Annotated in this window: 99 protein-coding genes, 3 tRNA genes, 1 other RNA gene and 1 pseudogene; 67 read left to right on the plus strand and 37 right to left on the minus strand. The window is 40.0% G+C overall.

Features of this window, described 5'->3' with window-relative positions:
- Position 1 precedes the first annotated feature (1 nt).
- From MTF67_RS16620 to MTF67_RS16635, 4 genes are all read left to right on the plus strand, one after another.
- Positions 2 to 77: transfer RNA gene (locus tag MTF67_RS16620), tRNA-Thr, on the plus strand.
- Positions 78 to 475: 398 nt separating this feature from the next.
- On the plus strand, positions 476 to 1,891 hold the full coding sequence (locus MTF67_RS16625) for an efflux transporter outer membrane subunit (RefSeq protein ID WP_248520149.1): 1,416 nt from the start codon (positions 476 to 478) through the stop codon (positions 1,889 to 1,891).
- Positions 1,881 to 3,176: an efflux RND transporter periplasmic adaptor subunit gene (locus MTF67_RS16630; protein WP_248520151.1), complete on the plus strand. Its 1,296-nt coding sequence runs from the start codon at positions 1,881 to 1,883 to the stop codon at positions 3,174 to 3,176. Before MTF67_RS16625 ends, MTF67_RS16630 begins: the two co-directional genes overlap by 11 nt.
- Complete coding sequence (locus tag MTF67_RS16635) at positions 3,173 to 6,256, plus strand: efflux RND transporter permease subunit (RefSeq protein ID WP_010557864.1); 3,084 nt, start codon at positions 3,173 to 3,175, stop codon at positions 6,254 to 6,256. Before MTF67_RS16630 ends, MTF67_RS16635 begins: the two co-directional genes overlap by 4 nt.
- Positions 6,257 to 6,414: 158 nt before the next feature.
- On the opposite strand, the gene ssrS is transcribed toward MTF67_RS16635, so the two are convergent.
- Positions 6,415 to 6,597: non-coding RNA, 6S RNA (gene ssrS, locus MTF67_RS16640), on the minus strand.
- Positions 6,598 to 6,790: 193 nt separating this feature from the next.
- Here ssrS and MTF67_RS16645 point away from each other — a divergent pair.
- From MTF67_RS16645 to MTF67_RS16660, 4 genes are read left to right on the plus strand one after another with little or no spacing between them, the layout of a single operon-like run.
- Entirely contained in the window at positions 6,791 to 7,354 is a 564-nt protein-coding gene (locus MTF67_RS16645; RefSeq protein WP_008131954.1) for a UPF0149 family protein, read from the plus strand.
- 33 nt (positions 7,355 to 7,387) lie between these two features.
- The gene (pepP, locus tag MTF67_RS16650; RefSeq protein ID WP_248520152.1) at positions 7,388 to 8,710 is read left to right on the plus strand and encodes a Xaa-Pro aminopeptidase; all 1,323 of its coding nucleotides are present in this window, start codon (positions 7,388 to 7,390) and stop codon (positions 8,708 to 8,710) included.
- Between the two features lie 15 nt (positions 8,711 to 8,725).
- Positions 8,726 to 9,913: a 2-octaprenyl-6-methoxyphenyl hydroxylase gene (gene ubiH / locus MTF67_RS16655; RefSeq protein ID WP_248520154.1), complete on the plus strand. Its 1,188-nt coding sequence runs from the start codon at positions 8,726 to 8,728 to the stop codon at positions 9,911 to 9,913.
- Positions 9,910 to 11,076: an FAD-dependent monooxygenase gene (locus tag MTF67_RS16660; protein WP_248520155.1), complete on the plus strand. Its 1,167-nt coding sequence runs from the start codon at positions 9,910 to 9,912 to the stop codon at positions 11,074 to 11,076. The genes ubiH and MTF67_RS16660 overlap by 4 nt, the downstream gene beginning before the upstream one ends.
- A gap of 255 nt (positions 11,077 to 11,331) precedes the next feature.
- On the opposite strand, the gene MTF67_RS16665 is transcribed toward MTF67_RS16660, so the two are convergent.
- On the minus strand, positions 11,332 to 12,531 hold the full coding sequence (locus tag MTF67_RS16665) for an alpha/beta hydrolase-fold protein (RefSeq protein WP_248520157.1): 1,200 nt from the start codon (positions 12,529 to 12,531) through the stop codon (positions 11,332 to 11,334).
- Between the two features lie 366 nt (positions 12,532 to 12,897).
- Between MTF67_RS16665 and rpsF the strand changes: the two genes are divergently transcribed.
- The 9 genes from rpsF (at position 12,898) to alr (ending at position 19,094) form a co-directional block, all read left to right on the plus strand.
- A complete protein-coding gene (gene rpsF, locus MTF67_RS16670) occupies positions 12,898 to 13,239 on the plus strand; it encodes a 30S ribosomal protein S6 (RefSeq protein WP_006793724.1) in 342 nt (113 codons plus the stop codon).
- 44 nt (positions 13,240 to 13,283) lie between these two features.
- The gene (priB, locus tag MTF67_RS16675) at positions 13,284 to 13,601 is read left to right on the plus strand and encodes a primosomal replication protein N (RefSeq protein ID WP_006793722.1); all 318 of its coding nucleotides are present in this window, start codon (positions 13,284 to 13,286) and stop codon (positions 13,599 to 13,601) included.
- 12 nt (positions 13,602 to 13,613) lie between these two features.
- Positions 13,614 to 13,841: a 30S ribosomal protein S18 gene (rpsR, locus tag MTF67_RS16680; protein WP_006793721.1), complete on the plus strand. Its 228-nt coding sequence runs from the start codon at positions 13,614 to 13,616 to the stop codon at positions 13,839 to 13,841.
- Positions 13,842 to 13,876: 35 nt separating this feature from the next.
- Positions 13,877 to 14,329: a 50S ribosomal protein L9 gene (gene rplI, locus MTF67_RS16685; protein ID WP_006793720.1), complete on the plus strand. Its 453-nt coding sequence runs from the start codon at positions 13,877 to 13,879 to the stop codon at positions 14,327 to 14,329.
- Positions 14,330 to 14,559: 230 nt separating this feature from the next.
- Positions 14,560 to 15,108, plus strand: coding sequence for a sigma-70 family RNA polymerase sigma factor (locus tag MTF67_RS16690; RefSeq protein WP_248520159.1), 549 nt, complete (start codon positions 14,560 to 14,562; stop codon positions 15,106 to 15,108).
- Positions 15,095 to 15,580 (plus strand): hypothetical protein, encoded by a 486-nt coding sequence (locus MTF67_RS16695; protein WP_006793718.1) that lies wholly within the window; start codon positions 15,095 to 15,097, stop codon positions 15,578 to 15,580. Before MTF67_RS16690 ends, MTF67_RS16695 begins: the two co-directional genes overlap by 14 nt.
- A 9-nt stretch (positions 15,581 to 15,589) precedes the next feature.
- Entirely contained in the window at positions 15,590 to 16,525 is a 936-nt protein-coding gene (locus MTF67_RS16700; RefSeq protein WP_248520161.1) for a DUF4097 family beta strand repeat-containing protein, read from the plus strand.
- 110 nt (positions 16,526 to 16,635) lie between these two features.
- On the plus strand, positions 16,636 to 18,015 hold the full coding sequence (dnaB, locus tag MTF67_RS16705; protein WP_006793716.1) for a replicative DNA helicase: 1,380 nt from the start codon (positions 16,636 to 16,638) through the stop codon (positions 18,013 to 18,015).
- Complete coding sequence (gene alr, locus MTF67_RS16710) at positions 18,015 to 19,094, plus strand: alanine racemase (RefSeq protein ID WP_248520163.1); 1,080 nt, start codon at positions 18,015 to 18,017, stop codon at positions 19,092 to 19,094. The genes dnaB and alr overlap by 1 nt, the downstream gene beginning before the upstream one ends.
- A gap of 14 nt (positions 19,095 to 19,108) precedes the next feature.
- On the opposite strand, the gene MTF67_RS16715 is transcribed toward alr, so the two are convergent.
- Positions 19,109 to 19,348, minus strand: a complete 240-nt coding sequence (locus tag MTF67_RS16715; RefSeq protein ID WP_006793714.1) for a DUF2960 domain-containing protein — start codon at positions 19,346 to 19,348, stop codon at positions 19,109 to 19,111.
- Positions 19,349 to 19,456: 108 nt separating this feature from the next.
- Here MTF67_RS16715 and MTF67_RS16720 point away from each other — a divergent pair, with 108 nt between their 5' ends.
- The 3 genes from MTF67_RS16720 to MTF67_RS16730 are packed head-to-tail and all read left to right on the plus strand — an operon-like array spanning position 19,457 to position 21,176.
- Positions 19,457 to 19,708 (plus strand): YkoF family thiamine/hydroxymethylpyrimidine-binding protein, encoded by a 252-nt coding sequence (locus MTF67_RS16720; RefSeq protein ID WP_006793713.1) that lies wholly within the window; start codon positions 19,457 to 19,459, stop codon positions 19,706 to 19,708.
- A gap of 34 nt (positions 19,709 to 19,742) precedes the next feature.
- Positions 19,743 to 20,366, plus strand: a complete 624-nt coding sequence (pnuC, locus tag MTF67_RS16725) for a nicotinamide riboside transporter PnuC (protein WP_008131932.1) — start codon at positions 19,743 to 19,745, stop codon at positions 20,364 to 20,366.
- A gap of 3 nt (positions 20,367 to 20,369) precedes the next feature.
- Entirely contained in the window at positions 20,370 to 21,176 is an 807-nt protein-coding gene (locus MTF67_RS16730; RefSeq protein WP_248520166.1) for a phosphotransferase, read from the plus strand.
- Here MTF67_RS16730 and MTF67_RS16735 read toward each other — a convergent pair.
- The gene (locus tag MTF67_RS16735; protein ID WP_006793710.1) at positions 21,173 to 21,355 is read right to left on the minus strand and encodes a hypothetical protein; all 183 of its coding nucleotides are present in this window, start codon (positions 21,353 to 21,355) and stop codon (positions 21,173 to 21,175) included. The genes MTF67_RS16730 and MTF67_RS16735 overlap by 4 nt on opposite strands.
- A gap of 247 nt (positions 21,356 to 21,602) precedes the next feature.
- Between MTF67_RS16735 and MTF67_RS16740 the strand changes: the two genes are divergently transcribed.
- From MTF67_RS16740 to MTF67_RS16750, 3 genes are all read left to right on the plus strand, one after another.
- A tRNA-Arg gene (locus MTF67_RS16740) sits at positions 21,603 to 21,677 on the plus strand.
- A 204-nt stretch (positions 21,678 to 21,881) separates the two neighbouring features.
- Positions 21,882 to 24,101, plus strand: coding sequence for an EAL domain-containing protein (locus MTF67_RS16745; RefSeq protein ID WP_248520167.1), 2,220 nt, complete (start codon positions 21,882 to 21,884; stop codon positions 24,099 to 24,101).
- A gap of 187 nt (positions 24,102 to 24,288) precedes the next feature.
- Entirely contained in the window at positions 24,289 to 25,557 is a 1,269-nt protein-coding gene (locus MTF67_RS16750; RefSeq protein ID WP_248520168.1) for an HD-GYP domain-containing protein, read from the plus strand.
- On the opposite strand, the gene MTF67_RS16755 is transcribed toward MTF67_RS16750, so the two are convergent.
- Positions 25,517 to 25,840 (minus strand): hypothetical protein, encoded by a 324-nt coding sequence (locus MTF67_RS16755; protein WP_248520169.1) that lies wholly within the window; start codon positions 25,838 to 25,840, stop codon positions 25,517 to 25,519. The genes MTF67_RS16750 and MTF67_RS16755 overlap by 41 nt on opposite strands.
- 284 nt (positions 25,841 to 26,124) lie before the next feature.
- On the opposite strand from MTF67_RS16755, the gene MTF67_RS16760 reads away from it, so the two are divergent.
- Positions 26,125 to 27,402: an outer membrane protein transport protein gene (locus MTF67_RS16760; RefSeq protein ID WP_248520170.1), complete on the plus strand. Its 1,278-nt coding sequence runs from the start codon at positions 26,125 to 26,127 to the stop codon at positions 27,400 to 27,402.
- 112 nt (positions 27,403 to 27,514) lie between these two features.
- Here the strand turns inward: MTF67_RS16760 and MTF67_RS16765 are convergent, their stop codons facing one another.
- From MTF67_RS16765 to pepA, 3 genes are all read right to left on the minus strand, one after another.
- Positions 27,515 to 30,370, minus strand: coding sequence for a valine--tRNA ligase (locus MTF67_RS16765; RefSeq protein ID WP_248520173.1), 2,856 nt, complete (start codon positions 30,368 to 30,370; stop codon positions 27,515 to 27,517).
- Positions 30,371 to 30,423: 53 nt separating this feature from the next.
- The gene (locus tag MTF67_RS16770) at positions 30,424 to 30,870 is read right to left on the minus strand and encodes a DNA polymerase III subunit chi (RefSeq protein WP_006793705.1); all 447 of its coding nucleotides are present in this window, start codon (positions 30,868 to 30,870) and stop codon (positions 30,424 to 30,426) included.
- A 149-nt stretch (positions 30,871 to 31,019) separates the two neighbouring features.
- A complete protein-coding gene (pepA, locus tag MTF67_RS16775) occupies positions 31,020 to 32,531 on the minus strand; it encodes a leucyl aminopeptidase (RefSeq protein ID WP_248520178.1) in 1,512 nt (503 codons plus the stop codon).
- Positions 32,532 to 32,840: 309 nt separating this feature from the next.
- Here pepA and lptF point away from each other — a divergent pair, with 309 nt between their 5' ends.
- Both lptF and lptG read left to right on the plus strand, forming a co-directional pair.
- Entirely contained in the window at positions 32,841 to 33,953 is a 1,113-nt protein-coding gene (gene lptF / locus MTF67_RS16780) for an LPS export ABC transporter permease LptF (RefSeq protein ID WP_248520180.1), read from the plus strand.
- Positions 33,950 to 35,017 carry an LPS export ABC transporter permease LptG gene (gene lptG, locus MTF67_RS16785; RefSeq protein ID WP_008131921.1) on the plus strand — a complete coding sequence of 356 codons (1,068 nt, stop codon included), beginning with the start codon at positions 33,950 to 33,952 and terminating at the stop codon, positions 35,015 to 35,017. Before lptF ends, lptG begins: the two co-directional genes overlap by 4 nt.
- Positions 35,018 to 35,097: 80 nt before the next feature.
- Here lptG and MTF67_RS16790 read toward each other — a convergent pair whose 3' ends face one another.
- The gene (locus MTF67_RS16790; protein ID WP_006793701.1) at positions 35,098 to 35,598 is read right to left on the minus strand and encodes an RDD family protein; all 501 of its coding nucleotides are present in this window, start codon (positions 35,596 to 35,598) and stop codon (positions 35,098 to 35,100) included.
- A 327-nt stretch (positions 35,599 to 35,925) separates the two neighbouring features.
- On the opposite strand from MTF67_RS16790, the gene MTF67_RS16795 reads away from it, so the two are divergent.
- Positions 35,926 to 36,010: transfer RNA gene (locus tag MTF67_RS16795), tRNA-Leu, on the plus strand.
- 382 nt (positions 36,011 to 36,392) lie between these two features.
- Here the strand turns inward: MTF67_RS16795 and MTF67_RS16800 are convergent.
- Positions 36,393 to 38,285, minus strand: coding sequence for an EAL domain-containing protein (locus MTF67_RS16800; protein WP_006793700.1), 1,893 nt, complete (start codon positions 38,283 to 38,285; stop codon positions 36,393 to 36,395).
- Positions 38,286 to 38,297: 12 nt separating this feature from the next.
- A complete protein-coding gene (locus MTF67_RS16805) occupies positions 38,298 to 39,428 on the minus strand; it encodes an FIST N-terminal domain-containing protein (protein WP_248520185.1) in 1,131 nt (376 codons plus the stop codon).
- Between the two features lie 268 nt (positions 39,429 to 39,696).
- Here MTF67_RS16805 and MTF67_RS16810 point away from each other — a divergent pair, with 268 nt between their 5' ends.
- Positions 39,697 to 40,689, plus strand: a complete 993-nt coding sequence (locus MTF67_RS16810) for a fatty acid desaturase (RefSeq protein WP_248520186.1) — start codon at positions 39,697 to 39,699, stop codon at positions 40,687 to 40,689.
- A 280-nt stretch (positions 40,690 to 40,969) separates the two neighbouring features.
- Entirely contained in the window at positions 40,970 to 41,173 is a 204-nt protein-coding gene (locus tag MTF67_RS16815) for a LysR substrate-binding domain-containing protein (RefSeq protein WP_248520188.1), read from the plus strand.
- Positions 41,174 to 41,222: 49 nt separating this feature from the next.
- On the opposite strand, the gene MTF67_RS16820 is transcribed toward MTF67_RS16815, so the two are convergent.
- Complete coding sequence (locus MTF67_RS16820; RefSeq protein WP_006793696.1) at positions 41,223 to 42,098, minus strand: LysR family transcriptional regulator; 876 nt, start codon at positions 42,096 to 42,098, stop codon at positions 41,223 to 41,225.
- A gap of 119 nt (positions 42,099 to 42,217) precedes the next feature.
- Between MTF67_RS16820 and MTF67_RS16825 the strand changes: the two genes are divergently transcribed.
- The 7 genes from MTF67_RS16825 to MTF67_RS16855 all read left to right on the plus strand — a co-directional run bounded on the left by MTF67_RS16825 (position 42,218) and on the right by MTF67_RS16855 (position 47,753).
- Positions 42,218 to 43,186, plus strand: coding sequence for an aldo/keto reductase (locus tag MTF67_RS16825; protein WP_248520189.1), 969 nt, complete (start codon positions 42,218 to 42,220; stop codon positions 43,184 to 43,186).
- 20 nt (positions 43,187 to 43,206) lie between these two features.
- Positions 43,207 to 44,946, plus strand: coding sequence for an alpha-amylase family glycosyl hydrolase (locus MTF67_RS16830; protein WP_248520190.1), 1,740 nt, complete (start codon positions 43,207 to 43,209; stop codon positions 44,944 to 44,946).
- A gap of 43 nt (positions 44,947 to 44,989) precedes the next feature.
- Positions 44,990 to 45,181 (plus strand): hypothetical protein, encoded by a 192-nt coding sequence (locus tag MTF67_RS16835; RefSeq protein ID WP_039038435.1) that lies wholly within the window; start codon positions 44,990 to 44,992, stop codon positions 45,179 to 45,181.
- A 19-nt stretch (positions 45,182 to 45,200) separates the two neighbouring features.
- Positions 45,201 to 46,490, plus strand: coding sequence for a M20 family metallopeptidase (locus MTF67_RS16840; RefSeq protein WP_248520191.1), 1,290 nt, complete (start codon positions 45,201 to 45,203; stop codon positions 46,488 to 46,490).
- Positions 46,491 to 46,598: 108 nt separating this feature from the next.
- The gene (locus MTF67_RS16845) at positions 46,599 to 47,006 is read left to right on the plus strand and encodes a GFA family protein (protein WP_033019588.1); all 408 of its coding nucleotides are present in this window, start codon (positions 46,599 to 46,601) and stop codon (positions 47,004 to 47,006) included.
- A 12-nt stretch (positions 47,007 to 47,018) separates the two neighbouring features.
- Entirely contained in the window at positions 47,019 to 47,465 is a 447-nt protein-coding gene (locus MTF67_RS16850; protein WP_248520192.1) for a Rid family detoxifying hydrolase, read from the plus strand.
- A gap of 66 nt (positions 47,466 to 47,531) precedes the next feature.
- Complete coding sequence (locus MTF67_RS16855; protein ID WP_248520193.1) at positions 47,532 to 47,753, plus strand: hypothetical protein; 222 nt, start codon at positions 47,532 to 47,534, stop codon at positions 47,751 to 47,753.
- A gap of 28 nt (positions 47,754 to 47,781) precedes the next feature.
- On the opposite strand, the gene MTF67_RS16860 is transcribed toward MTF67_RS16855, so the two are convergent.
- Together MTF67_RS16860 and MTF67_RS16865 are read right to left on the minus strand one after the other, a co-directional pair.
- The gene (locus tag MTF67_RS16860) at positions 47,782 to 49,842 is read right to left on the minus strand and encodes a TonB-dependent receptor (RefSeq protein WP_248520194.1); all 2,061 of its coding nucleotides are present in this window, start codon (positions 49,840 to 49,842) and stop codon (positions 47,782 to 47,784) included.
- 98 nt (positions 49,843 to 49,940) lie between these two features.
- Positions 49,941 to 50,624, minus strand: coding sequence for a transporter substrate-binding domain-containing protein (locus tag MTF67_RS16865; RefSeq protein ID WP_058430237.1), 684 nt, complete (start codon positions 50,622 to 50,624; stop codon positions 49,941 to 49,943).
- 119 nt (positions 50,625 to 50,743) lie between these two features.
- Here MTF67_RS16865 and MTF67_RS16870 point away from each other — a divergent pair, with 119 nt between their 5' ends.
- The 3 genes from MTF67_RS16870 to MTF67_RS16880 all read left to right on the plus strand — a co-directional run bounded on the left by MTF67_RS16870 (position 50,744) and on the right by MTF67_RS16880 (position 52,539).
- Positions 50,744 to 50,992, plus strand: coding sequence for a TIGR03643 family protein (locus MTF67_RS16870; RefSeq protein ID WP_006793686.1), 249 nt, complete (start codon positions 50,744 to 50,746; stop codon positions 50,990 to 50,992).
- 81 nt (positions 50,993 to 51,073) lie between these two features.
- Positions 51,074 to 51,439, plus strand: coding sequence for a hypothetical protein (locus MTF67_RS16875; RefSeq protein ID WP_008126494.1), 366 nt, complete (start codon positions 51,074 to 51,076; stop codon positions 51,437 to 51,439).
- A gap of 23 nt (positions 51,440 to 51,462) precedes the next feature.
- Positions 51,463 to 52,539, plus strand: a complete 1,077-nt coding sequence (locus MTF67_RS16880) for an endonuclease/exonuclease/phosphatase family protein (RefSeq protein ID WP_248520195.1) — start codon at positions 51,463 to 51,465, stop codon at positions 52,537 to 52,539.
- A 36-nt stretch (positions 52,540 to 52,575) separates the two neighbouring features.
- Here MTF67_RS16880 and MTF67_RS16885 read toward each other — a convergent pair.
- The 11 genes and pseudogenes from MTF67_RS16885 to MTF67_RS16935 form a co-directional block, all read right to left on the minus strand.
- Positions 52,576 to 52,723, minus strand: a pseudogene (locus MTF67_RS16885) (transposase); the annotation flags it as partial.
- Between the two features lie 81 nt (positions 52,724 to 52,804).
- On the minus strand, positions 52,805 to 53,095 hold the full coding sequence (locus tag MTF67_RS16890) for a hypothetical protein (protein WP_243531551.1): 291 nt from the start codon (positions 53,093 to 53,095) through the stop codon (positions 52,805 to 52,807).
- 135 nt (positions 53,096 to 53,230) lie between these two features.
- The gene (locus MTF67_RS16895; protein ID WP_006793682.1) at positions 53,231 to 53,422 is read right to left on the minus strand and encodes a hypothetical protein; all 192 of its coding nucleotides are present in this window, start codon (positions 53,420 to 53,422) and stop codon (positions 53,231 to 53,233) included.
- A 137-nt stretch (positions 53,423 to 53,559) separates the two neighbouring features.
- On the minus strand, positions 53,560 to 53,745 hold the full coding sequence (locus tag MTF67_RS16900) for a hypothetical protein (protein ID WP_006793680.1): 186 nt from the start codon (positions 53,743 to 53,745) through the stop codon (positions 53,560 to 53,562).
- Between the two features lie 67 nt (positions 53,746 to 53,812).
- Entirely contained in the window at positions 53,813 to 54,061 is a 249-nt protein-coding gene (locus MTF67_RS16905; RefSeq protein ID WP_058430243.1) for a hypothetical protein, read from the minus strand.
- Positions 54,062 to 54,156: 95 nt separating this feature from the next.
- Positions 54,157 to 54,591 (minus strand): hypothetical protein, encoded by a 435-nt coding sequence (locus tag MTF67_RS16910; protein WP_248520196.1) that lies wholly within the window; start codon positions 54,589 to 54,591, stop codon positions 54,157 to 54,159.
- 73 nt (positions 54,592 to 54,664) lie between these two features.
- Positions 54,665 to 55,120, minus strand: a complete 456-nt coding sequence (locus MTF67_RS16915; RefSeq protein ID WP_248520197.1) for a hypothetical protein — start codon at positions 55,118 to 55,120, stop codon at positions 54,665 to 54,667.
- Between the two features lie 77 nt (positions 55,121 to 55,197).
- On the minus strand, positions 55,198 to 55,563 hold the full coding sequence (locus MTF67_RS16920; protein WP_248520233.1) for a DUF6334 family protein: 366 nt from the start codon (positions 55,561 to 55,563) through the stop codon (positions 55,198 to 55,200).
- Between the two features lie 297 nt (positions 55,564 to 55,860).
- Entirely contained in the window at positions 55,861 to 56,049 is a 189-nt protein-coding gene (locus MTF67_RS16925; protein WP_006793677.1) for a hypothetical protein, read from the minus strand.
- Positions 56,050 to 56,327: 278 nt separating this feature from the next.
- Positions 56,328 to 57,707 (minus strand): NAD-dependent succinate-semialdehyde dehydrogenase, encoded by a 1,380-nt coding sequence (locus MTF67_RS16930; protein WP_248520198.1) that lies wholly within the window; start codon positions 57,705 to 57,707, stop codon positions 56,328 to 56,330.
- A gap of 215 nt (positions 57,708 to 57,922) precedes the next feature.
- On the minus strand, positions 57,923 to 58,438 hold the full coding sequence (locus MTF67_RS16935; protein WP_248520199.1) for an NUDIX hydrolase: 516 nt from the start codon (positions 58,436 to 58,438) through the stop codon (positions 57,923 to 57,925).
- Between the two features lie 222 nt (positions 58,439 to 58,660).
- Between MTF67_RS16935 and MTF67_RS16940 the strand changes: the two genes are divergently transcribed.
- Genes MTF67_RS16940 through MTF67_RS16965 form a run of 6 tightly spaced genes read left to right on the plus strand, consistent with a single transcriptional unit; the run spans position 58,661 to position 64,817 of the window.
- A complete protein-coding gene (locus tag MTF67_RS16940; RefSeq protein WP_006793674.1) occupies positions 58,661 to 60,004 on the plus strand; it encodes a sigma-54 dependent transcriptional regulator in 1,344 nt (447 codons plus the stop codon).
- 13 nt (positions 60,005 to 60,017) lie between these two features.
- Positions 60,018 to 60,227 carry a hypothetical protein gene (locus MTF67_RS16945; RefSeq protein WP_006793673.1) on the plus strand — a complete coding sequence of 70 codons (210 nt, stop codon included), beginning with the start codon at positions 60,018 to 60,020 and terminating at the stop codon, positions 60,225 to 60,227.
- 34 nt (positions 60,228 to 60,261) lie between these two features.
- The gene (locus MTF67_RS16950; protein ID WP_096801178.1) at positions 60,262 to 61,746 is read left to right on the plus strand and encodes a sensor histidine kinase; all 1,485 of its coding nucleotides are present in this window, start codon (positions 60,262 to 60,264) and stop codon (positions 61,744 to 61,746) included.
- Complete coding sequence (locus MTF67_RS16955) at positions 61,747 to 62,208, plus strand: response regulator (RefSeq protein ID WP_008126515.1); 462 nt, start codon at positions 61,747 to 61,749, stop codon at positions 62,206 to 62,208.
- 10 nt (positions 62,209 to 62,218) lie between these two features.
- Positions 62,219 to 64,183: a response regulator gene (locus tag MTF67_RS16960; protein WP_138740804.1), complete on the plus strand. Its 1,965-nt coding sequence runs from the start codon at positions 62,219 to 62,221 to the stop codon at positions 64,181 to 64,183.
- Between the two features lie 19 nt (positions 64,184 to 64,202).
- Positions 64,203 to 64,817, plus strand: coding sequence for a fumarylacetoacetate hydrolase family protein (locus MTF67_RS16965; protein ID WP_058430251.1), 615 nt, complete (start codon positions 64,203 to 64,205; stop codon positions 64,815 to 64,817).
- On the opposite strand, the gene MTF67_RS16970 is transcribed toward MTF67_RS16965, so the two are convergent.
- From MTF67_RS16970 to MTF67_RS16980, 3 genes are all read right to left on the minus strand, one after another.
- Positions 64,774 to 65,697, minus strand: coding sequence for an ABC transporter substrate-binding protein (locus MTF67_RS16970; protein WP_248520200.1), 924 nt, complete (start codon positions 65,695 to 65,697; stop codon positions 64,774 to 64,776). The genes MTF67_RS16965 and MTF67_RS16970 overlap by 44 nt on opposite strands.
- 131 nt (positions 65,698 to 65,828) lie before the next feature.
- Positions 65,829 to 66,881, minus strand: coding sequence for an aldo/keto reductase (locus MTF67_RS16975; RefSeq protein WP_039038417.1), 1,053 nt, complete (start codon positions 66,879 to 66,881; stop codon positions 65,829 to 65,831).
- Positions 66,882 to 66,890: 9 nt separating this feature from the next.
- Positions 66,891 to 67,325: a thioesterase family protein gene (locus MTF67_RS16980; RefSeq protein WP_006793666.1), complete on the minus strand. Its 435-nt coding sequence runs from the start codon at positions 67,323 to 67,325 to the stop codon at positions 66,891 to 66,893.
- Positions 67,326 to 67,470: 145 nt separating this feature from the next.
- On the opposite strand from MTF67_RS16980, the gene MTF67_RS16985 reads away from it, so the two are divergent.
- The 3 genes from MTF67_RS16985 (at position 67,471) to MTF67_RS16995 (ending at position 70,425) form a co-directional block, all read left to right on the plus strand.
- The gene (locus MTF67_RS16985; protein WP_006793665.1) at positions 67,471 to 67,647 is read left to right on the plus strand and encodes a hypothetical protein; all 177 of its coding nucleotides are present in this window, start codon (positions 67,471 to 67,473) and stop codon (positions 67,645 to 67,647) included.
- Between the two features lie 73 nt (positions 67,648 to 67,720).
- Entirely contained in the window at positions 67,721 to 68,773 is a 1,053-nt protein-coding gene (gene dinB / locus MTF67_RS16990) for a DNA polymerase IV (protein ID WP_248520207.1), read from the plus strand.
- 116 nt (positions 68,774 to 68,889) lie between these two features.
- Positions 68,890 to 70,425: a leucyl aminopeptidase family protein gene (locus MTF67_RS16995; RefSeq protein ID WP_248520209.1), complete on the plus strand. Its 1,536-nt coding sequence runs from the start codon at positions 68,890 to 68,892 to the stop codon at positions 70,423 to 70,425.
- 52 nt (positions 70,426 to 70,477) lie between these two features.
- Here MTF67_RS16995 and MTF67_RS17000 read toward each other — a convergent pair whose 3' ends face one another.
- Both MTF67_RS17000 and MTF67_RS17005 read right to left on the minus strand, forming a co-directional pair.
- The gene (locus MTF67_RS17000; RefSeq protein WP_006794285.1) at positions 70,478 to 72,115 is read right to left on the minus strand and encodes a methyl-accepting chemotaxis protein; all 1,638 of its coding nucleotides are present in this window, start codon (positions 72,113 to 72,115) and stop codon (positions 70,478 to 70,480) included.
- Positions 72,116 to 72,315: 200 nt separating this feature from the next.
- Entirely contained in the window at positions 72,316 to 75,366 is a 3,051-nt protein-coding gene (locus MTF67_RS17005; protein WP_248520211.1) for a prolyl oligopeptidase family serine peptidase, read from the minus strand.
- A gap of 289 nt (positions 75,367 to 75,655) precedes the next feature.
- Here MTF67_RS17005 and MTF67_RS17010 point away from each other — a divergent pair, with 289 nt between their 5' ends.
- The gene (locus MTF67_RS17010; RefSeq protein WP_006794280.1) at positions 75,656 to 76,495 is read left to right on the plus strand and encodes an HDOD domain-containing protein; all 840 of its coding nucleotides are present in this window, start codon (positions 75,656 to 75,658) and stop codon (positions 76,493 to 76,495) included.
- Between the two features lie 71 nt (positions 76,496 to 76,566).
- Here the strand turns inward: MTF67_RS17010 and rdgC are convergent, their stop codons facing one another.
- Positions 76,567 to 77,484, minus strand: coding sequence for a recombination-associated protein RdgC (gene rdgC, locus MTF67_RS17015; RefSeq protein WP_006794279.1), 918 nt, complete (start codon positions 77,482 to 77,484; stop codon positions 76,567 to 76,569).
- A gap of 83 nt (positions 77,485 to 77,567) precedes the next feature.
- Positions 77,568 to 79,334, minus strand: coding sequence for an ATP-binding protein (locus MTF67_RS17020; protein WP_248520212.1), 1,767 nt, complete (start codon positions 79,332 to 79,334; stop codon positions 77,568 to 77,570).
- Between the two features lie 385 nt (positions 79,335 to 79,719).
- Here MTF67_RS17020 and MTF67_RS17025 point away from each other — a divergent pair, with 385 nt between their 5' ends.
- From MTF67_RS17025 to MTF67_RS17090, 14 genes are all read left to right on the plus strand, one after another.
- Positions 79,720 to 80,085 carry a response regulator gene (locus MTF67_RS17025; RefSeq protein WP_006794277.1) on the plus strand — a complete coding sequence of 122 codons (366 nt, stop codon included), beginning with the start codon at positions 79,720 to 79,722 and terminating at the stop codon, positions 80,083 to 80,085.
- A gap of 228 nt (positions 80,086 to 80,313) precedes the next feature.
- Positions 80,314 to 82,731: a bifunctional aspartate kinase/homoserine dehydrogenase I gene (thrA, locus tag MTF67_RS17030; RefSeq protein ID WP_248520219.1), complete on the plus strand. Its 2,418-nt coding sequence runs from the start codon at positions 80,314 to 80,316 to the stop codon at positions 82,729 to 82,731.
- Between the two features lie 9 nt (positions 82,732 to 82,740).
- The gene (thrB, locus tag MTF67_RS17035) at positions 82,741 to 83,676 is read left to right on the plus strand and encodes a homoserine kinase (protein ID WP_248520221.1); all 936 of its coding nucleotides are present in this window, start codon (positions 82,741 to 82,743) and stop codon (positions 83,674 to 83,676) included.
- A gap of 11 nt (positions 83,677 to 83,687) precedes the next feature.
- Positions 83,688 to 84,971 carry a threonine synthase gene (gene thrC / locus MTF67_RS17040; protein ID WP_248520223.1) on the plus strand — a complete coding sequence of 428 codons (1,284 nt, stop codon included), beginning with the start codon at positions 83,688 to 83,690 and terminating at the stop codon, positions 84,969 to 84,971.
- Positions 84,972 to 85,239: 268 nt separating this feature from the next.
- Positions 85,240 to 86,496, plus strand: a complete 1,257-nt coding sequence (glyA, locus tag MTF67_RS17045; protein ID WP_006794273.1) for a serine hydroxymethyltransferase — start codon at positions 85,240 to 85,242, stop codon at positions 86,494 to 86,496.
- Positions 86,497 to 86,593: 97 nt separating this feature from the next.
- Positions 86,594 to 87,043, plus strand: coding sequence for a transcriptional regulator NrdR (nrdR, locus tag MTF67_RS17050; protein WP_006794272.1), 450 nt, complete (start codon positions 86,594 to 86,596; stop codon positions 87,041 to 87,043).
- 2 nt (positions 87,044 to 87,045) lie between these two features.
- Positions 87,046 to 88,197 (plus strand): bifunctional diaminohydroxyphosphoribosylaminopyrimidine deaminase/5-amino-6-(5-phosphoribosylamino)uracil reductase RibD, encoded by a 1,152-nt coding sequence (gene ribD / locus MTF67_RS17055; protein WP_248520225.1) that lies wholly within the window; start codon positions 87,046 to 87,048, stop codon positions 88,195 to 88,197.
- A 4-nt stretch (positions 88,198 to 88,201) separates the two neighbouring features.
- Positions 88,202 to 88,855, plus strand: coding sequence for a riboflavin synthase (locus tag MTF67_RS17060; protein WP_010557798.1), 654 nt, complete (start codon positions 88,202 to 88,204; stop codon positions 88,853 to 88,855).
- Between the two features lie 29 nt (positions 88,856 to 88,884).
- Positions 88,885 to 89,997 (plus strand): bifunctional 3,4-dihydroxy-2-butanone-4-phosphate synthase/GTP cyclohydrolase II, encoded by a 1,113-nt coding sequence (gene ribBA, locus MTF67_RS17065; RefSeq protein ID WP_248520227.1) that lies wholly within the window; start codon positions 88,885 to 88,887, stop codon positions 89,995 to 89,997.
- 99 nt (positions 89,998 to 90,096) lie between these two features.
- Positions 90,097 to 90,561: a 6,7-dimethyl-8-ribityllumazine synthase gene (ribE, locus tag MTF67_RS17070; protein ID WP_006794268.1), complete on the plus strand. Its 465-nt coding sequence runs from the start codon at positions 90,097 to 90,099 to the stop codon at positions 90,559 to 90,561.
- A gap of 15 nt (positions 90,562 to 90,576) precedes the next feature.
- Positions 90,577 to 90,987 carry a transcription antitermination factor NusB gene (gene nusB / locus MTF67_RS17075; RefSeq protein WP_006794267.1) on the plus strand — a complete coding sequence of 137 codons (411 nt, stop codon included), beginning with the start codon at positions 90,577 to 90,579 and terminating at the stop codon, positions 90,985 to 90,987.
- Between the two features lie 85 nt (positions 90,988 to 91,072).
- On the plus strand, positions 91,073 to 92,047 hold the full coding sequence (gene thiL, locus MTF67_RS17080) for a thiamine-phosphate kinase (RefSeq protein ID WP_006794266.1): 975 nt from the start codon (positions 91,073 to 91,075) through the stop codon (positions 92,045 to 92,047).
- Complete coding sequence (locus MTF67_RS17085) at positions 92,044 to 92,529, plus strand: phosphatidylglycerophosphatase A (RefSeq protein WP_006794265.1); 486 nt, start codon at positions 92,044 to 92,046, stop codon at positions 92,527 to 92,529. Before thiL ends, MTF67_RS17085 begins: the two co-directional genes overlap by 4 nt.
- A 36-nt stretch (positions 92,530 to 92,565) precedes the next feature.
- Positions 92,566 to 95,652 (plus strand): ligand-binding sensor domain-containing diguanylate cyclase, encoded by a 3,087-nt coding sequence (locus MTF67_RS17090; RefSeq protein WP_248520228.1) that lies wholly within the window; start codon positions 92,566 to 92,568, stop codon positions 95,650 to 95,652.
- A 41-nt stretch (positions 95,653 to 95,693) separates the two neighbouring features.
- Here the strand turns inward: MTF67_RS17090 and MTF67_RS17095 are convergent, their stop codons facing one another.
- The 4 genes from MTF67_RS17095 to MTF67_RS17110 all read right to left on the minus strand — a co-directional run bounded on the left by MTF67_RS17095 (position 95,694) and on the right by MTF67_RS17110 (position 101,101).
- A complete protein-coding gene (locus MTF67_RS17095; RefSeq protein WP_248520234.1) occupies positions 95,694 to 97,805 on the minus strand; it encodes a hypothetical protein in 2,112 nt (703 codons plus the stop codon).
- Positions 97,806 to 98,004: 199 nt separating this feature from the next.
- Positions 98,005 to 99,867, minus strand: a complete 1,863-nt coding sequence (dxs, locus tag MTF67_RS17100) for a 1-deoxy-D-xylulose-5-phosphate synthase (protein ID WP_248520229.1) — start codon at positions 99,865 to 99,867, stop codon at positions 98,005 to 98,007.
- Between the two features lie 101 nt (positions 99,868 to 99,968).
- Positions 99,969 to 100,856 (minus strand): (2E,6E)-farnesyl diphosphate synthase, encoded by an 888-nt coding sequence (gene ispA / locus MTF67_RS17105; RefSeq protein WP_248520230.1) that lies wholly within the window; start codon positions 100,854 to 100,856, stop codon positions 99,969 to 99,971.
- 2 nt (positions 100,857 to 100,858) lie between these two features.
- Positions 100,859 to 101,101, minus strand: a complete 243-nt coding sequence (locus MTF67_RS17110; protein WP_006794260.1) for an exodeoxyribonuclease VII small subunit — start codon at positions 101,099 to 101,101, stop codon at positions 100,859 to 100,861.
- Positions 101,102 to 101,395: 294 nt separating this feature from the next.
- Here MTF67_RS17110 and pomA point away from each other — a divergent pair, with 294 nt between their 5' ends.
- The 3 genes from pomA (at position 101,396) to MTF67_RS17125 (ending at position 105,186) form a co-directional block, all read left to right on the plus strand.
- Complete coding sequence (gene pomA / locus MTF67_RS17115; protein ID WP_008132143.1) at positions 101,396 to 102,163, plus strand: flagellar motor protein PomA; 768 nt, start codon at positions 101,396 to 101,398, stop codon at positions 102,161 to 102,163.
- A 2-nt stretch (positions 102,164 to 102,165) separates the two neighbouring features.
- The gene (locus MTF67_RS17120; RefSeq protein WP_006794258.1) at positions 102,166 to 103,086 is read left to right on the plus strand and encodes a flagellar motor protein MotB; all 921 of its coding nucleotides are present in this window, start codon (positions 102,166 to 102,168) and stop codon (positions 103,084 to 103,086) included.
- A 159-nt stretch (positions 103,087 to 103,245) separates the two neighbouring features.
- On the plus strand, positions 103,246 to 105,186 hold the full coding sequence (locus MTF67_RS17125) for a DNA topoisomerase III (protein ID WP_248520231.1): 1,941 nt from the start codon (positions 103,246 to 103,248) through the stop codon (positions 105,184 to 105,186).
- A 22-nt stretch (positions 105,187 to 105,208) separates the two neighbouring features.
- On the opposite strand, the gene MTF67_RS17130 is transcribed toward MTF67_RS17125, so the two are convergent.
- Entirely contained in the window at positions 105,209 to 106,522 is a 1,314-nt protein-coding gene (locus MTF67_RS17130) for an amidohydrolase (RefSeq protein ID WP_039038403.1), read from the minus strand.
- 112 nt (positions 106,523 to 106,634) lie between these two features.
- Here MTF67_RS17130 and MTF67_RS17135 point away from each other — a divergent pair, with 112 nt between their 5' ends.
- Positions 106,635 to 107,492, plus strand: a complete 858-nt coding sequence (locus MTF67_RS17135) for a tetratricopeptide repeat protein (RefSeq protein WP_006794254.1) — start codon at positions 106,635 to 106,637, stop codon at positions 107,490 to 107,492.
- Positions 107,493 to 107,779 lie beyond the last annotated feature (287 nt).

Genomic DNA, 107,779 nt, shown 5'->3' on the forward strand with positions numbered 1-107,779 from the left:
TGCCGACTTAGCTCAGCTGGTAGAGCAACTGACTTGTAATCAGTAGGTCAACCGTTCGACTCGGTTAGTCGGCACCATTTATCAACTTACTTCAATTATCAAAACACTAAATCAGTAGTCTGTACAAGTTACCCGTTCGACCCGGTTAGTCGGCACCATTTATCAACTTATTTCTATTATCAAAACACTGAATCAGTAGTCTGTATAAGTTACCCATTCGATTTGGTTAGGCTGCACTACCTCGTTTACAGCACTTTATTTTTTCCTGATAAATTAATTTTAATCTACATAAATAATGTTGTGATCTGATAGTGTTTATATTTACAAAGTTGCTGATCATTTAACTATACCTGCCGTATAACTCACTTATTAGTTCACTCATCGCTAGCTATGTAATGTTATGTAAAGTAAGTTGAGCAAAATTAGCCAAGGTGCTTGAATTACATTCATAAATAGCAGTAATTCAGGTTAAATTATGATTTGGCAATACAAGCCAACGTTATTGGCACTTAGTGTGATTCTGCTCAGTGGCTGTGCGAGTAATATAAATCCACAGGAGCGCCAACAAGCACCCAGTAATGTTCCTAAGCAGTGGCAACAACAAGCAGCAAGTTCAGTTTTGCAAGTGGATGATGAATGGTTAACGCAACTAAACACGCCATTGCTGAAAAAATATGTTAACCAAGCACTTAAAAACAATCAGCAACTATTACAAACCAGCTACGATGTTGCCATTACTAAGCAGCAACTTATTGCGTCGGGGGCAGACCTTTGGCCTAGCTTAGATTTATCTACGCGTATTAGCCGAAGTAAAGATAATCGGCCTGTTAGTTATAATAATGCTAGCTCCGTAAGCTTAAACTTAAATTATGAAGTTGACTTATGGGGCAAACTGTCAGATTCAAGACGTGAAGCTAACCTTTCATATTTAGCTCAAAAAGCGCGTTTTGAACAGGCTAAACAGCAGCTTGTTTCGGATGTTGTTCAAGGATGGTTTGATGTTGTGTCTGCACAGCAGCTACTCGATTTATATAAACGCCGTGAAGAAAATGCTAAGCAAAATCTCGATATAATTGAATCGGGTTACCGCCAAGGTATAAACGAAGCGCTCGATGTTTATTTAGCCCGCAATGAGCTAAATAACGAACGTTCACGCATAGCTACTCAATCAGCAAGCTTATCCAGTGCTGCAAGACTACTGGAGCGTTTATTAGGCGAGTACCCAAAAGGAGCAATTTCTGCAAGTAATGATTTACCGGTTATTAACACAGAAATTCCACTAGGAATTCCATCTGAACTTATTACCCGAAAGCCTGCATTACTTGCTAGTTGGTACGAGCTATTGGCTAGTGATGCGTCACTGGCTTACGCACATAAGCAACGCTTTCCGAGTTTAAACTTAACTGCTAGCTTAAGTGATAGCACAGACAGGGTGAGTGATTTGTTTTCTCCTTCAAGCCTTGCATGGTCTTTGCTAGGAAGTATTTCGGCACCTATTTTTGAGGGTGGTCGTTTACAAGCTAATGAGGAAATTGCACGCCTAAATACACAAAAGCAAGAACAGCAATATCTGCAAACTCTGTACGATGCATTTGGCGATGTAGAAAACGCGATTTCGCAGCAGCAATCTTTAAAGGCTCAATATACAAGCACACTTGAAGCGCAAAAAAATGCACTTGCTGCCGAGCAGTTATCGTTTGAGCAATATCAAAGTGGCTTAGTCACTTACACCACAGTATTGGATGCACAAGATCGCTCATTCGATGCGCAAAGTTCATTAATACAAATTAAGAATCAATTAATTGCAAATAGAATCAACCTACATGTTGCCCTTGGTGGTGATTTTGAAAAACCATCAAGCGACCTAAAGAGTAACAACGATGAAAACTAAAACAGCTAAAATTATTATTCCTGCCGCGGTTGTTGTTACCGCTCTTTTAATTGTGTTTTTTATCAAAAGTAACCCGCCAGAAGCGAGGCGTTTTGGCTCTGCACCAAAAGCAGCTATTAGCGTGTCGGTATTAGAAATTGTGCCTCAAAGCTATCAAGTAATGATAGACAGTTACGGTACAGTAAAGCCTCGTACACAAAGCTTACTTGTTGCTCAAGCATCAGGGCAAATCATCGACGTGAGTGATGAGTTTAGAGAAGGTGGTTTTTTTGAAAAAGGCGATGTGTTACTAAAGCTTGATGATAGAGATCATCAGGCGGAGGTTAAATCTGCACAAGCTAACTTACTCACAGCAGAACAAAGCTTGCTAGAAGAAAAAGCCCGCGGGCAACAAGCACTGACTGATTGGAAGCGCCTAGGTGGTTCAAGCCAAGCCAGCAGCTTGGTATTACGTGAGCCGCAATTAGCAGCTGCGCAGGCACAAGTGCTATCGGCTCAAGCTACTCTTGAAAAAGCAGAGCTTGATTTAGAGCGTACAAAGGTTGCTGCACCTTATGCTGGGCGCATACTGAGTCGCAGTGTCGATTTAGGCCAAGTAGTGAGTAACAATACCCAACTTGCCACTATTTACGCTATTGATAGCGTAGAAATTCGTTTACCAATAAAAAATAAAGACCTTTCGTTTGTAAACCTGCCAGAACAATACCGTGATGGTGTTAAAAACCAGGCCGGTTCGTTAGTCAAATTTAGCTCTGATTTAGTGGGCGAGCAAACATGGCAAGGCCAACTTGCACGCACTGAAGGCGCAATTGACGAAAACGCGCAGCAACTTTACGTGGTAGCAAAAATAGACGACCCATATAAATCAACCGAGAGTAATCAATACCCAATTAAAATAGGCCAATACATTAAGGCACAAATTGCAGGTAAAACGGTACAAAATGCGTTGATCATTCCCAACAGTACAATTTATCAAGGCACCTATGTGTACGTAGTTGAAGGTGATGTACTAAAACGTAAAGACGTTACTTTTGCATGGCAAAACGCAAACCAAGCAATGATCAAGACAGGATTAAAAGCAAACGACAAGTTGGTTATCACGCCACTTGGTCAAGTGAGTTCGGGCACTAAAGTGAGTACTTTAGGTGAAGAGCCAAAGGAAAAAAAACCTAAAGGTATGCGCCCGTCGCGAGAGCAACTTGAGCAAAAAGCAAAAGAGCTTGGTATCAGTGTTGAAGAGTTAATAAAAAAACGTCGCGCAGCCAAGCAAGGAGATAAAGCATGATTGCTTGGTTTACCAAAAACCATGTTGCTGCCAATCTATTGTTAGTAACTTTGTTGTTGTCGGGGCTATTTAGTTTATCGAGTAAAATACCACTTGAGGTGTTTCCGTCTTTCGAAACAGACATGATAAGCGTTGGTGTTAGCCTACGAGGTGCAACCCCTGAAGATGTAGAGCAGGGCGTAACAATTCGTATAGAAGAAGCGGTACAAGACCTAGAGGGTATTAAACAAATATTTAGCCGCTCGTCAGAGGGCTCAGGCTCTGTAACCATTGAGGTTGAAAGTGGTTACGATCCTCGTGAACTGTTGGCTGACATTAAAAGCCGAGTGGATGCGATTAATACGTTTCCTGGCGATGCCGAAAAACCAATTGTTGCGCTGGCTGAGCGCAAAAGAGAAGTAATAGCTGTTACTGTATCAAGTGATTACGGCGAAAAAGAAACGCGTGAATACGCAGAAACAGTACGAGATCAAATACTGCGTTTGCCTAACGTAACTCAGGTAGAGCTAAGTGGTGTACGAGACTACGAGCTAGCCATTGAAGTTAGCCAAGACACACTTCGCCAATATAACCTGAGCCTTGCGCAAATATCGAGTGCGATTGCTAATTCTAGTTCTGATATTTCTGCCGGTAACTTAAAAACAGAAGGTGGCGATGTACTGATCAGCTCAAAAGGGCAGGCTTACCGCAAAGACGAATTTGCTAGCATAGTAGTTAAAAACCAAGCCGACGGAACAATTATTCGCCTAGGTGATATTGCTACAATAAAAGACGACTTTGAAGAAACGCCAGTGCGTACCCGTTTTAATGGTAAGCAAGCTGCGTTTATAGACGTTTACCGAATTGGCCCGCAAAGCGCAATAACCGTGGCAGACGATGTTAAAAACTACATTGAAGAACAGCAGGCCACACTACCACAAGGTTTTAAACTAAGCTATTGGGATGACGATTCAGAGTTAGTTAAAAGCCGTATCGCAACCTTAACCAGTAATGCTCTACAAGGTGGCATTTTAGTTTTGGCACTGCTCACGCTATTTTTGCGCCCAGCAATTGCATTTTGGGTATTTATTGGTATTCCAGTATCATTTATGGGCGCATTTATCGCGATGCCGATATTTGGTGTAACGCTAAATATAATGAGCTTATTTGGCTTTATCTTAGTGCTCGGTATTGTAGTAGATGACGCCATAGTAACCGGCGAAAACGTGTATACCCATTTAAAAACGGCAAAATCGGGTGAGCAGGCTGCTATATTGGGTACTCAAGAAGTGGCTACTCCTGTTACCTTTGGTGTGCTGACTACGGTTGCTGCCTTTTTACCTTTAGCATTTATTGAAGGGGCACGCGGCGCCTTATTTGCGCAAATTCCGGTAGTCGTTATTCCAGTGTTATTGTTCTCGCTAATTGAATCTAAATTTGTGTTGCCTGCACATTTAAAATACATAAAATTACGCCACCAAAAAGGTGAACCATCGAAGCTTGAAGCAATTCAACAACGCTTTGCAGATGGCTTTGAAAGTGCAATTTTAAAGTATTATCAACCTATCTTAAACACTGCTTTACGCCATAAATTAGCAACGGTAAGTTTATTTGTTGGGGTATTTTTTATAATTTTGACCATGATCACCAGCGGTTGGACTAAGTTTATCTTTTTCCCACGAATTCCGAGCGAAACCGTACGGGTAAACCTAACACTGCCAACGGGTACACCGTTTGAAGTAACCAATAAATACGTGATTGATATGTCTGAAAAGGCCCAGCAATTACAAGATAAATATCGCGACCCTGACACTGGCGAAAGCGTTATTTTAAACATACTCGCCACTACAGGCGGACGCGGTGGTGTATCCAACTCTGGGGCGGTACGCTTTGAAATTACACCTGCAGAAAAGCGTGAATCAGACATAGGTTCACGCGAGCTTGCAAGTGAGTGGCGCGATTTAATAGGTGTGATCCCTGGCGCTGAAAGCTTAACATTTAGAGCTGAAATTGGTCGAAGTTCAGACCCAATAGACGTTCAATTAAGTGGCACCTCGCTAACAATACTGCAAGATGTGGCTGATAATATTAAAAACCGTTTAGCAACGTACCCAACGGTGTTTGATATTGCCGATAGTATGTCTGATGGTAAAGAAGAATTACGTATAGAGCTTACACAACAAGGTTTGGCGCTTGGTTTAAACCGTGTAAATGTGGCAGGGCAAGTGCGAAATTCGTTTTTTGGCTCGCAGGTTCAGCGTATTCAACGCGGACGAGACGACGTGCGTGTAATGGTTCGTTTACCTATTGATGAGCGCCGCTCGATAGCTGATTTACAAAATATACTAATAAATACTCCCGATGGCGGTTCTGTACCATTGTCGCATGTGGCAACGCTTACGGCAGGGCAAAGCCCATCGACCATAAACCGTATTGATCGTTACCGCACACTAAACGTGACGGCTGATATAGAAAAAAACAACACTAACATGACGGTGCTTCAAGCCGACCTCGCACAATACTTAGACGAGCTAATGCAGCAATACCCAGGGGTTGATTATAAACTTGAAGGTGAAGCTAAAGAGCAAAGAGAGTCGTTTGGCTCACTGGCTTGGGCGCTAGTGTTTGTATTTTTTATAATTTATGCGCTATTAGCTATTCCGTTTAAGTCATACATGCAACCAATTATTGTTATGAGTGTTATTCCATTTGGCATGATTGGCGCAGTAGTAGGGCACTGGATAATGGGTATGGATTTAACCATTATGAGCCTACTAGGCATGCTTGCGTTAATAGGCGTCGTAGTGAACGATTCGCTTGTGCTGGTTGACTTTATTAATAAAAAACGTAGCGAAGGTGGCGATTTAATAGAGGCAGTTAAACTTGCTGGTGCATCGCGCTTTCGACCAGTTATGCTCACCAGTTTAACCACTTTTATAGGTTTAATGCCGCTGCTGTTTGAAAAAGCCACACAAGCGCAGTTTTTAATACCTATGGCGGTAAGTTTAGGGTTTGGGATTATTTTTGCGACCTTTATTACTTTATTACTAGTACCAGTCAATTATATGTTGATGGAACGATTTCAAGGCTGGTTTAAATAATACAAAAACGTGTTGATACAAAAGCTGTAGGTATTTAATTGCCTGCAGCTTTTTTGTTTTTAGCTATGCAAAATTGAAAGTTATTTAAGGCGTTAGATGGATATACGTGGATATATAAAGAGGTTTGAGTGTGCGTGTTAAAACGCGAGTAGATAATGGTGTTCCCCAAGATACGGTACTCGGTTTCAGTCCTGAAACCAGAAGGTTTCAGGGCGGGAATCTGCGGTTTACCGTAGGCTTCTCGGTACATGCCAAGCTTGCACAATAGTAAACGAACAGAAACCCTGGTATAAAATTTATCGGCTCAGGGACTTAACCCAGCTCCAGTACCCCAGGGAACAAATTAAGTATATAAGACATATGCCAATCCTTAAACCCAAAACGTAAAAAATTAAGTCGTTCGCTTAGTTTTCCCACACCTTTAACTCGCTGTTTACTTTATTGCGTAGTTTTTGAGCGTGATCATACAATTAATTGGAGTTGCTTTTTATCGAGTGGTAGCATTGCTTTAACTAGCAAAGCGAAGGCTTGATTATGAACGATTTACCAGATTACGAAAAAGCTCAACTACTTTTAGAAAAAAACGAAATATTTGTTTCTCCTGCCGAAGCGCATGGTGTTATTAGTGGTTTATTAGCATGTGGACTAAGTATTGACGACAAGGAGTACCTAGGCCTTTTAAGCGATGTATTCAACGATGGTGAATCGTTCGGTAATGGTTTAAAAGCATTTTTTGGTACTATTTATAAGCAAGTTGTTGCAAGCTTTAATGATGAAGAGTTTCAGTTTGACTTATTTTTACCAAGTGATGACGAGACACTCATCGATCAGGCTAATGGCCTCGTATCATGGGTATCGGGATTTATGCTTGGTTTTGGTTTAAAGCAAAAAGATTACGGTAAGCTGTCGGCTGACGTGAAAGAAGTAATTAGCGACTTTAGCGAAATAACACGCCTAGATACCACTTTCGAAGAAACCGAAGAAGATGCTAACGCACTTCACGAAGTTATTGAATATGTACGTGTATCGGCACTACTTTGTTTTGCTGAGCTAGGTAAAGAGCAAAGCAGCCAAAGTGATAAAAAAACGCTTCATTAAACTTAATTAAAAAGTACAACGGGTTAGCTAATAATGGTTGAAATAAAAAAGTCAGAGTTTAAAGCACGCAGAGAACGCTTACTTGCACAAATGGACGATAACAGCATTGCGCTTATTCCGGCTGCTAGCGAAGTAACGCGAAGCCGTGATACTGACTATGCTTTTAGACAAGACAGCGACTTTTTTTATTTAACCGGTTTTAACGAACCCGATGCTGTATTGGTGCTTTGTAACAACAGCGATACACCCAGCACCCTATTTTGCCTTGATAAAGACAAATTAGCCGAAATTTGGCATGGCCGACGTGTTGGTTTTGATAAAGCCAAAAGCGACTACTTATTTGACGAGGCTTACCCATTAAGTGATTTAGAAGAGCAACTGCTTGAGCTACTAAATGGTAAAAATGCGATTTATTTTGCACAAGGCGCTTATGATTCATTTGATAGTAAAGTGTTTACGCTTTTAGGTACACTTCGTAGCGGGGCTCGCAAAGGCCTTAAAGCACCGAGTACGTTAAAAGAAATTCGCGGCCTTATCCATGAAATGCGTTTGTTTAAATCGCCAAGCGAAATAGAGGTAATGCGCAAAGGCTGTGAAATTAGCGCCCGTGGCCACATGCGAGCTATGCGTTTTTCACATGCAGGGGCAACTGAGTTTCAATTAGAAGCAGAGCTTCATCATCATTACGCAATGAACGGCGCACCTCATCCGGCTTACGGCACAATTGTAGGTAGCGGCGATAACGCTAATATTCTGCATTACACGCAAAATAGTGATGTGCTTAAAAATGGCGATCTAGTACTTATTGATTCAGGTTGTGAGCTACAAGGCTACGCAGCCGATATAACGCGTACATTTCCGGTAAATGGCCAGTTTAGTGAAGAACAAGCCGCGCTTTATAATATTGTTCTTAACGCACAACTGGCTGCCTTTGAAGAAATTAAACCCGGTGGTTACCTGTCCCACGCTAATAAATTAGCAATGGAAGTACTAACGCAAGGCTTACTTGACTTAGGTATTTTAACTGGCGACTTTACTGAACTAATGGCGCAACAAGCCTGTAAAGAATATTACATGCACGGCCTTGGGCATTGGCTGGGGTTAGACGTGCATGATGTCGGTGATTATAAAATAAATAACGTTGAGCGAGCATTTGAGCCTGGTATGGTTTTAACCATAGAGCCAGGACTTTATATAAGCGAAGACTCAAACGCGCCACAAAAGTACAAAGGTATTGGTATTCGTATAGAAGATAATTTACTCGTTACCGAGTCAGGCCATGAAAACCTTACTTTAAGCGTGCCTAAAAGCATTAGCGATATTCAAGCACTTATGCAACAAACTACAAGCGCATAACGGGTGGAGAGCACAATGGCTAAGCAGTTTGATGTTGTAGTAATTGGTGGTGGTTTAGTTGGCGCAAGTTGCGCACTTAGTATTGCTAAAATAAACCCCTCAATAAACATTGCCGTGGTAGAAGCAAGCCAAGTAACCGATGAATACCATCCAAGCTTTGACGACAGAAGTATTGCGCTTGCTCAGCAATCAGTAGAGTATTTACAAACACTTAATTTATTTGATCAAAATGCTCCTTACACCTCTGCTATTAAAAAAGTGAGCGTGTCTGATAGAGGTCATTTTGGTAAAACCCATATTCAAAGCACTGAATTTGCAAAACCTTCTTTAGGGTATGTAGTTGAAGTTAATCCATTTGGGCGCGCGCTTCATCAGCGGTTAGTGCAATCAAGCATTCGCTTATTTTGCCCTGATAGCGTAATCGAAATAAAACAAACGTTACATAGCAACGCACTGACTTTGCAAAGTGGCGAACAACTTAATGCCAAGCTAATTATTGTAGCCGATGGCGTGCAATCTCCTACACGCCAATTGCTGGGCCTTAATTTTAATACTCAGCCTTATGAGCAAGGCGCTATTATTGCCAATATAGAAGTAGCCGAAGGGCATAATAACCATGCCTTTGAACGTTTTACTCAGCATGGCCCTATGGCACTATTACCGATGAGCAATAACCGCTATTCATTGGTGTGGTGTATGGAAAAAGAGCAAATTAATTCATACATGGACTTAAATGAAATCGAGTTTTTAAGTGCATTACAATCAGCCTTTGGTTACCGCGCAGGGCAATTTGTTAAAGTGGGTATGCGCGCAAGCTACCCGCTGGTATATGGACAAGCCGAATCGTTAATAGCTCATCGAACGGTGGTTATTGGTAATGCTGCTCATGCTATTCATCCCATTGCAGGGCAAGGCTTTAATTTAGGCCTGCGTGATGTACAAGTACTGAGTGATTTAATTGCCAATAGCCCTAATGAGTTAGGGAGCTATGCGTTTACACGCGAGTATGGTCAGTTACGCTGCCAAGATATAAAAACAGTGATGACCTTAACAGATACCTTAGTAAGGTTGTTTTCAAATTCATCTCGAGTATTAGCGCTTGGGCGAAGCATTGGCTTGTTTTCAATGGATTTATTCCCCGCATTAAAAGCTCCGTTAGCAAAACAACTAATGGGGCAAGTTAAACAAGGTTCACGTTTATGAAGCAAACACAGGTGTGTATTGTTGGTGGTGGTTGCGTGGGGCTAACGTTAGCCCTTGGCCTAGCTAAGGCTAATATTAGTGTCGTGGTACTCGATGCAGCATCAACACAAGCCCCTCCAACTGATGAATACGGTTTACGTGTAAGTGCACTTAGTATTGCAAGCCAAACGTTATTAGAGCAATTAAACGTTTGGCCTGAAATTATTGCTCAGCGTGCATGTGCATATACCCATATGGATGTTCGCGATGCCGACAGCTTTGGTAAAATAACCTTTAATAACAAACAACTTGAGCTCGACCATTTAGGTCATATAGTTGAAAACGATATTATTCGCTTTGCACTTATTAAACAGTTAGAGCAGCAAAGCAATGCTACGCTAATGTTTGATACCGAATACCAGCAAATACACCAAAGTGAATCAGACGTATTTGTAACCCTTAAAAGCGGCGAGCCTATTATTGCTAAGCTGCTGGTGGCGGCTGATGGCGCAAATTCAGCTATTCGTAAACAATTTAATATGGCGCTGACCTTTAAAGATTACGATCACCATGCATTGGTTGCTACAGTAAAAACAAAAGAGCCACACGCAAATACTGCGCGACAAGTGTTTTTACCTACGGGGCCATTGGCATTTTTACCACTAAGCGATGACAATACTCATTCTATTGTGTGGTCTACCAGCCCTAACCATTGCGATGAATTACTGGCAATGGACGACAACGACTTTAATAAAGCCGTAATGGCTGCCATAGACGGTCAATGCGGCTTGTGTGAAGTGCAAAGTAAACGCGTAGCATTTCCACTTAAAATGCGTTACGCCCAGCAATGGGTAAGCGGCAAAGTGGTATTAATGGGCGATGCAGCGCACACCATTCACCCATTGGCAGGGCTGGGTATGAACCTAGGCCTAAAAGACGCCGCGTATTTAATTGAGTTACTCACAAGTGATAGTAAAGAATTTGCCAGCACGCGCACACTTCGTGATTACGAGCGTACACGCAAGCTCGACGCGCAAAAGCACATAGCCATGATGCAAGGGCTAAAAGAGTTATTTGAAGGTGCTAACCCAGTTAAAAAGCTAATACGTGGAGTCGGGCTGTCACTCGTTGATAACCTAGGCCCAATAAAACACCTATTCGCCAAAGAAGCGATAGGGAAGTGATAAAGACAAGCGGTTAGTTTTTTAGCTGTCAGTTTTTAGCAAAGAAAAACCGATGTTTAGTTTAAACATCGGTTTTTTATTTTAAGTGGCTTTATACAGATTAAAAGCTGCTCTTTTTTACGCGAGCAAGCTCTGCGTCTTCATGCAAAGTTTAACACTAAGCTTAATTTTACCTGTAGGCGTGCAGCTTGGCGGCGCGAGGAGCATAGCTCGTAATTACTATCGTTAGTTAAAAAGCGCTTTGCGTAAAATTAGTTACAAATTGGCTTGGGCTTCATTCACCATATCTTGTAGTGCATCAATTAACAGTGGGTCGCGCGAGTTTTGTTTAGCAAGTTTTAGTGCGTGTTTCATACTGGTAACAGCTTCTTTAAATTGTTTGTCAGCTGTGTACCCTTGTGATAATCGCATGTGGGAGTAGGCTGCATTTGGGTAATCGCGAGTAAAGTGTTTAAGCGTCGTTATCGCTTTTTTAGTATTGCCAAATTTTTGCTGGCTATGGGCAAATTCTACGTACACATCTTGTGGAATTTTAAGCTCAAATCCGTACTTATCGCTCAGTGCTTGGTAGTAACCGGTAATAAGCGATACATCAGCAAATTTTCCATGCTCGTCTGTTACTTTAAATATTAGGTCGCTAAACAAGTGAATCAGGCTATCGCTAATTGCTGGAAGTATGGTGCCCATATGACTAAAAGTAGGGTAATGCTTATATTCCCACTTTAGCTGTGTGGGCATTTGTTGTTCTAAATTTACTAACGTATTTAATGCGCCTGTATAAAAACGTGCGCCTTCACTCGCTACACTAATAAATAACTCTTGAGCACCTTTAGGGTTTTTAGTGTATTTAATAATATTATTTTTTAACTCTTCGTCACTCCACCAACTATTTGGGCTAATAGCTATGTAGTTGTTAAACAATTCAGGCTGATTAACTAAAGTATAAAGCGCTAATGTACCAGCGTTAGAGTGACCAATTAAAGTGTTGTAGCCGTTAGTTGAGTAATTATTGCTTATGTATGGCATGAGTTCATCAGACACAAACTTTAAAAATTTGTCGGTTTGCCCAGCGTCAGGCCATTTATTTTTAACAAAGGTTTGAAACTCCGTTTTAGGCTCACCCTCTACTTTAGGTAAGTAATCACGAACTCGGTTAGTTGTATCAATAGCTACAAGCATGGCATTAGGTATTTGCTCGTAATCAACAAGGGATTTTATAACGCCAGACACCGTATGAAAGTGCTCAACACCATCAAGTAAATAAATAACATAAAGCGGCTGGTCGTCTTTTACAGTGTCAGGTCTGAAGATGCTGATTGGCCTATCTTCGTTAAGTATTTTTGATTGTAGAATAACTTTTTTACCAACGGTTATGTCGGTTGTAGCGGTGTTTGAATAGCTAAAAAAAGAGGTGCTAAAAGTAAGTATCAAGGCAAGCGATAATAAGAGCTTCATAAATATCCTTATTTAATAATGTGTTGCTTAATAATTGCACGGCTTTAGGCTTGAGTAAACGTTTATATTTTAGGAGCACATACAGGGCTTTATTAATTAAAAGCTTTGATTTTTTTGTGCGAGCAAGCTCAGCGACTTCCAAAAAAACGAAGGCACTTACTTTCAATTTACTTATTGATAGCGGGGCATCGAGTACCATCACCCAATAGCTTTAACACTTATCTATTAAAGCTTAAAAAACCTGCTTGCTTAATTATCCTACTAAGCGTAAAATGCGCGCTCATTTCGGCTTTTAAACTATTAATTCCTTGCCTTAAACCGACCGGCCGAAACGGTAGAAGGCTCTATTAACCGTAAGGAATATCCATGCGTCATTACGAAATCGTATTCATGGTTCACCCAGATCAGAGTGAGCAAGTTGCTGGTATGATCGAACGTTATACTGGTTCTATCACTGAAGCTGGTGGTTCAATCCACCGTCTTGAAGATTGGGGCCGTCGTCAATTGGCTTACCCAATTAACAAGCTTCATAAAGCTCATTATGTTCTTATGAACGTTGAAGCACCTACTGAAGTAATCAGCGAGCTAGAAACTACTTTCCGCTACAACGATGCAGTGCTTCGTAACTTAGTTATCCGCACTAAATCTGCAGTAACTGAAGCGTCTCCTCTTGCAAGAGAAGAGAAGAAAGAAGCACCAGCTGCTTAATTGTTTTGAGTCCAAGCATGGCGTTTAACTGGCGGTAAATATAAATGGTTAGCCCTTTTATGAATCAGCTGGTTTTATCTGGGGTAGTTTGTAAAACACCCAAGTTAAGCCAAAGCCCTGCTGGCATCCCGCATTGCATTTTTGTTTTAGAACATAAATCGATGCAAACCGAAGCAGACCTTAACCGTAATAGTTATGTAAAGCTTCAGGTTGTTGCCAGTGGAAAGCAAATGCAACAACAGACTCAACATTTGCACGTTGGGCAGGCATTGCAAGTGAGTGGTTTTTTAAATCGCCACGAAGGTCGTAACGGCCTTAGCCAATTGGTTTTGCATGCTCAGCATATAGAAAGAATTATTTGAGGAATTAATCTCATGGCACGTTATTTCAGACGTCGTAAGTTCTGCCGCTTTAAAGCGGAAGGCGTACAACAAATCGATTACAAAGATCTAGCTACTCTTAGAAACTATGTTACAGAAAGTGGCAAAATCGTACCTAGCCGTATTACAGGTACTAGCGCTAAATTCCAGCGCCAGCTAGCAACTGCTATTAAGCGTGCTCGCTACTTAGCCCTTCTTCCATACACTGACTTACATAAGTAAGCAGCGGATTAACAGTTTTTAAAAGGTGTAGAAACATGCAAGTTATTCTACTAGATAAGATCGCTAACCTAGGTAGCCTAGGTGAACAGGTTGTAGTTAAATCTGGTTTCGCACGTAACTTCCTTTTCCCTCAAGGTAAGGCAGTTCCTGCGACTAAAGCTAACATTGAAACGTTTGACGCTCGTCGTGCAGAACTTGAAGCGAAAATCGCTGAACAGTTAGTTGCTGCACAAGCACGCGCTGAAAAACTAGAAGCATTAGCAGAAGTTACTTTAGTATCTAAAGCTGGTGACGAAGGTAAGTTATTCGGTTCAATCGGTACTCGTGACATCGCTGACGCTATCTCAGCTGTTGGTGTTGAAGTTGCTAAGTCAGAAGTTCGTTTGCCTCTAGGTACTATCCGTGAGACTGGTGAATTTGACGTATCAATTTCTGTTCACACAGACGTAACGGCTACTATCAAAGTAATCGTAATCGCTGAAGCTTAATTTTTAATTAAGCGACAAAAGCCGTGCTTTTAGCACGGCTTTTTTGTGCCTAAAATTCAGTGTTTATATTATTAATGTGGTAAAGCCTCCTAATACTCTTCTTATTTAGAATTAAATTCTTTAAATTTATTTTCATTTCATTCAAACCTTTTACCGCTGTTATTGCGTCTAACTTATCAATACACTTGAAATGGTACCAATACCATAATAATTAAAAGGTGATATCACGGATGTTACACGTTAACCCTGATCAACCCGCTGAATGCGAAAATGCATTGATTGAGCGCGTAAAGTCGGGTGATCAAAGTGCATACACAATACTTTACCAATTGCATATTAAACGCGTTTACGGTTTGTGCTTGCGCTTATTAGCTGATCAGTCGCACGCTGAAGATGCTGCGCAAGAAGTATTTGTTCAGGTGTGGCACAAAATAGCAATGTTTGATGGTCGTTCGCAGTTTTCTACTTGGTTATACAGTGTGGCGAGTAATATTGCGATTAACTACTTACGTAAACAAAAAAACTGGGTACAAAAAGTCGTTAGCATTGAACAAGACGGTATGGATGAGCAATCGGCTAAAGACTGTAAAGGCTTAAACGGCTTAGATAAGCTAATTGTTAGGTTACCTGAGCGCGCACGCATGGTGTTTGTATTGTTTGCAGTAGAAGGTTATCGACATGAAGAAATAGCAGAGCAGTTGGGTATTGCCGTTGGATCAAGCAAATCACAATATCATCGAGCAAGGCAGTTATTACAAGAGTGGTATGAAAATGAATAAACCAAACTTTGACGACTTTTTAGATAAATCATTAAACACGCTTGATAAAGAGATAACGCCACAAAAAGATCTGTGGGCAGGCATAGAAAGAGCCATTGTAAATACCAATGAGCCTGAGCAATCAGCCGTTACTTTATGGCCAAAGTTAAGCGCAATTGCGGCATGTACCGTTGCTGCACTAGTGGCGCTCAATATGTTTGTAATCAACCCTAAACCACAACCGGTTGTGGCCATAAGTGACTATTTTGCGCAGCAAAAGCAAAGCTTACTGGTGCAGTATAAAAATCAAGACGCCCTAACCGATAATTGGCAAACACAATTACAAGAGCTTGAGGAGGCAGAGTATGCCATTAAGCAAGCACTTAAAAACGAACCCCAAAACCAGGCATTGCTAACAATGTTAGCGCAGATTTATCAACAACAACTTGATTTGATTAATAAGGTGCATGCACCTCGTTGGCAAAGTATTTAGGAGAAAAACATGAAAGCAATTTTACTAGGATTAAGCTTATTTCCACTTGCTGTACTTGCAGGGGAAAAAATTGATAAACAAATAGAGGTGCCAAAAGAGGGTACTGTTTTTATTGAGAATCAGCGTGGTGATGTAAGTATTGCTGGTTGGGATAAAAGCGAGTTTAAAGTAGTGGGCGAGCTTGACGATAAGGCAGAAGGTTTTGAGCTTGAAACAAGAGGCGACAATACATATTTTGTTGTGAAAATGCCACGTAAAATGGGCTGGGGCAGTAATGGCGATGGCTCTAAACTAACTATTTTTATGCCGCATAGCAGCGCATTAGACTTTCGTGGTGTTAATGTATCGGTAATAGCTAAAGCACTTAAAAATGGTGCAGAAGTAAATGTGGTTAATGGTGAAATTACCGCACAAAATTTAGCAGGTAATATTAAGCTAACCAGCGTTAACGGTGATGTGAATGCACAAAGCCTGAGCGGTAATATTCAATTTGAAACGGTAAATGGCGAAATAAATGATGAACAGTCTAATGGTGAGTTGCGCTTTAGCGCTGTGAATGGTGATATTAAGTCGTCATCAAGCGCGAGCGATGTTCGTCTTGAAAATGTGAACGGTGACATAAACTTTAAGCTGGCTAGCATCAAAAACCTACGTATAAACACTGTAAATGGTGAAGCTGAAGTTCGTATTGGTGAGTTGCTAGACAGTGCAGATGTACGTTTCGAATCGGTAAGTGGCGATGCAGAATTTTTCTTCCCTACTAATGTATCGGCTAAATTTGAGATTGAAGCCCATGCCAATGGCAAAATTATTAATGAGCTTAGCAATGACAAAGTAAAAAAAGCCAAATATGGCCCAGCCAGTGAGCTTGAGTTTGTTATTAATGGCGGCAATGCAGACGTTGAAATGGATACTATAAGTGGCCGTATTGAGCTTAAAAAGTAAATCGTAAACTTTTGAGTTACAAAAAGCAGGAAAAGATTTCCTGCTTTGCTATTTGCACAACCCCGGCAAGTCGATAGAATAGAGCCATTCAATTTTAGTACTGTGAAGTTATGGCCAAACCAGATAAGCAAGTCGATACCCTTAAAGTTCCTCCCCATTCAATAGAAGCTGAACAATCTGTTTTAGGTGGCTTAATGCTTGATAACCAAGCATATGACCGCGTAGCCGAACTTGTTGTATCTCAAGATTTTTATACTCGCACGCACAAGCTGATTTTTGAAGCAATGACAGAGCTTGCAGAGTTGGGTGATCCAATCGATTTAATTACGATTTCTGAAAGCCTTGAAAAAAATAATAAACTGGCAGGAATTGGTGGTTTTGCTTACTTAGCCGAAATAGCCAAAAATACACCGAGTGCCGCTAATATCGATGCATACGCTAATATTGTGCGAGAGCGTGCGGTTGTGCGTGAAATGATTGGTGTAGCAAATGAAATAGCCGAGGCTGGTTTTAATACCGAAGGGCGCACAAGCCATGACTTATTAGATTTTGCCGAGAGTAAAGTATTTAAAATTGCTGAGCAGCGTTCAAAAAGCACCGAAGGCCCGCAAAGCATACACAACATACTCGAAAAAACCGTTGATAAAATAGAAGAGCTATACCAATCTCCGCAAGATGGTGTAACAGGCGTAAGTACCGGCTATGCTGACTTAGATAAAATGACCACAGGTTTACAGCCTTCTGATTTAATTATTGTAGCCGCGCGTCCTTCAATGGGTAAAACTACCTTTGCGATGAACCTTGCAGAGCATGCGGCAATGACACAAGACAAGCCTGTGCTTATTTACTCATTAGAGATGCCCTCTGAGCAAATCATGATGAGGATGCTGGCATCACTTGGTCGTATTAACCAAACTAAGGTACGTACTGGTCAGCTAGACGATGATGATTGGGCGCGTCTTTCATCAACCATGGGCTTGTTGATGGAAAAAGGTAAAATGTATGTTGATGATGCATCAGGGTTAACACCTACCGATGTTCGCTCACGTGCACGTCGTATTGCGCGCGATCATGGTGGTATCAGTATGATCATGGTTGATTACCTTCAGCTTATGCGTGTGCCGAGCTTATCGGATAACAGAACCCTTGAAATTGCAGAAATTTCACGCTCTCTTAAGTCACTAGCAAAAGAATTAAAATGTCCGGTTGTTGCGCTTTCGCAGCTAAACCGTACGCTTGAGCAACGTGCTGATAAACGCCCAATTAACTCAGATTTACGTGAATCTGGTTCGATAGAGCAGGATGCCGATTTAATCATGTTTATATACCGTGATGAAGTCTACAACGAAGACAGTACTGAAAAAGGCATCGCCGAAATAATCATAGGTAAACAGCGTAACGGTCCAATTGGTAAAGTGCGCTTGACGTTCCAAGGGCAGTTTTCTCGCTTTGATAACTACGCAGGTCCTGCGATGGATGACGAGTATTAATGCGCTTAGCTACTGCTGAAATTAATTTAACGGCACTTGCGCATAATTTAGCGCAGGTAAAGCGTTTTGCACCAAACAGTAAAGTTATGGCGGTATTAAAAGCCAATGCTTATGGCCATGGTTTGGTTAAAATTGCACAACATTTAAATGATGCAGACGCATTTGCAGTAGCACGTATAGATGAAGCTTTAGCACTTCGTGCTGGCGGATTAACAAAACCGATTGTGTTACTTGAAGGCTTTTTTAATAAAGACGATTTACCTATTTTATTGGCCAATAACTTTCAAACTATTATTCATGATGAGTATCAGCTTGCCGCTTTGGAAGAGGCTGAGCTTGAAGCGCCTTTATTGTGCTGGCTTAAAGTAAATACTGGCATGCATCGCCTGGGTATTGCCCCAGAGCAGTTTGATGAATTTTATAAGCGCCTGCAAAAAACACCCAATGCCAATAACACCGTTAATTTAATGACCCACTTTGCATGCGCGGACGATATCAATAACACCAAGACAGCACAGCAAATTTCACAGTTTGACTGCCTAGTAAATAATATTAACCAAGCACATTGCTTATCTAACTCGGCAGGCATTATTGCTTGGCCGAATGCTCATGGCGATTGGGTGCGTCCTGGTTTAATGCTATATGGGGTATCACCTATGGCAAACGCATTAGGTGAGCAGCATCAGCTTAAACCCGTTATGCGTTTAACGACACGTGTTATAGCAGTGCGCCATGTTCCAGCTAACGAGGCCGTAGGATATGGTGGGCGTTGGAAAAGCCATAAAGCGACTAAGTTAGCTGTGGTTGCTATGGGATATGGTGACGGTTACCCGCGACATGCAAAAGAGGGTACACCAGTGGTTATTGGCAAGCAGCGCTATGGTATTGTGGGTAGTGTGGCAATGGATATGATTAGCGTAGACATAGGCCAAAACGAGCACAACATAAAAGTAGGCGACAGAGTCACAATGTGGGGCCCAGAGCTACCAGTAGAAGAAATAGCACAGTGCGCCGATACCATTCCTTACGAGCTTTTGTGTAATATTACACCGCGCGTAAGTTATGAGTATCAGCCATAATTAAATAGTGGTAATTACTCTTTAATAAAGTAAATATCACTAAAGCCCATGCGGGCAAATTCTTGATCACGAAAGTTACGAACAGAAGCTGACCCTTTAGAGGTCATTTCTATTTGCTGTACCATGCTTAAGTAATTCGTTAAATCAATGCCTTCGGCAGCAGCAATTGCTTGATACATGTCGTGGTATTTATCTTTAGCAAAATTTATTTCGCGTGGTTGGTTTTTAAATTTATAGGTTATTCTGCGTGCCATATTACGCTCATTGTAATTGAGTATTAAAGCGATTTTACACTGTATTTAGTAGCGGCTCTAGCATTGAATGACACGATATAACTAGGCACTCAAACCATAGGGTTAATAATGAAATTATCAGTAGAGATTAGTAAGTACCCACTTCACCAAGATTACATTCCTTTTATCAAAGGCTTTATTGATCGATTAAACGAATACGATGGTTTAAAAGTGATTACTAATACACTATCGACACAAATTTTTGGCGATTATGATTTAGTGATGCAAGTACTCAATACCGAAATTAAACGTTCATACGAAGAGTTTGGCAAAGCTATTTTTGTGTGTAAGTTTTTGTCTGGCGATTTATCGCCTCAGTAGTTTTTTCGCCACAATTTAACGGTAACAGCACACTATGGAATTTATAACAAAAACGTTAAGCGGTTTTACTGCCATGTCGCACTGGGAATATATTGCGGTTGTGTTATCAATTGCTTATTTATTGTTGGCGATAAAAGAAAGCCTGTGGTGCTGGCCTGCTGCGTTTTTTAGTACGCTAATTTATACTATTATGTATTGGAATGGCGCATTGCTAATGGAGTCATTACTCAACTTTTATTACATGTATATGGCTGTATTTGGCTGGGTTGTGTGGCGAAAAGGCAAAGCTAATAATAACAACCTGAGTATTAGTTCTTGGTCTATGGAACGTCATGCGCTTTTAATCATACTTACCTCTATTGCGGCAACAGGCATTGGGTATTTTATGACTAACTATACACATGCTGATTTTGCCTACCTCGATAGCTTTACAACCTGTTTTGCCGTTGTGACGACTTACTTAGTTGCCAAAAAAATCCTTGAAAACTGGTTGTATTGGATAGTCATAGACGCAGCGTCTATGTATTTATATTACGAAAAAGGCTACTACCCAACATTAGCGCTTTTTGTATTTTACACCATTATGGCAGGGTGGGGATTTAAAACCTGGTATGAAGAATACGAGCAAAGCCAAGCTAAGCCACTCGCACAGCTTTAATTTATGAGTGATTACAATGCACTTATAAACAAATGCCGTGCGTTTATAGCACCAAGTAGCGTTATTTCATGCGTGCCTTTATCACAAGGTTTAAGTAACGAAAATGTGTTAATAAATACGACTCAAGAGAAGTATTTATTAAAGCGTTACAAAGACCATTGGCCAGAATACGCCTTAGAGGCACAGCGTCGCCTGAGTGCGTCAAATATATGTCCTTCCCCCGTATGGCTTGATAAACAAAATCAACTGGCTGTGTTTAATTACTTTGACGGTAGTACCGCAAATAGTCTATCAATCGACGACGTGATTAAAAAACTTGCCACTGTCCATGCTTACTCAGTTAGCACTGAGCCAATGAACATAGCCCAAGAGCTAAGCAGTTATAAATGTTCACCAGTGTATTTGGAGCATCAGCAGCTAATTAGTGCAGCGGTTAACTTTATTACGGGCATGCCTATCGAGCTTGGTTTTTGCCACAACGATTTAATTAAAGATAATTTAATAGTGAATGAGTCAGGCAGCTACTTAATTGATTTTGAGTACGCTAAAACTAACGACGTGTATTTTGATTTAGCGGCGCTAAGTGTTAGCTTTGAGCTAAATAAAAATAATGATGATGCGTTATTAAATAGTTACGCTAAATATAAAGATAAACAGGTAGGGTTTGTAACATCAACCGATAAGCTTAATTGTTATAAGCTGTTATTTTTGGTTTTAAGTATTGGTTGGTATGAGCAGCGCGACATAAGAGCTCCAGCAAAAAAATTACGCGCGCAGCTGCTAAAACTTATTGCAGCATGTGGCTTTTAAAGGCCACCAAAACGCGCTGCTAACTCTTTATATTTTGCTACTTCATCTGCATCAAACTGCGGTTCGCCGTTTTCATCTTCTGACTTAGCGATTAATAAACTTTCACGTGCAAGACGTTTTACGCGCTCTTCTTTTACACCTAAAAATTCTGCAACTTGCTCCGTAGACATCAAACTCATTATTAATTCCTCTTATTAAATATTTTCATTACTGTGACAATGATAGTTAAAATGTTGCTAAAGCGTAACTATTTTTATCGAATATTAATAAATAACGCGTTTTTATAAAATAGTCACATGTTTTATTCAAAAGTGCCTAATTAGTAATCATATAAACTAATGTCGCTAGCATTTGTGTAAAGATGGCTTTATCATTAGCGCATGCTAAGACATTGATATCGCGAGTTGATGTGGCGGCAGCAAATGTGCTCTCGTGGTGAAATGGATATCACGTGGCCCTCCGGAGGCTGAGTTGTAGGTTCGATCCCTACCGAGAGCGCCATTTGATTTAACTAGGCCAAAAACTTACCTGTGTTTTACTCCCTTTCTAATTATTAACCACCTTGCTTAAATAGACTTTACTGCCTATTGTTTTGATTATGATAGATATCTAATTATGCCATTGGTGCGTTGTGTTTGTGTTACTCAAATACATCAATAGAACAAAGGTGTATTAATACATTCGTACTTTTGGGAAACACAGTGAATGGATAGTATTGAGCAGCTTAAATTTGATCTGGCAAAGGCAGATGCCAAAATATCTGAGCTAGAAAAAAACGCCTGTTGTAATGATTTATTTATACATATATTTAACTCTTTCCCTGTCCCATTTGTATTGAATGACGCTCATAACACTATTGTCCATGCTAATGATACGTTCGTTAATATGTTTGGTTATAGAGCAAGCGATATACCCACATTAGATGAATGGTGGGGCATAGTACTTCCTAATAGCCATTATCGCGACTGTGTGATGAACTTGTGGCACAAAAAATTAAACGATGCAAAAAAAATGAATACTCGCTTTGTGCCAATGCAGCTAACTATACAGTGCAAAGACGGGTGTAAACGTACTGTACTTGGCAGTGCCGTTCCTTTAAAAAATGGGGATGCCAGTATTACATTAAATATTTTTTATGATATTACTGAACTTGAGTATGAAAATGGCCAAATAGGTGAGCTATCTAATATCATTACTGAATTAACCCTTTCTTTAGAACAGCAAAAAAACGATCTCATACTCGAAAAACAAAAAGCCTCAGTAAACACAGAGCGGTTAAGTTTAGCCATGAAGGGCGCTAATGATGGACTTTGGGATTGGGATATTGCTAACGAAAAAATGTATTACTCACCGCGATGGAAATCGATGTTGGGGTATAAAGAAGACGAGCTTACAAATAGTTTTGCTACATGGGAAAGGCTTGTTCACCCTGACGATCTAGCTCCAGCAGTTGCTAAAATCCATTCGTTTATGGAATCTAAAACTAAGCACTATGAAGCTGAGTTTAGAATGCGCCATAAAAATGGTAGCTATGTAAATATTTTGTCTCGTGCTTTTGTTGTTGAAAGTGAGGAAGGTGAAATTACTCGTTTAGTGGGCACTCATGTAGATATTACAGCAAGAAAAAAATCAGAAGAAAAACTCAGCTACCAATCATCTCATGATTCACTCACTGGTTTAGCAAATAGAAGAGAGTTTAAGCGTCGCGTTGAGCTTTTATTGTCAGTAGCTGCTGAAAAACGAGTTGATCATGCTTTATGTTATATGGACCTTGATCAATTTAAAGTAGTGAATGACACCTGTGGTCATTTAGCTGGCGATGAATTACTTCGTCAGCTCGGTTCTTTATTGCAAAAAGTAGTAAGAAAAACAGATGTGGTAGCACGCCTCGGGGGGGATGAGTTTGCTGTATTGATGGAAAACTGCTCATTTGATAACGCCCATCGTGTAACTAGCCTAATTCAAAAAGAAATTGAGGATTATAGATTTGTTTGGGAAGGTCGCAGCTTTCGTATAGGTGTAAGCATGGGGTTGATCCAAATTACCGATAAATATGTGGATTTTACAGAGGTGCTTAAGCTAGCTGATGTTGCTTGTTATATAGCAAAGGAGAAGGGACGAAATAGAATCCATGTTCATTATGATGATGACGAAGAGCTCGCAGTGCGCCAAGGCGAGATGCAGTGGGTAAATAGAGTTCAAGATGCAATAGATGAAAACCGCTTTAAAATATACGCACAATTAATTGAGCCACTCGCTTGCGATAAAAATAAACATTATGAATTGCTATTGCGCATGGTCGATGATCAGGGAGGTATAATTCCTCCGGGTGCTTTCTTACCTCCTGCAGAGCGCTATCAACTGATTGTTAAAGTAGATAGTTGGATGATTGAAAACGCATTTAAGATGATTCTAAATAACCCTAACTTTCTCAAAGGGGTTAACTTCTTGTCTATTAACCTTTCAGGACAGTCACTTACTAATGAGGACTTTTTAATATTTGTTACAGAGCAACTTACCCTTTTGGGTGAGCATAGTGAAAAGATCTGTTTTGAAATAACCGAAACAGCCGCCATTTCAAACCTAGAACTTGCCAGTAAGTTTATTTCCCAACTAAAGGTGCTAGGGTGCTGTTTTGCACTTGATGACTTTGGAAGTGGTTTATCATCATTTGGATATTTGAAGAACCTCAAAGTTGATTATCTTAAAATAGATGGGATTTTTGTAAAAGATATTGAGGTTGATCCGATTGATTATGCAATGGTGAAATCAATAAATGAGATTGGCCACGTTATGGGTATGAAAACTATTGCTGAGTTTGTCGAAACTTCACGAATTAAGCAAACTCTATTAGAAATGGGTGTAGATTACGCGCAGGGTTATGCTGTACATAAACCACAGCCAATAGAGGAACTATTAAAATAATTAGCTTCGAGCAACTAGATTAAAGCCACCTAATTAATAGCGTGGTAAATTTATTTAAATGTACTTTTTTAAGTGAGTGATAAGCAATCCTTTATAGTCATTTATTAACGTAAATGAAACAAATGTTAGACTTGTACAGGTGTAAAATGCTATCAATGGTGTTTAATTACCTATTTTAAATACCTTTATGCTTATTACTCTACCTATCACTGAACTTGTTCCCGGCATGTATGTCGATAGCGTAACTAAGCAACATGAAGGTGTTAATGGAATAAAAATTAAAACCAGTGGTTTGGTTCGTGAAAAATCGATTATAAAACGTTTAGCTACAGAAGGCGTGCTTGAGCTATTAATTGATTTTACTAAAGGCGATGTAGCCATCCCCGCTAAGTACAAGCCAACTTCCAAGTCCCCTGAAAAAAATAAAAATTTAGCGTCTACAAAACTAAGTGATCAAACAAAGGCAAAGCCTGCCAAGGATAAATCAAAACTCGTAAATACACCTGCAAGTATAACGCTTGAGCAAGAGTTTGCTGCAGCCAGTGAAGGTTACGAGCGCCATAGTAAAAAATTAAAGTCGCTATATGGAGATATAACCGCAGGCATGGCGGTTAATGTAAAAGTACTTGATGAAATAGCCGGTGAGATAGTTAGCTCCGTTTTTCGAAATACCAACGCTATGACCATACTTACGCGCGTAAAAGACAAGCATAATTATAACTGGCGACATATGATCAATTGTGCCATTTTTACCGCCGTGTTTGCTAAGTATTTAGGTTACAAGCAAGGGGTTGTTCAACAATTGGCAATGGGCGCATTACTCCATGATTTAGGCCAAGCTAAAATACCACAAGGTATACTGTCAAAACCCTCTAAGCTGACCGATATTGAAATGAGTGCGGTAAAAAAGCATGTATCTCAAGGGCTGATATTAGCAAAAGAGGAAGAGGGTGTAACGCCACTCATGTTAGACATGATAGTAAATCATCATGAGCGATTAGATGGCTCAGGTTACCCCAGAGGTGTAACTGATCAAAAGCTCAGTCGTGCTGCGCGTATTATGGCTATTGTTGATGTATATGATGCGATGACCGCTGATAAGCTATACAAAGAAGGCGATGAGCCTATTAATGCATTACGTTACTTATTGGCTAGCAACAAGTTATTTGATGCTGAGTTAGTGCAGCGCTTTATAAAGTGTTTAGGTGTCCACCCTGTGGGAAGTATTGTTAAATTAACTAACGAGCGTTTAGCAATCGTGTTAGAGGGAAATACCCAAAACCCTATTAAGCCAAAAGTTAAATTATTTTATAATGCAAAGCATAATCATCACGTAACGCCTAAAGATATAGATTTGAGTACCGACAACCAAGAGCTTAAAATTTTAGCGAGTGTAAAGCCCATGGATTATCAAATTAACTTATCTCGTTTGTTAAAAGATCATCTGCTCGTTTAGCCTTAATACATCGGCGCTTTTGGTTTGCCTGAGCTGATATAAACGCGCCTAAAAAGCAACTTCCCATTAGTACCAACCACAACAAAGTGCCAAGCTCTACATGTAAAGCTGTGCAGCAAAATATGAGCGATACAACAGCATTTAACATAGCGCCTAGCCAGTAACTATTAACAGGGTTGTCGCATTGTCCGGCCTGTGTGCACGCGCAGTAATTTGCCTTATAAAAGAAAAATACACTGGCTCCACAAAAAATGAGACCCACCATAATTAGAACAATCAGCACAGTTTTAACCCGTTGGTTATTTTAAAAAGAGTTTAAAATGCGGCGTAATTCATGTCAATCTAAATGATAATTAATTACATTTAGAGTAATTGCTCTAATAACATATTTCTTGTCCGATGAGTTTTAAATAGTTGTTAAAATGTAGTTAAAAAACGTGTTTTTTAGGTGTTTTTGGTGTGATCATGAAGTTTTTTTCTAAAAATTAATGTAGTGTAGCCGGGTTTTGAATATAAGTAACAACACACATAGCTACCCAAACAGTGAGTTTGGTTAAGGACACAACAATGAAATTTTCTAAAACGCTTATCGCAGCCTCGCTTGCATTTGTTTCAGCTGACTCTTTTGCAGCTGCGTTTCAATTAGCTGAGCAAAACGCATCAGGTTTAGGCCGTGCTTATGCTGGTGAAGCATCTATCGCAGACGACGCGTCTGTTGTTGCACGTAACCCTGCTTTAATGACTTTATTTAAAGATAAGCAACTAAGTGTTGCTGCTATAGCCGTTGTTCCAGATGTTAGCCTTGAAGGCACTGGTACAAACAATGGCATCGACCCGAATGAATTAGATGACGACAGCATTGCGCCTAGCGCCGTTATTCCAGCAACTTATTTCACTATGCCAGTAAACGACAGAGTATCGGTTGGTTTTGGCGCATTTGCTAACTTTGGTTTAGCAACAAAATTTGATGACGACTACGCGGCAGGTCAAATTGCGGGCGAAACAGAAATTGTAACCGTAAATATGAACGCAAGCGTTGCCTATAAAGTAAGCGAGCAGTTCAGCTTTGGTATTGGCTTAAATGCAATTTATGCAGAAGCTAAAATTATTCGTAAGTTTGGTGCTTCAGCTTTACCAATCCCCGCTTCAACAGATGCAGTAAACCTTGAAGGTGATGATATTGGTTACGGCTTAAATGTTGGTTTAATGTACCAATTAGACGAAAACAGCCGTTTTGGTTTTAACTACCGTACAGAAACTGACATCACGTTTGAAGGTGAATACTCAAACGAGCTTCCTTCTGCATTTATTCCTGGTGGATTAGACGGGCAACTTGAACTTCCAGGTTCGGTTGAAATAACGCTACCTGCTATTGCTGAGTTTTCTGGTTCACATCAGTTAGACGAAAAATTAGGCTTACATTACAGTGTATTGTGGACTGGCTGGAGCAGCTTTGATTCATTAGAAGCACAAGTAACAGCACCAACGGGTGATAAGTTTAGCGCATTTGAAAAAACAGAAGATTTCTCTGATGCACTTCGTTACTCAGTAGGTACTGACTACCAGTACAACGAAAACCTATTGTTACGTGCAGGTATTGCGTTTGACGAGTCGCCTGTATCACAACAGCATTTATCAATCTCGATTCCAGACACTGACCGCTTTTGGTTCTCTTTTGGTGGTAACTACATCATCGATAAAAACTCAAACGTTGATTTAGGCGTGAGTATTATTCGTGGTAAAACACAAAACTACACTGAAAAAGATAACTTAGGCTCGCAGTGGTCTTTTGAATCTAAAGGTCATGCTACGCTTATTGGCGCGCAGTACAACTACACGTTTTAATGTAAAAGTGCCTTTAGCTTAATCATTAGGTACAAAAAAAGCCGCTCACTTTAATTAAAGTGAGCGGCTTTTTAATGCCTGCTAAATTGCTTTAGCAGGTATGTGACTAAAATTATAAGCTTTCAATCTTCGTTTTTTGCTCAAGCAGCTTAGTTTTAGCATCGGTGAATTCAGCTAACTTAGCGTTTTCTTTTGCAAGAACAGCTTCTGGTGCATTGTTTACAAACTTTTCGTTAGCGAGTTTGTTTTGCACTTGCGCTAGGCCTTTTTCTGCTTTTTCGAGTTGCTTGTTGATACGTGCAAGCTCTGCTTCAACATCAATTAAGCCCGCCATTGGGATCATAATTTCAAGGTTGCCAACATAAGAGGTTGCACACGCTGGTGCGTCGTCTTTGTTTTCAAGCATTGTAAACTCTTCAAGCTTAGCCAATGATGCCAAGAACGATTTATTTTCTTCAATACGGCGCACATCTTCGCTCGATGCATTGGCAAGTAATACGCTCAGTGGCTTGCTTGGACTAATATCCATTTCACCACGAATATTACGAATCGCTAAAATGAATTGCTTAACCCACTCTAAGTCGTCCATTGCTTTTGCATCAACGCTTGCTTCATTATAAACAGGGAAGCCTTGTACCATAATGCTAGTGCCCGCTGTTTCAAGCCCTGCAAGAGGTGCAACGCGTTGCCAAATCGTTTCTGTGATGTATGGCATCATTGGGTGCATTAAACGTAGTAGGCTTTCTAGTACCGTAATGAGTGTATTACGTGTACCGCGTTGTTGTGCTTCATTGCCTTTAAATAATACGGGCTTAGTTAGCTCTAAGTACCAATCACAGAACTGGTTCCAAGTGAATTCGTAAAGTGTATTAGCAGCTAAATCAAAGCGGTAGTTATCAAGGTGCTCAGTGTACGTTTTAACGGTGGCTTCATATTGGCCTAAAATCCAACGATCTGCTAGCGAGTACTCTTTTTGTGCATCGTTTGCAAAACCACAGTCTTGCTCTTCTGTGTTCATTAATACGTAACGGCTCGCGTTCCATAGTTTATTACAGAAGTTACGGTAACCTTCAAGGCGGTTCATATCCCAGTTGATATCACGACCGGTAGATGCCATTGCTGCAAGGGTAAAGCGAAGCGCATCGGTACCGTGTGCTTCAATACCATTTGCAAATACTTTGCGCGTGTCTTTTTCAATTTTAGCGGCAAGTTTTGGCTGCATCATGTTGCCAGTACGCTTTTGCACTAAGTCTTCAAGCTCAATGCCGTCAATCATGTCTAGCGGATCAAGTACGTTACCTTTTGACTTAGACATTTTATCGCCGTTGTCGTCACGTATTAGGCCAGTAACATACACTGTTTTAAACGGCACTTGTGGTTTACCGTTTTCATCTTTAATAAAGTGCAGCGTCATCATGATCATTCGCGCAACCCAGAAAAAGATAATGTCAAAACCCGTTACTAACACGTCAGATGGGTGGAAGGTTTTTAAATCATCCGTGTTCTCTGGCCAACCTTGCGTTGAGAACGTCCAAAGCGCTGACGAGAACCATGTATCAAGTACGTCTTCGTCTTGGCTTAGCGTAACATCATCGGCAATGTTGTTGTCGCGGCGTACTTCAGCTTCATCGCGGCCAACGTAAACGTTGCCTTCGCTGTCGTACCAAGCTGGAATACGGTGACCCCACCAAAGCTGACGTGATATACACCAATCTTGTACGTCGTTCATCCACGAAAAGTACATATTTTCGTATTGCTTAGGCACAAATTGAATGTCGCCGTTTTTAACTGCATCTTTAGCAGGTTCTGCAAGTGGCGCAACACGTACATACCATTGGTCTGTAAGTAGTGGCTCAATAACCACACCTGAGCGGTCGCCGTAAGGAACAGTTAGGCCGTGGTCTTCAATTTTTTCAAGTAGGCCTAGTTCTTCAAATTCAGCGATAATCGCTTTACGCGCAGCAAAACGATCAAGCCCATGAAAACGCGCTGGAATAGGCGCATCAAGCTCAAGCTCTTTACCGTCAAAGGTGTATGTTTCACCTTGAGTTAAAATAGCGGCGTCTTTATCGAAAATATTGATCATTGGCATTTTGTGACGCTTGCCAACTTCGTTATCGTTAAAGTCGTGAGCTGGGGTTATTTTTACACAACCTGTGCCTTTATCTTTATCGGCGTGTTCATCAGCAACAATGGTGATACGACGGTTAACGATAGGTAATAAAATGTCTTTACCAATTAAATCTGTGTAGCGTTCGTCATCTGGGTTTACTGCAACACCTGAGTCGCCTAGCATAGTTTCTGGGCGCGTAGTTGCGACTACAATGTAGTCTTTACCGTCTTGTGTTTTAACGCCATCGGCTAGTGGGTAACGTAAGTTCCACATGTGGCCTTGTTTGTCTTTGTTTTCAACTTCAAGATCAGAAATAGCAGTGTGTAATTTTGGATCCCAGTTTACTAGGCGTTTACCACGGTAAATTAGGTTTTCTTTATGAAGGCGAACAAATACCTCTTTAACCGCTTCAGATAAACCATCGTCCATCGTAAAGCGTTCACGGTCCCAATCAACTGATGCGCCAAGGCGACGAAGCTGCTTAGTAATTGTGCCGCCCGATTCGTTTTTCCATTCCCAGATTTTATGAATAAAATCTTCACGGCCTAAGTCGTGGCGAGTTTTACCTTCTTCAGCGTGCAGTTTACGCTCAACCAACATTTGCGTTGCAATACCTGCGTGGTCAGTACCTACTTGCCATAATGTGTTGTTACCTTGCATACGCTTAAAACGCGTAAGGGTATCCATTATTGTATCTTGGAAAGCGTGGCCCATGTGTAAGCTACCCGTGACATTTGGCGGCGGGATCATAATAGAATACGGTACGCCTTGGCCAGATGGCTTAAAGTAGCCTTTTTGTTCCCAGTCTTGATATAGAGACTGTTCAATATCTTGCGGATTGTAGGTTTTATCCATTACACAGAACCTTAAATAAGTACTTAAATTAGTTGGTTAGTTTGCCTGAGTGGCTAGCTATTAATATCTTGCGTGGTGAGATTGGCACCGAGTTGGCGTAGCTTTTTAAAACGCTCGCGGGCTGCTTGTTTAGCAACAGGTTCTACGGGGACAAAATCAAAAACTTGGTTAAATCGGCGAATGTAATCAGGTAGCTGAGTGGCCAAGTTTATTAAAACTTTTCGGTTGCCAACAGGTGGCGTAATACCAATTTCAACAGGGGCTCCGCCTTTAGGGCCTTCACCTTGTAAATTGTGTGGTACAAAACTGTCTGGGTCGAATGCCCAAATAATTTCATCAATGGCACAGGCTGTATCGTTATCGTTTACACAAATAAATACACGTTGCCCATTACGATACTGATCGGCCGCTATTTGTGCAGCCAAAGCAAAATGATCATCAGCCTGGGCTTTAGACTCATCTTGTTGCTTTAGAACGAAAAATTTAGCGTTCATGTTCATTGTATCGGGCTTTCCCATGGCATTGAATGTGCACTAGATTAATACACATAAATTAAGAGGCAGATTTTGCCATATAACGGGGTTTGCTTCAATTAATACACAAATAAATAAGGCGCCTAGTGGCGCCTTACTTTGAACTAAACAGGTAATTAATCGTGTGCTGCTTCGCTTACACCCGCTCTGTTCAATAAATACTGAGTTAGCATAGGAACAGGGCGTCCTGTTGCGCCTTTATTTGCACCACTTCGCCATGCAGTACCCGCTACATCTAAATGCGCCCAATTATATTTTTTGGTGAACTTAGATAAAAAACACGCTGCGGTAATTGTTCCTGCCGCGCGCCCACCTAAGTTAGTAAAATCAGCAAATGGGCTTTCTAGTTGGTCTTGATAATCGTCCCACAGTGGTAGCTGCCATGCACGGTCGCCACTTTGCTCAGACGCTTTCAATAAGTCGTGGGCAAGGGGGTTATGGTTTGCAAGCAAACCTGTTGCATGAGCACCTAATGCTACAATACATGCGCCTGTAAGGGTGGCTACATCTATAACGGTATCTGGGTCAAAACGCTCCACGTAGGTTAACGCATCACATAATACTAAACGACCTTCAGCATCGGTATTAAGTACTTCAACCGTTTGCCCCGACATCGTCGTTAAAATATCACCTGGTCGGTAAGCATTTGAACTTGGCATGTTTTCACAACCAGCTAAAATACCTATTACGTTTATAGGTAATTGCATTTGTGCTAAAGCGCGCATTGCACCTATAACACCTGCAGCACCGCCCATATCGTACTTCATTTCATCCATGGCTTCGCCAGGTTTAATTGAAATACCGCCTGAGTCAAAGGTTAAACCTTTACCAACTAACACAATTGGCGCTTGCTCGTCGCTTGCACCTTTGTAGTTAATAACCGACATAACAGATTCGTTATCACTACCACGGCCAACCGCTAAGTACGAGTTCATACCCAGCTCTGCCATTTTATCTTCGCCAATAATATCAACGGTGATGTTATCAAAATTGGTAGCTAGCTCTTGCGCTTGTTCGCCTAAATACGCAGGGTTGCAAATATTGGGTGGCATGTTGGCAACGTCTTTACACAACTTGCTGCCAGCAGCGATAGCTAAACCGTGCTCAATCGCACTTTCACCAATGGTGAGTTCGCGGCGCGTGGGTACGTTAAATACAATTTTACGAAGTGGGCGACGCGGGTCTACTTTTTTACTTTTAAGTTGATTAAACGTGTATAAGCAATCTTGCGTTGTTTCTACGGCTTGGCGTACTTTCCAATAAGTATCTCGGCCTTTTACGTGTTGCTCTGTTAAAAAGCATACCGCTTCCATTGAGCCTGTATCGTTTAAGGTATTTATTGTTTTAGAGATAATTTGTTTGTATTGCTTGTCATCAAGCTCGCGCTCTTTACCGCAACCTACAAGCAAAATACGCTCGCTTAACACGTTAGGGACATGGTGCAATAATAAAACTTGGCCAGGTTTACCCTCTAGGTCGCCACGGCGAAGTAAGTTTGAAATATAACCATCACTGATTTTATCGAGTTGTTCACCAATGGGGGATAACCTGCGTGGTTCGTACACGCCAACGACAATACATGCGCTGCGTTGTTTTTCTGGGCTACCACTTTTTACGCTAAATTCCATTGTTGCTCCTGGTTGTGAGTCATTTAAGCTAATAAATAAGGCCAAAAATAATATTTTCTAGTCTTAGTAGCTAAGCTTATGTAGAGATAATACTCATTTTAGCTGATTTTTACCGACTCTTACTGTGTAATTGAACTTTATATGCTTAAGGGCTACTAATGCAACATTATATCTTGCACTTAGGTAGGATAATTAATTTTGATGGCTTATAATAATAGCCTATTTGTCGGTATAAACTGTGCAAAATAGCTATTTAACTATTCGACACTCACTATTGTAGTGAAATACTAAGTTTAACAGGGGCGAGCATTGCTTATTTTTCGTTATTTGACCGCTGAGGTTTTAAAATCGCAGGTCGCCGTATTTTTAACTTTAATGACCATTTTTTTATCACAAAAGCTGGTGGTTATTTTAGGTGACGCATCAGAGGGAGGCATTCCTGCTCAATTAGTGCTGTCGATGATTGCGTTAAAGTTACCACAACTTGCCTCGTTAATTCTTCCATTGAGTATATTTTTAGGCATTATTTTAGCGTACAGCCGTATTTACGCCGACAGCGAAATGACGGTATTAAAAGCGTGTGGTGTGAGCGAATGGTATGTAGTGCGTGTAACTTTAATATCAAGCGCAGGCTTGGCGCTTTTGGCTGGCGCATTAACTATGTACCTAGCACCGTGGGCCAGTGAGCAAGAGTATCAATTAAAAGAACAAGCTAAAGCTGACGCAGGGCTGTCAGCATTAAGAGCCGGTCGTTTTCAAGAAACAGGGAACGAAAAAGCCGTGGTGTTTATTCATAATATTGAAAATGGTGGCAAAGAGCTGAACAAAGTGTTTGTTGCACAGCTACCAAATAGTGATAACGATGAATTAGCTCGACTAGTATACGCAGAGCAAGGCGTGGTAATTGAAGCGCAAAACGGTGAGCAACAGTTAGTGTTAACCGATGGGAAACGGTACGAAACCGACGCAACAACACCAGCATTAAACCTTACTGAGTTTGATGGCTACAGTGTGCAAATTCGTGAACAAGAAATAGAACACCAACGCCGTAAGTTAGAAGCTGTGCCGACTAATCAGTTGCTTGCTATTAATACGCCTGAGTCTATTGCTCAATGGCAGTGGCGTATCGCTATTCCTCTTTCTATTCCGCTGCTTACTTTACTAGCAGTGCCGTTAAGTGTGGTTAATCCTCGCCAAGGTAAATTTGCTAAATTGGTACCCGCTATAAGTTTGTATCTTGGGTATTTTATTTTATTAAATGCCGCAAAATTCGCGATAGAAGATGGCAAAATACCGGCGTCAATTGGGCTTTGGTGGATTCACTTGAGTGCCTTATTTATTGGTGGCTTATTAATTATTAAAGGCCGCCCAATAGGCGCTTTGCTTAAAGCTGTTGTCACTAAGCGGGAGTTAAGCTCATGATGAAAACACTCGACTGGTATTTAGGCCGCAGTATTTTACAAACAACAGGCTTTGCTTTGTTGGTTTTAGTTGGCATCAGTACCCTAATTAAATTTATTGAACAGTTAAAATCGGTAGGGCGTGGTAGTTACGATTTGATTACCGCCATGCTGTATACGCTGTACAGTATTCCTGGTGATTTAGTGGTGTTTTTCCCTATGGCTGCGCTCATTGGGGGCTTAACAGGGCTTGGTGCGCTTGCTTCAAATAGTGAATTAGTGGTTATGCAAGCAGCGGGTATGTCGCGGTTGCAAATTATTGGTTCGGTGATGAAAACCGCCATGTTTATGGCCATTTGTATGATGGCGCTTGGCGAATGGGGAGCACCAGAGGCACAGTTACGTGCAAAAGAAATGCGAAACCAAGCTATACATGGCGGAGATGTGTTTAGCGCACAAAAAGGGGTTTGGGCGAAAGATGGAAATAACTTCATAAATATAGAAGATGTGGATGAAAGCGGTAAGCTTAACGGTTTGCACATGTACTATTTTGATAGCTCACTTGAACTTACTCAAATTACTAAAGCTAAAGAGGCAATTAGCCGAAAAGATGGATGGCTTTTACGTGATGTAAACAAAGTAATTATTACGGATGAGTTAATTACTACTGAACTACACCCAGAAGAGTTTTACCCATCGCAACTAACCGCTGAAAAGTTAGGCGTTGTATCTGTAAAGCCTGAATCGCTTTCGTTTACAGGGCTATGGTCGTACTTAAGCTACTTAGAGCAAAATGAGCAAGATACCAGTACTTATGATCTTGCTCTTTGGCGAAAGTTCATGCAACCCGTGTCGGTTGCGGTTATGTTATTGGTTGCGCTTTCTTTTATATTTGGTCCATTACGCACTGTAACTATGGGCGCACGAATAATTATGGGTGTTGTAACAGGCATTGTATTTCATTTAACAAACGAGATATTTGGTCCCGTGGTAATGGTTTACCAAATACCTGCCATAATTGGCGCCGTGCTGCCTAGTGTTATTTTTATAGGCTTTGCGACCTACTTAATGAATAAACGGGTATAAGCGATTATATCTAAAAACAAAAAAGGGTGACTAGTAAGTCACCCTATTTTGTTTTTAGAGGTTTTATTAGTGTGTATACATTAATCGAGCTCGCGGTATATACGTTTGTTCTCTTCTTTTGAAAGAGCAACAACCTCTGTTTTAGATAAGTAATCTTGTAACGCTTTTTTGTTTTTAAAATCAACTAACACAACTAAGTTACCTAAACCAAGTAACGCGCCCATGCAGCGAATAACTGATTGCGACCAACTAATTAAATTGCCATCGTTAGTTTGTACTCTTAATCGCCATGCTCGCATACCAATTGTTTGACCGCTTTTGGTCCAAAAGTAACTAAAAAATATAACATTAACGCCCACAAACAACGCACTGCGAATGCCATCTAGTAAAGGTGAATTCTCTATAAATGCAGCAGGGTCTTGACCTTCGGTTTGCTCAATAAGGCCCGTAGAAATTAAAACTTGAATTGCAGCAAAGTACAAAATAGCGGTTAGCATAGATAATGAAATGACGACTAAAGAGTCGTATATTAGCGACGCAAAACGGCGCCAAAAACCAGCACGTGGAAACTCACCCGACATAAAAATACTCTCACTGTTAATGTGTGGCTAGTTTAGCAAAAAAGCGCAAAAATACTAAGCGCTATAGTATGTTGGTATCATTTAACTATTGGTTTAAATAATATCTGTATTTTTAAAGTGCTTTATTTACATGACGCTTTAATTTTTTTAAATGTTAAGAGTTGCCTAAATGTTAAGCGGTTGATCATGCTTATGTAATAAAAGGCTTGCTGCTAACCCTATTGTTTGTATAATGCTTGGCATAGAGACGAAGGCACATAAATAATCCTAAGCTCTAAAGTGGTTTTTCTTTATCTTCTCGTGTTTAGAAGGTTAAAGAAAAATGATGCCAGCGTGATGAAATTGGTAGACATGGGGGATTCAAAATCCCCTTCCGAAAGGAGTGCCGGTTCGAGTCCGGCCGCTGGTACCACTTTTTATAACCTCTGCTAGATTTAGCAGAGGTTTTTTTATGTCTAAAATTTATGATGACGGACTCGAGCGGCACTCAAGTGCGCTGCTATAAGTTAAAGTCCGGCCGCTGGTACCACTTTTTATAACCTCTGCTAGATTTAGCAGAGGTTTTTTTATGTCTAAAATTTGTGATGACGGACTCGAGTGGCACTCAAGTGCGCTGCTATAAGTTAAAGCCCGGCCGCTGGGTGAGAGTAAACCGAAACGAAGTTTCGCAGTTATTCGAAGTGAGTTCATGGATGAACGATGGATGTAGCTTCATGGACGAATTAATTACTCTATAATGGGGGTTTTACTAATAGGCTCGAGCGGCACTCAAGGTGATATTCTAAATAGTCATATCACTTTGCGTGGCTGTTTTTTCGTATTAGCTTTGTAAATGAATCAGAGGGCATAGGGCGGTACATAAAAAATCCTTGCGCCATTTCGCAGTGAGTCTTTGATACGTAATCAAGCGTTTCTTGATCCTCTATTCCCTCTGCAATAATAGCTAAATCTAAGTTATGACCAATATCGATAATACACTTGGCAATGGCAGCGCTTTGTTCATCAGTAATGACATTTTGTAAGAACGATTTGTCTATTTTTAAGTAATCGATAGGCAATAACTGTAAATAACTAAACGACGAATAACCTTTACCAAAGTCATCCAATGCAAACGCAACACCATAGTGCTTGAGCTTATGCATGGTTTTACTCATCTTCTCTTTATTTTCCATAAAAATAGATTCAGTTAACTCAATAATTAATTGATCGCCACTAATTGATGAGTTTGAAATACTTTCAATAATGTAATCAATAAAATGTTCGTCCTGAAATTCAATAATTGATAGGTTGACCGCAAGCTTTAAAGGCGCGATGCCCTCTAGTTGCCATTGCTCTAATAGCGATATAGCCGAGCTAATAGCAAACTCACCTATTTTTTTTATTAGCCCAGTTGATTCAGCAATAGGAATAAATAAATCGGGCGGTATAGACTCTCCGCTAGCCGTAAACCAGCGCATCAATACTTCAGCTCCCAAAATCTGATTGCAGTCTAAACCTATTTTTGGCTGTAGGTATATTTCTAATTCTTGGTTGTTTATTGCTTTGCGAAGTTCGCGCTCAATATCCATTTGTTCACGGGCATGAGCTTCTAATTTCCTATGATAAAAACGGTAGGCATTTTTGCCATTATTTTTGGCGTCATACATCGCCATGTCGGCATTACTAAGCAAGGAGTCGGGCGTAATACCATCTTGTGGATATAACGCAATTCCAATGCTTGATGATACATATTGAGGTCGACCATTTATAATAAATTCTTTACTTATTGTCTCTAACAACGCCTCGCACAAGTTTTCAATATTATTTTTTGACTTAACAAGCTCAACAAGAATTACAAACTCATCACCACCTATTCGGGCAAGTGTGTCTTGCTCTCTTAAACGGTGGTTAATACGCTCTACCATTTTGATTAGTAGTTCGTCGCCGCCTTTGTGGCCTTCAGTGTCGTTAACTCGCTTAAAGTTGTCTAGGTCTAAAAAGAGCACTGCGGTCATCGAATCATCGCGTCTTGCGAGTGTTAGTGAATGCTCAAGACGGTCCATAAATAATTGACGGTTTGCTAAACCAGTCAGGGCGTCATGGTAGGCTTGAAAATGAATGATTTCTTCATGTTCTTTTTCAACGCTGATATCACGAATACAAAATACACGACCAATAAGTTGGCCATTTTTAAGCTGAGGGAGTGAGCGGTAACTATAATGTTTGTCGTCGATAGATTCAAACTCGCCACTCAATGCCTGTTTTGAGTCTGCTTTTAATTGCGCGATAATATCGGCGCTTTTGTTGCCTTTTTTTATTACTTTATCTATTTGGCTAAAGTAATTATATGCGTCTAAATTAAAGCGCTCGAAGAACTCTCTGGCCATTATATTGGCGCTCACAACGTTACCTTTTAGGTCTAGCACAGTAACTTGTTCGCCTATAGCGTCAAATGTTGCGTTAAGCACACTAATTGAATGTTCTAATTGTTGCTGTGTATCTGAAAGCTCATTGAGCTGGTTTTTAAGTAAATCATTGCGTTCGTTTAATTCGTTAGACGTAATAAATAATGACCGCTCTAAAATATTAATTTCGCGCTCATTCAGTTCATAAGCATCAGATACCCGCGATATAATATCGGTATACTCTTGAACAAAGCTTTCATCAACCTTACTACGTTTTAACTGGCGTGCTAGCAGTTTGTGCAACTTGTAAACCTCTTAGTCTTCAGTTAATAAGGTCAGGGTCATGGTTTGATTATGTAAATGACACGGGCCAAAAGGAACATGAGGCGATAACTCGCCGTAAGAGTAAAACCCGGTTCTAGTGCAGTTCTCGGGAAGTAAGTCTGCGATTGTTTCAAGTTCTTCTTCAATTAATTGGTCAAGTATCATTCGTCGACCAACACAGCTCACTAAAAGCGCAAGGCTAGGCTGGTTACTGCCCATCATTTGTATGGCGGCTTCACCCGCTTGTTGTGCTCCATCAATTAGATTTTCGTAGTTTGCGCGCATTAGTTGGCATTTAGCCCCTTCAGGAAGATTACCTGCAAAGGTCATGCTTTTTTTATCTTCATCAATACTTAAAATGGTTCTGACTACGGATTGTTCTTCACCAACTTCTTGCATAGATAGCGGGAATAATAAAGCAGAGCTTGGCAGCCCGTCAGCGTATTCACCTAGCATCGTTTTGTACAATTCCAGTGAAGGACTATGGTCTATTTCATAAAGGGTATTTTTAGTTGATTTGGTAATTTCGCGTATAGGGCCAAATGGTTTCCACCCGCCCATGGTGCCATGGCTAATATTTAACTTTTCGCCATAAAACCCAACAAGAACTACCAAGCCTTTAGTTACGTTATCATTGTGCCATACTATGGTTTCTTTAAAGCGAGCCTGATCACCCGCTAAGCCACCAGTTACAAGTACGTTTTTAGGTAATGCGCCAGTAATACTCTCAATGAGCTCGCTGCCATTTATAAGCTGTCCATCAGAAACAACAAACACATAACGTAAGCCATTATGATCTAATTGATTTACAAGTGCGGTGCCCAAAGAGCTTGAGTCGGCATAGTTACTAATGTTATCTGACTTGGCAACAACATGACTTTTCTCAAAGTGGACGGCGGTCAGCGCTATGCTTTCGTCGTGTATTTCACTACCTTGAATTTCTCCGCTGGTAGAGCACCCTACAATTTCAGCCTCAGGGAAAGATGATTTTAATTGAGACAACATGTGTGATGTTGCCATGGCATGTCTGTCACCAAAAGCAAATACTAATGCAGCATCAGATTTTTTAGGTAGCGACGATTGCCATTTGCCTTCTTTATAAATAGATTGAAAAGTGTTCATAATTTAAAGGCTTTCCCGCACAGCTATGTTATTAATAATATAGATTATAGGGTAAATGCAGGTAAATCCACATTTGTTACGTTTAATTAACGCTCTTTTGAAGTGCTTACCACTTTATATATTAAGTATTTAACCCTTTTAGATAGGAAATTAGGCTTAACATTTAAAAATTGATTTTTTGCTTAAATACAATGAAATCCAACTTAAATGTTTTAGCGTATAATGTAATTAAGTATCATGTTTACAACACGGTTTTAAGAACGTTCATATGACTCAGCTAAGTGCCAAACAAAATATTCAAGCAATTGTTAAAGCCATAAAAGCAGAAGAGGCAGTACTACGCCAAAAATACCCTTTGCTTGCTCATCAAAATACCATTGGTCTTGTTATATTATTGCTTTCGTTAAGTGCTTTAATTGGTGTTGGGGTGTTGTATTACCTTGCCATTATTCCTGCTTGGGCCTGCATTGTTTTGGCAGCTATGGCGGCTTCGATTTCGCATGAACTTGAACACGATCTAATTCATAAACAGTATTTTAGCAATCAGCCTATAATTCATAATTTTATGATGTTAACTGTTTGGTTAATGAGGCCAAACACCATTAGCCCTTGGTATAGACGCAAAATGCATTTACATCATCATAAAACATCAGGTACAAAGCAAGATCTCGAAGAACGCTTAGTGGGCAATGGTATTAAAAACCCATTTATGCGTGTGCTTGTTATTGTAGACGGTTTGCTTGGTTTAGTTATTAATGCCAAACGTTTTAGTAAAGAAATAAAAGGGTTTAGTTTTTTTAGCGTATTTAATGCGGGCTTTCCGATAACAACAACATACTTCATTATTTTGTATAGCGTAATTATATTTCACACAGTTAACTTTTTTGTACCCATTGAAGCAAGCACTCCGGCTCTAGCGTTAGAGGTTTTAAATGTGTTTGAATTTTTAATGATTGTTTTAATTGTGCCTAATATAGTGCGTTCAAGCTCGCTTAATTTTGTCACATCAAGCATGCACTATTACGGTGGCGTAAATAATATGCTTGAGCAAACACACGTAATTACAAGCCGGTTATTTATGCCGTTTCACCTTTTTTGCTTCAATTTTGGTAAAACGCACACTATTCATCACTTTGTACCAAACCAACCTTTTTATTTACGCCAAATGTTAAGCAAAAAAATACTCGACGTAATGCGCCAGCATAATGTACGGTTTAATGATTTTAACAGCATTAAAAATGCAAACGCTTATAAAGCTTAGCTAAAGTTAAGTTTAATTGGCGCATTAAAAAATAAGCAAACATTGCTACATGAGCGGTTTAATCGTTCATGTAACAAACTGGAATTACTCCCACAATGGTAAAAAAACTAGCCTTTCTGGTACCAAATTAGTGAGCTTGTTTAACCCTCCCTTTTATCAATTCAAATAGCTTTATGACTCTAACCTTTATTAAGATGGGTACATTTAAAAAATTTAATTGTCCTCTAAACACAGTTAAAGCTAACACGCGGTGCTGGAGTTAATCCTGAAGGTAAAATTCTTGGAGATTATAGAGGTTAAAGACTTACAAAGTTTAAAGGAGTTTGCTCCAGCAGTCCGGGGTATAGCGCAATTACCTTACGTTAACTCAGCACTCAAAAGCGGACAGCTGGTAAAGGTATTGAATGAATACGCGCCAAGCCCACAACCTATTGATTTACTTTATCCGTCTCAACGTTTGTTAAGCCCAACAGTTAAAGCTTGAGTAGATTATTTAGTAAACCATTTATCTCAATATAAAAGTAATTGGTAAGCTAGTTTCTAAACCAGTTGGTGGTGAATTTAATAAAACGGCTAATACGTGCAGATTCGTTAATTAGCTGAGGGTGAATTAAATACACATCAGATTGCGGATACTGTAACTGCGTTAATACCGGTTTTAAAGTGTGTGCGTTAATTTCTAAATCTACTAAATACTCGGGGGTGTATATAATTCCCTGACCTTGCAGTGCGAGGTTTTTAAGCATGTGGTTATCATTAATACTTAGTTTTCCCTCAAGCTCAATAGCCCTATCGGAAAAGTGCCAAAGGCTAAATTGCGTGCTGGTTAAACAGCTATGCTTTAATAAATCTTCAACACTGCCTGGCTCACCATTTTTAGCGATATAGCTTGGGGCTGCGCAGCACACCTGTTTATAACTAAATAGCTTTTTGGCAATCATGTTTTGTGGTGGATTAAGGGTTGATCTAAATGCAATATCGTAATTGCTTTGTATCAAGTCGTGAGGGGTGTAGCTGCAGTCTATATTAAACTTAACATCAGGGTACTCTTGGTTAAATTGTTCGCAAATAGTGAGCAGGTATCTATTGGTAAATTGGCTCGGCGCGGTAATTCTAATATTGCCAGCAATAGCCTCGTGTTCATGGGCTAATGTGCGTTCTAGCTCTAATAATGTACTTTTAATATTTCCCATACAGCTAAGCACATGCTCTCCCTGTTGGGTGAGCTTTACACTGCGGGTTGTACGAATAAGTAGGGCTCTTTGGTATTCTTTTTCGAGCGCTTTTATTTGCTCAGACAAATACCCCCGGGATATCCCAAGCGCTAAAGCTGCCTTTGAAAAGCTTAAGTGTTTGGCTACTTCGTTAAATAAAAATAACCGTTCAAATTTTTTATGTTCTCTAAGCATTTAAATGAGCACTGTGTTTTTATTGTTTGTTATAACAAATAATGAGTTTTATTTTTAGTATTTAGTTGAATAATTTAATCGGTAAACTACAAGTCACTCTTTTTTAATACCGATTACTCATGACCAATAAACCGATTTCTCAATTTATACCCAATGCTAGCGAACTTATTTATGGCTGTATGGGCCTGGGTGGCGGCTGGAATAACAACCCAATAACCAAAGCCGACATACACCAAGCACACACAGTGGTAGAGGCTGCGCTTGAAAATAACATTAACTACTTTGACCATGCCGATATTTATACTTTTGGTAAAGCAGAGCAGGTATTTGGTGAAGTTTTAAAAACGCGTACCGACCGTGATAAGTTAATTATTCAATCTAAATGCGGTATTCGCTTTGAAGATGAACATGGCCCTAAGCGTTATGACCTTTCAGGGCAGTGGATAGAACACAGTTTAAATAATAGTTTAGCGCAGCTAAAAACCGATTACTTAGACGTACTTATTTTGCACAGACCTGACCCACTCATGTGCCCACAGGAAATTGCTAGCACTTATAAAAAACTAAAAAGCCAAGGCAAGGTACGTTTTTTAGGGGTGTCTAATATGCAGCAACATCAAATAAAAGCCATTCAACAAGCCCTTTCAGAGCCACTTATTTTGAATCAAGTAGAAATGAGCTTATTAAAAAATGACTGGGTTGAAGAGGGGATATATGCTGGTAACGTGCAAGGCGCAAATATTAACTTTACGCCAGGCTTAATAGAGTTTTGCCAGCACAAAAATATACAGCTGCAGGCGTGGGGAAGTTTAAGCCAAGGGTTGTTTTCGGGTGCTGATATAACCGGCGCTGAAACCCATATCAAAAACACCTACCAATTAGTACAAAGCTTAGCTGCGCAGTACGGCACAAGTGCAGAAGCCATTGTACTGGCATGGTTAAATAGGCATCCTTCAAACATACAACCTGTGATAGGGACTACTAACACAGCGCGTATTAAAGCGTGTGCACAAGTAAGCAAAATACAGTTAACGGCCGCTCATTGGTATGCACTTTACGAAAGTGTAAAAGGTTGCGAGCTGCCATAGTTTAGTAAAGGAGCACTAAAATGATAAAAAACACACTAACAACATTTTTACTAAGCACAGTCGTGGTATTAACGGCTTGTAAAAGTAATCAGCCACCACCGGCCGATAACGCAAACACGGCAAGTGCTAATAATTATTTACAGCGCGATGTACGCGACGATATATTTTATTTTGTATTACCAGATCGTTTTTATAATGGCGATCCGCAAAACGATAATGGTAGCAAAGAGCATGCTATTTCGGCTGGTGGGTTAAATTTAACAACCACCAGTGGTTTTCATGGTGGCGATATAACAGGTATTGAACAAAAGCTAGACTACCTAGAAGCACTAGGGGTTACAGCCATTTGGATGACGCCATTATTACGCAATCAAGCGATTCAATTCGGGGGTGTTGCGCACCATGGTTATTGGATTGTCGATTTTAGCGAAATTGACCCGCACTTTGGTGGTAATGCTTCTTTAAAAAAACTAATTGATGCGGCTCATAAAAAAGGCATTAAAGTATTTTTTGACATAATTACTAACCACACTGCTGATATTATTCGTTACGATGAATGCCACATGCCAGACGGTCAATTTAAAACGGGTTTAACGCATTGTGAATATAAAGCGCTAAATAACCCTAAGCCATATAACCCATTTATTCCAGAGCACTTAAAAAATGTTAAGTACCCACAGTGGCTAAATAATGTCGATTATTATCATAATCAAGGCGACAGCACCTTTAGTGGCGAAAGCTCACTTAATGGTGATTTTAACGGCCTAGACGATTTAAAAACAGAGCATCCGCAGGTGGTGAGCGGCATGGTCGATATTTATCAAAATTTAATAAAAGAGTTTAAGCCCGACGGCTTCAGAATCGATACCGTACGCCATGTAAATCTCGAGTTTTGGCAAACATTTACACCCGCTATTATTGATTACGCTGAGGCGCAAGGCATTCCAAATTTTCATGTGTTTGGTGAGGTTTACGACCCAAATCCTAAAAACCTAAGTGTATTTACTACAGAAGGTAAAATTCCATCAGTGCTTGATTTTGCATTTCAAAAAATAGCGGCCGATGTGTTTTTTAAAGGAGAGAACCCAAGCGCCATTAGCGAGCTGTTTGCACAAGACTCACTATACAAAGATGAAGACAGCCAAGCCGATTTACTTATGACCTTTTTAGGTAACCACGACATGGGCAGACCTGGCTTATTTATAAACCAAACATTTGATCAAGAAGGTGACGAGCTTAAATTAAAGCGCAGCCAATTAGCGCATGCGTTTATGTTTTTATCGCGCGGTATACCAGTTATTTACTATGGCGATGAACAAGGTTTTACAGGCGATGGCCACGATATTGATGCACGCGAAGATATGTTTGCATCAAAGGTTGCAAGCTATAACGACAATAACCTTATAGGCACTACCCAAACAACGGCTGATGATAACTTTAATCAGCAGCACCCATTATTTAAAGCTATTGCTCAATTAAGTAAGTTACGAAAAAATCACGAAGGGCTTCGCCGCGGTGAATACAACGACTTATTTTTTGCTGAAAACACTGGCATGTTTGCGTTTTCACGCACAGTAAAAGGCGCAGATCAGGCATATATTATTGTGTTTAATAGCGAAAAAACGCCACAAACAATAGAGTTTAATAGCCCCTATAAACACTTGTCCCCCCTTGTAGCTGCCGAGCAACTTGAGCAACAAAATGGCAAGTTAACGGTCACTTTAAAAGGGCTTAGTTATAGCGTGTATATTGCTAAATAATTAAGGGTTTAGGTTAAGTAAAAGCCAGCTGCTAAGCTGGCTTTTGTATTTAAATAAGCGAAATAGAGTAGGCAGTATTGAAGTAGGTAAACAAGCTGGGTTAGTAATTATAAATGACAATATTGCAGAAAATGTGTCGGCTATCCGTAATATGGAAACTGTATTTAAAAATGGTGTAGGCTATAACTCAACAGCACTTTTCTATAATACTAAATCGGTTGTTGGGCTTCATTAAAATAATAAAGGAAAACAGGATGAAAAAATCACTACTTTCAGTGGCATTAGGTTTTGCTGCACTTGGTACGTTTAACGCGCAGGCAAACCTTGATCAACACGTTAAAAATGTAGAGCAGCAGGTAATTGAATGGCGACGTGACTTTCACCAAAACCCTGAGCTTGGTAATCGCGAAACACGTACCGCAGGCATTGTGGCTAAACACTTAAAGTCGTTAGGTATGCAAGTACAAACCGATATTGCTTACACCGGTGTTGTGGGTATTTTAAAAGGCGCAAAGCCTGGTCCTACGGTAATGCTACGCGCCGATATGGATGCACTACCGGTAACAGAAAAAACAGATGTGCCATTTAAATCAACCAAAACCACAAATTTCCGCGGTGTAGATGTGGGTGTAATGCATGCCTGTGGGCACGACACGCATGTAGCCATGTTGATGGGCGCAGCACAAGTATTGGCTGATATGAAAAGCGAGCTGCACGGTAATATTATGTTTGTGTTTCAGCCAGCAGAAGAGGGCGCACCTATTGGCGAGGAAGGCGGTGCAGAATTGATGCTCAAAGAGGGGATATTTACCAAATATAAACCCGACGTGGCATTTGGTCTTCACATAACATCGAGCTTACACAGCGGCAAAATTGGTTACAGAAGCGGCCCTGCTATGGCCAGTTCTGATAGGTTTGAAATTACTGTTAATGGTCGTCAAGCACATGGTTCAGCACCGTGGACTGGGGTTGACCCTATTGCAGCGGCTGCACAAATTGTAACGGGTGTTAATCATATTGTGAGCCGCCAAGTAAATATAACCAAAGAGCCCGCAATTGTGTCGTTTGGCAAAATAGCAGGTGGAGTGCGCAATAATATAATTCCTGAAAAAGTTGAAATGGTAGGTACAATTCGCAATTTTGATATGAATAATAGAGCACAGATTTTTGAAAAAATAAAAACAACGGCTACACATATTGCTAAGTCGTCGGGAGCAACTGCCGATGTGCATATTCATGAAGGTTACCCAGTAACGGTGAATAACCCTGAGCTTACTGCGCAAATGCTGCCAACCCTCGCAAAAGCGGCGGGTATAAATAACGTAGTGGAAATGAATAAGATTACAGGTGCAGAAGACTTTTCGTTTTATGCATTAGAAATCCCAAGTGTCTTTGTATTTTTAGGTGGTACGCCAAGTAGCCAAGATTTAAAAACGGTACCAAGTAATCATTCACCTTATTTTTATGCTGACGAATCATCGTTTAAAGTAGGGACTAAGGCATTAAGCCAGCTCGCTGTAGATTACTTAGATAGTAAAAAGTAGGCTGCTAACAATTGAGTTAGTAAAAGTCATAAGCTAACTCAATGTATTTTAAGCGTAGTACGTAAAGATGTATGAAGGCTCTATAGGCCTATGTTAGAGGATTATTATATGAAAATCACAGGAAGCTGTTTTTGTGGCGATATAACTTATGAGGCCACCACACAAAATAATAACGTAGTAGTATGTCATTGCAGTGATTGCCAACGGATGTCGAGTGGACCATTTAGAGCCGTTGTAATTGCAGATCCCAATTCGGTTGATTTTACAAAAGGACAACCGAAAGAGTATGTAAAAACAGCGCAAAGTGGCAATAAGCGAGCGCAAGGTTTTTGTGCCAATTGTGGTACATCACTTTATGCAACTAATGAGTCACCTATCGATCGTATATATGGGTTGCGTTTAGGTGCTGTTGATCAGCGAGAGCAATTTAAGCCTTCAGCACAAATTTGGTCAAAGTCAGCACTTACGTGGTTGGCCGATTTACATAAAATTCCTGCTTATGACACCACACCATAAGGTTAAGTTACTATGAAACCTACTTCTTTAATCACTTTATATATAAGCGCATTCATGTGCATGAGTGCCCATGCTAGTTCAAGCAATGTTGAGTTTTTAAATACCACCAAAGTGGCTCCAAACTTACCATTTTCGCAAATAGTAAAAGCCGGTAATACGCTTTATATGTCGGGACAAATAGGAATTATTCCTGAAACCGGTAAGTTAGCAGCGGGTGGTTTTGAAGGTGAAGCTAAACAAACACTTGAAAATATTAAACGCACTTTAGAGCAGCATAACTATAGCATGAGCAATATTGTAAAGTGCACCGTTATGCTTACCAATATTAACGACTTTAAAGCGTTTAACGCTATTTATACGCAATATTTTAGTGCGCCGTATCCAGCGCGTAGTGCATTTGCAGTAAAAGCGTTAGCGCTTGATTCTTTAGTAGAAGTTGAATGTATTGGCGCAATTTAGGAATAGGTTGAAAGTTTTGTCGCTAATTACGTGTCATATAATTAGTAACATTATTGAGATACAACCATGTGCAGTTCACCAAAAAGTAGTCGAACAGTAAAAAATTCAGCTATTCATTTCAATGACGAGCTTACCCAAGAGCAACGTATACGCTTTGCAGCAAAGGCTAACTTAGCACAAGAACGCAGAGAGCAACGGGAGCTTGCTAATTCCCGTTACGCTCAAAAGCACCCGCAAATTAAGTCATCAAAAGGTTTTTTTTCGTGGTTGCAGCAATGGGTTAACTAACATTAACCCACATTCTATTTATAGTTGCTTACCAAGAGTAAGATGCTGAAATCATTGCATTGCGTGGTTTACCCGGAAAATATCTATCGCCTGTAAAACTGGTGTAATCAGCTCGCTCTGCATACGCTTTATTGGTCACATTTATAATACGAGCCATAACTTCAAGATTTTTTGTTGCTTGCCACTGGGCGCGTAAGCTAAGAACCGAATGGCCTTCGTATTCATTTAAGTTCTCAGGGTCTGTGTAGTAATGGCCAACATGATGCCATTGAAGTGCAAATTGGGTGTTGTTACGTGCTTGCCACGTAATATCAATATTAGCAATGTTGCGTGGTGCGGTATCTATGTCGTTGCCATTTATGTTTAGGCCGTTAATAACTTGGTTGTTAGTGTAACTATGTTTGGCATGTGTACCTGCAAAGTTAACCGACACGTTATTGGGTAATTGATAATTAAGCTCAAGTTCCACACCTCGATGGCGAGAGCTGCCATCATTTACAGTGAAAAAGTCGCTATCACGATAAATAGTATTGTGTTTACTCATAGCATATACAGATAAGCCATAATTAAATGTACTGTATAATCCTTTTATACCAAACTCAGCGTTGTTAGCTATTTCTGGGTTTAAATTAGCGGTGGTTTGCTCGCGTTGTAATTGATATAACTCAGCAGCTTGTGGCGCTCGGTAACCGCGAGAAAAGTTAGCGTAAAACGTATTATTACTGTTGTACTGGTAACTTATTCCAAGTTTAGGTGAGGCATTACTAAAGCTATTTTTAGTGCTAGCAGGACGACTGTATCGGCACCCACCAAACCCGCACTCGCTACCATCTTCTTTTGTTCTGCCCGCAAGCATATTATTTGTGAAGTCGTACTGCATGTGCTCGTAACGAACCCCGGCTGTTAATAGCCATTTATTTAATTGCCAATTCACGGATGCAAATGGTGCATAAAGTGTGGCATTGACGTTGTAATCGTAATGTTTACCCTGTGGCACGGTAGCCACTAAAAATGCCGAACCTTGCGTTGCCTCGTTTTGACTTTGTAAAAAGTCGGCTTGGGTGTACTCGCCATCTAAGCCTAAGTTCAGAGTTACATTGTTATTTATACTGTGCTTATAAAGCGATTGAACACCAATACCTGTTTGACTGTTTTTTTCAAGCGGTGTACCTGGTAAAAAGTGCTTAAAAAAGTCCATACTTTGATCGCGCATATACACAGTGGTAGAAAGTACATCGTTATTGGCTAATTGCCATGTTGCATTGCTCCACGCTCGCAAAGATGTTGCCTTTCTAAATGCATCAGGATCGAAGTTTTGCTGTGCTATATCTTCATTTTTATAGCTTTCAAACCCAGTAATAAAACCAGCTGTTTGCTGATCTAAATGTGTATAAGTTATACCCGATGTGAGCAATAGATTATCGCGCTCTAGACGATGGCGTATATTTACTTTTTGTTGTTTAACACTTTCATCATCACGGTACCCTGTATCGTTAGTAATACTGGCGTTTATGCCAATTCCGCTGTTCCCATAGTCTTGCCCTGCACGTAATTTTACGCGTGCATAGCCATATGAGCCATAATCTACGCCCAATAAACCGCCGCCTTGAGTTGTGTCGGGTGTTATTACATTAATAACACCGTGCACAGCATTTGAGCCGTATAAAGCTGAACCCGGCCCTTTTAACACCTCAATACGTTGGGCCATCTCACTATGCGATTCAAATAGCTCGTTAATATTACAAAAGCCCGCAGCGCGAAGAGGAATACCATCTTCTAAAGTTAGCACACCACCACATGCGCCAGCCCCAGACAAAACTGGCGAGCGAAGCGCAGGCAAATATTCTTGTCCATTGCCGCGCTGTACATTAGCACCAGCAACGCGTTGCAGGGCTTCTTCAATGTGAGTGGGTGCAATGCTCTTAAGTTGCGCCTCGGTTAGGGTAGAAATAGACAATGGAAGGGGTGTAGAAAGCGCTTCGACCCTCGATGCTGTGGTGGTAATAACTTCAATTGAGTCTGTACTTTTCTGATCAGCAACAACAGCTTGGCTAAACGGCAAAATGAGCGGCAAACAATAATATTTCATACATACCTAAAACGTTTGGGGAAATAGCTTGGTTAAATGATATGTGGTTTTTATAGGCTTTTAAACTTGTTGCGTTAAAGTGCATGTATAACCGTAAATTATTGTTCGTAATATTGCTTTATTTGCTTATCAATTAAATTTATATCGACTACACCCGGCTTAAATGCAATATAAACAGGTAAGCTGGATTCATGGAACTGACGAGCGTGAATGCCGACACTGTTTTTTGCAAACCAAAGCCCAGCTTGATAATTAGTGATTATAAAATCAACACGCTTTTTTTCTAATAACTTGAAAGAATCTGACGTTGAAAGTGTATGCATTATATTTTTAGGCAATATATTGTATTTATCAGCTATTTCATTAGGTAAGGCAACGCCTCGGAGCATAGCTATTCTAGTGCTAGAAAAGTCTTTGTTATTTAGGGTACTTTTATCTAAAGCAAATAATCCAAATTTGGTCACATGTGTAGGGTGCTGAGTAAACTCTAAATGCTTTTCACGTAGGGTGTTTGTTGCTAAAGAGAAATAACAGTCGTAATAGTTAAGGGTCATTTCTTTTTTTACGCGTGCCCAAGGTAAGTGTATTACTTTAATGTTTAAGCCTAAGCTTTGATTTAAGTAATTTATCAGTTCAATGTCTGATCCGGTAAAAATGTTTTTTTGCTCATCAAAAATAGTATAAGGCGGGTAGTGAGTTGTAACGCAGCGTAATGTTTTACCTGACTCGGCAACTGCTAACGATGACGCCATTAAAGCGAAGATTAATAAAATAAAACGCATGACTAGCAAATCCATTTTCTTTTAAGTATATAAGCTATTTTTAAATTTTAAAGTGAGTGATGAAATTGATGATCTACGCGCTTTTAAGTCGCGTATAAATTTAATTTTTGGAACACACCATGTTTAACGCAGAGCAGCAATCACGCATTATAGAAATGGCGTGGGAAGATAGAACGCCATTCGAGGCTATTGAACAACTATACGGATTAAAATACCCTCAGCTCGTCGTTTTTATGCGAGAGCACATCTCTAAAGGGAGCTTTAAAGTGTGGCGTAAGCGCCACGCAGGGCGTAAAACTAAGCACTTAAAGTTACGCGATCCCGCTATTATGCGCAGTCATTGTAAAACTCAGTACAAACACCGTTAACACCGTAAATTTAAGCGCTATTTCATTTGGTGTTCATGCTAGCTTGTTAGTCTTAGATGACTTTTAGCACTGGAGATACTTATGAAAGCAGCTATTTATATCACACTCATCACACTTGCGCTGTCATCTGTTGGGGCACAAGCTAACCCAAACAAAGACAATCATGGCCAGCACCAAGGTAAAAAGGTTGGCCATAAAAAGCACAAGCATCATGATCATAACTCTCTTTCTAAAAAAGAGAAAAAGCAGCTACTTCGTGCAGGGTGGACTCCGCCAGGTAAAAATAAGCGTTACCATACTGGTGATATTTTAGAGGTTGATATATACAAACGTGGTAGGGTTGTTGAACGTTCGAGAAATAATGGTACTGTAAGTATCGAAATCGACCGTAAAATTATCCACTTAGTACACGATACACGAGAAATCTTATCAATTTTGAGTCGCTAAATTAATTTAAAGGGATTTAAGTAATGCTTACATTGTTGGCTGTAACTACTGGCTTTTTTTTACTGGTAACTTTACTACCCATGTCATACAGCCAGCACTACTTGGTTAGAAGTTGCGATTTTGTTCGCTTGCAAGTGTTATATATTGCTGGTTTTATATTTGCTAGTTCACTATTTTTGTTATGGCTAAATAGTGATACGCACTATATTTATATTACGCTCGCATCTGTAATTATTATGGTTTTACAAGGTAAGTGGATCTTTCCTTATACTTGGCTTGCAAAAAAAGAAGTACAAAGCGCGAGCAAAAACAGCGAGCACAGTATAAGAATTATGTCGGCTAATGTGCTTATGTCAAACCACAATAGTGAGCAACTAATAGCGTTGGTGAATCAGCATAAACCTGACTTACTTATTACACTTGAAAGCGATAGCTGGTGGGAAGAAAAGCTATCGGTGCTTAAAAAAAACTACCCTCATTATATTGAATGCCCTAAAGACAATCGCTATGGCATGCACTTATACAGCAAATTTAAATTACTCGATGCGCAAATATGTGAGCTCATTGAAGATGATATTCCTTCAATTCATATTTTATTTGAAAACGACGAAGGCCTTGAAATGCAAGGGCACTTTATTCACCCAGCACCACCAAGCCCAACTGAAGAAGATTCATCGCGCCCACGCGACTCAGAACTAATAATGGTTGCCGAAGCAGTTAAAAACCCAACTCGTCCAACAATCGTAGCGGGCGATTTAAACGATGTAGCATGGTCGCGCAGTACGCGATTATTTATGCAAATAAGTGGCTTTTTAGATCCCCGTAAAGGTCGCGGCTTTTATAACACATTCCACGCGGGTTACTTTTTTATGCGCTGGCCGCTCGACCACCTATTTCATAGCCAGGGTTTTAAGGTTAAGCGTATTGAGCGCTTAGCTAAATATGGCTCAGACCACTTTGCGCTGCTTACCGAGCTTTCTTATGAAAATGCCAGTCAGCAGTCATTAGAGGACAAACCCGACGAGTTAAAGCAAGAAGAAGTAGCAGAACTTACCATGAGCAAAGCCGATAAGCGAAAAGTCCCCAGGTTTGAAAAATAGTAATTGTTATTAGGTTGTGTAGGTCGGATAAGCGAAGCGCCAACGACTAAGCATTAAAGGATGAATATCTAGCGCCTCGGCAACGTCCTTTGACATGACATCGTCTCGTTAGCTTAGTTCGACTGCTTTGATTTTGAAATTAACGGGGTAAACATGTCTTTCTAGATTGGGTATATCTGGGCATTTTAGCCTCCTCAAAGTAATGAGGAGGTGTCTACTAAAACGGGTGAGGAGTGATTACCCTTTTGAGTGCATTGTTATATTTTTATTGCGCCAAGTCTTCTTTTTTGGTTGAAACAGCCAATAGTGATATTGAAGCGGCATAAGTAGAAAAGAAAGCGATATACGCCACACACAAACCGACTAAGCCGAAAACATTGCTTTCAATTGATATGTCATAAATTAAATATGCTGATATTGGTAATGAGATAATTGAAAAAGCTTTACCACGTGAAAGGATCACTAGCTTATTTTTAATATAAGGAATTGCAAGGATCAATACTGGAATCAATAATAGCCCAGCAAATAATATATCGATCTTAACTTCTGAATTCATTTAATGCTCCAATTCGTCTGAAATATAATGCCCATTTAAGGGGCTAATAATTGTTTGCTTATATTGTGTAGCGAAACGAAACCGAGCAAACTGCTAGCAGCACAGTCCCGCTTTAAATTTTTGTTAACTTTATCTTTAGTTATTAACTTTATTTTTATTTGCCCGTAAACCTGCAAAGTATGTTACAGCTGCAATAGGTAGACAAATAAAACCGTATGCTTGAAAGCTTTCTATAAAACCATTTTTTTCACTTACAATTCCAGCAACTAAAACACCACAGATTGTAGGCAATAAAATAGCCGCAGCCCCATATATAACTTTTTTCATTACTAATTCCTTTTTTAGATTGAACAATTCACCTATAGGCCGATGAAGTTAACGCCCAAATAACGGGCAAAAAATAGTTGGTTAAAATAGCGACGCAGGAGCAAAATCAACTGTTTTTTGTCCTGTTAATTTGCTCGTTATGTGTTTTTTGCACTCCACTTTCCAGTGACAATCATGACATAAACACCGATGGTAATTGTACCAAGCATTAACCCTATGAATGGCGATGAACTGCCAACAAAAATAGACATACCAAGTGAAGTACCTAAACATAAGGTTAAAGCACCAAGTTGTGATCGATTGAGTTTATTATTAAATTTCATTTTGGACTCCTAATCCGTGAATTTACTGTGAATAATCCTAAACACATAACGCCGTTTTATGTTTACACTACTTCCATGGAATCCATGATTTTGGTGCATGACCTGTTACCGCAACTTTTAAAAATAATAGGAAGCAATAAGGAGCTGATAACATACCGAATAAAGCCCTAAAATCTAGGTTGTCAGAACTAACATTACCACGTTCAAAAAATGCATATAACAAGCTACAAAAGGCAAAAAGTCCACAAATAATAAATATTATTGCCAAAATTCTAATAAACGGAGTAACTTTCTCACCTTTCCATGGTGCTTCCATAAAACCTCCCTGTAAACATAACGCCCTAATAACGGACAAAAATCAGTTGGATAAAATTAGCGACGCAGGAGCAAAACCAACTGTTTTTTACCCTGTTAGGTGCAAACTAACTCTGCTTCTTTACACGACATTGTACTTAAACTTTTTAACTCGTTGATAAAGTTATCCAGTAGCGCTGGCTCAGTAATTAGATACATTTTAGCCTCGCTTGCTACCTCTTTGCCTTTAAAGTCGAAAAACTCAGATTGTTGCATTGTTGAAATATGAAGGTTTCCGGGCTTAGGGAAATGAAGCCGAGCACTAAAAGCACCATTAGCATATTCAGAACCGAAAGCGCCAAAGTCAATATCTTTTAAGCCACCATAATAGTGTGTCCGAAAACTTAATAGGCTTTCATGTAGCTCTGCCAACTCAGTAGCTGCAAGATAAACTTTATTTGAAAAAATAGAGTAGCCGTTATTAACCGTAACTCTTAGCTCAGTAATATCGTCATCACACCATACTTGTTCAAATTTGATAAAAGGCTTCATTCATGCTCCTTGCATCTAACACCCGCTTAAGCGGCGAAAATTGTTCTTCATTTTTGTCCGCTTCAAGCGTTTGTTATTTACCCGACAACATCTGTATAGCGATATTACTAACATCTAGTTCTCCACCCTCTATCTGAGTAGTTGACGCGATCGATATTACAAAGTTAATCGTCTTGGATTTTGCTAAATAGTAATGTAGATAAATGTCGTCTTCATCCGTATTTACCACTGCAGCTCCGGTCATGCTGATACAGTCGACGCCACATTCCCCTTGAACTAATTCAGAGTCAAATCCTACTAGTTTTTGATTTATTTCTTCAGATATCCTTCCAAACTGCTCTGCTATACCCGCGCCATATTCAATACTTACAAATGGCATCTGATTTGGCCCAAAAGCAAGAATTCTTCTTAAGTTATCATTTTGAACTTTTAATTCATCGGGCAGATGAATTAAAAAATGCTCAGTTTCAACATTTTGTGCACTTGCTAATAACGGAAATATAGCAAGCAATAAAAGAATAAACCTCATAACTCTCCTAGGGTAAATAACGCTTTCGATAAGCGGTTTGGCACCGTTTTTGTGGCAAATCCGTCTTCATAATTTTGTTATAACTCGTTTACTAAATACTGCCTAAATGAGCTGGCTGCAACAACAATTTCAACTATCTGTTCGTTTTCAAATTCTAATCTCACGCTATCAAAATACCCTTGATTATTTCGCATTTCCCATGCCCAACATAGCTTTAACCCTAGACATCGACTGAATACATTTTCGTCTTTATTGATTACAAATTCGCTCAAGTCCACGTCATTTAAAATCTCTACTTCATCAGTATCTTCAACAACTTTGAAAACACAGGTGAAAGTTCCGAATTGTAGCTTTATTGCTGACACATCATCAGGCAGCTCTCGAAAACTATACGACTGCACACTTGTCAGCTTTTCGAATGAATCCACAATAGATGACAGCATCACTAAACTTTCCTAGAGTTATAACAATTTAATCAAAGGACAATTTCATCATATTTGCGTAAAAAGGTCCTCATTTCGTGAGTTTTTACTATTAGTAAATAGTGTAACTTATTGCCATCTATAAATATTATGCTTAATTTAGGTTATTTAAGCATGTAGAAAAAAGGAAAGTTTCCTCTTATTATTCCCAAACTAGCGCTCACCTTGGTAAAGGCTGCTTTGCATTGTGAATTCATCGTTGCCTTTTTGGTCACCTTCGGGTTTTTATCTGATTTTTAAGCTTAGATTTTGTCGCATTTATAGTGTTTTTCTAGCTTGCTCAATGCATTCAAATTTTTTACTTGTAACGCTTTTTATGTTTTGTTCACCACCGCATTCAATGGCAGCCATTTTTTTGTGGTTATATGCATTGTAGGTTTGTGCTAAAGCGCCTGCTGATAATGCAACCGCTGCAATAACGACTAATTTTTTTATCGTTTTATTCATATTTAATCCTTTATGCTGCTCTACTTAATTGAGACTTTTGCTATTAAGGCACTCAGCTTTTTATGAAATATTTAATAAGTAGTAAATAAGTTAGCAGCCATTAAGCTGGCTTAAAACCCTAAATTTGTAACAGTGTATGTTTGCTAAACTATTTTTGATTATTAGCGCTTAGCGAGCTTTTATTTGTTAAGCATAAAAAAGCCTAAAAGCGGCAGTTCGCTTTTAGGCTTAATATTTATTGCTGCTATTTTATTCAATAACAGGTATGTTGCATTGTATTATGCGTTGGCAATCATAATACTTTTAATATTCACAAATTCGCGCATACCAAAGCCACCGTGCTCTCGGCCGTAGCCACTTTCTTTAACACCGCCAAACGGTAGATTAGGCTGTGCAAGCCCGTAACCGTTAATGTTGATCATACCGGTGTCAAAGTGCTTTTTAGCCAGTTCGATGGCTTTTTTCTCATCCTTTGAAAAAATACCACCGCCTAAACCATAGCGAGAGTCGTTGGCAATGCGCATAGCATCGTCGTTGTCTTTTGCTTTAATAAGTGAAGCGACAGGGCCAAATAATTCGTCGTCGTATGCGGGCATACCCGGCGATAAGTTATCGAGAATTGTAGGTGGGTAGTAGTAACCCGTTTGCGATGGAATTTCACCACCCGTTACAATATTTGCACCTGCTTTAACCGATTGCATGACTTGGTCATGAATACCGTCGCGTAAATCTTCACGTGCCATTGGGCCAAGGTCTGTGTCATCGGCCATGGGGTCGCCCATTTTTAACGCTTCAAATTGTTCTTTAATTTGTGCTTTAAAGTCATCGTAAAGTGACTCAACTACAACAAAACGTTTTGCTGATACACAGGTTTCACCGTTGTTGATCATACGTCCTGTTACACAGGTTTTAACGGCAAGTTCTAAATCGGCATCATCCAGTACTAAGTAAGCATCGTTACTGCCAAGCTCCAGTACTGTTTTTTTAACGTGTTTACCGGCTTCTTCGGCTACTTTTTTACCCGTACCATCACTGCCTGTAAAGGTTACACCGCTAATTGCTTTGTGGGCAATTAGGCTGCTTGCTGTTTTACCATCAATAAGTAAATTGCTAAAGCAATGCTCCGGGAAACCGGCTTGTTTAAATAGGGCTTCGATTTTTTCAGCCATGCCAAAAACGTTACCTGCGTGCTTAAGCACGGTCGTGTTACCGGCCATAATGTTAGCTACGCTGTAGCGAATAACTTGATAAAGCGGGAAGTTCCAAGGTTGAATGCCTAATAAAACGCCCGTAGGTTGGTAACTAATAATGGCGCGGCCACCGTCCATGTCTCGTTCTTCGTCCGCTAAAACTTGTGGGCCGTTTTCAGCGGTATAACGACAAATTCCGGCACATAGTTCAACTTCTTGAAAGCCTTGCTCGTAAACTTTACCCATTTCTTCGGTCATTAATTTAGCAATGGCTTCTTTTTGTTCTTCAAAAAGTGTTGCGAGGGCATTTAAATGTTTTGCGCGGTCGCTAAATGACGTTAAACGCCACTTTAAATATGTTTCGTGAGATTTTTCGATTACTTGCTCAGCCTCATGTTGAGAAAGTAGCGTGTAGGTATCGATGGTTTGCTCAGTTGCCGGATTAATCGTTTTAACTGTATTGCTCATTCCTATCTCCTTACAATTTATGTAAGCAGATAGCTGCAAATCAAAGGCCAATATAATCGCAAAAATAAATTTCCTTTAACCATTTGATTATTATTGATTATTTTGTTTTTAAAGTCTTGTTTTACTTTTTTAATTTATAATTTTTTAAATTAAATAAAGTAAAAAGTACTGGTCAGTGCAAAATTTACAAACTGATTAATAAATCATGCTTGGCTTTAAAATAGCGTTTGTGCAATTTGTTTAAGCAGGTAGGTTTCTCGTAAAATAGAAAGGCCTTGTTTTTCACTATTAGCTAATGTGCGTTCGTTATGAGCAATTGCATCGTTTATATTAACCCACTTTGCGGTCATGCCATTTTGCTGTTCGTAGTGCTCTAATTTTGCTTTGCCAAATTCATCGGCAATATTGCACACGTAGCAATACGATTTAATGTGAATAATATCAAAGTCGTTTTTATACCAAGGGCGATACTCTTCGTAGAGACCAAAATCTTTAACCACAGTAATATTTTTAGCGCCGGTTTCTTCGCTCAACTCGCGAATTAAGCCTTGTTCAATGCTTTCGCCCTCATCTACACCACCGCCAGGTAAGCTATAATCTTCATAACGATTTGTGTACATAAGTAATATTTTATTGTTTTTTATTACAATGGCACGAGCGGTAATACGTGTGAAATGAGTGCCTTGGTTTATATTAATACCAGAGTGGATTAAGGTTTTTAATTGCTGCATTTCATCTCCTTTTATTAACATACGAGTATATCAGCTGTATAAGTGTTACTTGCAAATAAAAATTGTTTTTATTGTGATCGTTATGCTTTCAGCTTACGTAAATAGAGTGTTGATATAATAGGGCAATAAATCATTTAAGTTATTTTAAAAGATTAGCTCAATACGCACCTTTAAATTAGTTCTTAGGGTGCGTAGAATAAAAAAAAAGAACAGGGATTTATCATGTTAAACATACTTTTAGTAGATGATGACGTTGAATTTAGTGACGTTGTTTGCCACATAGTCGAATTCCTCGGCCACAATATAAGCACCGCAACCAGTTTAAAAGAAGCACACCAATGGTTTGAAAATAATACCTTTGATCATGTGTTACTTGATTTCATGTTACCTGATGGAAGCGGACTTCATTTGCTTGACCATTTAAAAATAATTGGCCAGTCTCCAAAAATTACACTCATATCAGGCCACCCTTCAGTGAAGGGAATATTGGCTGATATGTGTGAGCCTAATATTGGGCACCTTCTAAAACCCCTTCAACGCGAAGATTTAGAGCTTGTTTTAAACGGCCCTAAAAAAGTAGCCGTTAAAAAGGCAAAAACCAGTGGTATTACGCGTCATTTTGGCAGCTTAATTGGCGAGTCAGAGCCAATGCACAAACTGTACAATATGATTGAGCGAGTAGCCAAAACAAATGCCAATGTCATGTTAATGGGCGAAAGTGGCGCAGGTAAAGAAGTTGTGGCTCAGGCAATACACAATGCAAGCCAGTGCGAAGGCCCATTAGTGGCTAGTAACTGTGGTGCACTTTCGAAAGAGCTGATTGGCAGTGAATTATTTGGCCATGAAAAAGGCGCATTTACAGGTGCAATTGCGCGTAAAGAAGGGGTATTTGAGCAATCAAACGACGGTACTTTGTTTTTAGATGAAGTAACCGAAATGCCAATTGATATGCAGCCTAATTTATTACGAGTTCTTGAGACTAAAAAAGTAACGCGTGTAGGGGGCAATAAAGAAATTCCAACCAATTGTCGAGTAATCTCTGCAACTAACCGAACGTTAGAAGACTTGGCCCAAAACAACGTTATTCGTGAAGATATTTACTTTAGACTCGCAGTGTTTCCTATTGATATTCCGCCTTTAAGAGATCGAAAAGACGATATTCCATTGTTAGCAAAAGCATTTTTAGATCAGCTAAACGATGAGAATGGCACCGCATTTAGTTGGACTGCTGCACAGCTTAAAGAGCTGCAAAGTTATGAGTGGCCGGGCAATGTGCGTGAAATTCGACATGCTATTCACCGTGCCTTTATCATGAGTGACCCTAAATCAGGCGAAGTGACACTGCCAGATAATCTAGAGTCGCCATTTTCACGTGTAAATAATCAAAGTGCTGATAACGCAGTGTCGGCTGGACAAACCATAGAAGAAGTTGAAAAAGAGCTCATTCATGCAACGCTCGACAAGGTACAAGGGAATAAAACACTTGCCGCACAAATGCTAGGAATTAGCACTAAAACACTTTATAACCGCCTTAATGCTTACGGTGGTATTGGCGAGTACAAATAAGTTGAGAGGTAACATGACACAGAACAATCAACCGGAGCCGCTTAATAAACTAGTTCATGACGCAAGAGCCCCTTTAAATCGTATTTCAATGAATGCTGAATTAATTAAGTTAGTACTTGAAAACGATATGCCAAAAGAAAAGGCACTCGAGGCACTAAATAAAATTATTAGCAATTGCCAACAATGCAGTGAAAGCTTACAAAAAATTGTTGATTCACAATGATGAAAGCGTGTTTTATGCGCAAACAGGAAACTAAATAAGCATGCAAAAACAACAAGGTAAAGCGAATGTTACGTGGGCGGCTTTTATAGTTGTGGTGTTATCTATTATTGTGGGTAATGCATTTTTGGCATTAAATACAATTCAAGGGTTAACCCAAACACAAAAAAGCTTAGACAACACTAGCATGCTAAGTTCGGCAATAGAGCAATTGCATTTATCTATTGTACAGGCCGAGTCTGGGCAGCGTGGCTATTTATTAACGGAAGAAGATGATTACCTTACACCTTACTTCGATGCAATTGGCCAGTTAGAAGCACAAACAGACCATGTTAAATCACTGCATTCGGAAATTGATGGTCAGTCTGAACGAATAGCCCAGCTGCTTGTTTTAGTACAAAGTAAAATTAAAGAGCTTAAAAAAACAGTTAACTTAGCGCTTGATGACAAAGAGCGCCGTGCTTTAGCTATTTTAAATACCCACAACGGCCGAGAGCTTTACAAGCAAATTCGTGAACGCGTTAATGATATTCAAGACCGCGAACTACTGTTTAAAGTGAGCCATTTTTCAAAGCTTGCTCAAATCAAAAACGAGGCCAAAATTACGTTTGCGATTACCGCTATTACTAGTGCAATACTGATTATAGGCATGTTTGTAATGACACGCTTAAACCTCAGAAATGCCGCTCAATATCGATTTGACCTTGAGAAACAAAACGAAACATTGGCTAGTAAAGTATCTGAACGCACGCAAGAGCTAACCTTGTATTCAGACGAGTTAAGCAGAAGTAACCGGGAGTTGGAAGAGTTTGCTTTTGTGGCAAGCCATGATTTGCAGGAACCTCTTCGTAAAATTCAAGCATTTAGTGACCGGTTAGAAACCATGTTCAAAGATGATTTAGGCGAAAAAGGCTTAGATTATATTGGCCGTATGAAAAACGCCGCACAGCGAATGTCGAACTTAATTAACGACTTATTAGAGTTTTCGCGTGTTACTACGCGTGGTAAAGACTTTGATGATACTAACTTAAATGAAGTAGTTGACGATATTCTTAGCGACTTAGAGATTGCAATAAAAGAGTCAGATGCACAAATTGAAGTGGCAGAGTTGCCTGTTATTCAAGCAGATAAAAGCCAAATGCAGCAACTTTTTTTAAACTTACTCTCGAATGCGGTTAAGTTTAGACGCCCAGATGTGAGTCCGCATATAAAAATTAGTTACGAACATGAGGCTATTTTTAATGAAGATCATAATGCGGAATTAAGTTTTCAAGTAATTACCATAAAGGATAATGGCATAGGGTTCTCTCAAGACTATGCTGATAAAATATTTGTACCGTTTCAGCGTTTGCATGGTCGCTCACAATATAAAGGGACAGGTATTGGTCTTTCTGTGTGCAGACGGATTGCAGAGCGCCATGGCGGTACTATTACAGCTCAAAGTAAAGACGGTGAAGGTGCAACCTTCATTATAAAACTACCAGTGGAAGCTGCGCTTTTCACTTTGCAAGGAGAGGCTTAAATGCCCTACACAAAAGTTAAACCAATTACTATTTTAATGGCAGATGACGACGAAGATGATCGTTTATTAACGCAAGATGCACTTGCTGAAAGCCGAGTACTTAACGAGCTGCACTTTGTAGAAGATGGTGTTGAATTACTTGAGTATTTGGAGCGCAAAGGAAAGTTTGCTGATAAAGAAGTATCGCCGCGTCCTGGGCTAATTTTACTTGATTTGAACATGCCAAGAATGGATGGCCGCGAGGCGTTAGAGGCGATTAAAGCAAACCCAAATTTAAAAGGGATTCCAGTTGTTATTTTAACCACATCGAAACAAGAAGAAGATATGGTTAAAGGGTATAACTTAGGTGCAGCTTCTTACATTACCAAGCCTGTTACTTTTGATGGCTTAGTTGATTTGATGAAAACCCTTGGGAAATATTGGGTTGAGTTTGTAGAGTTGCCAAGTACGTTTAACGATTAATGGAGATAGTATGTTAGATAAAGTGACTCAGTTGCTACTTGTAGAAGACGATGAAGATGATTACATACTCACCTGCGACTATTTGGAGCAATTAGACTCACATACGTTTAACGTTCAATGGGTAAGCTCTCCAGAGCAAGCAATAGAAACGCTAAGTAAAAACGAGCACGACATTTGTTTGCTTGATTACCGCCTTGGGGCATCTAATGGGCTCGATGTTTTAAAAGAAGCGATAGCTAATGGCTTTAGCGGGCCTATTATTATGCTTACGGGGCAATCGGATGATGAACTAGATTCTGCGGCACTTGACGCTGGAGCTGTTGATTACTTGATTAAAGGAGAAATGAGCTCAAGCCGTTTTGCCCGTGCAATTCGTTACGCCCTTGCCCGAAAAGATGTAGAGGGGGAGCGCGTAGAGCGCTTAAAAGCGGAAGCTGAAAACCGCTCAAAAGACCGTTTTTTAGCACATTTAAGCCACGAGTTACGTACACCGCTTTCATCAATTTTAGGTTACACAGAATTGTTAATGCAAAGCGACTTTAGTCAACAAGCCGAAAACGAGCTAGGGGTGATTTACCGAAATGGTAAACACTTACTTAGCCTCCTTAATGACGTATTAGACTTATCGAAAATAGCCGCAGATAAACTAGAGCTCACACCTAGTGAAGTAAACCTCGATAGCATGCTTGCAGATGTATACACGCTAATGCGTGTATCGGTGCTTGATAAAGGGTTAGCACTTAAGTTTGAATCAGACCAAGCGCTCCCGCTAGTTGCCCGCCTTGATGCGACGCGTGTTCGTCAAATACTAATAAATTTAATTAATAACGCCGTTAAGTTTACAGATAAAGGCGAGATAGTTGTTAAGGCTTGGACGCAGCATGTTGACGGCACAGAGATGCTCTTTTTTAGCATTAAAGATTCAGGCATGGGGATTGCACCCGAAAAGCAGCAACTTATTTTTAAACCATTTGAACAAATAGCCGATGTAGAGTCGCGTTCAGTTGGCGGTGCAGGTTTGGGCTTGGCAATATGTGCCGAGCTATTGTCTCGTATGCAGGGCAATATAAGTTTGCATTCAGAAATAGGCAAAGGGTCGACCTTTACTATTTCGGTATACCCAGGTGACATAAGTGATGTTGAGCGACAAGTGCTCAACTTTAGCAGTGCCCCACAGTTACAAAGTAAATTAACACCCACTAAAGTACACGGGCGAGTACTGGTTGTTGATGATTTGCGCGATTTACGAATGCTGGTAGGGCATATGATCAGTAGCTGCGGTGCGCGAGTAGACTACGCAGAGCATGGCCAGCAAGCACTTGAAAAAGTGCGTATAGCCGACGCCTATAAAGCGCCATACGATATTATTTTTATTGATATTCATATGCCAATAATGGGTGGTAAAGAAGCAACCATTGAGCTTAGAAAAATGGGCTACAAAGGACCAATAATTGCGCTTACAGCTGCCACAATGAAAGGCATACATGAAGAGCTTGCAGCACTTGGTTTTAATGACGTAATACCAAAACCAGTTGACAGCAGTGCACTATATCAATGCCTTCAGGATTACTTAGTTTCGCCTGAAAATGCGCCTCAGGCAAAAGATATTCAAGTCAAAGCGCTAAGTGAAAAAAGGCAGCGCTTTTTATTGGTAGAAGATGATGACGATGCTGCACAAATAACCCAGTTGCTTTTAGAAAGCTTAGGAGTAGAGACGGTTATAGCGTCAAGCTGTGCGCAGTGTTTGCAAATACTTAACCACGATCAGCAATTTGATAAAGTATTGTTAGATATGCATTTACCAGATGGCAGCGGAATTGACTTAGGTGAGCAGGTTAACGAACGATACCCTGAGCTGCGATTAGTTATTGTAAGTGGTGCGGAACCGGATCCTACAGAGATAAAAGATTTAAATATTGATCGTGTTTTATTAAAACCTATTAATTTAGGTTTATTAGAAACACTTATAAGTTAAAGCGTGAGGTTTAAATTATATGCAGTTTATAACACTAGACTCTGAAAGATTAACGCCTTCAAAAGTCGTCTGCGTTGGCAGGAATTATACGGCCCACATTGCAGAGTTAAATAACGAAACTCCCGATGAAATGGTGTTATTTAATAAACCTAACAGCGCAATTACACACACGCTAAGAGCTCAGCATAATGGCGATGTTTTGCACTACGAGACAGAGTTATGCTTTGTAGTAAAAAACAGAAAATTTGTAGGTGTTGGTCTTGGGCTTGATTTAACAAAACGCACCGTACAAAGTAAACTAAAAAATAAAGGATTACCATGGGAGCGCGCAAAGGCGTTTGATGGCTCTGTTGTTTTTAGTGAATTTGTTGCATTAAGTGGCAGCGTACATGACTTTAAATTTGAGTTAAAAATTAACGGCGCCGTTATTCAGCAAGGCGATACTCACTTTATGCTAAGTAAACCCGATGCTATTTTACAAGAAATCAGCGAGTTTATGAGCTTAGACGATGGTGACGTAGTCATGACTGGTACGCCTTCAGGTGTTGGTGAAGTGGCTGAAAACAGTACTTTTTCTGTTGCTCTGTACGCTAATGAACAGTGTTTGATTGAGCATCAGTGGCAGGTAGCTTAAAGTTAATAACCTGCTGTTGATAGTGTTTGTTGAAGTCAGCAAAACTAGAGTTTAAAAAAGTATGCTGACTTTTTATGTACTCAGGTGACTGTAAAATGGTTGTTTTTAATGCATTGTTAATCTTTTTTATTGCTTGGGTTGCAAAGTTATTTTTTGCTTTTACAGCACAGCCTATGGCACCACGTATAAAGCCAGTCTCCTCTTCAGCCAAAGGGATACTGGTTATGTTGTTAAACCTTCCTTGTTTATTAAAGTAGTCAGCCATAAATGGGTAATCAATAGAGTAGTCTAAAAAGCCACGGCTTAAGCGCGCAATCACTGCTTGGCTTTCGTTTTCGCTACTCCAACTAAATGACGAGCTATTATCATGCATGATATTTTTTATAAGTGTGTCAATTCTATTTGAAAATTTACGCGCCGCGGCTTGGCCATAAACGTAATGCTGATCAGCTAATAAATTCATTAAGCTAATAGGTGAGCCGTGTTTTTTGGTCAATTTAGGGGCTAATTCTGTGGTTGTTAATATAGAAAATGGCGGGTATACCGTTGTAGGCTTTGAAAACTTGAATATATCACTACTTTTTTCTTTGTAGATAACACATGGAAAGCATACATTTTTACCTTCATTTAAATATTTATTTATACGCTGCTGTGGCACAACAAGCCGTGTATGCTTTACATCAGTAATTGTATTAATTAGTTGCTCTGTTAGGTTGTCACAAAGCCCACCTTGTGGCGCTTTATCGCTTTTAGTTATGTGAAAAGGAGGTGTGTAACTTTGTAGCCAAATTATTTCTTTAATGGGCTCAGCTTGCTTAGTATTACCGAGTGTTGTGAACGATGAAAATAACAAACTAATTATTAATACGCGTTTTACCATTGCATAAACTTTCTTTAAAAAGTAATACTTTTTAGTATAGATAGTAATTAACAATAATAAACAATCATTTTTTATTAGTTAAAAAAGCAGGTAGTGATTTACCTGCTTTTATACCTTTTAAAAAACTAAAGTTAGTAAGGCATAGGATAGTTTTTGAAAATAGTCCCTATGCTCGTTAAGGTTTCGTCGTTTAAAGTGATATTAAAAGCGTCTATGTCCTCTTTTAACTGCGCCATAGTCGTGGCGCCAATTATAGAAGACGTTACTCCATCCACCTGATTACACCACGCAAGAGCAAGTTGTGCTGGCGTCATATTGTTTGCATGTGCAAGCTCTGCATATAACTTGGTTGCTTGTTGGGCATTAGGGGTATCTCTAAAAATACCATTACGTTGTGCGAAGCTCCACCGCGAGCCTTTAGGACGAGCACCCTCTAGGTATTTACCTGTTAGCAAACCGGCTGCTAAAGGCGACCAAGGCAGGTAAGCAATATCTTCATGTACACATTGCTCAATCAAATAAGGCCAATCTTTAGCATGAGCTAAGCTAAATTCATTTTGAATCGACACCATGCGTGGCAAGTTGTGCTCTTTTGCCAAACTTACAAATTGGCTGATCCCCCAAGGTGTATCATCAGAAAGTCCGCAATGTTTAATTTTGCCCGCTTTAACACAGTCGTTAAGGCCTTCTAAAATATCAAGCATGCCAGCTTGGTGAGCTTGTGTATCTACATCACTAAATTTAAGTATTCCTGGCCACTGTCTTGCAAAATGCGGTGTTGAACGATTAGGCCAATGTAATTGGTACAAATCAATATAATCGGTTTGCAAGCGCTTAAGGGAATTATCAACCGCCTCTATAACTGCTTGGCGGGTTATATCGCCACCCTCTCGTACCCACGATAGGCCATTACCCGCTACTTTTGTTGCCAGTACTATGTCGCTTCGTTTTTGTTGATTACGAGAAAGCCAGTCGCCAATAATTTGCTCTGTTTTACCGTAGGTTTCAGGCGAGGGAGGTACGGCATACATTTCAGCTGTATCAATAAAATTTACGCCACGCTCTAATGCATAGGCTATTTGATCGTCTGCGTCGCGTTGAGTGTTTTGAACGCCCCAAGTCATACTGCCTAGACAGACTCTTGAAACGTTAACCCCGCTGCTACCAAGTGGGCTGTATTGCATAGGAATTCCTTATGACTCGTCTTGTGCGTATTTTAGTAAGGCTGATAAAAGTGGTTCTGTAATGGGGGCTTTTGCACCCGTTTTAAAATCAAACATCACTACTTTTGATGTGCCCGTGGTGGTTATCGCACTTTGTGCGTGACTAAATACACTGTAATTCATTACAAACCGGTCGGTTTTAATATCTGAAATAGTGACCCCAACAGTTAGAGTGTCGGGAAATGTAACGGGGCGCTTATAGCGAATAGTATTTTCACTTATAACAGGGCCAACTCCACCGGGTTTAATGGTGTCGAATAAGTTTAGTTTATTTAAAAAGTCTATTCGGGCTATTTCAAAATAACGCAGGTATACCACGTTGTTAACGTGCTGAAGGGCATCCATGTCGGCCCATGCTACAGTGATGTCGGTATGAATAGGGTGATTATCTTTGAACCTTTGCATGTACTTATAGCTCTTAACTTTAAAGCACTTAGATTATCAATATGAACTAGTGAGCTCAAGGGAATTTATAATTAGGTGGTTTTAAAAAACTTTGTAACCAATTGATTTTGGTATACAGTTAAAAAACACACACAGGAGCACACACATGCAAAATATAATTAATTGGTTATTAGCTAGTTTAGTTTTTATAGCGTCGTTTACCTGTTATGCAATGGGTAACGCCTCTGGTGCTATTATTCTTATTTTGGCGGGGTTCTTTTTTGAGGTTTTGCTTTGGCTACGAAGTATGAAAGAGCAAGAAAGCACTAAACGTCTTTTTTAATTGCCACTGAGCTTGATTATAAATAGGGATTACATAATAATGACTGTATAAATAAACAGTCTTTATTGTGGTGATGAAAAAGTTTATACACATAGATATGGACTGCTTTTATGCGGCGGTAGAAATGCGAGACAACCCAAAGCTCGCAAATGTACCGCTTGCTATTGGCGGCAACAGTCGGCGTGGCGTGCTATCTACCGCCAACTATATAGCCAGAGAGTTTGGCGTGCGCTCTGCGATGTCTAATTACCATGCTAAGCAATTATGTCCCGATTTGGTTATTGTGCCCGGACGTATGGCTGTTTATAAAGAAATATCGAGCCAAATACGCGAAGTGTTTAGTCGTTACACCCACCTTGTAGAACCACTTTCTCTTGACGAAGCCTACCTTGATGTTACTGACAGCCAAGCATGTAAAGGCAGTGCGACACTCATTGCTCAGCAAATAAGAGCTGATATATACAACGCAACAGGGCTAACCGCTTCTGCAGGTGTGGCCCCAGTTAAATTTATTGCCAAAATAGCCAGTGACGAAAATAAGCCAAATGGCCAATTTGTTGTACTGCCTGATGAGGTTGACCCATTTTTAGAACAGCTGCCGCTAGGAAAAATTCCCGGTGTGGGTAAAGTCACATTAGAGAGATTAAATCTTAAAGGGCTTTATACAGGGAAAGATGTGCGTGAAAAAGGGGTGAACTGGATGCAGCAACACGTTGGTAATTTTGGTGTGTCGCTTTATCAAAAATGTGCGGGAGAATACATTGGTAGCGTTTCAACCGAGCGAATACGTAAGTCTTTAAGTGTTGAGCATACCTACGAATACAATAAAACCAGTCTGCAAGAATGCTTGGATCAGATCCCTAGCTTAATAGATGAATTAACGCGTAGGCTTGATAAGCAACAATTACAAAGTCGTATAAATAAATTAAGTGTGAAAGTGAAGTTTGCTAATTTTGTGGTGACCTCAGCCGATCAGGCTTATCATCAATTAAATACCGAAATTTTTGTTCAGTTACTTACTAAAGCGTATCAACGTGGTTTGCAGCAACCTGTTAGGTTATTAGGCATTGGCGTTGGTATTAAAAGCCAGCCTGAGCATAATTTACAATTGAGTATTTTGGATTGATGCGTGACGCTTTTACAAAGCGTTTTAGATAAATTAAACGCTTATCGCATCTTACTGGTCTTCAATATACAAATCGACGATAATAAAGGTCTATGTTTTTAACAGGATCTGTATTTATGGCATACCCTAAAGCTGTGTTAGCCCAATTAACAAGCGCTAGTCTTGAATGTGCATCACATGACGCACTGATCATCATAAGTGATGACTTTTCTAAATTACCTAATAATTCTCTTCGCGATGCCGTTTTAGCTCAGTCAAAAATTGATGCGCGCATTGGCAAGCAGGTAACCTTACTTGTTATTGAAAATAAGCGTGTAATTTTAGCGCCAACGGGGCCGCTAAATAGAGACTACGACGATGTTCGTCGTTATTTTGATGCCGCTAAACTGGCAATCAATGAAGCCAAGTTATCAGGTAGTGTTAATCCAGCCTTGTTTTTACCAAGTTTGTCAGGCGATAGCCGTTATCAGCATGCGTTAGAAGTTTCATTTTTAGGTATGTGCCAAGCACTTTGGCAGCCTTTAGAAGCGCGTGAGTACCACGGCGAAAAGATTGAGCCGATAGCCACTATTGGGCTAATTAATGCCAGTTCACAAACAGTCAAAGCTGTTAATGCTATTGCGGCTGGCCAGTACGCTGCTCGCGATTTATGTGGTACCGAGCCTGAGCGCATGGCGCCACCTCGCTTTGCTGATTATTGTGTTGATTTATTTAAAGGCACAAATATAGCCGTTGATGTAATAGATGATATTACGGCTATTGATAAACATTACCCCATGTTAAGTACGGTTGCGCGTGCATCTTATGCGGTTGAGCGTCATCATCCACGAGTTGTTAAGCTTGAGTATGTGCCTGAGGGCGAAGTTACCCGTACTCTTATGTTTGTTGGTAAAGGCCTAGTTTACGATACCGGCGGTGCAGATCTAAAAGTGGGTGGTTATATGGCGGGTATGAGCCGTGACAAAGGCGGTGCTGCCTCTGTTGCAGGGTTTATGAAAGCCGTGGCTGACTACCAACCAGAAGGTGTGAAGGTTATTGCTTACCTAGCGGTTGTGCGTAATTCAATTGGGTCTGACTGTTTTGTACCTGATGAGATAATTACAAGCCGTGAAGGTGTGCGCGTACGTATTGGTAATACGGATGCTGAAGGGCGCTTGGCAATGGGTGATCTACTAAGCGAAATGAAAGATTTAGCTAAAACAGAGGTTAACCCTACATTATTTACCGTTGCAACGCTTACAGGTCATGCCGCAAGAGCAATGGGTCCTTATGGTGCCTATGTAGAAAATGGCCCAGCAAGGCTTGCTAAAGTTTCGCGCCAAATTGCTGATTTTGGCGATTTATGGGCTGATGGTGCAGAAGTATCGCGATCGCGCCGTGAAGATTACGACTTTATAAAGCCACGTACGTTGGCGGATGATGTGCTTTCAAGTAACAACGCAGCTTCTGCAGTAACGGCACGTGGTCACCAATTCCCTATGGCGTTTTTAGCTGTTGTTGGCGGGTTAGACAAGCACGGAACAGACTCTACACAGCCTTTGCCATACGTGCATATGGATATTGCCGGTAGTGGTGTTGAAGGTGGTGATTGGCAACATGGCAAACCAACAGCCGCATCTGTTGCTAGTTTATTTGCCTGTTACTGCTTATAAACAGTTAACTACTTAAATGAAAAAGCCCTGTTTAACAGGGCTTTTTTTATACTTAATTTAATTTGAATCGATTAACAATAGATGAAAGCTCTGTACTACTTTGTTTGAGCTTGTCACTGGCGCTATTGAGTTGCTTGGTATTATCTAACGATTGCTCAGTTGATTGAGATAAATCGTTTATGCGCAGGTTCACCTCATCTGCAGCTTGAGTTTGCTGCTCTGTTGCACGTGCAATTTGGCTGTTCATTTCAGTGATAACAGATACGAGTCGTTCAATTTCATTGAGTGAGTTATTTGCAGAGGATGCCTGTTCAACGGTTGATACAGAAAGCGTTTGGCTGGCTTTAACTGCGTCTACAGCCGCTCGGGTGCCTTCTTGTAGTTTACTGATCATTGATTGAATTTCGTCAGTGCTTTGTCCTGTTCTACTGGCAAGCGTACGTACTTCATCGGCAACGACTGCAAAGCCCCGACCATGCTCACCAGCACGTGCGGCTTCAATCGCAGCATTAAGCGCGAGTAGGTTTGTTTGTTCAGAAATACTTCTAATTACATCCAGTACAGAGCCTATGTTCTGACTTTCATTTGCTAAGTCTTCTGTTACACGACTTACTGTCTCGATGTTTGCCGAGAGTGTTTCTATGGCGGTTATTGTTTCTGCGACTACGTGTTTACCCGTTGATGCGTTATGTGCCGCATCATTAGCGGCTTGCTCTGCGGCTTCTGCGTTGCTGCTCACATCATGTATTTGATGGGTCATTTGCTCCATTGCCGCTGCAACTTGTGTCGAGCTGTCGTTTTGTAGCTCTATGAATGATTGGCTAGTTTTTGTTGAGTCATCAACGGTATGGGCGTGTTCGTTAACATCGTTTGCGCTTTGCGATACATGTACCAACGATTCACGCATTTTTGAAACAAATAAATTAAATGAATGTGATAGCTTCGAAATTTCATCGTTACCTTCTTCATTTAAAGTGCGGGTTAAGTCGCCTTCACCCTGCGAAATATCTTTCATCATGTTGGCGGCAAGTCGCGTTGGTAGTAATACACTACGTCCTATAAAGTAACTAAACACAATAACAGCTATGATCATCACTACGGCGTTTAAAATAATAAGGTTACGTTGAGACGAAAAAGCAGCATCTATGGTATCTAAATATACACCTGAGCCAATTATCCACTGCCATTGGTTAAACCCTTTTACAAAGGCAACTTTATCAACGGGTTGTTCTTCACCGGGTTTTGGCCACTTGTAAGGAATAAAGCCTTCGCCATCTTTTTTAGTAATATTAACCATTTCAACAAACAACGCTTTACCGTCTGGATCTTTATTGTTAGTTAAATCTTTACCTTCAAGGGCGGGTTTTATTGGGTGCATTACCATTTCTGGTTGGTAGTTGTTTATCCAAAAATAATTAGTTTTGTCATAGCGTAAAGCACGAATTGCATTCATTGCTTGCGTTTGTGCCTGCTGCTGTGTGAGTGTGTTGTTTTGTTCAAGTGTGTGAAAGTGTTCAATAATACTATAAGCGGTTTCCACTACATTTTGTGTTTTTAGGTATTGTTCGTATTTAAGGGCTTTATATTGGTTGTTTAAGCTAGAAACACTCAATACAATCAAGCCAAAAATAACAATGCCAACCAACATAGCAAAACGCTGAAAAATACTAAAACGTCGAAGATTAAGCATGTGCGTATCCTTTAATTATTTGCACAAAAAAGTGCACCAAATAAGTTTAGTAAAAATATGCGTTTAATCTAGGGCTAGTTTATATTTCGAGGTTAAATTTAAAGCTGTATTTGAGGCATTTAACTAAGGCTGAGTTTAAGACTCTTTTTAAATAAAAAAGGCTGATTAAAAATCAGCCTCAATAAGTTAGTTACTGTTTGTTATTTAACATCAAAATGACGGTTAAAGAAATTTGTAATAGTTTGGTGTAAATGAGTTTGAACTTGCTTACCGCGCAAGCTATGTTTTGAACCTGGGTAGGTCATCATTTCAAACTGTTTTTCACTGTCTTGTAGTTGTTTAAATAGTTTAGTTGCATGAGTAAACAATACATTGTCGTCTGCCATACCGTGATAAATCATTAGTGGTCCCTTAAGACCATCGGTATATGGAAATACTGCGCTAGCTTCATAACCTTTTGCATTCGTATCAGGGTGACCTAAATAACGCTCTGTGTAATGAGTGTCGTATAATGCCCAATCAGTTACCGGAGCACCTGATACACCGGCAGTAAAGTAGTCACCAGCTTTAAACATGGTCATAAGCGCCATATAGCCACCGTAGCTATGGCCGTAAATACCAATGCGTTTAGCATCTACGTAGTCAAGTGTACGTAAGAATTCAACGCCTTTAATTTGGTCGCTTACTTCAACGTCACCTAGGTTTTTGTATATCGCGTCTTCAAACTTTTTACCACGGTTGTACGAACCACGGTTATCAAGTTGAAAAATTACATAACCTTGCTGCGCCATATATTGAAAGTATAAATTTTTACTGCGCCAGCTGTTTGTAACGCGTTGAGCATGCGGGCCGCCGTATACGTTAACAATGACTGGGTGCTTTTTACCCGCACTCATATTGGTTGGTTTGAATAAGCGGTAATGCATTATTTGTCCATCGTCGGCTTTTAACGTGCCGTACTCAGGTGTTGCTAAATTGCTCAAATAAGGTGTAAGTGGGTGGCTGTTATCTAGCTTGTTTTCTTCAAGCCAAGTAATAAATTCGCCGTTAACTTTACGCAGTGCTGCCGACTTAGGCTTATTAACAGAAGAACTTGTGTCAATAAAGGTTTTATTATCTTTTGCTAGCACTACGTTGTGGTACTGGCCTTCTTCAGTAATTCGTTTAGAGTCACCTTTTTTAAATAAAGGTGCGCTGTATAAGTGGCTTTCAAGTGGTGTGTCTTTTCTGCCAGCAAAGTACACAATGCCTTTTTTCTCATCAATGCCTTTTAGGCTATCAACAGCCCAGTCACCCGATGTAATTTGACGAACTAACTGTCCATTTGTGCGGTAAAGATAAAGGTGCTTAAACCCATCACGCTCAGAAGCCCACACAAAGTGTTTTTTGTCTTTTAAAAAAACGAGGTCAAAATGTAGGTTGATCCATGTATCGCTGTTTTCGGTTAGGGCTACTTTTTGCTTTTTAGACTCAGAGTCATAAAAGCGAAGTTCGAGTGTTTGTTGCGAACGGTTTTGCCATTGGTAAGAAAGTGTTTTGCTGTCTTTTAACCATTTAGCGCGAGCAATGTAAATATCTTCGTCTTTACCTTGTTTAAAGGTCACATCTACAGGGATGTTTGCTTGGCTTAGTTTTTCTAAATCTTTGGTTAGAGACTCTTTAATATCACCATGGGTTGCAATCAGTTGGTCGACTTTTTGGTAATCGCCGTCACCTTGCAAAGTTAAAATTAGACGAGAAAGCTTCGCCATAGCAATACTCATTTTTTCCATATTGACGCGGTAGAAGCCTTCTTCATTTTTAGAAAATGCCCCTTCTTGTGCAAAAAAGTCAAAGCGAATCATATTCGCTTTACCGTGTGCACTTGACGCGCCAAAGCGCACTGAGCGGAAAATACCGGCCATAAAAGTAATGTAGTAATCTTCAATGGTTCCTTCGCTGATCTCGCCTTTATTTAATAATTGCTCAACCATGTATAAGCCTAAAATGTCGGCTTTACCTTCTTCAAGTGCGCTTGCGTGCTCTTGTAATGATTGGCGAACCGTTCCTTTACCCGTAATCGTATTTTTAATGCCTAAACCATGCGCTACTTCATGGAACATGGTGTTTGCAAAAAAAGCATCAAAGGTAATGTGCTTTCGTTGTTCAGGCACGATTAACTGCTCTGAAATAGGCACTAAAATTTTATCAAATTTAGCGCGCATAGCATTTTTAAGTTGTAGGCGGCGCGTGCCTTTTTCTAACTGTACCTGTTCATCGTTAGGTAAGTTGATTGCAATGGTTTTGCTGCCTGCATTTGAATGACCTGCATAATAAACAACGTCGTAGGCATTTAAGTCAGCATCTGAACCAGGTACTTCGTGTTTGTATTTGTCATCAACAGGTAAACCTTTTTGAAGTTCAGGCAAAAAGGCTGCAAACTTGGCAAGACGTTCACTCCACTTTAAATCTTTGATTAATACATAAGATTCATAGGCAGTACGATACCCAAATAGTTGATCTTCGTACGTTTCAATTGGTCCAATAACAACATCAATGGGGTTGTTTTTCATGTCCATCCAGGCAAAATCAGAAACCTGAAAGTCATCTTTTTGCAGCGCGTCCGCACGAAGATTTAAGTAATTTGCAAATTCTTTATTGTCGGCAAGTTTGCTGGCTTGGCGAAGAAGGTCGGCTGCCTTTGCAAGTTCTGTTGCGTACTCTTTTGAATAAGGGACACTGTAAAGCTTGCCTTGTTCGTCGCGTTTGATAATTGAGTATAGGCCTGTTTTATCTTCTACGTCCGCGTTATTAAGCTCTTCTTTAGTTATATCCGCTGGGTAAAACTGTGCACCTAGTGGCTTTTCTTTATAGCCTGAAAGAAACGTTTCATCGCCATTTAAACGATCCCACGGGCCGTAGTTTATGTCAGCAAATTTGCGAATTTGTTGATCGGTTAGCTTTGCTAAAAATGTCTCTTTATCTTCACCAAATGCTTGTTTCCAAAATAAGGCATCCATTATTTTTGACGCATCTATAAGGATGGCAATCATTGCTTTTTGATTGTCACTTAAGTGTGATAAATCGCTTTGTAAGCTAAAGTCGGTGTATATATTTAAGCGTTGTTCATCAACATTAATAAGCTCAGGCCCCATTACTTTTACGGGTGTTTGCGATGTGGTCTCGGCAGGTGACGAAGGTTTATCTGAACACGCACTCAGAAAAACAACACCAGAGAGTAAAATGGCTTGGCTAATTTTATTTAAGATCATTATTTTGCCTATTTAAAAGTTAATTTAATGATAAGTAGATGCTTGTTGGGAGGCTCGTTGACGGCACGCTACTATATTGTGCCAGCATTAAAGCAAACCTAAACAGTAAATAGCAAGTATTAGGCGGTGTATGGGCAATAGTGTCGTTGAAAATGAGAGACAGAAATAAAGTTATAAAATTTTCTTAACTTTAACGGTAAGTTAGGCAATACTGATTGTAAGTTCATTATTATAAAAATTAACTGTTGTAGCGTGTAGTAATATTACAACTAAAAAGGATGACTGCTTTATGTCTACAGAGAATGCATTATTAACAATATTAGTTGATAGAATAAATAACGATACGCTTGTATTACCTACACTCCCTGAGGTTGCGATTAAAGTTCGCCAAGCTGCAGACGATCCTGAAGTTAATTTGATGCAAATGTCGGAAGTTATTTCACAAGACCCTTCGTTATCTGCTCGAATGATCAAAGTGGCTAATAGTGCAATCATGGGACGTGCGGTTAAGGTATCTACCTTACATCAAGCAGTCACCCGTATTGGATTGCGCCAAATTAAAAATATAGCGACAGCGATGGCAATGGAACAACTATTTGTTTCTAACAACGACCTTATTAAAGGCTATATGGGTAAGGCGTGGCAAAAAACATTAACTGTGGCGAGCCATTCCATTACGCTAATGGAGTTTTACTTACAAAATAATAAACGTACCTCGTTAAATCGCGACTCAATTACCTTAGCTGCCTTAGTTTATAATATTGGTGTGCTGCCTATCTTAACTGAGGCTGAGCGTCACCCTGAAGTGTTTGCAAATCCTAGCTTCTTGGCACATGCCATTCAAAAACTAAGTGGTAAAATTGGCTCATCAATCATGGATGCGTGGGAATTTCCTGCAGAGTTCTCCGATGTAGCACTAAGTTGGGCAGATCCAAGCTATAAACCAGAACAAATAAGTTATGTAGATTTTATTCGAATTGGGGCTATTTTAGAGGGGACTTTACAGGTATCTGATAAATCAGCTGCTTTACAAACGTATATAGATAAAGGTGTTATTTCATCTATGCAGCTGTTCTCAAGCGATGAATACAATGAAATGCTTGCAGATGTAAAAGACATGTTTAGCTAATTAAGCCTTAAATTTAGCGCAATAAAAAAGCACGATTTAATCGTGCTTTTTTATTGCTATTAAACTGTCGGTTATGGATTGGCTAAATCATCTGCATCACCTAAACCTTGAGTTAGCTCTTCTAGCAATTGTTTAATTTCTTCTGATGCTAAAATGAAGTCAGCATCAAGTTTTACTGCCATATCTTCTTTAGGTATGTCAGCGTTTTCTTCTTTCAGTGTATCTGAATAACTTAGACGTTTAATTGATCCATCATTTTGAAGCATGAATTTAACACGTTCTTGCCAATCAAGTGCAAGCTTAGTAACGCGTTTACCACTTTCAAGATGTGATTTAACTTCATCACATGACAAGTCATGGCCTTTTAATTTAACTTGCGCGCCACTGTCATCAGCTTCTTCAAGCTCAGCGTCAGAACCAATTGCAAAGCCTTCAGGTGTGCTGAAGTTAGTTAGCCAATCAGTTAAAAATACATCAAGGTCATAATTTGCAAATGCAGGCACAACTGGAAGAGTACCTAACGATTTACGTAACAGTGCTAACAGCTCTTCAGCTTTATTAAAGCTTGCACTATTAACCACAACCCAACCGTTTTCTTGGTCAATAAATGCAAATTGTAAGCTCGACTTTTTAAATGCTTGCGGAAGTAGGGTGTGAAGAATATTTTCTTTAAGTTCGTCTTTTTCTTTCTTTTTAACGGGTCGGTTTTCTTCAGCTTCAATTTGATCAACTTTTTCGGCAACTAATTCGTTGATGACTGATGCCGGTAATACTTTTTCTTCGCGTTTAGCACACACTAAAATACTTTTTTGAGAGAAGTGAGAAAGTGCTTCGCTATGCTTTCCAAATGCTTTCGTCCAGCCAAACGTAGAGAGCTCTTGACCTGTGCAAGGGCGAAATAGATCTTGTTCTAATGCTTTATCAAAGTCTTCTTGTGTGTACGAAACATCTTGTTTAAAGCGGTAACAAATAAGGTTACTAAACCACATAGGGGAGATAATCCATCTGAAAATTTGCTCAATCATAACAATAAAAGTCGCTCCTCGAAATGACTGATTAACGACTATTTAAATTAGCTTTGATTGAATATAGACAGAGGCTTAGCCATGTTTTTAGGAAATTGTATAAAATAGTGCAATCCTTGGCCAGGTTCGCTTGTCGCTTCAATTGAGCCGCTTAATGTCTGTTTAACTAAATTAAACATTATGTGAGTGCCCAAACCACTACCACCTTCATCTCGCTTGGTGGTGAAAAACGGATTGAATAATTTTTCAAGCTGCTCAGCGGTGACTCCGTTGCCGTTGTCTTTGTAGTAAATGGTTAGGTTGGTTTCGTCACTTGTGATGTTAATGTCCATAACACCATTGTCTTTACCTTCAAAACCATGAATAAGCGAATTAACGATGAGATTAGTAAATATTTGGCTTATGGCGCCGGCTGGCAAATTTAATACTAGGTCATCAGGGCATTGTAGATTAATAGTGTGCGATGTTTTTTTCAATTTAGGGTGAAGCGATCGAATTACTTCATTTACATAATCTTTAAAGTTTATGGTACGCACAGCTTCACTGGCTTGGTCTACAGCAATTTGCTTAAAACTTGCAATAAGGTCAGAGGCTCTATCTAAATTTGTTGTAAGCAAGCTTGTGCTTTGTTTGGCTTCGTTAATAAACTCTTCCAACGCCTTAGGGGAAAGTGTTTTTTCAGCATAGGCACTTTCTAACTTATTTAAACGCTCTTCTAAAAATGATACTGCAGTAACGCCGATGCCAATAGGCGTGTTTATGTCGTGTGTAATACCTGCAACGAGGCCGCCTAATGCCGCCATTTTTTCTGTACCAACGAGTCGCTCTTGAGCCAGTTTTAATTCATCAATATAGCGTTGAGATTCCGCTTGTTTGGTGATCAGTTCTTTTTCGGTACTGCGGCGAAGGTCTACCTCATCTGTTAATACTATTTTTTGTTTTTCTAATTCATATTTTTGCTGTTGTAATTCCATCATTGCTTGACTTAAGTTAGACGTTTTACGCGCAACATCCTGCTCTAATTGTATGTTATGTTGGTCTAACTTCTCGTTGCTAACAATTAATTTATTTTGAGTTCGTTCAAGCTCTTTTCTGTACTGAACCACCTTATCGATTAAGTTATTAAACGAGTGTTCCATTACCTTAAGCTCATTGTGTTCTTCGGTCTCAATTTCGATGTGTTGCCCTTCTAGCTCATCGAGTTGCAGGTTTTCAATTTGTTCGGTGAGCTGATAAAGCGGGTCGGTAAGTAGCTTTCTAAAGGCCATTAAAAATAAGATAATTAAAAATGTAGTCTTAATCATGGCATTACCAATCAAAAAGTAGATTGATACCATTATTCTACTTAATACAACTTCTCGACTTGAAAATAACGTAACATCACCGACTTGTGTGGCTCGTCCTGAAAATTCGAATATGAGTGGGAATGTATACCCAAACAAGCCTGATTTAGAGTCTTCTAGCATGGCTTCTTCTTGGACAAGTTGCTGGCTATAGAGTTTATGAATATCTAAAGAGCGACCAAGTTGCGAAATAACTTCACCACTGTCATCACGCACTATGATCCCTTCTATCATGGGGATAGCGAGTAGCCCTTCTGCGGTGGTGATTGTTTGTTTTGTATTAAGCTCCCAAATAGCTCGTGTTAAGCTACGGCTGAAGGTTTTTTGTAAGGTTGCTAATTCATCTTTTATGTAATCTTTAGTGTTTAAATACTCAGCAAGCACCTGTCCGCATGTCACTACAAAGGTAAGCAAAAAATAGACCGATAACACACTGGTCAGTAATCTTTTAGAAAGGCTTTTCTGTAGCATGAGAGGTCAACAATTCCTTGAGATATAATTAAGTATTTACACTACTATTTAAAATTTAGTCAATAAATGCTTAAAAACAAATAATAAATGATTTATTTTATGATAAATAAGGGCTGATTTTTGCTTTTATTTGCCACATACTAACTGCTTAAGAGTGTTTGTATATTATTGATTAACTGGTTTTTGTTTGTTTTTTATACTTTTAAGTAATAATAAACTATCCCTTTTGGCTTGTTAAGTTTATTCAATAATAGATTGTTACAAAATGTGGACAAAAAGCCCAGGTATTATGTTGTAAATATAGGTACTATTACCCGAGATATGAGCTTACCAACGACAGCCGCCCTTAACGACATTAATTATGCTTATTTAGTAGTTTTATAATATGAATTTTTCTATTTTAGTGTGTGATGACTCAACAGTTGCACGAAAACAAGTAATCAGATGTTTGCAACAGTGTATAGATGCAGATATTCAGCAAGCTACAAATGGCGCACAAGCTATTGAATTACTGAAAACTAACCGCTTTGATTTGCTATGCTTGGATTTAACTATGCCTGAGATTGACGGCGTTGGCGTTCTTGAATACATAAAAACAAACAAGATTGAGTGTTTTGTACTTGTGATTTCTGCTGATATACAAGAGAAAATGAAATTACGTGTAGCTCAGTTAGGTGCTATCGATTTTATTAATAAACCAATAGATAAAACAAGAATGGACAATATTTTGCATAAATTTGGCATTCATTAGGTTTTTTTATATCGAAAAAGGCTGTTTTATCTTTTAATTTGCACTTGACAGCATAGCCTTTGTTAAGGCAGTCTTACCCCATGAAAACAATTAATCGCGTACTGACCATTATTATTACAACCACCATTCTTTCTGGATAGTGGCATAGGTCGGTGCAACAAATTTAAAGGCCTGTGTTCACTTAGAGCACAGGCCTTTTTTCGTTTTATGGGATGAGGAACATAAACAATGCGCGTTTTAAAATTTGGTGGATCATCACTTGCCGACTTTGCCTGCCTTGAGCAGGTAGCTCAATTAGTTAAAGCACAATTAAAAGATGAAATGCTTTTGGTATTATCGGCGCCCGGTGGAATGACCGACTCACTAGTTGCTCTAGCGAGTTCGGCAGAACAAGGCCAAGACTTTAGCTCTTTATGGGAGGCTTTAACGAGTCGTTGTAACGAGCTAAAAGCAGCCGTAGAAAAGGGGCATGGCCCAATTGACCACTGGCCAAATTTTGAAGAACTAAAAAATAAGCTTGATGGTGTATCTTTAATTAAGTGCTGCCCCGATCAAGTGCGTGCGTTTGTTATAAGCTTTGGCGAACGAGTGAGTGTGTCGCTTATGCAGCGCTTATTAAACTCACATAAGGCGGTTTATTTAGAGGCGACAAGTTGCGTTGCATCAACAGGTGGTTTTATTGATGCTGAAGTTGATTTAGTTGCAAGTAAAGCGCATTTTCAAGCGGCATTAAAAGAAAAGCCAGCCACGATTTATATTATGCCCGGTTTTACAGCAAGCAACGATAAAGGCGAGCTTACAACACTAGGGCGCAATGGGTCTGATTACTCAGCGGCTATTGCAGCGGCGTGTTTAGAGGCAGATGTTTGCCAAATTTGGACTGATGTTGATGGTGTTTATAGCGCAGATCCTCGTTATATTAAAAAAGCCACTAAAGTTGACTTTTTGTCATACAAAGAGGCAATGGAACTTTCTTACTTTGGTGCTAAAGTACTTCACCCAAAAACTATTTTGCCTTGTGCCAAAGCGGGCGTGCCGTGTGAAATAAAAAATACGCATAACCCTGATGCCCAAGGGTCGCTAATCGGAAATGATTATTCATCAGACGAGCCTGTAAAAGCAATTTCAAGCCTGCAAGATTTAGCTATGCTGACTGTCTCGGGTCCAGGAATGAAAGGCAAAGTAGGCATGGCCTCTAAAGTTTTTAATGCGCTTGCTCACGATAACGTATCTATTGTGTTGATCACGCAATCGTCATGTGAATTTAGCATTAGCTTTTGTGTACATGAAAGCGACTTAGCCCTTGCTTTAACCGCTTTACAAACAGCGTTTGAGCTTGAATCTCAAGCAGGTTTAATTGAGCCTGTTCAAGTACAGCGTAATTTAGCCATAGTAACGCTTGTGGGTGATAACATGCGCGCACACCGTGGTTTAGCCGCTAAGTTTTTTGCATCCCTTTCTCAAGCACAAGTAAACATTGTGGCGATTGCACAGGATTCTACTGAAAGTGCTATTTCAGCTGTGATTGACGGTGAGTTATGTAACGACGCAGTGAAAATATGCCATGAGAACTTTTTCACGCATGTGCCTTCAATTGATGTGTTTTTACTAGGGTGCGGCTTAGTAGGGCAAGAACTGATATCTCAATTAGAGCGCCAACAAGCATGGCTTGAAAAGCGTAACATTAAACTTAATTTGTACGGCGTTGCTAACTCTCGTCAGTTGCATCTTGATAGCGAGGGTATCGCCTTTAGTGATTGGCAGCAAAAATTAGCAGTATCAGAGCAGTCATTTGACCTAAAACTCATTGAGCAATTTGTTAAGCAAAACCATTTAGTTAATCCTGTGCTGGTGGATTGTACATCGTCTGATGCACTTGCAGCGCAATATGTTGACTTTTTAAATGCGGGTTTTCATGTTGTTGCAGCCAATAAAAAGGCAACAACTAGCTCATATACGTATTATCAAGATTTAATTGCTGCTACACAAAAAAATAACCGCAAGTTTTTATACGAGACAAACGTAGGTGCAGGCCTTCCTGTTATCGATAATTTGCAGTCTTTATTTGGTGCAGGAGATGAATTATTAGAATTTAGCGGTATTTTATCGGGCTCATTGTCATACATGTTCGGTGCTTTGCAAGATGGTTTATCACTGTCAGAGGCAACCATTAAAGCAAAAGAAAGTGGTTTTACAGAGCCAGATCCTCGTGATGATTTATCGGGAACTGATGTTGCGCGTAAGTTGTTAATTATTGCACGTGAAGCCGGTATGAAATTAGAGCTAACCGACATTGAAGTAGAGTCGGTATTACCACAAGGGTTTGCCGAAGGAGACAGTATTGATGAGTTTATGGCAAAATTACCTAGCTTAGACGCTGACTTTAACGCACGTATTGAGCAAGCGGCAAGTGAAGGGAAAGTTCTTCGTTACGTTGGCACAATTAAAGAAGGCCACTGTAAAGTAGGTATTGAGGCTGTTGATTCATCACATGCGCTTAATGTTATTCGCGATGGTGAAAATGCGCTTGCAATTTTAAGTCAATACTACCAACCACGTCCTTTTGTTATTCGTGGTTACGGCGCTGGCTCTGAAGTAACTGCTGCAGGTGTATTTGCAGACGTTTTAAAAACATTATCGCGCTAGGAGTCGAAAATGATTGAAGTATATGCGCCTGCATCTATTGGTAATTTTGCAGTTGGATTTGATGCGCTAGGTGCTGCTCTTGCGCCAATTGATGGTAGTTTATTGGGGGATGTAGCACTTGTTAGCGCAGCCCCTTGTGATGAGTTTGTTTGTTCAGGCGAATATGCTCATAAATTACCAAGCGATGCTAAAGAGAACTTAGCTTATCAGTGTCTAGTGCACTTTAGAGCTCATGTCGCACCAGATATGCCAACGGTAAAGCTAGAGCTTAAAAAAAACCTGCCAATTGGTTCTGGATTAGGATCGAGTGCTTGTTCGGTGGTTGCTACATTTGCAGCGCTTGATAAGTTTGCAGAAACACAGTTAAGTCAAGTACAGCTAATTGAGTTGATGGCGGATTTTGAAGCCGTTGTAAGTGGCGGACGCCATTACGATAATATTACGCCGTGTTATTTAGGCGGTTTGCAGCTAACTGGCGATTTAATTCCTAATAAATCTATAGAACTACCTGTTGATGAAAACTGGTATTACGTTGCGGCGTTTCCAGGCTTTTCGCTTAATACAGCAAAAGCGCGTTCTGTTTTGCCAAAAGATCTTAGCATGCATGCAAGCGTTGAGTTTGCGCAGCGTTTATCCTCTTTTAGTAGCTTGTTATTAACAGCACGTTTTGACGATGCATTAAGCATAATGAAAGACGAAATAGCAGAACCTTACCGTGCACCGCTTATTACTGGTTTTAGCGAGGCGAAAGCAAGTTTACCCGCACTTGGAGCTGAGGTAGTTAGTATTTCAGGCGCAGGGCCTACCTTATTTACTGTATGTAAAACACTTGAAGCGGCCGAGCAATGCGCTAAATGGTTAAAAGATAATTATATAAATGAGCAAGGTTTTTGCCATATTTGTAAGTTAGATAACGACGGCACGCGTCAATTAAATGTTTTATAGGATTAGAAGTCATGCAATTACATAATTTAAAAGATAACTCACAAAAAGTGTCGTTTGTTGAAGCAGTAAAAACAGGACTTGGACGTAACCAAGGTGTGTTTTTTCCTAAATCGTTAGCGCCTATGACTGATGTTGACGCATTACTTGATATGGATTTTGTTACGCGCAGTAGCAAAATTTTATCACATTTAATTGGTGATGAGTTGCCAAGTAGCACTGTTGCCGACATGGTTAAAAATGCGTTTAATTTTCCTGTTAAGTTAGTCGAGGTAGAAGAAAATACCTATTGTTTGGAGTTATTTCATGGTCCTACGCTGGCCTTTAAAGATTTTGGTGGGCGCTTTATGGCTGAATGCTTAGCGCAGTTTAACCAAGGTGAAAAAGTGACTATTTTAACAGCAACATCAGGTGATACTGGTGCAGCGGTTGCGCATGCATTTTACAATAAACCAAACATTGATGTGGTTATTCTTTATCCTAAAGGAAAAATTTCACTTGCTCAGCAAAAGCTATTTACTACCTTAGGTGGCAATATTCATTGTTACGCGGTTGATGGCAGTTTTGACGATTGCCAAGAACTTGTAAAAAAGTCGTTTTTAGATGATGAAGTTAAATCTACACTTGGCTTAAATTCAGCAAATTCGATAAACATAAGCCGCTTAGTCGCTCAGGTATGTTATTACTTTGAAGCGATTGCACAACTGCCAAAAGAAAAGCGTGCAACAGCACATATTTCTGTACCAAGTGGTAACTTTGGTAATGTATGCGCCGCAATGATTGGCGCTGTAATAGGGTTGCCAGTTGAAAAGTTAAGTGCAACAACAAACCAAAACGACACCGTTCCTCGTTTTATACTTGATAAAAATTGGTTGCCTAATGCAACGCTTGAATCGCTTTCAAATGCGATGGACGTGAGTAAGCCGAATAACTGGCCACGTGTGCAAACTATGTTGGACAACAACTGGTTTAGTTACGACAACTTTTACTCAATTAGTGTTGACGAAGAAAACACTCAAACGGTGATGAAAAATATTCATCAAACAGGGTATGTTGCAGAGCCACATACAGCAATTGCCTATCAAGGTTTAGTTAATAACCGAGCACCGGGTGCTGCGGGCATCTTTTTAGCAACTGCACATCCAGCTAAGTTTAAAGAAAGTGTAGAAGGTATACTAAATATTGAACTAGATATGCCAAAGCCATTGAGCGACGCATTGGCTAAACCATGCCTTGCAAGCGACATAAACGCCGATTACGACGCTTTGCGTACAGAAATACTGGCTAAGTTAGCTTAAATATTAAGTAAACACGAAAGCGGCTATGGCCGCTTTTTTGCACATTTTAAACCGTGAAATAGCTTTGTTAATTAACTAATTAAATGTAATAAATAAAAAACATTTAAAATAATTATGTAAGTTATTTAAAAATATCATCTTAAAAAGGGTGTGAAATAGTTTCAATCCCTGATTAAATATCCTCAACTTAAGAACGTAGGCAAAGTGCGGTTTTAAGCGTACAATATAGCCTCTAAAAAATACCATACACGTTGCCCAGGAGCCCCCAATGTTAGAACGTAGCATGAATATTTCGGACTTTGATCCAGAGTTATTTGACGCGATGAGTAAAGAAACATCACGTCAAGAAGAGCACATTGAGTTAATTGCATCTGAAAACTACTGTAGCCCACGCGTACTTGAAGCACAGGGTTCTCAACTTACTAACAAATATGCGGAAGGTTACCCTGGCAAACGTTACTACGGTGGCTGTGAGCACGTAGACGTGGTTGAGCAATTAGCTATTGACCGCGCAAACGAATTGTTTGGTACTGACTACGCAAACGTTCAGCCGCATGCAGGTTCGCAAGCCAATGCCGCTGTTTTCCAAGCCTTATTAAGCCCGCTTGATACAGTACTTGGCATGAGCCTAGCACACGGTGGCCATTTAACTCATGGTTCACACGTAAACTTTTCAGGTAAAACATATAACGCAATTCAGTATGGCCTAAACGAAGAGACTGGCGAAATTGATTACGCACAAGTTGAAGCCTTAGCACTAGAGCACAAGCCAAAAATGATTATCGCGGGTTTTTCTGCTTATTCAGGTATTGTTGATTGGGCTAAGTTTCGCGAAATTGCAGACAAAGTAGATGCTTACTTGTTTGTTGATATGGCGCATGTTGCAGGTCTAATTGCTGCGGGTGTTTACCCAAGCCCAGTGCCATTTGCACATGTTGTAACTACAACAACGCATAAAACATTAGCGGGCCCTCGTGGCGGTTTAATTATTTCTGCATGTGGCGACGAAGCAATTTACAAAAAGCTTAACAGTGCTGTATTCCCTGGTGGCCAAGGTGGTCCTTTATGTCACGTTATTGCTGCAAAAGCAGTGGCATTCAAAGAAGCTTTACAACCAGAGTTTAAAGAATACCAAACACAAGTTGTTAAAAATGCGCAAGCAATGGTTAGCGTATTACAAGAGCGTGGCTACAAAGTTGTTTCTGGTAAAACAGACAATCACTTGTTCTTACTTGATTTAATCGATAAAGATATTACGGGTAAAGATGCTGATGCAGCATTAGGTAATGCAAACATTACGGTTAACAAAAACTCAGTTCCTAATGATCCGCGTTCTCCGTTTGTAACGTCTGGCTTACGCATTGGTTCTCCTGCAATCACGCGCCGTGGTTTCAAAGAGGCTGAATCTAAAGAGCTTGCTGGCTGGATTTGTGATGTACTAGACAACATTGCTGATGAGTCTGTTCAAGCACAAGTAAAAGAAAAAGTGAAAGCAATTTGTGCAAAACTACCTGTTTACGCTTAATAAAGTAAAACGGTAATTTAGATCACATAAGCAATCATGCTATTATAAAAGCCGCTTTTTAGCGGCTTTTTTGTTTTTAAAACGGATACCTTTAGTTATGCATTGCCCATTTTGTACAGCAAAAGACACCAAAGTTATAGATTCCCGCCTTGTTGGCGGTGGCCATCAAGTTCGCCGTCGTCGTGAGTGTAACGATTGCCATGAACGTTTCACCACGTTTGAAGGGGCAGAGCTGGTTATGCCGCGTGTTGTAAAACAAGACGGAAGTCGCGAACCATTTAACGAAGATAAGTTACTAAATGGTTTAAATCGTGCACTTGAGAAGCGTCCCGTCAGTACAGAACAGGTTGATGAAGTAGTCAATATAATAAAGTCGCAATTACGCGCAACGGGGGAGCGAGAAATTTCGAGCCATTTGGTGGGTGAATGCATTATGGAAGCGCTTAAAAAACTAGATAAAGTCGCTTATGTAAGATTTGCGTCAGTATATCGCTCGTTTGAGGATATACGAGAGTTTGGCGAAGAAATTGCCCGATTAGGGGAATAAGCATGAGCAGCCAATCAGCATTTACCGAGCACGATAAGCTATATATGGCGCGTGCTATTGAGCTTGCTAAAAAAGGTCGATTTACCACAACGCCTAATCCTAATGTTGGCTGTGTACTTGTAAAAGATAATCAAATAATAGGTGAAGGGTTTCATCAGTTAGCAGGGCAAGGACATGCAGAGGTAAATGCACTTGCTGTAGCCGGCGAAAAAGCAAAAGGTGCAACTGCCTATGTAACACTTGAACCTTGTAGCCATTACGGGCGCACGCCCCCCTGTGCTGAAGGACTCAAGGCTGCTGGTATTAAAAAGGTGATTGCAGCCATGGTTGATACCAACCCGCAAGTGGCAGGTAAAGGCCTTAAAATACTGAGTGACGCCGGAATAGAAGTTGCTCATGGGTTGCTTGAACAAGAGGCTCGCGCATTAAACTTTGGTTTTTTTAAGCGTATGGAGCAAGGGCTTCCTTACGTAACTTGTAAATTAGCAGCCAGTATAGACGGTAAAACAGCGCTAAAAAACGGAAAAAGTAAGTGGATCACAGGCCCTGCTGCACGAAAAGATGTGCAGCTATACCGCGCTCAAAGCTGTGCCATTTTGACGGGGGCCGATACGGTTCTTGTTGATAATGCAAAACTTAATGTTCGAGCAAGTGAGTTACCGTATTCATTACCAACCAACTTACCGCTACGTCAGCCGGTGCGTGTTATAATAGACTCGCAAAACAGATTAACACCTGACCTTGCGCTATTTAAAATAGCGCACTCGGTAATTATATTTACTACCAAGGTTGATAATTCAATGCAGTGGCCGCATTTTGTTAGGCACATAGCGGTGCGCGAGCAACAGGGTAAGGTTGATTTAACCGATGTATTACAAACACTAGCAAAGCATCAGTTTAATAATATATGGCTGGAAGCTGGGGCAACCCTTGCGGGGAAAATGACCGAGCTTGATTTAATTGACGAGTATGTTTTTTATATCGCACCAAAACTGATGGGTTATGATGCTAAAAGTTTAGTAAACTTCCCTGAACTGACGAGTATGCAAGATACTATCGATTTATCTTTTAATGAGTGTGTTCGCATTGGTGACGATTTACGTATCAACGCGTTAAAAAAGCACGCATTAAAATCATTTAACAAAGAAGAGTAGCGCTATGTTTACTGGGATAATAGAAGCCACAGGCAAAATTGCTTTATTACAAAAAAAACAAGGCGATTTAGCCATTCGTATTCAAAGCGCCGACCTTGATATGAGTGACGTAAAGTTGGGTGACAGTATTGCAACAAATGGCGTGTGTTTAACGGTAGTTGATAAACATGTTGATGGTTTTAGCGCTGATTTATCTAACGAAACAATTCATTTAACTGGTTTTGCACATTATTCAATAGGGCAAACAGTTAACCTTGAAAAAGCAATGCAACCGGTTTCGCGTTTAGGTGGACATTTAGTGTCTGGCCATGTTGATGGTATTGCAACAATAACGGCGATTACAGCTAATGCAAGAGCTACTGAATATTGGCTGACAACCGATGAAAATTTAATGAAATACATACCGTACAAAGGGTCGGTATGTATTGATGGTATAAGCCTGACAGTTAACGCTGTTGAAGGTAATAAATTTAAATTAACAATTGTGCCGCACACCAGCGGTCAAACAACGATTGCCGACTTTAAAGTAGGCACTCAAGTTAATTTAGAAGTCGATCAAATTGCACGTTATTTAGAGCGTCTTATCAAAGGTGCAGAGCAGCCAACCGGCGCAGATATATCAATGAGCTTACTCGCAAAAGCGGGCTTTATTAAATAACGAAACTGACAACTTACACGAGCGAATTTATGAATTTACACAGCGCACAAGAAATTATAGATGACATTAAAGCCGGTAAAATGGTTATTTTAATGGACGATGAAGACAGAGAAAATGAAGGTGATCTAATCATTGCTGCGGAACATATTAGCGCAGAAGCAATTAACTTTATGGCTACTCATGGCCGTGGTTTAATTTGTTTAACGATGACACAAGAGCGTTGTGAGCAACTAGACTTGCCTTTAATGGTTAAAAATAATGGCGCTGCTTTTTCAACTAACTTTACTATGTCGATAGAAGCATCAAAAGGCGTAACCACAGGTATATCAGCAGCAGATAGAGCACGCACGGTACAAGCAGCTATCGCTAAAGGTGCTGTTCCTAGCGATATTGTACAGCCGGGTCATATTTTTCCGATTATGGCACAGCCAGGTGGTGTATTAACACGTGCAGGGCATACAGAAGCCGGTTGTGATTTAGCTCGCTTAGCAGGGCTTGAAGCGTCTTCTGTTATTGTTGAAATTTTAAATGCTGATGGCACCATGGCACGCCGCCCTGATTTAGAAGTTTTTGCTAAAGAGCACGATATTAAAATTGGCACAATTGCTGATTTAATTGAATACCGCAATTTAAACGAAACCACAATCGAAAAAGTGGCTAAGTGTAAGCTGCCAACGGAGCATGGTGAATTTGACTTAGTCACGTACAAAGACACGATTGACGGTCAGTTACACTACGTACTACTTAAGGGTGAAATTAAAGCGCAAGAACCAACCTTGGTGCGTGTGCATTTACAAAGTACATTTAACGATATTTTACTTTCTGATAGAAGCGCAGACAGAAGCTGGGGCTTATCGGATGCAATGGCATATATAGCTAAAAATGACGGTGTGTTAGTCATTTTAGGTAAACAAGAAAGTACTGACGAGCTTGAAGCAACAGTTAAAGCATTTGCTGCTGCAGATGCTGGTGAAAATGTTATACCGCGTAAATTTCAAGGTACTTCTCGTACTGTTGGTGTAGGCTCACAAATTCTTGCAGATTTAGGAATTGAGCAAATGCGATTAATGAGTCGCCCTAAAAAATACCATGCACTTTCGGGCTTTCATTTAGAAGTTATTGATTACATTGAGCCACAATAGGCAAACGCTTAAACTAGGCTATTTTATTATTATTATGGTATGATGCGCAGCAATTTTTGCGCAATCGCAACCGCTTGAACTTATTTTTAGGGTTATCAAATGAAAATTATTGAAGGTAATAAGTACGCACCGGGCAAAAAATTTGCCATTGTCATTTCTCGTTTTAATGACTTTATTGGTAGCAGCCTACTTGAAGGTGCTGTTGACGAGCTAAAACGTACCGGTGGTGTATCTGATGACGACATTACTGTGATTTATGTACCGGGTGCAGTTGAATTACCTTTAGCGGCAAAACGCGTTGCGGCAAAAAAAGAGTATGATGCAATCATCGCTTTAGGCGTAGTGATCAGAGGTGGAACACCACACTTTGACCTAGTTGCTGGCGAGTCAAACAAAGGTCTTGCGCAAGTATCACTTGAGTATGATATACCGGTTGCATTTGGCGTATTAACCACTGAAAGCATTGAACAAGCTATTGAGCGCGCAGGTACCAAAATGGGTAACAAAGGCGGCGAAGCTGCTTTGGGTGCGCTTGAAATGGTTAATGTGTTAGATAAAATTTAAGTTTAAGGAATTTTTGTGAAACCAGCAGCAAGACGTAAAGCACGTATCTTAGCACTTCAAGCCGTTTATTCTTGGCAATTAAGCGGTAATGCAATTGCCGACATCGAGCAACAAATGTTGATCGAAAACGACGTTACTAAAATTGATGTTGAATACTTTAAAGATTTAGCCTCAGGCGTAGCTGTAAATTATAAGCTACTTGATGAATCAGTATCACCTCATTTAACGCGTCCATTTGATGACTTAGATATGGTTGAGCGAGCAATTTTACGTTTAAGCAGCTACGAACTTAAGTTCCGTGAAGATGTACCTTATAAAGTTGCTATCAACGAAGGTATTGAGCTTGCCAAAATATTTGGCGCAGAAGATAGTCATAAATTTGTAAACGGTGTACTTGATAAAGCTGTAAAGCATTTACGCAAGTAATAGTATTTTTCTCTGACTTTGCTTTCAGAGATTTACTTTATATAACCGTTAAAAGGAGAGCCGGCATAGGTCGGCTTTTTTGTGTATGAAGGAATTTGAATTAATTAACCGCTACTTTAAAGGTCGCGGTATTTCTCGTCGTGATGTTAACCTAGGTATAGGGGATGATTGCGCGCTTGTCACTGTTCCACAAAACTGCCAACTTGCAGTCACAACCGATACTTTGGTTGAAGGCGTGCACTTTTTTGAAGATATTTCTCCTCGCGCATTGGGGCATAGAGCACTTGCTGTTAATTTAAGTGATTTAGCTGCAATGGGTGCTGAACCTACGTGGGTATCTGTTGCACTAACGTTACCGACAATAGATTCTCAGTGGATTGCAGAATTTACTGAAGGCATGCATGAAATTGCAGAATACTTCAATGTACAAATTATTGGTGGCGATACCACTCAAGGGCCACTTACCATTACTATTTGTGCAAAAGGTACCGTGCCGGAAGGTAAGGCACTTCGTAGAAGTGGTGCAAAAGTAGGTGATTGGATTTATGTTACGGGTCCTTTAGGGGACGCGGGTCTTGCTATTGAAGCACGTAAGCAAGGTATTAATATAGATCCTACGCATTTAGAATACTTAAACAATCGATTTGACTACCCAACACCGCGCGTTGCTGCGGGTCAGGTCATCCGTGGGCTTGCAACGTCAGCTATTGACGTATCAGATGGATTACTTGCCGATTTAACACATATTCTTGAAATGTCCCAAGTAAATGCAGAGATTAATGTTGAGAGTATTCCTACATCAGAGGCAATGAAAGCAAGCTTAGATTTTAATAAGCAATTACCGTTTATTCTTAGCTACGGCGATGACTATGAATTAATTTTTACTGTTCCCGATAACAATAAAGGTATGCTTGATTTAAAGCTAAGCCAATATGGTGTGGATATTACCTGTATTGGGCAGATAAAAAGTGGTAACGGTAAGATTGAGCTTTTACAAAATGGTGAAATGTTTAACTTTGAGCAACAGGGCTTTGAGCATTTTACAAAGGAGCAGGTTTGAATAAGAACCGATTATTTAACTTAAAACGCCCACACCAGTTTTTTGGTTTAGGGTTTGGTACTGGCCTTGCACCAAAGGCGCCGGGTACATTTGGCACATTTGCAGCATTGCCATTTATATTTATAACAATGCATTATCCAATCTGGTTACAAATAGTATTTGCAGTTGTGATCAGTGTATTTGGTATTTGGGCATGCGGTAAAACAGCTGATGATCTGGGTGTGCATGACCATCCTGCTATTGTGTGGGATGAAGTCGCTGGCTACTACATCACCATGATAGGTGCAGCATTAAATTGGCAAACTTTATTAGTTGGCTTTTTACTTTTTCGCTTTTTTGATATTGCAAAACCAGGCCCGATTCGTATGTTAGACAAACGCGTACATGGTGGTTTTGGTATTATGGCGGATGACGTGTTAGCGGGTATTTTTTCATTGATTTGTTTGCAAGCATTAATAAAAGCAGGTTTACTACCCTTTTAGTGTTTATATTTGATTAGTTTAACTAGGTGGCAGCGTATGATGCGATTTTTACTGGTGTGTGTACTGATGTTGTGCGCAATGCCAAGTGGGGCTTCAATTACTGACTATGTTGTTAAACAATGGAATATTAAAGACGGCTTACCGTCACAATCATTAAAAAGCGTAGTGCAAGATCAGCAAGGCTACATTTGGCTAGGCACACAGTTTGGTTTGAGCCGTTTTGATGGCACTACGTTCACAAACTACAATACCCAAAATAGCGCTTTTTTACCAAGCAATGGTATTAATAAGCTTTTAATCGATTCGAATGGATTACTTTGGGTTGGTACTAGAAGTGGTTTAGTGGTTATTAATCCAGCGACCTTTGCAGCGCAGGCATTTAACATTAAAGGCCCTGTCAGGGATATTCTAGAAGACTCCAAAGGGGGCACTTGGATAGCCGCAAACGGGTTATATTACGTTGGTCGTGGTCAAGTTAACTTACGCGGTCAATCTAAAGCTATTTTACCAACGGCTAATGCAACCGTTATAACTCAAATAGTGGGTTCAGTGAGTCAAATGGCGCTTTCGCCAGAAGGTATTTGGCTTGTAAACGATCGTCACTTGTTACGCTTAACTAAAAACTCCTCCGATTTTGCCAAACTACGTTTAGAGCTTACTGCTAAAATATCGTTACCCGAGCGCTTAGCTCAAACGATCGTTCATGATCTTGCATTTTTAAATGGGAATTTATATTTAGCTTCGGAGCTAGGCGCTTACTTTTTAGATTTAGACGACGAGTTAAGGCCCTTTCCATTACCCAACGCGAATAACTCTGCTGTGTATAAATTTATGAGTGACAGCGATGGTGGTTTATGGATTTCCACCTATGGGCGCTTGTTATTCAGAGATAAATCCAGCCAATGGCAATGGGTTGAACCGAGCCAGCTAGATCAAAGTATTTGGTTTGCTGATATTTTTAGAGATGATAAAAATAATATTTGGTTAGCAAGCTTTAGTGAAGGGTTGTGGCTTGCTCACGAAGGACGAGTAGAAAGGCACGCTGCTGTTTCACAAATGACTGAAGCGGTTATGGCGCTGAGCCAAGCTCCAGATGGTAAATTATGGGTCGCTAATAAAAGTGGTGTTGGTTATTTTGACTTGAATAAAAGCTATATTAATTTAATTCCAAGTAGTCAGTATGGGCGTGCCTCAGTACACGATTTACAGTTTGATGGAGAGCGCGTATACATCGCCACAGGGCGAGGGTTGTTCGTATACGAAGACGATAAACTCTTTAGTGTGCCTGGGCGTGCACTGCGTGATAATCCCGTTTTTGCTATAAGTCGCTCTAGTAAAGGTGGGTTTTGGATTGGCACCGGCCGTGGGCTCTACAGGCTCAACTTTGCAGGTTTAACTCCCTTTGCTTATAACGCATTTTTAGGCAGCAAATTTATAACTTATGTACTAGACAAAGGAAACTTTGGTGTCATAGGTACCAGTAAAGGTGCGTATTACTTTACTGATCGCGGTATCGAAAAGGTTGGGGATCAAACTTCACTTGAAAGTGCTTATATTACAAGTGTTTTGCATATTGATGGCGTGGGTATTTTAATAGGCTCGCTTAATGATGGATTATTTTACCGAAGCACGCAGGGCCAATGGAGACAGCTTGATGCCGCAAATGGGTTACCGTATGGCTCTATATTTAGCTTAGAGTACGACGAAAAATTAAATAACGTGTGGGTTAGCACCATGAAAGGTGTTTACAGAATGCCAGCGGAGCAGTTCAAAACAAACATAGAAAGTTTAAAAGTAGAAGAGGTGATTTCGTCATTCGATCGCCAGCTTGATGGCAAAGCTAGCCAGTGTTGTAGTGGTTTAGGCCATGATGCAGTTGTCAATATGGGCAGCTCGATGTGGTATCCGAGCCTACAAGGTGTTGTTGAGATACCTAAAAATGTAGAGCTATTTGGGGTGCTGTCGTTAAAACCAACTATTGAAACAATTACAACTCCTGAGCGTAATTTAACAACGGCTGCGCTAGGTAAAAAGCCGACTTTAGAAACTGACGAGCGAGACATAACACTAACCTATACGGCGATAGACTATTATGCGCCAAACAGTATTGAGTTTAGGTATCAGTTAAGTGGTTTGGACAATGATTGGCGTTATGCAAACACGCGCCGCGAGGCTATTTATACCAACTTACCAGCTGGGGCATTTTTATTTCAGTTAGAGGCAAAACGCCAAGGTGAAGATTGGTCAAAGGCGCAATACGTAGAGTATGAGTTTATTGTGCCAGAGCGGTTTGATGAAACGATTTACTTTAGATTACTGATCACCAGTGGCTTTATTTTACTTCTTTACTTAGTATTTTGGGTGCTTAAAGCGCAAGAGCGCAGAAAACAAGAAGTGCTTGAAGGTTTAATTACAGAGCGTACGTTAGAGCTTCGACAAGCTAATGATAAGCTTGGGCAAGTTAACTCACAACTTAAACTTGTAAGCCACTCCGATGAGCTTACAGGATTGCGTAGCCGTCGTTTCTTGTTTGATCAATTACCAAAAGATATTGAGCATTTTCAACGTAATTCACAGTCATTACAGGCCCAAGGGAAATCACTTGTACTGGTTATTATTAATTTAGATAACTTTAGCCGTATAAATGATGCCTTTGGTCCAATTGCTGGTGACAGCTGTTTGCAGCAAATGGCTGCGCTATTAAACTCGCGTACGCAGGGCTCTGACTATGTAGCGCGCTGGAGTGGCGATGAGTTTTTATTACTTTTACGTGATTTTAAGTGCAATAAAATAGACAGTTACTCTTCAGAGCTTTGTAAAGCGATTGCAGAGTATTCTTTCCAATTACCTAACGGAAATATGACAAATATAACAGCCTCAATTGGTTGGTCTTTCTACCCATTACCCTTACTTGGTGGGCAAGTAATTAGTTGGGAAACCTCTATTAATTTAGCTGATATTTCGCTTCATCAAGTTAAAAAACGCGGTGGCGACGGTGTAGCCCATATTACTTTCGACGAGCAGCTAGATGCATTTGAGTTTGAACAAAACTCTAATGTAGAGCAGCAACTGGGTATGCTACAGAGAAATGGTTTGGCCGATATAAAAGTGTGGATGCGATAATACCTGACCAAAGTGATTGGTCAGGTATGGTGAGGTTAACGCTATTGATTAAGCCAAGCTGGTAATATTGCAACTGACTCAGGTGCCGTAAATGCAGTGCTTGCATCGGCGCTAATGTCGCCTCCGGTAATACTTAAAATATTATTAAAACGCATAACTACATTATTTGATTTTTCAGCTACGTATAAATCTGTCCCGGTATACATAATATCGACAGGGTTACCCAGTAGGGTATTTGGGCCGCTAATCGTGGTGCTGATGTTTACCAACCCCGATGCCATTGCCACGTTATTTAATACATATACTTTTCCATCGTCAGCAACCGCGGCGCTACCCACATCAGAGAGAATTAACGAGCCACTAAGCGAGTCGTAATCGATGCCATGTATATTGCTTGGCGCTTCTACCGCGGTTCCAGCATTAGCAGGTGTTATAAGCCTATCTTCAACAGCAATATTTGCATTTCCGGCCATAAGCTTGCTTTTGACTTCGTCGAATACAGCAACGGTTCCATTTGTGAGTGCGACAAAAGCACGGTCAGTATTTACATCGTAATCAACGTCCCAAGGACGCGCACCGTTAGCAAAAGTAAGGGTCATTAATGGGCTTGCATCTCCTGTGGTACACGTTGAAAATATTGAGATACTTGGTGTATCTGCGTTATTTTCTGCAACCAAAATCATACCGCTATCAGAAGCTACATCAAGACCTTTAGGAGATATAAGGCCTGTATTTGTTCCAGTAATAATACTGTCTTGGTTTGTATTATACGTTTGTCCATCTCTGTTTATTGCCACCTTATTTGAAATAGCAATACCGCCAATAGAAGTTGTACTGTTATCGAACGTTGTATAGCTATTACCTGCTTTATCAAAAGTTATACTCTCGATAGTTTGACCCGCATTATAGTTGCCAATTTCTGTGCTAAGTTGTGAACTTAATCGACTAATTTGCCCAGTTGTTTCACCTGTCGTACCTGGGTTACTGCTAACGGCAACTCCTAAAAGCGCCACATTAGCGGTATCGCTATCTGAAATGTCAGCCATTACATTTTGCATACCCACTTTAGTAATTGACTCAGGTTTAATAGTTGAAGTGATTAAGTCAGGAGTAATATCGCCGCTTTCACCTGAAAAAATATTGCTAAATACAAGAACAGCATCATTTGATTTTTCGGCTACACGCAAATCACTCCCTTCAAGGCTAATATCAACCGGGTTACCAAGCATTGTTGCTGGTCCGGCAATACTGCGTGCAACGCTCACTAAGCCATCTGCGGTTGATGCATTATTGATTACAAATAACGAACCATCGGTTGCATCTGAGGCACTGCCTACATCAGATAAAATAAGTTTATTAGTATTTGAATCATAAACAATGCCATGAATATTTACAGATATTTGCGTACCATCATTATTGCTAGGGGTAATTGTACGACTCGGCATAGCGGCAAATTCACCACCAACAAAATTATCGTAAACGGCTACATCACCATTTGTAAGTGCTACATAAAGACGGTCATTTGTTTCATCATAATCAACATCCCACGGTGCAGCTTCTGTTATGGTTGTGCCTAATGGCGTTGCGTTACCCGCGGCTGTAGCGCCAAAAGTAGTTATCTGCATCGCGCCAAAGTCAGCAATAAAAATAAGGCCACTTTTTTGTGCTACGGCAATTCCTTTAGGGTTTACGAGCGTAGTGTTAGCACCTGTTATTTCGCGATCAGTATTTGCATCATAGCTGCTGCCATCAGCACGGTTAGCAAGCTGACAGATAGTTTTAATACTGCCACTTTCGCTGTCGCTTGCTTGTAATAAATTACCTAAGCTATCAAAAGCGACGCCTTCGTTGGCTGTTGTGTTAAAAGTTTTTAATTTAGAAGCGCTTTGGTCAATTAAATCAATGGTACCCGTGTTGGTTTCTCCATTGTTTGCCAAAATAAATGTGGCTGATGCAAAGCCTGGGTTGCCATTTGTTCCATCGGTACCATTTTGTCCGTCGGTGCCTGCAATACCATCTACGCCGTTTTTACCATCGTCTGAGCTACAACCTGTAATCCCGATTAATACTGCAAGTGTTAACGCTGAAAAACTAAGCGTGTGTTTCAGTGTGTTTTTTTGTGCTGAATGAGTTGTTAAATTTGCTTTATTCATCATTTTTACCTTTTATATATTCCATCAAATTTAGGTAAATAACGCACTTGCTTATAAGGCAAAGACTAAGCAGCACTAATTATTTACATGTTAACCTCACAGCAATAACGGCTTAAAAGTTAAGTTGGATGCAAAAAATAATAATAAAAACGAAAAAGGAGCCAACAGGCTCCTTTCTTTAAACAGTTAAAGTAATTAACTAAGCAGTAAATGACCTTATTGAACTTAAAATACCTTGCTCGCCTAAGCCCATTTCATCGTGCATTTCGTCTTGCGTACCGTGCTTAATAAACTCATCAGGAATACCTAAGTTAAGTATTTTAACATTGGCCTGTTGGCTAGCTAAGTATTCGTTAACCGCAGAGCCTGCGCCACCGGCAATGGCATTATCTTCAAGTGTAACAATGACATCATGATTTTTAATAATGTCGTTTAACAGTGAAGTATCAAGCGGCTTTATAAAGCGCATGTTAACAAGCGTTGCATTAAGTTCAGTTGCAGCAAGTTGTGCGTTTTCAAGCAGTGTACCAAATGACAAAATGGCAATCTTTGAACCTTCTTTTATTGTATTTGCTTTACCAATTTCGAAAAGTTGCATATCGCTCTGAATATCTGCCGTACCAGCGCTTCCGCGAGGGTAACGAACAGCAACCGGGCAATTAGCTTTGTAACCGGTGTATAACATTTGGCGGCATTCATTAGTATCGCTAGGTGCCATAATAACCATATTAGGAATACAACGCATAAAGCTGAGATCGTATGCGCCTTGATGTGTTTCGCCATCGGCACCAACAATACCTGCTCGGTCAATGGCAAATAATACAGGGAGGTTTTGTAATGCAACATCGTGAATGAGCTGATCGTATGCGCGCTGTAAAAAGCTTGAATAGATAGCAACAACAGGCTTTAAGCCTTCACATGCAAAACCTGCGGCTAGAGTTACAGCATGTTGTTCAGCAATTGCGACGTCAAAATACTTATCAGCATGTTCTTTTGAAAAGCGCACCATGCCCGAGCCTTCACGCATGGCAGGAGTGATAGCCATTAACTTATCATCTTGCTGCGCCATGTCGCATAGCCAGTCGCCAAATACTTTTGAAAAAGTAGGGGCGCCCGGTTTTGATTTAGGCAAGCTAGATGTGTTTGGATCAAACTTAGGAACGCCGTGGTAACCAATAGGGTCGGCTTCAGCTGGCTTGTAACCCTTACCTTTTTGCGTTTTTATATGAAGAAGTTGTGGGCCTTTTAAATTACGCATATTACGTAATGTATCAACCAGCATGTTTACATCGTGCCCATCAATTGGGCCAATATAATTTAAGCCAAGTTCTTCAAAAAACGTACCAGGGATAACCATGCCTTTAAGATGCTCTTCCATTCTGCTGGCAAGCTCTTTAACAGGCGGTACGCCAGACAGTAACTTTTTACTTCCTTCGCGAATGTTGGTGTAAAAGCTACCAGATAGAATACGCGCAAAGTGGTTGGTTAGTGCGCCAACGTTTTCTGAAATCGACATCTCGTTATCATTTAGAATAATAAGCATGTCTGATTTTACATCGCCTAAATGGTTCATCGCCTCAAATGCCATACCCGCAGTAATAGCGCCATCACCAATAACTGCAACCGTTTTACGCCCTGCGCCTTCTTTTTGCGCAGCAATTGACATGCCCAAAGCTGCAGAAATTGAGGTGCTAGAATGGCCAACACTGAATGTGTCGTAGTCACTTTCATCTCTAAATGGGAATGGGTGCAGACCATCCTTTTGGCGAATAGTATGCATTTGGTCGCGGCGACCCGTTAAGATCTTATGCGGGTAGGCTTGATGCCCAACATCCCACACTACACGATCTTCTGGTGTGTTATATACATAATGAAGTGCAACTGTAAGCTCAACTGTGCCTAAACCAGACGCTAAATGACCGCTACTTTGCGATACAGAGTTAAGTAAATACTCACGTAGCTCATTGCTAAACTCGGGAAGTTTATCTTGCGCTAAGTCTCGTAATTGAGCTGGTTTGTCAACCAAGTTAAGTAATGGATACTTGCTACTATCAAGTGTCATGGCTTTTTTATATCCTTCGATCACATTCGCTTTCAAATGGGAGTGAACAACGAATGTTAAGTAATAATGTCAGTGCTATTTGCAATACGCTTAAACTGTGACTAGTGGTCACGTTCAATAAGGTAATTTGCCAGCGACGCAAGAAGCGTAGTATCTGCATCAATAAGTGCTAACGCTTCGTGGGCTTGTGTTATTAAATTTTGCGCCTTTTCTTTAGCGCCTAGCATACCTAATAACGCCGGGTATGTCGCTTTATTCGCTTCTATATCTGAGCCTTGTGGTTTACCTAGTATAAAGGTGTCACCTTCCACGTCTAAAATATCGTCGTGTACTTGAAATGCCAGCCCTATAGCATACCCAAAAACGCTCAAGTTTTCTAAAGTTTGTTCATCTGCTTTTTCACTGCACAGTGCACCTAGTGTTATAGCACAGTTAATTAGTGCACCGGTTTTTAACTTATGGATGCGCTCAAGCTCTTGTACAGAAACAACTTTGTCAGTTGCGGCAATGTCTAAACCTTGTCCTGCCACCATCCCTTCAATACCTGATGCATGTGCAAGTGCAGCAATCATTTTTACTTGTGATTGCGCTGAGCAATTAAAGTTATGTGTGGCTATAAGTTCAAAGGCGAGAGTTTGTAATGCATCACCCGCTAAAATGGCTTGCGCTTCGCCATACACAATATGGCAAGTGGGGTAGCCGCGGCGTAAATCGTCATCATCCATAGCTGGTAGGTCGTCATGTACTAATGAATAACTATGAATGCATTCTATGGCTGCAGCCAAAATGTCTAAGTCACTTTTTTTAGCGCCTAGCATTTCACCAACAGCGTACACCAAAAAAGGGCGCAGCCTTTTTCCACCATTAAATAAGCTGTAATGAGTGGCTTCTTTTATTGTTTTATCGCTATCGAGCGGTTGTTCAAAGTAGCTATTGAGTGTAGTAGCTACATCTATTTGAGCACGTTCAATATAGTCTTTTATGCTCACAACTATTCCATATCATTATTAAAGTTTGTAAGTGCTGACTTTTCGCTATTGCCCATTAAAATAGATACTTTTTGTTCTGCTTGCTGTAGTTTTTCAGATGACGCACCAGCGAGTGCAATACCACGCTCGAACTGCTTTAATGATTGTTCAAGCGATAAATCACCTTGTTCCATTTCACTAACAATTGTTGATAATTCTTCTAGTGCTTTTTCGAAACTTAAGTTTTCAGGTTTTTTAGTCGCCATCTTTATTTCAGCTTACATGATAAATTTAGGAGCCAATTTTAGGGGGAATGCTAAACTAGGTCAAAGGATGATATGAGTTTTTTACATTTAGCGCGATTAATCGCGTGTTAATCAGTGTTATTAGTCAGGAAAACTCGATAATTAGGCAGTGCGCCTAACTTGATATAAAATAATAAATATAACTTTTATGTTTATTTACAAAAATGACTTAAGCAATTCAGTATGTTGCCGATAAGCAGTTAATAATAAAAAGTTTATGATAAGGCATTTAAACATGAAATCTCTGGAGGAAATGTGGATTTAGCAACCATAATAGGGATCCTAGGCGCAATAGGCTTAATTGTCATGTCTATGTTTATGAGTAGTAGCGGTGAAATGGGCATGTTTGCCGATGCGCCTTCAAGTGTAATTGTATTTGGTGGCTCGCTGTTTATTGTTTTATCAAACTTCACTATGTCTCAGTTTTTAGGGATAGGTAAGGTGGTTGGTAAGGCATTCATGTTTAAAATTGAGTCGCCCGAAGAGTTAATAGAAAAAGCAGTAGAGCTTGCGGATTCTGCTCGTAAAGGTGGCTTTTTAGCACTCGAAGAAGCTGAAATCCCAAACCCATTTATGCGTAAAGGCGTTGACATGCTTGTTGACGGTCATGACGCAGATGTTGTGCGCGCTACACTTCAAAAAGATATTTCCCTAACCACCACCCGTCATGAACTAGGCGCTGGCTTATTTAAAGCACTTGCCGACATAGCTCCAGCAATGGGAATGATTGGTACATTGATAGGCCTAGTTGCCATGTTATCAAACATGGACGACCCCAAAGCTATTGGACCTGCAATGGCTGTGGCACTATTGACCACTTTGTATGGTGCATTTTTGGCGAATGTAGTAGCAATTCCGATTCAGGTAAAACTTGAGCTGCGTAAAGACGAAGAAGCGATGAATCAGCGTTTGATTCTTGATGCTATTTTAGGAATTCAAGATGGTCAAAACCCCAAAGTTATTGAAGGTATTTTGAAAAACTACTTGGCTGAGTCTAAACGTAAAGTTGATACCGAGGAGTAACCATGTCTGATGAAGAGTGCAAATGCCCACCCCCCGGTTTGCCTGCTTGGATGGGTACATTTGCTGATTTAATGTCGCTATTAATGTGCTTTTTTGTACTCTTATTGGCATTCTCAGAAATGGATGTACTTAAATTCAAGCAAATTGCAGGTTCTATGAAGTTTGCTTTTGGTGTGCAAAATAAAATTGAAGTTAAAGATATCCCAAAAGGGACATCGGTTATCGCTATGGAATTTACCCCAGGTAAACCAGAGCCTACACCCATTGAAACTATTCAACAGCAAACCGTTGAAATGACACAACAAATGCTAGAATTTCAGGCTGGTGATGAAAGTTCAGCGGGCGGCAGGCAAGAACAGCGAGGCGATAAACGTGGTGGTGAATCTAGAAGTACCTCACAAGAGCAATCATCAGAACAAGCAATATCCGCTGCAGATCAAGAGCAAACAAATGAGCTAGTTAAAAAAATAGCACAGCAGTTAGAAAGGCAAATAATAGATGGTGCAATAGAACTTGAATCATTAGGTCAGCAAATTATTATTCGTATTAGAGAAAATGGCTCGTTTCCTTCGGGCAGTGCTTTTTTACAACCTAAGTTTAAACCGATTATTCAAGACATTGGCGAACTTTTAAAAGACGTACCAGGTGAAATTACAGTATCAGGGCATACAGATGATTTTCAGGTATCAAACGAGTTATACGTAAATAACTGGGATTTGTCGTCTAAGCGTGCAGTGGCTGTTGCTAGCGAATTGCAAACAGTTCAAGGGTTTGATAAAACACGAATGATGGTTGTAGGGCGAGCAGAAACTCGGCCGCTTGTGCCTAACGAGACAAATGAAGACCGGCGCCGGAATCGCCGAGTTGAAATATCTATATTACAAGGTAAGGCAAAAGAGTCTGACCCTATTGATGTGAGGTAATGCTCAAATTATAAAGCTGGGCTTAATTAGTAGCCCAGCTTTGAGTTTTACAAATTATTACCAGTCTCTATTTATTGAACCGACAATAAATCAAAAACTCCCCCTCTTTAAAATAGTTATGCTAAACTACTGTTTATATAACCAGTTGTAGGCCGGCGCATGAAACTCTACATCGCAGAAAAACCATCACTTGGACGTGCAATTGCAGATGCGCTCCCAAAACCACATAAAAAACACGACGGTTACATTGAAGTCGCAAATGGTGATTGTGTTTCGTGGTGTATTGGCCATTTGTTAGAACAAGCTGAACCTGATGATTACGATGAACGCTATAAAAAATGGCAATTAGAACATCTCCCTATAGTACCTGAGCAATGGCGGTTAAAATCTAAACCTAAAACTCGTAAGCAATTAACTATTTTAAAAAAGCTAATCAAACAGGCATCAACGTTAGTTCATGCTGGCGATCCCGACCGTGAAGGGCAGTTACTTGTAGATGAAGTGATAGAACAAGCCAAAATAAGCAAAGCTAAAAAGCAAGGTATTCAGCGTCTACTTATAAGCGATTTAAACTTAGCTGCAGTTAAAAAAGCGCTTGGTAGTATGCACTCTAATCGGGAATTTATTCCACTAAGTGTATCAGCACTTGCACGTTCACGAGCTGATTGGCTTTTTGGTATGAACCTCACTCGGGCTTATACTTTAGCGGGACAAAAAGCAGGGTTTGGTAATGTACTATCAGTTGGGCGCGTACAAACGCCAATTTTGGGCTTAGTGGTAAATCGTGACACAGAAATAGCTAATTTTATATCAAAACCATTTTATGAGGTGCTAGCTAGTTTAGTTACTCCTGAGAAGCAGGTATTTAAAGCAAAGTGGGTACCGAGTAAAGCTTGCGAACCTTATCAAGATGAAGAGGGGCGAGTGCTAAATAAAGCATTGGCCGAAAACGTGGCTTCGCGTATCACTAATCAAACAGGAGAGGTGACATCGCTTGAACAAAAACAAAAAAAGCAAAGTGCACCTCTACCTTATAATCTATCAGCACTACAAATAGATGCAGCAAAGGCATTTGGTATGGCTGCCCAACAGGTGCTTGATATTTGCCAAACACTTTATGAGCGCCATAAATTAATTACTTATCCTCGCTCAGATAATCGATATTTGCCTAAAAAACATCATTTAGATGCACCTTCAATTTTAAAAGCAATTGCAACTAATGACGGTCAAAAAGTGGAGTTAGTAAATGGTGCAAATGATAAGCAGCGCAGTAAGTGCTTTAATGACGCAAAAGTAGCTGCGCATCACGCTATAGTACCTACGGCAAAGCAATTAAAGTCAGCTAGCTTAGCCAAGGATGAAGCAAAAGTGTATCAGCTTATTTGTAGGCACTATTTGATCCAGTTTTACCCAGACTATATTTATAACGAAACTAAAGCAGAGGTGACAATTGCTGGTGGGTTATTTAAAGCCAACGCTAAACAAGAAGTCAGTTTGGGGTTCAAGGTATTAATGGGTAAATCAGAATTAAAAGAAGAGGCTACTTTACCTTACCTTGAAAAAGGGATGGACCTGGTATGTACACAAGGTGATGTAGTCGAAAAGCTTACTTCACCTCCCGCTCATTTTACTGATGCAACTTTACTAGGTGCTATGACGGGGATTAGTCGTTATGTAAAAGATCCACATATCAAAAAAATATTAAAAGATACTGATGGTTTAGGTACCGAGGCTACTCGTGCAGGCATTATAGAGTTGTTATTTAAACGGCGCTTTTTAAAGCGTGAAGGCAAAACAATTAAAGCCACCGAAACAGGCCTTGCATTAATTAGTGTTTTGCCTGAAGGTTTAGCAAGTCCTGACTTAACAGCAAAGTGGGAGGCGAGTTTAGGCAGCATTGCTCAACAAGCAATGAGCTACCAACAATTTTTACAACCGCTGCTGGTGGAGCTTGAAGGCTTTGTAATGCAAGCAGCTAATTGCGATAGCCATGTATTTTCAAAACTGCCCCAAACACCGCCTAAAAATCGTTTTGCCAAGCGCAGTAAAAAAGCACCATTTAAAAAATCTAATTATAAAAAGAGCTCAACAAAAGTTTAATGGCTGAGCCCTTAAGTGGGATTTATTTTGTATTAAATAATGCAACTGCCGCATTACTCATGGCTTTTATACCAGTAGGTAAAGCTACTTTGTAATCTGGTGCAAATTTACTTGAGTGCAATGAAGGAAGTGTTTCGTTATTTTTCATCGCTTTTGCATATTGTTGTTGGTTAACTCCGCCTAACCAAAATAATGTAATTGGGATATTTTCGTCGGTACGGCCATAAAGACCAAAGTCTTCACCTGCCATTACGGCTTGGGTTTCAAGTACGTTTGTGTCGCCTATCGCATTTTTAATAGCACTTCGCACTATATTAGTCTGCGAAGGATTATTATAAGTAGATGGAATTGATTCATCCTCATGGACTATAACAGCAGGGTAATCACTTTCATCAAGCCCAGCGCTTTGCGCAATACCTGCGGTTATGCGTTTTATTGCAGCTATTTGCGCATTGCGTACATCTGGGTTGTAACTACGCAGTGTAAGTTGCAGTTTCACTTCATCAGAAATAACATTATGTTTAGAGCCGCCATGTATAGAACCGACTGTTATAACAGATGGTTCTAAAGGTGAAAGTTCGCGACTTGTAATCGTTTGTAAAGCAAGTACTGTGCGCGCAGCAATAACTACCGGGTCAATAGTGGTATGAGGGTACGCGCCATGGCCACCTTTACCTTTTATATTAATATCAACAGAATCCACACTTGCCATGGTATATTCATTTTTCATAGTTACTTTACCAGCAGGGACACTGGCACTAACATGTAATGCAATAACGTGGTCGGGCTTTGCGTATTTACTAAATAAACCTTCATTTAACATCGCTTTAGCTCCACCTCCAACCTCTTCTGCAGGTTGTGCAACCATCATTAATGTACCTTTCCATTTATTTTTATGAGTAATGAGTTGCTCGGCAGTGCCTATAAATGAGCTCATATGAATATCATGGCCACAGCCATGCATAACACCAACTTTTGCACCATGCTCGTCAACAACTTTTACAGTTGAAGCGTAGGGTTTACCTGTTTGCTCGGTAATAGGTAAACCGTCCGTATCAGTGCGTATCATAACTGTTGGGCCATTGCCATTTTTAAAAATACCAACAACACCATACCCACCTACATTATCTGTAACCTCGAATCCAAGCATATTAAGTTGGTTAGCTATTTTTTTACCTGTCTTTTTTTCGCTGTATGAAAGTTCTGGCGATTGATGTAAATCGAGGTAAAACTTTTCAATACTAGGCATTGTTTTGTTTAGGTCTAGGTCAAGTCCTTTGGCTTGCAAAAGCGGAGCTGCAAATAAAAATGCAGCGCTAAGGTAAGATAGTTTCATGATTTGCCTCATTAATTGGTAATGTATGCCGAGTGATTTAGTTATACGACTTGTATTTATTATGTTAATCACCATATAAAACCCTAAATAGATAAGTATGGCAATCAATTCAATGAGTAATATAGTAAGTATTAATGCACAAAACCTTCAACAGGTCCTTGGGGAAACATCACAACAAAAATTAGTATTACTTAACTTTTTCTCACCTCAAAGTCCTGATTGTATTGGGCAGGCTGCAATTTTAGATAAAATAGCAGCTGAATATACAAGCCATATAGTAATAGCGAATTTAGATTGTGATGCAGAGCAAGCATTAGCTTCACAATTAGCACAACAGGTTGGCTTACAAACGCTGCCTACGCTTGTGCTATTAAAAGACTCTGCCCCTGTCGATTTGCTTGCAGGTACTCAAACTGAGTCACAAATACGGGAAGCCCTATCTAAGCACTTACCTGCTCAACAGGATTTGCTATTAGAACAAGCTAAGCAGGCTCTACTTAAATCAGACCTCAATGCAGCGTTTAATTATGCAAAGCAAGCATACGAAATAGATAATACTAATGTACGTATTAAATTAGTGCTTGCAGATATTTGTATTCAAATTCACAAATTAGATGAAGCTCAAGCATTAATAGAAACGATTGATTCGCAAGATCAAGATGCGTACTTCAATAACATCAAAGCAAAATGCGAAGCTGCTTTAGATGCAAAAGATTCTCCAGAGATACAACAAAAGCAACAGCAAGTAGATAAGTATCCGAACGATTTAGAACTTAAAGAAGAGCTCAGTGCTTTATTAAACGAAGCAGGAAGAAAAGAAGAGGCATTAGAAGTGCTATTCAAAGTACTACAAAAGGACCTTAACTATAACGAAGCTAAACCAAGCTTTTTAGCTATAATAGCTTCTCTACCAGATGGCGATGCGCTCGCAGCTAAATACCGTAGAAAGCTATACAGTATTTTATATTAAAAGCTGATTATAAGTTCGGCTAAATAAAAGCACCTTTATTAAAGGTGCTTTTTTATTGATGACTCTTAGATGTTAAAGCAGAGAAAATCAGCTTAAAAAGTAAAGTTATGCACAGGGTTTTGTGAGTAACTTGTGTTTAGGGTGTGCGCTTGCTTGGGGTGCAATTTAAATCACTTTTTTAGCTAAAAAAGGCTTGCGTTAAATTCGCGGCTCCCTATAATGCGACCCCACTGAGACGGCAGAGCAGGCAACGCTTAGCGAGGCAAGCAAACCACTTAGTGAGTCGA

The organism is Pseudoalteromonas sp. 2CM32C, from assembly GCF_023161925.1.
Taxonomy (GTDB): domain Bacteria; phylum Pseudomonadota; class Gammaproteobacteria; order Enterobacterales; family Alteromonadaceae; genus Pseudoalteromonas; species Pseudoalteromonas marina.

Excerpts from the sequence above, each read along its gene's own strand:
- MTF67_RS16625 (WP_248520149.1), top strand. The coding sequence starts at position 476 with ATGATTTGGCAATACAAGCCAACGTTATTGGCACTTAGTGTGATTCTG.
- MTF67_RS16630 (WP_248520151.1), top strand. The coding sequence starts at position 1,881 with ATGAAAACTAAAACAGCTAAAATTATTATTCCTGCCGCGGTTGTTGTT.
- MTF67_RS16635 (WP_010557864.1), top strand. The coding sequence starts at position 3,173 with ATGATTGCTTGGTTTACCAAAAACCATGTTGCTGCCAATCTATTGTTA.
- MTF67_RS16645 (WP_008131954.1), top strand. The coding sequence starts at position 6,791 with ATGAACGATTTACCAGATTACGAAAAAGCTCAACTACTTTTAGAAAAA.
- pepP (WP_248520152.1), top strand. The coding sequence starts at position 7,388 with ATGGTTGAAATAAAAAAGTCAGAGTTTAAAGCACGCAGAGAACGCTTA.
- ubiH (WP_248520154.1), top strand. The coding sequence starts at position 8,726 with ATGGCTAAGCAGTTTGATGTTGTAGTAATTGGTGGTGGTTTAGTTGGC.
- MTF67_RS16660 (WP_248520155.1), top strand. The coding sequence starts at position 9,910 with ATGAAGCAAACACAGGTGTGTATTGTTGGTGGTGGTTGCGTGGGGCTA.
- MTF67_RS16665 (WP_248520157.1), bottom strand. The coding sequence starts at position 12,531 with ATGAAGCTCTTATTATCGCTTGCCTTGATACTTACTTTTAGCACCTCT.
- rpsF (WP_006793724.1), top strand. The coding sequence starts at position 12,898 with ATGCGTCATTACGAAATCGTATTCATGGTTCACCCAGATCAGAGTGAG.
- priB (WP_006793722.1), top strand. The coding sequence starts at position 13,284 with ATGGTTAGCCCTTTTATGAATCAGCTGGTTTTATCTGGGGTAGTTTGT.
- rpsR (WP_006793721.1), top strand. The coding sequence starts at position 13,614 with ATGGCACGTTATTTCAGACGTCGTAAGTTCTGCCGCTTTAAAGCGGAA.
- rplI (WP_006793720.1), top strand. The coding sequence starts at position 13,877 with ATGCAAGTTATTCTACTAGATAAGATCGCTAACCTAGGTAGCCTAGGT.
- MTF67_RS16690 (WP_248520159.1), top strand. The coding sequence starts at position 14,560 with ATGTTACACGTTAACCCTGATCAACCCGCTGAATGCGAAAATGCATTG.
- MTF67_RS16695 (WP_006793718.1), top strand. The coding sequence starts at position 15,095 with ATGAAAATGAATAAACCAAACTTTGACGACTTTTTAGATAAATCATTA.
- MTF67_RS16700 (WP_248520161.1), top strand. The coding sequence starts at position 15,590 with ATGAAAGCAATTTTACTAGGATTAAGCTTATTTCCACTTGCTGTACTT.
- dnaB (WP_006793716.1), top strand. The coding sequence starts at position 16,636 with ATGGCCAAACCAGATAAGCAAGTCGATACCCTTAAAGTTCCTCCCCAT.
- alr (WP_248520163.1), top strand. The coding sequence starts at position 18,015 with ATGCGCTTAGCTACTGCTGAAATTAATTTAACGGCACTTGCGCATAAT.
- MTF67_RS16715 (WP_006793714.1), bottom strand. The coding sequence starts at position 19,348 with ATGGCACGCAGAATAACCTATAAATTTAAAAACCAACCACGCGAAATA.
- MTF67_RS16720 (WP_006793713.1), top strand. The coding sequence starts at position 19,457 with ATGAAATTATCAGTAGAGATTAGTAAGTACCCACTTCACCAAGATTAC.
- pnuC (WP_008131932.1), top strand. The coding sequence starts at position 19,743 with ATGGAATTTATAACAAAAACGTTAAGCGGTTTTACTGCCATGTCGCAC.
- MTF67_RS16730 (WP_248520166.1), top strand. The coding sequence starts at position 20,370 with ATGAGTGATTACAATGCACTTATAAACAAATGCCGTGCGTTTATAGCA.
- MTF67_RS16735 (WP_006793710.1), bottom strand. The coding sequence starts at position 21,355 with ATGAGTTTGATGTCTACGGAGCAAGTTGCAGAATTTTTAGGTGTAAAA.
- MTF67_RS16745 (WP_248520167.1), top strand. The coding sequence starts at position 21,882 with ATGGATAGTATTGAGCAGCTTAAATTTGATCTGGCAAAGGCAGATGCC.
- MTF67_RS16750 (WP_248520168.1), top strand. The coding sequence starts at position 24,289 with ATGCTTATTACTCTACCTATCACTGAACTTGTTCCCGGCATGTATGTC.
- MTF67_RS16760 (WP_248520170.1), top strand. The coding sequence starts at position 26,125 with ATGAAATTTTCTAAAACGCTTATCGCAGCCTCGCTTGCATTTGTTTCA.
- MTF67_RS16765 (WP_248520173.1), bottom strand. The coding sequence starts at position 30,370 with ATGGATAAAACCTACAATCCGCAAGATATTGAACAGTCTCTATATCAA.
- MTF67_RS16770 (WP_006793705.1), bottom strand. The coding sequence starts at position 30,870 with ATGAACATGAACGCTAAATTTTTCGTTCTAAAGCAACAAGATGAGTCT.
- pepA (WP_248520178.1), bottom strand. The coding sequence starts at position 32,531 with ATGGAATTTAGCGTAAAAAGTGGTAGCCCAGAAAAACAACGCAGCGCA.
- lptG (WP_008131921.1), top strand. The coding sequence starts at position 33,950 with ATGATGAAAACACTCGACTGGTATTTAGGCCGCAGTATTTTACAAACA.
- MTF67_RS16790 (WP_006793701.1), bottom strand. The coding sequence starts at position 35,598 with ATGTCGGGTGAGTTTCCACGTGCTGGTTTTTGGCGCCGTTTTGCGTCG.
- MTF67_RS16805 (WP_248520185.1), bottom strand. The coding sequence starts at position 39,428 with ATGAACACTTTTCAATCTATTTATAAAGAAGGCAAATGGCAATCGTCG.
- MTF67_RS16810 (WP_248520186.1), top strand. The coding sequence starts at position 39,697 with ATGACTCAGCTAAGTGCCAAACAAAATATTCAAGCAATTGTTAAAGCC.
- MTF67_RS16820 (WP_006793696.1), bottom strand. The coding sequence starts at position 42,098 with ATGCTTAGAGAACATAAAAAATTTGAACGGTTATTTTTATTTAACGAA.
- MTF67_RS16825 (WP_248520189.1), top strand. The coding sequence starts at position 42,218 with ATGACCAATAAACCGATTTCTCAATTTATACCCAATGCTAGCGAACTT.
- MTF67_RS16830 (WP_248520190.1), top strand. The coding sequence starts at position 43,207 with ATGATAAAAAACACACTAACAACATTTTTACTAAGCACAGTCGTGGTA.
- MTF67_RS16840 (WP_248520191.1), top strand. The coding sequence starts at position 45,201 with ATGAAAAAATCACTACTTTCAGTGGCATTAGGTTTTGCTGCACTTGGT.
- MTF67_RS16845 (WP_033019588.1), top strand. The coding sequence starts at position 46,599 with ATGAAAATCACAGGAAGCTGTTTTTGTGGCGATATAACTTATGAGGCC.
- MTF67_RS16850 (WP_248520192.1), top strand. The coding sequence starts at position 47,019 with ATGAAACCTACTTCTTTAATCACTTTATATATAAGCGCATTCATGTGC.
- MTF67_RS16855 (WP_248520193.1), top strand. The coding sequence starts at position 47,532 with ATGTGCAGTTCACCAAAAAGTAGTCGAACAGTAAAAAATTCAGCTATT.
- MTF67_RS16860 (WP_248520194.1), bottom strand. The coding sequence starts at position 49,842 with ATGAAATATTATTGTTTGCCGCTCATTTTGCCGTTTAGCCAAGCTGTT.
- MTF67_RS16865 (WP_058430237.1), bottom strand. The coding sequence starts at position 50,624 with ATGCGTTTTATTTTATTAATCTTCGCTTTAATGGCGTCATCGTTAGCA.
- MTF67_RS16870 (WP_006793686.1), top strand. The coding sequence starts at position 50,744 with ATGTTTAACGCAGAGCAGCAATCACGCATTATAGAAATGGCGTGGGAA.
- MTF67_RS16875 (WP_008126494.1), top strand. The coding sequence starts at position 51,074 with ATGAAAGCAGCTATTTATATCACACTCATCACACTTGCGCTGTCATCT.
- MTF67_RS16880 (WP_248520195.1), top strand. The coding sequence starts at position 51,463 with ATGCTTACATTGTTGGCTGTAACTACTGGCTTTTTTTTACTGGTAACT.
- MTF67_RS16890 (WP_243531551.1), bottom strand. The coding sequence starts at position 53,095 with ATGAATTCAGAAGTTAAGATCGATATATTATTTGCTGGGCTATTATTG.
- MTF67_RS16895 (WP_006793682.1), bottom strand. The coding sequence starts at position 53,422 with ATGAAAAAAGTTATATATGGGGCTGCGGCTATTTTATTGCCTACAATC.
- MTF67_RS16900 (WP_006793680.1), bottom strand. The coding sequence starts at position 53,745 with ATGAAATTTAATAATAAACTCAATCGATCACAACTTGGTGCTTTAACC.
- MTF67_RS16905 (WP_058430243.1), bottom strand. The coding sequence starts at position 54,061 with ATGGAAGCACCATGGAAAGGTGAGAAAGTTACTCCGTTTATTAGAATT.
- MTF67_RS16910 (WP_248520196.1), bottom strand. The coding sequence starts at position 54,591 with ATGAAGCCTTTTATCAAATTTGAACAAGTATGGTGTGATGACGATATT.
- MTF67_RS16915 (WP_248520197.1), bottom strand. The coding sequence starts at position 55,120 with ATGAGGTTTATTCTTTTATTGCTTGCTATATTTCCGTTATTAGCAAGT.
- MTF67_RS16920 (WP_248520233.1), bottom strand. The coding sequence starts at position 55,563 with ATGCTGTCATCTATTGTGGATTCATTCGAAAAGCTGACAAGTGTGCAG.
- MTF67_RS16925 (WP_006793677.1), bottom strand. The coding sequence starts at position 56,049 with ATGAATAAAACGATAAAAAAATTAGTCGTTATTGCAGCGGTTGCATTA.
- MTF67_RS16930 (WP_248520198.1), bottom strand. The coding sequence starts at position 57,707 with ATGAGCAATACAGTTAAAACGATTAATCCGGCAACTGAGCAAACCATC.
- MTF67_RS16935 (WP_248520199.1), bottom strand. The coding sequence starts at position 58,438 with ATGCAGCAATTAAAAACCTTAATCCACTCTGGTATTAATATAAACCAA.
- MTF67_RS16940 (WP_006793674.1), top strand. The coding sequence starts at position 58,661 with ATGTTAAACATACTTTTAGTAGATGATGACGTTGAATTTAGTGACGTT.
- MTF67_RS16945 (WP_006793673.1), top strand. The coding sequence starts at position 60,018 with ATGACACAGAACAATCAACCGGAGCCGCTTAATAAACTAGTTCATGAC.
- MTF67_RS16955 (WP_008126515.1), top strand. The coding sequence starts at position 61,747 with ATGCCCTACACAAAAGTTAAACCAATTACTATTTTAATGGCAGATGAC.
- MTF67_RS16960 (WP_138740804.1), top strand. The coding sequence starts at position 62,219 with ATGTTAGATAAAGTGACTCAGTTGCTACTTGTAGAAGACGATGAAGAT.
- MTF67_RS16965 (WP_058430251.1), top strand. The coding sequence starts at position 64,203 with ATGCAGTTTATAACACTAGACTCTGAAAGATTAACGCCTTCAAAAGTC.
- MTF67_RS16970 (WP_248520200.1), bottom strand. The coding sequence starts at position 65,697 with ATGGTAAAACGCGTATTAATAATTAGTTTGTTATTTTCATCGTTCACA.
- MTF67_RS16975 (WP_039038417.1), bottom strand. The coding sequence starts at position 66,881 with ATGCAATACAGCCCACTTGGTAGCAGCGGGGTTAACGTTTCAAGAGTC.
- MTF67_RS16980 (WP_006793666.1), bottom strand. The coding sequence starts at position 67,325 with ATGCAAAGGTTCAAAGATAATCACCCTATTCATACCGACATCACTGTA.
- MTF67_RS16985 (WP_006793665.1), top strand. The coding sequence starts at position 67,471 with ATGCAAAATATAATTAATTGGTTATTAGCTAGTTTAGTTTTTATAGCG.
- dinB (WP_248520207.1), top strand. The coding sequence starts at position 67,721 with ATGAAAAAGTTTATACACATAGATATGGACTGCTTTTATGCGGCGGTA.
- MTF67_RS16995 (WP_248520209.1), top strand. The coding sequence starts at position 68,890 with ATGGCATACCCTAAAGCTGTGTTAGCCCAATTAACAAGCGCTAGTCTT.
- MTF67_RS17000 (WP_006794285.1), bottom strand. The coding sequence starts at position 72,115 with ATGCTTAATCTTCGACGTTTTAGTATTTTTCAGCGTTTTGCTATGTTG.
- MTF67_RS17005 (WP_248520211.1), bottom strand. The coding sequence starts at position 75,366 with ATGATCTTAAATAAAATTAGCCAAGCCATTTTACTCTCTGGTGTTGTT.
- MTF67_RS17010 (WP_006794280.1), top strand. The coding sequence starts at position 75,656 with ATGTCTACAGAGAATGCATTATTAACAATATTAGTTGATAGAATAAAT.
- rdgC (WP_006794279.1), bottom strand. The coding sequence starts at position 77,484 with ATGTGGTTTAGTAACCTTATTTGTTACCGCTTTAAACAAGATGTTTCG.
- MTF67_RS17020 (WP_248520212.1), bottom strand. The coding sequence starts at position 79,334 with ATGCTACAGAAAAGCCTTTCTAAAAGATTACTGACCAGTGTGTTATCG.
- MTF67_RS17025 (WP_006794277.1), top strand. The coding sequence starts at position 79,720 with ATGAATTTTTCTATTTTAGTGTGTGATGACTCAACAGTTGCACGAAAA.
- thrA (WP_248520219.1), top strand. The coding sequence starts at position 80,314 with ATGCGCGTTTTAAAATTTGGTGGATCATCACTTGCCGACTTTGCCTGC.
- thrB (WP_248520221.1), top strand. The coding sequence starts at position 82,741 with ATGATTGAAGTATATGCGCCTGCATCTATTGGTAATTTTGCAGTTGGA.
- thrC (WP_248520223.1), top strand. The coding sequence starts at position 83,688 with ATGCAATTACATAATTTAAAAGATAACTCACAAAAAGTGTCGTTTGTT.
- glyA (WP_006794273.1), top strand. The coding sequence starts at position 85,240 with ATGTTAGAACGTAGCATGAATATTTCGGACTTTGATCCAGAGTTATTT.
- nrdR (WP_006794272.1), top strand. The coding sequence starts at position 86,594 with ATGCATTGCCCATTTTGTACAGCAAAAGACACCAAAGTTATAGATTCC.
- ribD (WP_248520225.1), top strand. The coding sequence starts at position 87,046 with ATGAGCAGCCAATCAGCATTTACCGAGCACGATAAGCTATATATGGCG.
- MTF67_RS17060 (WP_010557798.1), top strand. The coding sequence starts at position 88,202 with ATGTTTACTGGGATAATAGAAGCCACAGGCAAAATTGCTTTATTACAA.
- ribBA (WP_248520227.1), top strand. The coding sequence starts at position 88,885 with ATGAATTTACACAGCGCACAAGAAATTATAGATGACATTAAAGCCGGT.
- ribE (WP_006794268.1), top strand. The coding sequence starts at position 90,097 with ATGAAAATTATTGAAGGTAATAAGTACGCACCGGGCAAAAAATTTGCC.
- thiL (WP_006794266.1), top strand. The coding sequence starts at position 91,073 with ATGAAGGAATTTGAATTAATTAACCGCTACTTTAAAGGTCGCGGTATT.
- MTF67_RS17090 (WP_248520228.1), top strand. The coding sequence starts at position 92,566 with ATGATGCGATTTTTACTGGTGTGTGTACTGATGTTGTGCGCAATGCCA.
- MTF67_RS17095 (WP_248520234.1), bottom strand. The coding sequence starts at position 97,805 with ATGAATAAAGCAAATTTAACAACTCATTCAGCACAAAAAAACACACTG.
- dxs (WP_248520229.1), bottom strand. The coding sequence starts at position 99,867 with ATGACACTTGATAGTAGCAAGTATCCATTACTTAACTTGGTTGACAAA.
- MTF67_RS17110 (WP_006794260.1), bottom strand. The coding sequence starts at position 101,101 with ATGGCGACTAAAAAACCTGAAAACTTAAGTTTCGAAAAAGCACTAGAA.
- MTF67_RS17120 (WP_006794258.1), top strand. The coding sequence starts at position 102,166 with ATGTCTGATGAAGAGTGCAAATGCCCACCCCCCGGTTTGCCTGCTTGG.
- MTF67_RS17125 (WP_248520231.1), top strand. The coding sequence starts at position 103,246 with ATGAAACTCTACATCGCAGAAAAACCATCACTTGGACGTGCAATTGCA.
- MTF67_RS17130 (WP_039038403.1), bottom strand. The coding sequence starts at position 106,522 with ATGAAACTATCTTACCTTAGCGCTGCATTTTTATTTGCAGCTCCGCTT.
- MTF67_RS17135 (WP_006794254.1), top strand. The coding sequence starts at position 106,635 with ATGAGTAATATAGTAAGTATTAATGCACAAAACCTTCAACAGGTCCTT.